Source organism: Qipengyuania seohaensis (genome assembly GCF_002795865.1).
In the GTDB taxonomy this organism is placed as follows: domain Bacteria; phylum Pseudomonadota; class Alphaproteobacteria; order Sphingomonadales; family Sphingomonadaceae; genus Qipengyuania; species Qipengyuania seohaensis.
In genome coordinates this window covers 561,484-672,663 of the sequence record NZ_CP024920.1, presented here as the reverse complement: position 1 = coordinate 672,663, position 111,180 = coordinate 561,484, and the positions used below count along the sequence as shown (strand labels likewise).

The 111,180-nt window shown below is 61.5% G+C and carries 110 protein-coding genes, 3 tRNA genes, 1 other RNA gene and 1 pseudogene (2 of these 115 cut by a window edge); 47 read left to right on the top strand and 68 right to left on the bottom strand.

What is annotated here, in order from left to right:
• A protein-coding gene (locus CVE41_RS03385; RefSeq protein ID WP_100259383.1) for an ABC transporter permease crosses the window boundary here: on the bottom strand, positions 1-1,878 show its 5' portion. The gene continues 630 nt to the left of window position 1, outside the view; only the first 1,878 of its 2,508 coding nucleotides appear in the window; it begins with the start codon at positions 1,876-1,878; its stop codon lies off the left edge, out of view.
• Positions 1,875-2,564: an ABC transporter ATP-binding protein gene (locus CVE41_RS03380; RefSeq protein WP_100259382.1), complete on the bottom strand. Its 690-nt coding sequence runs from the start codon at positions 2,562-2,564 to the stop codon at positions 1,875-1,877. The genes CVE41_RS03385 and CVE41_RS03380 overlap by 4 nt, the downstream gene beginning before the upstream one ends.
• Before the next feature lie 47 nt (positions 2,565-2,611).
• Here CVE41_RS03380 and CVE41_RS03375 point away from each other — a divergent pair, with 47 nt between their 5' ends.
• Entirely contained in the window at positions 2,612-3,313 is a 702-nt protein-coding gene (locus CVE41_RS03375; RefSeq protein WP_232725779.1) for an arylesterase, read from the top strand.
• Here the strand turns inward: CVE41_RS03375 and recF are convergent.
• The gene (gene recF, locus CVE41_RS03370) at positions 3,310-4,386 is read right to left on the bottom strand and encodes a DNA replication/repair protein RecF (RefSeq protein ID WP_100259380.1); all 1,077 of its coding nucleotides are present in this window, start codon (positions 4,384-4,386) and stop codon (positions 3,310-3,312) included. The two genes, CVE41_RS03375 and recF, sit on opposite strands and share 4 nt — an antisense overlap.
• Positions 4,387-4,616: 230 nt before the next feature.
• Between recF and CVE41_RS03365 the strand changes: the two genes are divergently transcribed.
• Genes CVE41_RS03365 through CVE41_RS03360 form a run of 3 tightly spaced genes read left to right on the top strand, consistent with a single transcriptional unit; the run spans position 4,617 to position 5,104 of the window.
• The gene (locus CVE41_RS03365) at positions 4,617-4,736 is read left to right on the top strand and encodes a recombination protein F (RefSeq protein ID WP_100259379.1); all 120 of its coding nucleotides are present in this window, start codon (positions 4,617-4,619) and stop codon (positions 4,734-4,736) included.
• Positions 4,737-4,769: 33 nt separating this feature from the next.
• A complete protein-coding gene (locus CVE41_RS14705) occupies positions 4,770-4,889 on the top strand; it encodes a recombination protein F (RefSeq protein ID WP_198507709.1) in 120 nt (39 codons plus the stop codon).
• Positions 4,886-5,104 (top strand): PspC domain-containing protein, encoded by a 219-nt coding sequence (locus tag CVE41_RS03360; RefSeq protein WP_100259378.1) that lies wholly within the window; start codon positions 4,886-4,888, stop codon positions 5,102-5,104. Before CVE41_RS14705 ends, CVE41_RS03360 begins: the two co-directional genes overlap by 4 nt.
• Positions 5,105-5,141: 37 nt before the next feature.
• Here CVE41_RS03360 and CVE41_RS03355 read toward each other — a convergent pair whose 3' ends face one another.
• The 5 genes from CVE41_RS03355 to CVE41_RS03335 are packed head-to-tail and all read right to left on the bottom strand — an operon-like array spanning position 5,142 to position 8,621.
• Positions 5,142-5,924 carry an SDR family oxidoreductase gene (locus CVE41_RS03355; RefSeq protein ID WP_100259377.1) on the bottom strand — a complete coding sequence of 261 codons (783 nt, stop codon included), beginning with the start codon at positions 5,922-5,924 and terminating at the stop codon, positions 5,142-5,144.
• Between the two features lie 2 nt (positions 5,925-5,926).
• Positions 5,927-6,499, bottom strand: coding sequence for an NUDIX hydrolase (locus CVE41_RS03350; RefSeq protein WP_100259376.1), 573 nt, complete (start codon positions 6,497-6,499; stop codon positions 5,927-5,929).
• 9 nt (positions 6,500-6,508) lie between these two features.
• Positions 6,509-7,186: a TPM domain-containing protein gene (locus tag CVE41_RS03345; protein ID WP_198507708.1), complete on the bottom strand. Its 678-nt coding sequence runs from the start codon at positions 7,184-7,186 to the stop codon at positions 6,509-6,511.
• Positions 7,186-8,010, bottom strand: coding sequence for a TPM domain-containing protein (locus CVE41_RS03340; RefSeq protein WP_100259374.1), 825 nt, complete (start codon positions 8,008-8,010; stop codon positions 7,186-7,188). Before CVE41_RS03340 ends, CVE41_RS03345 begins: the two co-directional genes overlap by 1 nt.
• Before the next feature lie 8 nt (positions 8,011-8,018).
• Positions 8,019-8,621: a LemA family protein gene (locus tag CVE41_RS03335; protein ID WP_100259373.1), complete on the bottom strand. Its 603-nt coding sequence runs from the start codon at positions 8,619-8,621 to the stop codon at positions 8,019-8,021.
• 136 nt (positions 8,622-8,757) lie between these two features.
• Between CVE41_RS03335 and mscL the strand changes: the two genes are divergently transcribed.
• On the top strand, positions 8,758-9,222 hold the full coding sequence (mscL, locus tag CVE41_RS03330; RefSeq protein ID WP_100259372.1) for a large conductance mechanosensitive channel protein MscL: 465 nt from the start codon (positions 8,758-8,760) through the stop codon (positions 9,220-9,222).
• Between the two features lie 48 nt (positions 9,223-9,270).
• Positions 9,271-9,615, top strand: a transfer-messenger RNA (tmRNA) gene (ssrA, locus tag CVE41_RS03325).
• A 56-nt stretch (positions 9,616-9,671) separates the two neighbouring features.
• Here ssrA and CVE41_RS03320 read toward each other — a convergent pair.
• The 4 genes from CVE41_RS03320 to CVE41_RS03305 form a co-directional block, all read right to left on the bottom strand.
• Complete coding sequence (locus CVE41_RS03320; protein ID WP_100259371.1) at positions 9,672-9,926, bottom strand: hypothetical protein; 255 nt, start codon at positions 9,924-9,926, stop codon at positions 9,672-9,674.
• 149 nt (positions 9,927-10,075) lie between these two features.
• Positions 10,076-11,326 (bottom strand): N-succinylarginine dihydrolase, encoded by a 1,251-nt coding sequence (locus CVE41_RS03315; RefSeq protein WP_100261348.1) that lies wholly within the window; start codon positions 11,324-11,326, stop codon positions 10,076-10,078.
• Positions 11,323-12,339, bottom strand: coding sequence for an arginine N-succinyltransferase (locus CVE41_RS03310; RefSeq protein WP_100259370.1), 1,017 nt, complete (start codon positions 12,337-12,339; stop codon positions 11,323-11,325). The genes CVE41_RS03315 and CVE41_RS03310 overlap by 4 nt, the downstream gene beginning before the upstream one ends.
• Complete coding sequence (locus CVE41_RS03305; RefSeq protein WP_100259369.1) at positions 12,336-13,544, bottom strand: hydrolase; 1,209 nt, start codon at positions 13,542-13,544, stop codon at positions 12,336-12,338. The genes CVE41_RS03310 and CVE41_RS03305 overlap by 4 nt, the downstream gene beginning before the upstream one ends.
• 129 nt (positions 13,545-13,673) lie before the next feature.
• On the opposite strand from CVE41_RS03305, the gene CVE41_RS03300 reads away from it, so the two are divergent.
• A complete protein-coding gene (locus CVE41_RS03300; RefSeq protein ID WP_100259368.1) occupies positions 13,674-15,779 on the top strand; it encodes a malate synthase G in 2,106 nt (701 codons plus the stop codon).
• A 60-nt stretch (positions 15,780-15,839) separates the two neighbouring features.
• The gene (locus tag CVE41_RS03295) at positions 15,840-16,619 is read left to right on the top strand and encodes a DUF2189 domain-containing protein (protein WP_100259367.1); all 780 of its coding nucleotides are present in this window, start codon (positions 15,840-15,842) and stop codon (positions 16,617-16,619) included.
• On the opposite strand, the gene rsmA is transcribed toward CVE41_RS03295, so the two are convergent.
• From rsmA to CVE41_RS03275, 4 genes are all read right to left on the bottom strand, one after another.
• Positions 16,616-17,440: a 16S rRNA (adenine(1518)-N(6)/adenine(1519)-N(6))-dimethyltransferase RsmA gene (gene rsmA, locus CVE41_RS03290; protein WP_100259366.1), complete on the bottom strand. Its 825-nt coding sequence runs from the start codon at positions 17,438-17,440 to the stop codon at positions 16,616-16,618. The two genes, CVE41_RS03295 and rsmA, sit on opposite strands and share 4 nt — an antisense overlap.
• Positions 17,433-18,413, bottom strand: a complete 981-nt coding sequence (pdxA, locus tag CVE41_RS03285; RefSeq protein WP_232725778.1) for a 4-hydroxythreonine-4-phosphate dehydrogenase PdxA — start codon at positions 18,411-18,413, stop codon at positions 17,433-17,435. The genes rsmA and pdxA overlap by 8 nt, the downstream gene beginning before the upstream one ends.
• A 29-nt stretch (positions 18,414-18,442) precedes the next feature.
• Positions 18,443-19,804, bottom strand: coding sequence for a peptidylprolyl isomerase (locus CVE41_RS03280; RefSeq protein WP_408633967.1), 1,362 nt, complete (start codon positions 19,802-19,804; stop codon positions 18,443-18,445).
• 134 nt (positions 19,805-19,938) lie between these two features.
• Positions 19,939-22,284, bottom strand: coding sequence for an LPS-assembly protein LptD (locus CVE41_RS03275; protein WP_100259364.1), 2,346 nt, complete (start codon positions 22,282-22,284; stop codon positions 19,939-19,941).
• Between the two features lie 100 nt (positions 22,285-22,384).
• On the opposite strand from CVE41_RS03275, the gene CVE41_RS03270 reads away from it, so the two are divergent.
• The 6 genes from CVE41_RS03270 to CVE41_RS03245 all read left to right on the top strand — a co-directional run bounded on the left by CVE41_RS03270 (position 22,385) and on the right by CVE41_RS03245 (position 26,032).
• Complete coding sequence (locus CVE41_RS03270) at positions 22,385-23,845, top strand: leucyl aminopeptidase (RefSeq protein ID WP_100259363.1); 1,461 nt, start codon at positions 22,385-22,387, stop codon at positions 23,843-23,845.
• 24 nt (positions 23,846-23,869) lie between these two features.
• A complete protein-coding gene (locus tag CVE41_RS03265; protein WP_100259362.1) occupies positions 23,870-24,016 on the top strand; it encodes a DUF2256 domain-containing protein in 147 nt (48 codons plus the stop codon).
• Complete coding sequence (locus CVE41_RS03260) at positions 24,013-24,450, top strand: DNA polymerase III subunit chi (RefSeq protein WP_100259361.1); 438 nt, start codon at positions 24,013-24,015, stop codon at positions 24,448-24,450. Before CVE41_RS03265 ends, CVE41_RS03260 begins: the two co-directional genes overlap by 4 nt.
• Before the next feature lie 64 nt (positions 24,451-24,514).
• On the top strand, positions 24,515-25,009 hold the full coding sequence (locus CVE41_RS03255; RefSeq protein WP_157799386.1) for a type 1 glutamine amidotransferase family protein: 495 nt from the start codon (positions 24,515-24,517) through the stop codon (positions 25,007-25,009).
• An 85-nt stretch (positions 25,010-25,094) separates the two neighbouring features.
• A complete protein-coding gene (gene ndk / locus CVE41_RS03250; protein WP_100259359.1) occupies positions 25,095-25,517 on the top strand; it encodes a nucleoside-diphosphate kinase in 423 nt (140 codons plus the stop codon).
• Positions 25,518-25,609: 92 nt separating this feature from the next.
• Positions 25,610-26,032, top strand: coding sequence for a nuclear transport factor 2 family protein (locus tag CVE41_RS03245; protein ID WP_100259358.1), 423 nt, complete (start codon positions 25,610-25,612; stop codon positions 26,030-26,032).
• Here the strand turns inward: CVE41_RS03245 and CVE41_RS03240 are convergent.
• The 3 genes from CVE41_RS03240 to purM are packed head-to-tail and all read right to left on the bottom strand — an operon-like array spanning position 26,029 to position 28,284.
• Positions 26,029-26,229, bottom strand: coding sequence for a hypothetical protein (locus CVE41_RS03240; RefSeq protein WP_100259357.1), 201 nt, complete (start codon positions 26,227-26,229; stop codon positions 26,029-26,031). The two genes, CVE41_RS03245 and CVE41_RS03240, sit on opposite strands and share 4 nt — an antisense overlap.
• Positions 26,229-27,194 (bottom strand): phosphoribosylglycinamide formyltransferase, encoded by a 966-nt coding sequence (purN, locus tag CVE41_RS03235; RefSeq protein ID WP_100259356.1) that lies wholly within the window; start codon positions 27,192-27,194, stop codon positions 26,229-26,231. Before purN ends, CVE41_RS03240 begins: the two co-directional genes overlap by 1 nt.
• Positions 27,187-28,284, bottom strand: a complete 1,098-nt coding sequence (purM, locus tag CVE41_RS03230) for a phosphoribosylformylglycinamidine cyclo-ligase (protein WP_100259355.1) — start codon at positions 28,282-28,284, stop codon at positions 27,187-27,189. The genes purN and purM overlap by 8 nt, the downstream gene beginning before the upstream one ends.
• A gap of 69 nt (positions 28,285-28,353) precedes the next feature.
• Between purM and CVE41_RS03225 the strand changes: the two genes are divergently transcribed.
• Genes CVE41_RS03225 through CVE41_RS03210 form a run of 4 tightly spaced genes read left to right on the top strand, consistent with a single transcriptional unit; the run spans position 28,354 to position 31,325 of the window.
• A complete protein-coding gene (locus CVE41_RS03225; protein ID WP_100261346.1) occupies positions 28,354-29,625 on the top strand; it encodes a hypothetical protein in 1,272 nt (423 codons plus the stop codon).
• 15 nt (positions 29,626-29,640) lie between these two features.
• Entirely contained in the window at positions 29,641-30,258 is a 618-nt protein-coding gene (locus CVE41_RS03220; protein WP_100259354.1) for a P-loop NTPase family protein, read from the top strand.
• Positions 30,259-30,285: 27 nt separating this feature from the next.
• Positions 30,286-30,975, top strand: a complete 690-nt coding sequence (gene epsC, locus CVE41_RS03215; RefSeq protein ID WP_100259353.1) for a serine O-acetyltransferase EpsC — start codon at positions 30,286-30,288, stop codon at positions 30,973-30,975.
• Positions 30,975-31,325, top strand: a complete 351-nt coding sequence (locus CVE41_RS03210; RefSeq protein WP_100259352.1) for a DUF2794 domain-containing protein — start codon at positions 30,975-30,977, stop codon at positions 31,323-31,325. The genes epsC and CVE41_RS03210 overlap by 1 nt, the downstream gene beginning before the upstream one ends.
• Before the next feature lie 60 nt (positions 31,326-31,385).
• On the opposite strand, the gene CVE41_RS03205 is transcribed toward CVE41_RS03210, so the two are convergent.
• The 3 genes from CVE41_RS03205 to CVE41_RS03195 form a co-directional block, all read right to left on the bottom strand.
• Positions 31,386-32,528, bottom strand: a complete 1,143-nt coding sequence (locus CVE41_RS03205) for a hypothetical protein (RefSeq protein WP_100259351.1) — start codon at positions 32,526-32,528, stop codon at positions 31,386-31,388.
• 144 nt (positions 32,529-32,672) lie between these two features.
• On the bottom strand, positions 32,673-33,602 hold the full coding sequence (locus CVE41_RS03200) for an SDR family NAD(P)-dependent oxidoreductase (protein WP_100259350.1): 930 nt from the start codon (positions 33,600-33,602) through the stop codon (positions 32,673-32,675).
• Positions 33,603-33,737: 135 nt separating this feature from the next.
• Positions 33,738-34,406: an HAD-IA family hydrolase gene (locus tag CVE41_RS03195; protein ID WP_100259349.1), complete on the bottom strand. Its 669-nt coding sequence runs from the start codon at positions 34,404-34,406 to the stop codon at positions 33,738-33,740.
• 60 nt (positions 34,407-34,466) lie between these two features.
• Here CVE41_RS03195 and glmU point away from each other — a divergent pair, with 60 nt between their 5' ends.
• The 3 genes from glmU (at position 34,467) to CVE41_RS03180 (ending at position 36,807) form a co-directional block, all read left to right on the top strand.
• The gene (gene glmU / locus CVE41_RS03190) at positions 34,467-35,834 is read left to right on the top strand and encodes a bifunctional UDP-N-acetylglucosamine diphosphorylase/glucosamine-1-phosphate N-acetyltransferase GlmU (RefSeq protein WP_100259348.1); all 1,368 of its coding nucleotides are present in this window, start codon (positions 34,467-34,469) and stop codon (positions 35,832-35,834) included.
• Positions 35,835-35,839: 5 nt separating this feature from the next.
• Positions 35,840-36,109: an HNH endonuclease gene (locus tag CVE41_RS03185; protein WP_100259347.1), complete on the top strand. Its 270-nt coding sequence runs from the start codon at positions 35,840-35,842 to the stop codon at positions 36,107-36,109.
• Between the two features lie 65 nt (positions 36,110-36,174).
• On the top strand, positions 36,175-36,807 hold the full coding sequence (locus CVE41_RS03180; RefSeq protein ID WP_100259346.1) for an SOUL family heme-binding protein: 633 nt from the start codon (positions 36,175-36,177) through the stop codon (positions 36,805-36,807).
• 60 nt (positions 36,808-36,867) lie between these two features.
• On the opposite strand, the gene CVE41_RS03175 is transcribed toward CVE41_RS03180, so the two are convergent.
• The 7 genes from CVE41_RS03175 to CVE41_RS03145 all read right to left on the bottom strand — a co-directional run bounded on the left by CVE41_RS03175 (position 36,868) and on the right by CVE41_RS03145 (position 44,277).
• Positions 36,868-39,003 carry a prolyl oligopeptidase family serine peptidase gene (locus CVE41_RS03175; protein ID WP_100259345.1) on the bottom strand — a complete coding sequence of 712 codons (2,136 nt, stop codon included), beginning with the start codon at positions 39,001-39,003 and terminating at the stop codon, positions 36,868-36,870.
• 152 nt (positions 39,004-39,155) lie between these two features.
• Positions 39,156-39,413, bottom strand: coding sequence for an ATP synthase F1 subunit epsilon (locus CVE41_RS03170; protein WP_100259344.1), 258 nt, complete (start codon positions 39,411-39,413; stop codon positions 39,156-39,158).
• A 3-nt stretch (positions 39,414-39,416) separates the two neighbouring features.
• Positions 39,417-40,874, bottom strand: coding sequence for a F0F1 ATP synthase subunit beta (gene atpD, locus CVE41_RS03165; RefSeq protein WP_100259343.1), 1,458 nt, complete (start codon positions 40,872-40,874; stop codon positions 39,417-39,419).
• A 19-nt stretch (positions 40,875-40,893) separates the two neighbouring features.
• On the bottom strand, positions 40,894-41,256 hold the full coding sequence (locus CVE41_RS03160; protein WP_232725776.1) for a hypothetical protein: 363 nt from the start codon (positions 41,254-41,256) through the stop codon (positions 40,894-40,896).
• A 14-nt stretch (positions 41,257-41,270) separates the two neighbouring features.
• Positions 41,271-42,143 (bottom strand): F0F1 ATP synthase subunit gamma, encoded by an 873-nt coding sequence (locus tag CVE41_RS03155; protein ID WP_100259341.1) that lies wholly within the window; start codon positions 42,141-42,143, stop codon positions 41,271-41,273.
• A 33-nt stretch (positions 42,144-42,176) separates the two neighbouring features.
• Positions 42,177-43,706 (bottom strand): F0F1 ATP synthase subunit alpha, encoded by a 1,530-nt coding sequence (atpA, locus tag CVE41_RS03150; RefSeq protein WP_100259340.1) that lies wholly within the window; start codon positions 43,704-43,706, stop codon positions 42,177-42,179.
• Positions 43,707-43,722: 16 nt separating this feature from the next.
• Positions 43,723-44,277, bottom strand: coding sequence for a F0F1 ATP synthase subunit delta (locus tag CVE41_RS03145; protein WP_100259339.1), 555 nt, complete (start codon positions 44,275-44,277; stop codon positions 43,723-43,725).
• 206 nt (positions 44,278-44,483) lie between these two features.
• On the opposite strand from CVE41_RS03145, the gene CVE41_RS03140 reads away from it, so the two are divergent.
• The gene (locus CVE41_RS03140) at positions 44,484-45,311 is read left to right on the top strand and encodes a TauD/TfdA dioxygenase family protein (RefSeq protein WP_100259338.1); all 828 of its coding nucleotides are present in this window, start codon (positions 44,484-44,486) and stop codon (positions 45,309-45,311) included.
• A gap of 1 nt (position 45,312) precedes the next feature.
• On the opposite strand, the gene CVE41_RS03135 is transcribed toward CVE41_RS03140, so the two are convergent.
• Positions 45,313-46,881 (bottom strand): S1 family peptidase, encoded by a 1,569-nt coding sequence (locus tag CVE41_RS03135; RefSeq protein WP_100259337.1) that lies wholly within the window; start codon positions 46,879-46,881, stop codon positions 45,313-45,315.
• Between the two features lie 104 nt (positions 46,882-46,985).
• Here CVE41_RS03135 and ada point away from each other — a divergent pair, with 104 nt between their 5' ends.
• Together ada and CVE41_RS03125 are read left to right on the top strand one after the other, a co-directional pair.
• Positions 46,986-48,014, top strand: a complete 1,029-nt coding sequence (gene ada / locus CVE41_RS03130; protein WP_408633957.1) for a bifunctional DNA-binding transcriptional regulator/O6-methylguanine-DNA methyltransferase Ada — start codon at positions 46,986-46,988, stop codon at positions 48,012-48,014.
• 186 nt (positions 48,015-48,200) lie between these two features.
• Entirely contained in the window at positions 48,201-48,782 is a 582-nt protein-coding gene (locus CVE41_RS03125) for a J domain-containing protein (protein ID WP_100259336.1), read from the top strand.
• On the opposite strand, the gene CVE41_RS03120 is transcribed toward CVE41_RS03125, so the two are convergent.
• From CVE41_RS03120 to CVE41_RS03110, 3 genes are read right to left on the bottom strand one after another with little or no spacing between them, the layout of a single operon-like run.
• Entirely contained in the window at positions 48,779-50,347 is a 1,569-nt protein-coding gene (locus CVE41_RS03120) for a cryptochrome/photolyase family protein (RefSeq protein ID WP_100259335.1), read from the bottom strand. The two genes, CVE41_RS03125 and CVE41_RS03120, sit on opposite strands and share 4 nt — an antisense overlap.
• A 32-nt stretch (positions 50,348-50,379) precedes the next feature.
• Positions 50,380-51,000: an SOS response-associated peptidase gene (locus CVE41_RS03115; protein WP_100259334.1), complete on the bottom strand. Its 621-nt coding sequence runs from the start codon at positions 50,998-51,000 to the stop codon at positions 50,380-50,382.
• Between the two features lie 11 nt (positions 51,001-51,011).
• On the bottom strand, positions 51,012-53,177 hold the full coding sequence (locus CVE41_RS03110; protein ID WP_100259333.1) for a primosomal protein N': 2,166 nt from the start codon (positions 53,175-53,177) through the stop codon (positions 51,012-51,014).
• Positions 53,178-53,243: 66 nt separating this feature from the next.
• Between CVE41_RS03110 and CVE41_RS03105 the strand changes: the two genes are divergently transcribed.
• Together CVE41_RS03105 and CVE41_RS03100 are read left to right on the top strand one after the other, a co-directional pair.
• The gene (locus tag CVE41_RS03105; protein ID WP_100259332.1) at positions 53,244-53,939 is read left to right on the top strand and encodes a DUF4197 domain-containing protein; all 696 of its coding nucleotides are present in this window, start codon (positions 53,244-53,246) and stop codon (positions 53,937-53,939) included.
• Between the two features lie 82 nt (positions 53,940-54,021).
• Positions 54,022-54,345, top strand: coding sequence for an ArsR/SmtB family transcription factor (locus CVE41_RS03100; protein WP_090481156.1), 324 nt, complete (start codon positions 54,022-54,024; stop codon positions 54,343-54,345).
• Here the strand turns inward: CVE41_RS03100 and CVE41_RS03095 are convergent.
• Positions 54,320-55,582: a Xaa-Pro dipeptidase gene (locus CVE41_RS03095; protein WP_100261344.1), complete on the bottom strand. Its 1,263-nt coding sequence runs from the start codon at positions 55,580-55,582 to the stop codon at positions 54,320-54,322. The genes CVE41_RS03100 and CVE41_RS03095 overlap by 26 nt on opposite strands.
• A gap of 152 nt (positions 55,583-55,734) precedes the next feature.
• Complete coding sequence (locus CVE41_RS03090; protein ID WP_100259331.1) at positions 55,735-56,109, bottom strand: VOC family protein; 375 nt, start codon at positions 56,107-56,109, stop codon at positions 55,735-55,737.
• 115 nt (positions 56,110-56,224) lie between these two features.
• On the opposite strand from CVE41_RS03090, the gene soxR reads away from it, so the two are divergent.
• Positions 56,225-56,662, top strand: coding sequence for a redox-sensitive transcriptional activator SoxR (gene soxR / locus CVE41_RS03085; protein ID WP_100259330.1), 438 nt, complete (start codon positions 56,225-56,227; stop codon positions 56,660-56,662).
• On the top strand, positions 56,628-57,143 hold the full coding sequence (locus CVE41_RS03080) for an energy transducer TonB (protein ID WP_157799384.1): 516 nt from the start codon (positions 56,628-56,630) through the stop codon (positions 57,141-57,143). The genes soxR and CVE41_RS03080 overlap by 35 nt, the downstream gene beginning before the upstream one ends.
• An 81-nt stretch (positions 57,144-57,224) precedes the next feature.
• On the opposite strand, the gene CVE41_RS03075 is transcribed toward CVE41_RS03080, so the two are convergent.
• The 4 genes from CVE41_RS03075 to CVE41_RS03060 form a co-directional block, all read right to left on the bottom strand.
• Complete coding sequence (locus tag CVE41_RS03075) at positions 57,225-57,626, bottom strand: hypothetical protein (RefSeq protein ID WP_157799383.1); 402 nt, start codon at positions 57,624-57,626, stop codon at positions 57,225-57,227.
• 19 nt (positions 57,627-57,645) lie between these two features.
• Positions 57,646-58,173 (bottom strand): SixA phosphatase family protein, encoded by a 528-nt coding sequence (locus CVE41_RS03070; protein WP_100259327.1) that lies wholly within the window; start codon positions 58,171-58,173, stop codon positions 57,646-57,648.
• The gene (locus tag CVE41_RS03065) at positions 58,170-60,911 is read right to left on the bottom strand and encodes an ATP-dependent DNA helicase (protein ID WP_100259326.1); all 2,742 of its coding nucleotides are present in this window, start codon (positions 60,909-60,911) and stop codon (positions 58,170-58,172) included. The genes CVE41_RS03070 and CVE41_RS03065 overlap by 4 nt, the downstream gene beginning before the upstream one ends.
• A gap of 62 nt (positions 60,912-60,973) precedes the next feature.
• Complete coding sequence (locus CVE41_RS03060) at positions 60,974-62,182, bottom strand: methionine gamma-lyase (protein ID WP_100259325.1); 1,209 nt, start codon at positions 62,180-62,182, stop codon at positions 60,974-60,976.
• A gap of 119 nt (positions 62,183-62,301) precedes the next feature.
• On the opposite strand from CVE41_RS03060, the gene CVE41_RS03055 reads away from it, so the two are divergent.
• From CVE41_RS03055 to CVE41_RS03030, 6 genes are all read left to right on the top strand, one after another.
• Entirely contained in the window at positions 62,302-62,751 is a 450-nt protein-coding gene (locus tag CVE41_RS03055) for an Lrp/AsnC family transcriptional regulator (protein WP_100259324.1), read from the top strand.
• A gap of 192 nt (positions 62,752-62,943) precedes the next feature.
• Positions 62,944-63,669 (top strand): hypothetical protein, encoded by a 726-nt coding sequence (locus CVE41_RS03050; RefSeq protein WP_157799382.1) that lies wholly within the window; start codon positions 62,944-62,946, stop codon positions 63,667-63,669.
• Between the two features lie 603 nt (positions 63,670-64,272).
• Entirely contained in the window at positions 64,273-65,763 is a 1,491-nt protein-coding gene (locus CVE41_RS03045) for a winged helix-turn-helix domain-containing tetratricopeptide repeat protein (protein WP_100259322.1), read from the top strand.
• Positions 65,764-65,938: 175 nt separating this feature from the next.
• Positions 65,939-66,400, top strand: a complete 462-nt coding sequence (locus CVE41_RS03040; RefSeq protein ID WP_157799381.1) for a hypothetical protein — start codon at positions 65,939-65,941, stop codon at positions 66,398-66,400.
• Positions 66,401-66,499: 99 nt separating this feature from the next.
• Positions 66,500-67,846 (top strand): MFS transporter, encoded by a 1,347-nt coding sequence (locus tag CVE41_RS03035; RefSeq protein ID WP_100259320.1) that lies wholly within the window; start codon positions 66,500-66,502, stop codon positions 67,844-67,846.
• A gap of 27 nt (positions 67,847-67,873) precedes the next feature.
• The gene (locus CVE41_RS03030) at positions 67,874-69,214 is read left to right on the top strand and encodes an MFS transporter (protein ID WP_157799380.1); all 1,341 of its coding nucleotides are present in this window, start codon (positions 67,874-67,876) and stop codon (positions 69,212-69,214) included.
• A 9-nt stretch (positions 69,215-69,223) separates the two neighbouring features.
• Here the strand turns inward: CVE41_RS03030 and CVE41_RS14840 are convergent, their stop codons facing one another.
• The gene (locus tag CVE41_RS14840) at positions 69,224-69,361 is read right to left on the bottom strand and encodes a hypothetical protein (protein WP_232725775.1); all 138 of its coding nucleotides are present in this window, start codon (positions 69,359-69,361) and stop codon (positions 69,224-69,226) included.
• A 119-nt stretch (positions 69,362-69,480) separates the two neighbouring features.
• On the opposite strand from CVE41_RS14840, the gene CVE41_RS03025 reads away from it, so the two are divergent.
• On the top strand, positions 69,481-69,771 hold the full coding sequence (locus CVE41_RS03025; protein WP_100259318.1) for a hypothetical protein: 291 nt from the start codon (positions 69,481-69,483) through the stop codon (positions 69,769-69,771).
• A gap of 4 nt (positions 69,772-69,775) precedes the next feature.
• Here the strand turns inward: CVE41_RS03025 and CVE41_RS03020 are convergent.
• A pseudogene (locus CVE41_RS03020) lies at positions 69,776-70,066 on the bottom strand (ATP-dependent DNA helicase); the annotation flags it as partial.
• Between the two features lie 102 nt (positions 70,067-70,168).
• On the bottom strand, positions 70,169-72,100 hold the full coding sequence (locus CVE41_RS03015; protein ID WP_198507707.1) for a putative bifunctional diguanylate cyclase/phosphodiesterase: 1,932 nt from the start codon (positions 72,098-72,100) through the stop codon (positions 70,169-70,171).
• 454 nt (positions 72,101-72,554) lie between these two features.
• Between CVE41_RS03015 and CVE41_RS03010 the strand changes: the two genes are divergently transcribed.
• A complete protein-coding gene (locus CVE41_RS03010) occupies positions 72,555-74,183 on the top strand; it encodes a lysine--tRNA ligase (protein WP_100259316.1) in 1,629 nt (542 codons plus the stop codon).
• Positions 74,184-74,187: 4 nt separating this feature from the next.
• On the opposite strand, the gene CVE41_RS03005 is transcribed toward CVE41_RS03010, so the two are convergent.
• The gene (locus CVE41_RS03005; RefSeq protein WP_100259315.1) at positions 74,188-74,856 is read right to left on the bottom strand and encodes a prolyl hydroxylase family protein; all 669 of its coding nucleotides are present in this window, start codon (positions 74,854-74,856) and stop codon (positions 74,188-74,190) included.
• A 106-nt stretch (positions 74,857-74,962) separates the two neighbouring features.
• Between CVE41_RS03005 and CVE41_RS03000 the strand changes: the two genes are divergently transcribed.
• Complete coding sequence (locus CVE41_RS03000; protein ID WP_100261343.1) at positions 74,963-75,514, top strand: cytochrome b; 552 nt, start codon at positions 74,963-74,965, stop codon at positions 75,512-75,514.
• 83 nt (positions 75,515-75,597) lie between these two features.
• Here the strand turns inward: CVE41_RS03000 and CVE41_RS02995 are convergent, their stop codons facing one another.
• Positions 75,598-76,629 (bottom strand): RcnB family protein, encoded by a 1,032-nt coding sequence (locus CVE41_RS02995; protein WP_232725774.1) that lies wholly within the window; start codon positions 76,627-76,629, stop codon positions 75,598-75,600.
• Between the two features lie 184 nt (positions 76,630-76,813).
• On the opposite strand from CVE41_RS02995, the gene CVE41_RS02990 reads away from it, so the two are divergent.
• Positions 76,814-77,383: a flavin-binding protein gene (locus CVE41_RS02990; RefSeq protein ID WP_232725773.1), complete on the top strand. Its 570-nt coding sequence runs from the start codon at positions 76,814-76,816 to the stop codon at positions 77,381-77,383.
• A 128-nt stretch (positions 77,384-77,511) separates the two neighbouring features.
• On the opposite strand, the gene CVE41_RS02985 is transcribed toward CVE41_RS02990, so the two are convergent.
• The 3 genes from CVE41_RS02985 to ettA all read right to left on the bottom strand — a co-directional run bounded on the left by CVE41_RS02985 (position 77,512) and on the right by ettA (position 81,651).
• Positions 77,512-77,949 carry an FKBP-type peptidyl-prolyl cis-trans isomerase gene (locus tag CVE41_RS02985; RefSeq protein WP_100259314.1) on the bottom strand — a complete coding sequence of 146 codons (438 nt, stop codon included), beginning with the start codon at positions 77,947-77,949 and terminating at the stop codon, positions 77,512-77,514.
• A 173-nt stretch (positions 77,950-78,122) separates the two neighbouring features.
• The gene (locus CVE41_RS02980) at positions 78,123-79,931 is read right to left on the bottom strand and encodes a sensor domain-containing diguanylate cyclase (protein ID WP_100259313.1); all 1,809 of its coding nucleotides are present in this window, start codon (positions 79,929-79,931) and stop codon (positions 78,123-78,125) included.
• 46 nt (positions 79,932-79,977) lie between these two features.
• Positions 79,978-81,651, bottom strand: a complete 1,674-nt coding sequence (gene ettA / locus CVE41_RS02975) for an energy-dependent translational throttle protein EttA (protein ID WP_100259312.1) — start codon at positions 81,649-81,651, stop codon at positions 79,978-79,980.
• A 122-nt stretch (positions 81,652-81,773) separates the two neighbouring features.
• Here ettA and CVE41_RS02970 point away from each other — a divergent pair, with 122 nt between their 5' ends.
• The 3 genes from CVE41_RS02970 to CVE41_RS02960 all read left to right on the top strand — a co-directional run bounded on the left by CVE41_RS02970 (position 81,774) and on the right by CVE41_RS02960 (position 85,690).
• Entirely contained in the window at positions 81,774-82,949 is a 1,176-nt protein-coding gene (locus tag CVE41_RS02970; RefSeq protein ID WP_100259311.1) for a glycosyltransferase family 4 protein, read from the top strand.
• A 77-nt stretch (positions 82,950-83,026) separates the two neighbouring features.
• The gene (locus CVE41_RS02965) at positions 83,027-84,376 is read left to right on the top strand and encodes a M20/M25/M40 family metallo-hydrolase (RefSeq protein WP_100261340.1); all 1,350 of its coding nucleotides are present in this window, start codon (positions 83,027-83,029) and stop codon (positions 84,374-84,376) included.
• A gap of 102 nt (positions 84,377-84,478) precedes the next feature.
• Positions 84,479-85,690, top strand: a complete 1,212-nt coding sequence (locus CVE41_RS02960; RefSeq protein ID WP_100259310.1) for a GGDEF domain-containing protein — start codon at positions 84,479-84,481, stop codon at positions 85,688-85,690.
• Here the strand turns inward: CVE41_RS02960 and CVE41_RS02955 are convergent, their stop codons facing one another.
• The 11 genes from CVE41_RS02955 to CVE41_RS02905 all read right to left on the bottom strand — a co-directional run bounded on the left by CVE41_RS02955 (position 85,691) and on the right by CVE41_RS02905 (position 98,534).
• Entirely contained in the window at positions 85,691-87,037 is a 1,347-nt protein-coding gene (locus CVE41_RS02955; protein ID WP_100259309.1) for an MATE family efflux transporter, read from the bottom strand.
• Between the two features lie 31 nt (positions 87,038-87,068).
• Positions 87,069-87,145, bottom strand: a tRNA-Pro gene (locus CVE41_RS02950).
• Positions 87,146-87,312: 167 nt separating this feature from the next.
• Positions 87,313-87,603, bottom strand: a complete 291-nt coding sequence (locus tag CVE41_RS14700) for a hypothetical protein (RefSeq protein WP_100259308.1) — start codon at positions 87,601-87,603, stop codon at positions 87,313-87,315.
• Positions 87,604-87,710: 107 nt separating this feature from the next.
• A complete protein-coding gene (locus tag CVE41_RS02940; protein WP_157799379.1) occupies positions 87,711-88,958 on the bottom strand; it encodes a hypothetical protein in 1,248 nt (415 codons plus the stop codon).
• Positions 88,959-89,131: 173 nt separating this feature from the next.
• Positions 89,132-89,719, bottom strand: coding sequence for a recombinase family protein (locus tag CVE41_RS02935; protein ID WP_100259306.1), 588 nt, complete (start codon positions 89,717-89,719; stop codon positions 89,132-89,134).
• 322 nt (positions 89,720-90,041) lie between these two features.
• Positions 90,042-91,049 (bottom strand): hypothetical protein, encoded by a 1,008-nt coding sequence (locus CVE41_RS02930; RefSeq protein WP_157799378.1) that lies wholly within the window; start codon positions 91,047-91,049, stop codon positions 90,042-90,044.
• Positions 91,050-91,270: 221 nt separating this feature from the next.
• Positions 91,271-92,026 carry a M48 family metallopeptidase gene (locus CVE41_RS02925; protein WP_100259304.1) on the bottom strand — a complete coding sequence of 252 codons (756 nt, stop codon included), beginning with the start codon at positions 92,024-92,026 and terminating at the stop codon, positions 91,271-91,273.
• On the bottom strand, positions 92,026-95,070 hold the full coding sequence (locus CVE41_RS02920; RefSeq protein ID WP_100259303.1) for a type I restriction endonuclease subunit R: 3,045 nt from the start codon (positions 95,068-95,070) through the stop codon (positions 92,026-92,028). The genes CVE41_RS02925 and CVE41_RS02920 overlap by 1 nt, the downstream gene beginning before the upstream one ends.
• Entirely contained in the window at positions 95,067-95,867 is an 801-nt protein-coding gene (locus tag CVE41_RS02915) for an abortive infection family protein (protein WP_157799377.1), read from the bottom strand. The genes CVE41_RS02920 and CVE41_RS02915 overlap by 4 nt, the downstream gene beginning before the upstream one ends.
• Before the next feature lie 26 nt (positions 95,868-95,893).
• The gene (locus CVE41_RS02910) at positions 95,894-97,042 is read right to left on the bottom strand and encodes a restriction endonuclease subunit S (RefSeq protein WP_232725772.1); all 1,149 of its coding nucleotides are present in this window, start codon (positions 97,040-97,042) and stop codon (positions 95,894-95,896) included.
• Complete coding sequence (locus CVE41_RS02905; protein ID WP_100259300.1) at positions 97,035-98,534, bottom strand: type I restriction-modification system subunit M; 1,500 nt, start codon at positions 98,532-98,534, stop codon at positions 97,035-97,037. Before CVE41_RS02905 ends, CVE41_RS02910 begins: the two co-directional genes overlap by 8 nt.
• Before the next feature lie 81 nt (positions 98,535-98,615).
• Between CVE41_RS02905 and CVE41_RS02900 the strand changes: the two genes are divergently transcribed.
• Positions 98,616-99,800, top strand: coding sequence for a hypothetical protein (locus CVE41_RS02900; protein WP_100259299.1), 1,185 nt, complete (start codon positions 98,616-98,618; stop codon positions 99,798-99,800).
• A gap of 38 nt (positions 99,801-99,838) precedes the next feature.
• On the opposite strand, the gene CVE41_RS02895 is transcribed toward CVE41_RS02900, so the two are convergent.
• From CVE41_RS02895 to CVE41_RS02875, 5 genes are all read right to left on the bottom strand, one after another.
• The gene (locus CVE41_RS02895) at positions 99,839-100,312 is read right to left on the bottom strand and encodes a hypothetical protein (protein ID WP_100259298.1); all 474 of its coding nucleotides are present in this window, start codon (positions 100,310-100,312) and stop codon (positions 99,839-99,841) included.
• Positions 100,313-100,476: 164 nt separating this feature from the next.
• On the bottom strand, positions 100,477-102,198 hold the full coding sequence (locus CVE41_RS02890) for a site-specific integrase (RefSeq protein ID WP_100259297.1): 1,722 nt from the start codon (positions 102,196-102,198) through the stop codon (positions 100,477-100,479).
• Positions 102,199-102,282: 84 nt separating this feature from the next.
• Positions 102,283-102,359 (bottom strand) — tRNA-Ile (locus CVE41_RS02885).
• Between the two features lie 61 nt (positions 102,360-102,420).
• Positions 102,421-103,422: a polysaccharide deacetylase family protein gene (locus CVE41_RS02880; RefSeq protein ID WP_100259296.1), complete on the bottom strand. Its 1,002-nt coding sequence runs from the start codon at positions 103,420-103,422 to the stop codon at positions 102,421-102,423.
• Between the two features lie 46 nt (positions 103,423-103,468).
• On the bottom strand, positions 103,469-105,232 hold the full coding sequence (locus CVE41_RS02875) for a sensor histidine kinase (RefSeq protein WP_100259295.1): 1,764 nt from the start codon (positions 105,230-105,232) through the stop codon (positions 103,469-103,471).
• Positions 105,233-105,453: 221 nt separating this feature from the next.
• Here CVE41_RS02875 and CVE41_RS02870 point away from each other — a divergent pair, with 221 nt between their 5' ends.
• Complete coding sequence (locus CVE41_RS02870; RefSeq protein ID WP_100259294.1) at positions 105,454-105,918, top strand: Lrp/AsnC family transcriptional regulator; 465 nt, start codon at positions 105,454-105,456, stop codon at positions 105,916-105,918.
• Between the two features lie 4 nt (positions 105,919-105,922).
• Positions 105,923-106,342, top strand: coding sequence for a GFA family protein (locus tag CVE41_RS02865; protein ID WP_232725771.1), 420 nt, complete (start codon positions 105,923-105,925; stop codon positions 106,340-106,342).
• 598 nt (positions 106,343-106,940) lie between these two features.
• On the opposite strand, the gene accC is transcribed toward CVE41_RS02865, so the two are convergent.
• The 4 genes from accC to CVE41_RS02840 all read right to left on the bottom strand — a co-directional run bounded on the left by accC (position 106,941) and on the right by CVE41_RS02840 (position 109,820).
• Complete coding sequence (gene accC / locus CVE41_RS02855; RefSeq protein ID WP_100259292.1) at positions 106,941-108,290, bottom strand: acetyl-CoA carboxylase biotin carboxylase subunit; 1,350 nt, start codon at positions 108,288-108,290, stop codon at positions 106,941-106,943.
• 8 nt (positions 108,291-108,298) lie between these two features.
• Positions 108,299-108,796, bottom strand: a complete 498-nt coding sequence (gene accB / locus CVE41_RS02850; RefSeq protein WP_100259291.1) for an acetyl-CoA carboxylase biotin carboxyl carrier protein — start codon at positions 108,794-108,796, stop codon at positions 108,299-108,301.
• A 76-nt stretch (positions 108,797-108,872) separates the two neighbouring features.
• Positions 108,873-109,307 carry a type II 3-dehydroquinate dehydratase gene (locus tag CVE41_RS02845; protein WP_100259290.1) on the bottom strand — a complete coding sequence of 145 codons (435 nt, stop codon included), beginning with the start codon at positions 109,305-109,307 and terminating at the stop codon, positions 108,873-108,875.
• A 99-nt stretch (positions 109,308-109,406) separates the two neighbouring features.
• Positions 109,407-109,820 (bottom strand): holin family protein, encoded by a 414-nt coding sequence (locus tag CVE41_RS02840; protein ID WP_100259289.1) that lies wholly within the window; start codon positions 109,818-109,820, stop codon positions 109,407-109,409.
• 138 nt (positions 109,821-109,958) lie between these two features.
• Between CVE41_RS02840 and CVE41_RS02835 the strand changes: the two genes are divergently transcribed.
• Positions 109,959-110,366 carry a hypothetical protein gene (locus tag CVE41_RS02835; RefSeq protein ID WP_100259288.1) on the top strand — a complete coding sequence of 136 codons (408 nt, stop codon included), beginning with the start codon at positions 109,959-109,961 and terminating at the stop codon, positions 110,364-110,366.
• Between the two features lie 43 nt (positions 110,367-110,409).
• On the opposite strand, the gene CVE41_RS02830 is transcribed toward CVE41_RS02835, so the two are convergent.
• Positions 110,410-110,486, bottom strand: a tRNA-Pro gene (locus CVE41_RS02830).
• 199 nt (positions 110,487-110,685) lie between these two features.
• On the opposite strand from CVE41_RS02830, the gene yajC reads away from it, so the two are divergent.
• A complete protein-coding gene (yajC, locus tag CVE41_RS02825) occupies positions 110,686-111,012 on the top strand; it encodes a preprotein translocase subunit YajC (protein ID WP_100259287.1) in 327 nt (108 codons plus the stop codon).
• Positions 111,013-111,036: 24 nt separating this feature from the next.
• Positions 111,037-111,180, top strand: the beginning of a protein-coding gene (secD, locus tag CVE41_RS02820; protein WP_100259286.1) for a protein translocase subunit SecD. It continues 1,449 nt past the right edge of the window; only the first 144 of its 1,593 coding nucleotides appear in the window; it begins with the start codon at positions 111,037-111,039; its stop codon lies off the right edge, out of view.

Here is a 111,180-nt window from a genome sequence, read left to right as displayed (position 1 = left end):
CACGCCTAGCACGCCGAACGTCAGCCGGTCGCCGATTCCAAGGCCAGCCGCCTGCGCGAATTCCTCGTCGATCGAAACCAGCGGCGGCCCGTCATATGTCGCGTCCCACCATTGCCCTTCGGTCAGGCTGTTTCCCGGGGGAACGGCGTTGGCATAGGTAAGGCCGCGTTCGCCGCGAAGAGCCCACGCACCATCGGGGATTTCCTCAAGCTCGGAAGTCCGCGTCATGTCGCCTTCGGATCCGAAGGCGAGCACCGAACCGCGCAGCGCGGGAACGGTCCGTATCTCGGCGTCCGGGTCCGTCTGCAGGATCAGTTCGCTGAAGCGCTCTTCCTGTTCGCGCGGGACGTCGAGCACGAAATAGTCGGGAGCCTGCGCAGGTACGCGCTTTTCGATATTGCCATCGATGGCGCTTTGCACCGCCGCCAGGAGTACGAAAGACGCAAGGCCGAACCCCAGCGCGGTGACCAGAGCACCGGTGCTCGAACCGGGGCGATGGATATTGGCCAATGCCGTGCGGGCGATGGGGCTGGTTGGACGCGGCAGGGCAGCGGCGATCTTGCGAATGGCCCATCCCAGCAGCGCCAGAAGTGCCAGGACCACAGCCGCACCGAGGAGAAAACCGCCGGAAAGTAGGGGCTGGCTGGCCGTTACGAGCGCAAGTCCGACGATAGCAGCAAGACCCGCGATCACCACCAACAAGGCAGAGCGGTCGCGCGCCAGCGGGGCGATGTTCGATCGCATCAATGCCATCGCAGGGAAATGCCGTGCCCGCATCAGCGGAGGGGCCGCGAAGACAAGCGCGACAAGGAGTCCATAGGCCGTGGCGAGGAGCAGGGCGCCCGGATCGAAGACGAAGCCCGTATCGACCGGCAGCAACCCTTCCAGCGCCGGTGCGAGCAGCGGTACGACGGCGACGCCGACAGCAAGCCCGGCGATGCTGCCAACTGCGGCGGCTGCGAATATCTGCAACGAATAAATGCGCGCGATGTCGCGGCTCGTCGCTCCGAGTATCTTGAGGGTGGCCACCGACTGGCGCCGCGCGTCGAGATAGGATGATACGCCTCCGCCGATGCCGATCCCTGCAATCACCAAGGCCGCAAGGCCAACGAGGGTCAGGAACTCGCTCATCCGGCTGACGAAGCGGTCGGTGCCAGGGGCCGCGCGGTCGGCAGTGTCGATATCGAAACCGGCCTCGGGGAAACGCGCCTCGAGGTCTTCTTCCGTCGCTTCCAGGTCGCGGGATGCGTCGAAGGCGACCCGCGTCTTGCTCTGGTACATGGCACCGGGGGCGAGCAATCCGGCCCGCTCCGGTAGGGATTCGGGCACGATGATGGTCGGGCCCAGCTGGAAGCCTTCGCCTAGCCTGTCCGGCTCATCTTCGATGATTCCGGCCACCTGCAGTGTCTCGGTACCGATCAGGAAGGTGTCGCCCGTCTCCAGGCCAAGGCGGTCGGCGGCACCGGGCGCAATATAGGCATCGTTACCCGTAGGAGCGCCGACTTTGCGCCCGCCTTCCAAAACCAGTTCGCCATATAGCGGGTAAAGCTCGTCAACGGCCTTCAGTTCGATCGGCGCGGCATTGTCGTCCTTGCGCGCCATGGCTTGCAGGCGTGTGCCCGCCGATACCGTGCCTAGTTCTTCCAGGGCCGCGCGTTCATCCTCGTTGAGGGAACGCTGCCACAGTTCGACCTGTAGGTCGCCGCCGAGGAATTGCTGGCCATTGGCCGCCAGTTCACGCTCGATTGCAGCGGTCAGCGTGCCGATCGCGGCGAGGGCTGCCGTACCGAGGAAGATGCATACCAGCAGCAGGCGCAGGCCCTTGAAGCGGGTATTGAGATCGCGTCGTGCGATCCGCCAGGCGGTCGACCAGCTCATGCGGCGGTATCGCTCGCGATGCGACCGTCACCCAGCGTCAGGACGCGCTCGCAATGGTCGGCAAGGTCCGGATCATGGGTGATAACCAGCAGTGTCGCGCCGGTTCCGGCCCGGCGGGCGAACAGGAGTTCCACGATCTCGTGGCCCGTTGCCGCGTCGAGATTTCCGGTCGGTTCGTCCGCAAAAATGAGATCGGGACGCGATGCGATGGCGCGGGCGATCGCCACGCGTTGCTGCTCTCCGCCGGAAAGTTGTTGCGGGTAGTGGTCGAGGCGGTGGCCCAGACCGACTGCTTCGAGTTCCGCCTTGGCGCGCTCCTGCGCATCGCTTTCGCCGGCCAGTTCCATCGGTGTCGCCACGTTTTCAAGCGCAGTCATCGTCGGCAGGAGGTGAAATGCCTGAAGCACAATGCCGATGCGGCCGCGGCGCGCACGGGCAAGGTCGTCTTCGTCCATCGCGGCAAAATCCTGGCCGGCAACGCTCAGCGTGCCGCTTGTCGCGCGTTCCAGCCCCGACAGCACCGCCATCAGCGAGCTCTTTCCCGAACCCGACGGGCCGAGCAGGGCGACGGTCTCCCCATGCTTGATAGTGAGGTCCAGCCCCTTGAGGATTTCAACGGGGGCCTGGGTGGAGCCGAGGGTGAGGCGCAGGTCGCGAGCGCAAATCGCATCTTGAGAAGTGGTCACGCGGCTGCGATGGCAGATGGCACAGCAACTCTCAAGGAAGTCCGCCGATGGTTCTGCGTAGTTTGTCGATGCTTGCCGCCGCCCTGTCCCTTGCCGCCTGTGGCAGCGAGGCCGAAACCGTCGATCGGACGGGTGATACGAGCGCTGCCGCACCGAATGCCGAGGCAATCGAGGTGGCGGGGCCGGAACGGCATATCCTCGCCTTCGGTGACAGCCTGTTCGCGGGGTATGGGGTGGGTCTGGAGAACAGCTATCCGACCGAACTGGAGAGAGCGCTGCGCCAACGCGGCATCAATGCGCAGATGGTGAACGCCGCCGTATCGGGCGAAACCAGCGGTGCAGGCGCAAAGCGCCTATCCTTCGCCCTTGATGCGCAGGAAGTGAAGCCGGACCTCGTCCTGCTGGAGCTTGGCGGCAATGACATGCTGCGCGGGCTTTCGCCCGAACAGACCCGCAAGAATTTCGAGAGCATGCTTGGCGAATTGCGCCAGCGTGACATTCCCGTCGTATTGATGGGCATGCGTGCTCCGCCGAATTACGGGCCGGAATACCAGCAGGACTTCGACGAGCTCTATCCCGAACTGGCGGAGGAATACGGCGCGACGCTGGTCCCGTTCTGGCTTGAGAGCATCTACCAGGATCCCTCGCTTTTCCAGGATGACCGCATCCACCCCACGAACGAAGGGATCGATCGTCTGGTGGAGGCGACTGTAGAGCGGATCGAAGCGGCTATTCCTGCCAAGGATTAGATACGCGTGACCTCGCCGCCCTCGACCCGCCAGGTTGCGGCTTGCGGCGCGATGGTTTCGAAGGGCGCGAGTTCGGTGCCTGTCATCCAGACCTGCGCACCGCTGGCGGAAAGTTGATCGAACAAGGCTGCGCGCCGGATCGGGTCGAGGTGCGCGGCGACTTCGTCCAGCAACAGGACACCGCTGCGACCTTTGGCGGCCAGTGCGGCATGCGCGAGCGTTATCGCGACGAGCATGGCCTTCTGTTCTCCGGTCGAACTCTGCGCGGCAGGTACGCGTTTTGCTGCGTGGATCACTTCCAGCTCGTCACGATGTGGGCCGGTGAGCGTGCGCTGCGCCGCGCGGTCGCGTGTGCGGTTCTCGAACAGGGATTGCGACAGGGCGTCTGCATTGTCGGCTCCGCCCGGAGCATAGGTGAGGGCAGGGCGGGCAAAGGGCTCGGCAGGCATATGCGCGATGCTGGCCACCAAGGTATCGACCAGTGCAGCGCGTCCGGCGATAAGGCGTCCGCCGTGTTCGACCATCTGCGCCTCGATCGCTTCGAGCCATGAACTGTCCGGTGCGCGGTCGTCTGCCAGCAGCCGGTTGCGTTCGCGCAGCGCCGCTTCGTAGCGCGATGCATGGCTGGCGTGCGCCGGGTCGAGGGCGAGGGCCATGCGGTCCATGAATCGCCTGCGATCGGCGGCGGGGCCGGTGAACAAGCCATCCATTGCGGGTGTGAGCCACGTTAGCGCGAGCCACTCCCCGAGCGCAGAGGCGGTGGCTTCGGCACCGTTGATCCGGACCTTCCGGCGACCGGGATTGTCGCTTTCCGTATAGGTGCCGAGGCGAACGCTTTCACCTTCCTGCGAGAGATCTGCACCGATTGCGAAGCCCGTCGCAGCGCCGTGGGCCACCATGTCGACCAGTGCCGCGCGCCTCAGTCCCCTTCCGGGCGCGAGCAGGGACAGCGCCTCCAGGACATTGGTTTTGCCCGCACCGTTCTCGCCAACCAGCAGGTTGAAACGCGCCGTATCCACCAGGTCGGTAGTGGCATGGTTGCGAAACTGGGTGAGGGAAATGCGCTCGAGCATGGGCCCGAAAGCGTTAGCGCGGGGTGCCTCCTACCGCCAGCAATTTGGCGAAATCCAAATGTTGGCGAAATTTCCCAACCTTTCGGATTGATGAACGAAACCTGTCTGGCAGATTAAGCGGACATCCGCAGAAATCTGCCGTTCTTCGAGTTTGGCACGCCTGTTGCAATCATTCTGGTGTCCCCCGGAAGGTCCGGCGGGACGCAGAAATCAAAAAGGGAGTATCACTCATGTCCGCTTTCGCATTCGACACCAACAAGGCTTTCGCAGCTGTCTTCGCACTCGGCCTCTCGGCACTCAGCATGGCTTTCGCAATCATCCCCGCCACACCCGCTGGCCTCGTCGCCTGATCGCCACCCAACCCATTGGAAGGAAACAATCTTATGTTCGACAATGAAAACATCGGTAGCCGCGTCATGGCCGCTGCCGTTTCGGTAATGATCTCGGCCGGCTTCTTCGCCACCGCCATTGCCTATGCCACCCCGACCGGAATGATCGCATGAGCGAGCTTAAATTCCGCGACGACAATGCAGTGCGCCCCAGCCGCAGTTTCAAACTGGACCGCACAAATGCAAAGATGATGGGTGTATGCGCCGGTATCGGCCGCTACTTCGGGATCGACACCACGCTGGTTCGCGTCGGTTTCGTCCTGGGAACGCTGCTCGGCTTCGGCAGCTTCATCCTGATCTACCTGGCGATCGGATTGATCGCAGACTGACAGAGGACGCGGGGGCAATACCGCGTCCTCTAATCCGTCACATGGCCGAGATACCGCCGTCGAGCTTGAGCTCCGCACCGGTCATGAAACGGCTCTCGTCACTGGCGAGATAAACCACCGCATTGGCGATATCGTTCGGCTCGCCAACGAACCTGAGCGGGATCTGCCGGGCGAGTTTTTCCAGCAGCACATCCTTATCCAGTCCCGAATGTCGTGCCGTCCCGTCGAGGATCGGCGTATCGACGAATGTCGGGTGGATGGAATTGCAGCGGATCTGCATCTGCTTCTTGGCGCAATGCAGCGCAATCGACTTCGACAGCATCCAGACTGCAGCTTTCGACGCATTGTACGCAGGCATCGTGTCGCTGGCGATGAGGCCGGCGATCGAGGAAATGTTGATGATCGAACCGGGCGCGTGCTCGCGCATCAGCGGCAGGGCCTTCTGGCAGCCGTGGAAGATCGAATCGACATTGACCGAAAAACACCGCTTCCAGTCGTCGAAATCGCAGGTCTCGATATTACCGGCGACGCCGATACCCGCGTTGTTCACCAGCACATTCAGGCCGCCGAGTTCCGCATCGGCGGTTTCGACCACACGCTCCCAGTCTTCGGGGTTGGTTACGTCGTGCTGGACACCATAGGCATGGCCTGCACCCATCTCTTCGACGATTTCGGCGGCGGTCGCTTCGGCGCCTTCACCATTGATATCGGTGCACAGCACCCGCGCGCCTTCTTCGGCCAGCCGTCTTGCATGGGCACGCCCGAGGCCTTGCGCCGCGCCGGTCACCAGCGCCAGCTTGCCTGCACACCGTTTCGCCATTCCTACTCTCCCGATAACATTGCGTGCGATGCCATCAGCATCGCGATCCTTACATCCACACCGTGACCCATCGCGCGCCAGCGGGCAACGAATTCCGCGAGTTCGGTTCGCGGGACGCGGTGGACGACGATGTCCTCGCTATCCGTACCGCCGCCGTCGCCGACCTTCTCCAGGCCATAGGCGCGCATGAGCGTGAAGCTTTCACTCACCATTCCGGGGGAGGAATAGAATTCGCCGAGGTTTTCCATGCGAGCGGCGCGGTAGCCGGTTTCTTCCTCCAGCTCGCGCGCCGCGGCGTCTTCGGCGCTCTCGCCGGATTTGCCTTCATCATCGCCGATGAGACCGGCGGGAATTTCCAGGCAAATCCGCCCCAGCGGCACGCGGTATTGGGAAACGAGGATCACATGATCCTCCTCGTCGATGGCGATGATGGCAGCGGCCCTGATCCCGCGCGAGCGGCTGGCGTATTCCCAGCGGCCACGGCGCTTGGCGGTGACGAAATGTCCCTGCCACATCGTTTCTTCAGGCTTGTCGGCATCCGCATCGCGGCCCGGCACTTCGATAGGTTCGGCCATGCGGCCTCCCTAGACTTCGATGAGGCGGTCGGGCAACTCGTTCACGTCGTCGTCTGCGCGGGGGAAGTGCTGCGAGAGGACTGCGCCGACATCGCGCACGCCTGCCGCGAGGCCTTCGGCAATCCGGCCCTCTTTGATTTCCGCAAGCATGTCAGCCATCGCATTGCCCCAGACTTCCGCATCCACTTTCGCTGCGATCGGTTCGTCAGCGACGATCTCTGCGCGGTGCTCACGCATCGAGAGATACAGCAGGACACCGGTACGACCATGGGTGCGACGCTCCGCGCCGACCTTGAAGTGCTTGACCGCTTGCGCGTGGACCCGCGCAAATTTCACCGGTCCGGGGATCAACGCAAAGCGGAGTGCATCCCACAGCTGGATGGCCCATGCGGCGACGAAGGTGATGAGGCCCAACGCGATGGTCAGGCTGGCAATCTCGCCCGTGGTCCATTCGTGACGCCACCCGCCGAAGAGCGAATCCCACAAGTCCTGGAAGGGCACTGGAAAGAGTGCGAACAGGCTCATGGCCGTAAAGGCAAGCGCAATCGCCCAGACCAGCGAGACGTCGGTGTACCCGTCGCTGCGGTCGGCGAGGACGGTAACGATCTCACCCGCAGTCGTCTCTTCTGCCGAAGCGACCGCATCCGATACGATCTTGTGCTGCTCTGCGTTCAGATAGCTTGCCATTACCAACCCCCCGATGCGCCGCCGCCGCCGAAGCTGCCACCGCCGCCGGAAAATCCGCCGCCGCCGAAGCCTCCGCCAAACCCGCCGCCAGAGCCGCCACCCCAGTCATCGCCGCCCGACAGCGCGCCGCGCGCGATGGCCGAGCCGACTTCCCAAAGAATGATGTCGCGTGCGGTGTTGCCCCACGGACCGCGCTTGTAGCGCCGCCTGCGGCCTCGACCGGTCAGCATGGGCAGGATGAAAAAGAAGAAGATGAAACCGAACCAGATCAACCCGCCATAGGGGAAGCCGCTATCGGCTTCGCGAGTCTGGCTCGCCTCTGCAGCGATCCGGCGTGCTTCGTCCTCGGGCAGGACCAGCTGGCTGATGATCGCATCGGCGCCGGCATTGATACCGGCGGGATAATTGTCGTTCCGGAACTCGGGAAGAATGGCGTTCTGGATGATCACCGAGGAGAGGGCGTCCGTGAGGATGCCTTCAAGGCCATAGCCGACCTCGATGCGCACCTTGCGTTCGTTCGGAGCGACCAGCAGCAATGCGCCGTCGTCTCGGTCGGTGTCACCAAGCGCCCACTCGCGGCCCAACTGGTAGCCGTAGTCGGCAATGTCGTACCCTTGCAGGTCGGGGATGGTCGCCACGACGAGCTGGCGCTGCGACTGGTCCTCCAGCGCGGCCAGCTTCTGCGTCAGCTCTGCCTCTTCAGCCGGACTAAGCAAGTCCGCCTGGTCTACCACCCGACCAGTCAACTCGGGAAAATCCTGCGCCAGGGCAGGGGACGCAAGCAGCGCCCCCGCCAAGGCGAGCAAGGCATGCAGGTGCCGCATCAACGCGCTCAGTTCGAGGTCATGTCGATGGTCGGAGCAACTTCGGCGCCTTCCGTCGCAGCCTCGTAAGGAACCAGCGGTTCTGCGCCGTGGATGATGTTCGCGCCGATGGTGTCGGGGAAGGTGCGGATCGTCGTGTTATATTCGCGCACGGCTTCGTTGTAATCGCGAATGGCGACTGCGATGCGGTTTTCCGTGCCTTCCAGCTGGCTCTGCAGCGCGAGGAAGTTCTGGTTCGACTGAATCTGCGGATAGGCTTCGAAGCTTGCGAGCAGGCGGCCAAGGCCCTGTCCAAGCTGGTTCTGCGCGGCCTGGAATTCGGCCATCTTTACGGCATCGCCAAGATCGGCAGCGTCGATATTCACGCTGGTGGCGCGGGCACGCGCATCGGTAACCTCAGTGAGGATCGTGCGCTCGTTCTCGGCAGCGCCTTGCGCCACTTCGACGAGATTAGGGATCAAATTGGCACGGCGCTGGAACTGCGCCTCCACATCGGCCCACTTCGCCTTGGCGTTTTCTTCTGCTGCCGGAACCGAGTTGATGCCGCAGGCCGAGAGAGCCATTGCGGCCGCCGCAACAATAGCGACGCGGAAGCTGGCGAAACGTGTCATCGAGAAACCCCTTTTTCGAATACTGTTTTACCTAGATAGCACGGTTGCAGCCCCGTTCAAGGATTCCAGCGCTTGTAGACCTGGATCAATTTTGGCAGGAATTGTTCATCCGGGTCGCAGCGGAGGGACACTAATTATGCTCAAGGATTTCAAGGAATTCATTGCCAAGGGCAATGTCATGGAACTCGCCGTCGCAGTGATTATCGGCGGGGCATTCGCCACGATCGTAAAATCGCTGACCGACGAGATCATCATGCCGATAGTTGGCGCAATTTTCGGCGGTGCCGATTTCAGCCGCTATTTCATTCTGCTCAGCACGCCTGAAGGCTATGAGGGTGCGATGGACGATTACGCCGCCCTGCAGGAAGCGGGCGCGGCGATGATCGGTTACGGCAGTTTCATCACGGCAATCATCAATTTCCTCATCCTTGCTTTCATCATCTTCCTGCTTGTTCGCTACGCCAAGAAGGTGATGGCCGAATTCGAGGAGAAGGAAGAAGAGGCACCCGCAGGCCCGAGCGAGATCGACCTGCTCAAGGAAATCCGTGATGCGCTGAAAGGCGGCGCTCCCGGTGCTCCCAAAAACGGGCCGATGGGATAAGCGATTCCGGTGCATGAAGCTGGCGCTTTGTGCACCGCATGCGCCCGCTCACTTCACATTAAGGCTTTGATCGCTATATGGGTCCTGTCGGTTTCGGCCGGCTATGGCGATAAACTGCGCTGTGCAATAGGTACAACGGACCCGGGGGCAGTACCCGGCGGCTCCACCATAACCCGCGGTAAATGCGCGGTTTTTGACGGGGCCGAACTAGGATCGACGTGTGCTGAAAGACAGTGTTTTTGCCCGGGCTGAAAACCCCGTAAAACTGTTCACAACACACAAGTGCCAACGATAACGAAGCACTCGCAATCGCTGCGTAACCTGACGGCCTAACGGCCTGATCTTACAAAGCTAAAGCGCGGTTGGACCCACCGGGCAACAGAAGCGGAATCCGGGGCTCCGGGGGTAGCTAGCAACAGAAACCCCCACCTTCATTGTAGAGTTCGAAACTATTCCGAGGCTGGACCCTCAGCCTCTTCGGCCTTGCGCGCTTCGGTCTCGTAGCGGATCGCATCGAGGATTTTCGCACCGCCCAGGAACACAGCGCCCGCGGTGGCTGCCATGAGCAGCCAACCGCCGACGCCGGGGTATTCGACCGTGTAATGCGCGCCGCGCGTCATGGCGCCAAGCGCAAGGGCGTAGATGATCAGGAACGCTTCGAAGCGTGTCTTGATCACGAAAAGCCGCTTGATCTTGGTCCACATGGGTGTGTGCGCTTCCTCGATTTGTTAACTTCCGGTTGCTTGTTCGGGCGGGTTTCGACGCCAGCCTGCGGCTTCCGGTGGTTAATGCAACAAGGAGTGTAGGCGCGGCGCGGAAGCCGAGTCCAGCGCGTTAACCGTGTTCGGATGCTTTAAGCGAGAGTGTCCAAGGACAGGACAGATAGCAGCGCCTCGCGCGCTTCGATCACTGTCTTTGCCAGGGCATCGCTGCCGATATCGACCGGATCGATCTGTTCCGGCCAGTTTTCCGCCACGACCGCCTCTACGCGCTCCAGCTTGGCCTCATCCAGCATGAAGCGTGGATCGACTGTTGCCGGATCGGCTACAACCCGCAGGCGCAGGCAGGCGGGGCCGCCGCCATTGGCCATCGATTGCTTCACAACCACCGGGATGACCTTGCGGATGGGGCCATTCGTCGCGAGCATATGTTCGCACCACGACCAGACTGCAGCGCTTTCCTGGCACTCCGTCGGCACGACGAGAGCCATCTCGCCGGTGGGCAGGGTCAGCAGCTGCGCATTGAACAGGTAGGTCCGGATCGCTTCTTCGAGACTGACGGCGCTTTCAGGCACCTCGACCACCTGCAGGGCGGGGAAAGCCGCTGCAATCGCGTCGTACGCGCCCTGCTTGTCGGCAAACGCGCGTTCGTGAGTGAACAATACGCGCTCATTGGCAACGGAGACCACATCATTGTGGAACGCGCCTGCTGCAATCGCTTCCGGGTTCTGTTCGATAAACACGCATCTTGCCGGGTCCAGCCCGTGCAGGCGAGCGACCGCGCGGCTGGCCTGTTCGTGCTGGCGCGCGGGAAATTTTCCGCCCTGCGTGCCGTAGACGAACACTTCCACGCCCTCGGCGCCGTGTCCTTCGCAAAAGCGCATATGGTTGGCTGCACCTTCATCGCCGAAGGTTGAAAGGATGGCGTCATGGACAGCGAAATGCTTGGTGTCGCCGAACGCGATGTCGAGCTGCGCCTTGGTGTCGCGCCATTCCTGCGCGCGGTGGGCCATCGTCACGAGATTGGCAGGCGTCAGGTGACACCGCCCGTCTGAGGTATCGGGAGCGGGGCTGACGGTGGCGGCGTTGGCGGTCCACATCGAACTGGCCGACCAGGCTGCTGCGATCAGCTGGCGCGGGGCTTCTGCTCCTAATGCCAAATCGCGGATCAACCCGAGGTTGGGTCGCGGCAAGGGCAAGAGGAAACCCTGCGCAAGGCCGAGCTCCATATTGGAGCGCATCTTGCCAAGGCCCTGAAGGGCCGCCGCGCGCGGATAGCTGGTATCCCCGCCATGGCTGGAACTGGCGATATTCCCGAGGCTAAGGCCGGCGTAATTGTGGCTTGGCCCGACGATGCCGTCGAAATTGATCTCGACGAGGCTCATCGGGCGACGCTCCATACTTCGTCACCCTTGCCGACGCCGAGCGTCTCGGCGGCAGTCTTGTCGATCGCAACGCTGCCGTCATCTCCGAATGCGCGCAGGCCATAGCAGCTGCGGAAATCGTCGAACTTGCCGGTGGCAAGGAGGGCACGTTCGCCTTCCTCAAGATTGGTCGCGGAAACGGTGGCGGCCTTGGCGTTCGCGATGCTTTTCACATTGTCGGTGCGTGCCGTCATTGTGGGGCCGCCGTCGAATATGTCGACATAGCCTTCCGCCGCGAAGCCTTCGTTCTCGAGCATCCGCATGGCTGCACGGCCGCTGGGGTGCGGCACGCCGATGACCTTCTTCGCCTCCTCATCCAGCATTGCGATATAAACCGGGTGCTTGGGCATGAGATCAGCAATGAACTGGTTGCCGTTGATGGCGTTGAAATAGTCCGCTTCCTGGAAGGTCATGCCGAAAAAACGCCCTGCAACTCCGTCCCAGAAGGGCGATCCGCCGCGATCGTCGATCACGCCGCGCAATTCGGCGAGGACACGGTCGGCAAAACGCGCGCGGTGCATCGCCACGAAGAGATAGCGGCTGCGCGCCAGCAGGAGGCCGAGACCGCCAGCCCGTTCGCCCGGGTGCAGGAACAGGCCACCGACTTCGCTCGACCCTTCGAGATCGGTCGTGAGGCTGAGCATTTCCGCGCGCACGGTGCGGTCCAGTTCCTGGCTGTGCTGCGTCAGCGTGGTCATGCGATAGCTGTAGAACGGCCATTGCTGGCCGACTTGGGTGAAGAGCTGGCAAGTGCCGCGCACCTGCCCGGTCTCGGTGTTTTCCAGCACGAGGGTGAACTGGTCGTCGCCAAGCTCGTCGTCGGTGCGCGAGAACGCAGCCTCGGCGCGCTCCAGCTTGCGGGTCAGCGCCGCCCTGTCTGCCGGCAGGTTGGTAAAGCCGCCGCCCGTCAGCTTGGCCATCTCGTAAAGGTGTTCAAGGTCGCTGATATGGGCAGCGCGCAGGCGGAAAGTCACAAATGGTCTCCGGTGGAAAGCTTGGTCAGGACCAGCGCGGACAATGCCGCGCGTTCCCGCAAGGATGGGACGATCATGAATTCGTCCGGTGAATGGATTGCCCCGCCGCGCACGCCCATGGTGTCGACCACGGGGACGCCGGTGGCAGCGATGTTGTTACCATCGCAAACCCCGCCGGTGCTCTTCCAGCCGATCTCCTGGCCGAGCTCGGCACCGCAGGATCTTACGAGATCGAACAGACGTTGGGCTTTCTCGTCGACCGGCTTGGGCGGACGGGTGACGCCTCCGTGCCGGTGGATGCCGACTTCGTGATCGGCCTCGATCATGCGCAGGATCGCGTCGAGTTCGCCGTCGAAGCGGTTCATCGCATCGGTCGATTTTGGACGGATGTTGAAGCGCAGGATGGCAAGGTCCGGCACGACATTGTTGGCCGCACCGCCTTCGATCTTCGCCGGGTTTACGGTGATGTCGTCCGCCTCGAGCGCCTTGATCCGCAGCACCAGGTCGCTGGCAGCGACGATGGCATTGCGGCCATCGTGCGGATTGCGTCCGGCATGGGCGGACTTGCCAGTGATCGTGATCGAGTAATTGCCCGTCCCACCGCGCGCATGGGCCAGCGTTCCATCGGGCAGGGCGCTCGGCTCGTAGGTCAGTGCGGCATACTTCCCGCGCGCCAGATCCTCAATGAGGCTGCGGCTGGCGAGACTACCGGTTTCCTCGTCCGAATTGATCATCACGTCATAGCCGACGCGCTTGGAGCCTTCGATCGTCTCGAACAGCTTGAGCGTGTGGAGGATGACGTTGAGGCCGCCCTTCATGTCGGCGGTGCCGGGGCCGTTGATCGTCTCGTCGTCCAGCCACACGGTTTCCTGAAACGGATGGTCGACTGGGAAGACGGTGTCCATGTGGCCGGTCAGGACGAAACGCCGCTCGGCCTCGGGGCGCACCCGCAGGAGCATGTGCCTGCCATGGGGCTTTTCATACTCGCGTCCGTCCGCGCTGATGGCGGTTACGGTGGCGGGTTCGACCAGCTCGACCTCGCCGGGTAGGGCGCTGAAGGCATCGCCAAGGACGCCGGCCATTTTCCCAAGGCCTTCGATGTTCGCGGTGCCGGTATTGATGGCCGCCCAGTCCTGGACTTCGCGCAGCATGGTGTCTGCATCGATTGCGTCGAGAAGGGCTTGCGTGGCACTGTCCGGTTTCATCGGCAACTTCCTTAGTCGGGATGCGCCAAGTGTCCACCCCGCCGCTTGCAATCGTCAACCGCTGGCGGCATACGTCGGATCGCTCCTCCCCGGGTACACATCGCCATTCGAATACCCCAAGGGAGTTCCATGACAGATTACGTGACGCGCGCAGGGATCGAAGTCGATCCGGCTCTGGCCGCCTTTATCGAAACCGAAGTGATCGCACCGCTCGGACGCGATACGGATGATTTCTGGGCGGGTTTCGCCGATCTGCTCGGCACGTTCGCGCCCCGCAACCGCGCCCTGCTGCAGAAGCGCGAAGATCTTCAGGCGAAAATCGATGCGTGGCACACGGAGCGTGCGGGCCAGCCGCATGATGCGAAGGCCTATCGCGCATTTCTCGAAGAGATCGGCTATCTCGTGCCCGAGCCGGGCGACTTCACCATCGGGACCGAGAATGTCGATCCCGAGATCGCGACGATGGCAGGGCCGCAGCTCGTGGTGCCGATCCTCAATGCGCGCTTCCTTCTTAATGCCGCGAATGCGCGCTGGGGCAGCCTTTACGACGCGTTTTACGGCACCGATGCGCTCGACGCCCCTGCGGCGCGGCCCGGCGGGTATGACGAGGATCGCGGCGCGGCGGTGATCGCGAAGGCCAAGGCTTTCATGGACGAGGCCGTACCGCTGGCGGGCGGCAAGAAGTGGTCCGAACTGGCGGACGTCAAGAACAACGGCATTCCCCTAGCCGATCCGGCGCAGTGCCTCGGTTGGAACGACAAGGCCTGCCTGTTCAAGCACAATGGCCTCCATATCGAGGTTGTTTTCGACGCCGACCACCCGATCGGTCGCAGCGATCCGGCCAACATTGCCGAAATCAATCTCGAAGCGGCGCTGACCACGATTGCCGATTGCGAAGATTCGGTCGCCGCCGTCGATGCGGAAGATAAGCTACTCGCCTATCGCAACTGGCTCGGCGTGATCCGGGGCGATCTGTCCGAAAGTTTCGAGAAGGGCGGAAAGACCGTCACGCGCGCGCTGGAAGGCGACCGCACCTACACCGCGCAGGACGGCAGCGAATTTTCCCTCCCTGGTCGCAGCCTGATGTTCGTCCGCAATGTCGGTCACCTGATGACAAATCCAGCCATGCGCTGGGACGGCGGGGATATACCCGAAGGCATTATGGATGCGGTCGTCACCTCGGCCATCGGCGCGCACGACGTCGCCGGCCTCGGCAAATACGGCAATTCGCGCAAGGGCAGCATCTATATCGTGAAGCCCAAGATGCACGGGCCCGAAGAGTGCGCTTTCACCAACGACCTGTTCGATGCGGTGGAAGACCTGCTCGGCCTGCCGCGCCACACGGTCAAAGTGGGTGTGATGGACGAGGAACGCCGCACTTCGGCCAACCTCGCCGCCTGCATTCACGCGGTGCGGGACCGGATCGTCTTCATCAACACCGGCTTCCTCGATCGCACGGGCGACGAAATCCACACCTCGATGCGTGCAGGACCGATGATGCGCAAGGGCGAGATGAAGTCGTCCGCCTGGCTCAAGGCGTACGAAGCACGCAATGTCGGCATCGGTCTTGCGCACGGGCTTTCTGGCCGCGCGCAGATCGGCAAGGGCATGTGGGCTGCCCCCGACCTAATGGGCCAGATGATGATCGAGAAGATCGGTCACTTGCGTGCCGGTGCCAACACGGCCTGGGTGCCGAGCCCGACGGCGGCAACGCTCCACGCGATCCATTACCACCGCGAGGACGTGTTCGAGATCCAGAAGGGTCTCGGCGATGCGGCCAAGCTGGAAGAACTGCTGACCATTCCGCTGGCAGACGGCACGAACTGGTCCGAAGAGGAAATCCGCGAAGAACTAGACAACAATTGCCAGGGCCTGCTCGGATACGTGGTGCGCTGGATCGATGCAGGCGTGGGCTGTTCCAAGGTGCCGGACATCAACGATGTCGGCCTGATGGAAGACCGCGCGACGCTGCGCATTTCCAGCCAGCATATCGCAAACTGGCTGCTTCACGGCGTCATTTCCGAAGACCAGGTGATGGACAGCCTGCACCGCATGGCCGCCAAGGTCGACGAGCAGAATGCAGGCGACCCGTTCTACGAACCCCTTCTGGAAAACCAGGACGGTGCTGCTTTCAGCGCCGCCAAGGACTTGATCTTCAAGGGTGTCGACCAGCCGAGTGGCTATACCGAACCGCTGCTCCATGCCTGGCGCTTGAGGAAAAAGGCGGACGCTTGATGCCCGGCTGAAGCTGTAGCAGACTGCCTCCTACCGGACTGATCGAGAGGAGGCGGGACGATGGACGCGGCAGGCGAAGCACAAATCGCGCCGGTGAGGGTGGCGACCAATCTGTCGCTGGCCGATCTCGGCAAGGCCTTGAAAGCGGGCCTCGCCGATTTCCTCGCTTGCCCAATATACGGCTTGTTCTTCGCCGCGATCTATGTCGCGGCAGGGCTGTTCCTCTATGTCGCGGCGGTCGAATGGGGCGAGACGATGTGGTTCGTTCCCGCCGTCGCGGGCTTCCCGCTTGTCGCACCATTTACTGCAGTGGGCCTTTATGAAGTAAGCCGTCGGCGCGAGGCTGCCCTTCCGGTCAAATGGGGCGCAGTCCTCGGGGCTGTGAGGGGAAAGGGCGACGAGCAGCTCATCATGATGGGCGGCATCGTCTTCGTCGCCTTCAGTTTCTGGATGATCATCGCTCACGGCATTTTCGCGATCTTCATGGCAGAATCGGGCGTCGGCGCTGAGTCGGTAGAGGCGTTCCTGACCCCTGCGGGGTTGGCGATGCTGGCCGTTGGCACGGCGGTGGGCGCGATCATGGCGCTGGCGTTCTACGCGGTGACTGTCGTCAGCCTGCCGATGCTGGTCGATCGCGAGGTGGATTTCCTGACGGCGATCATCACCAGTCTCGCTGCATTCCGGTCCAACAAGTTCATGCTCACCCTGTGGGCGGCGATTATCGCCTTGTCGTTGCTGTTCGCCCTGGTCCCGGCGTTTCTGGGTCTGCTGGTAGCACTACCGATTTTCGGCCATGCGACCTGGCACCTCTATCGCAGGATCGTGCGCGAAGTGGCTTAGGCGGAAAGGATCCGCGCAAGATTCACGAAATCGTCGACGAAAAGCGTTTCCGCGCGGCGCTGGGAGTCGATCCCGACCTGTTCCAGCGCTTCCACCGCACCGGGCACGCCTTTCAGGCTCTGGCGCAACATCTTGCGGCGTTGACCGAACGCGGCTTCGGTGAGCCGCTCCAGCACCCGCGCGCTGACGCCCTCGGGCATTTCGCGCGGTTCGACGTGAACGATAGCGCTCATGACCTTGGGCGGAGGGGTGAAGGCGCTGCGATGGACCTTCATCGCCATCTTCGCCGCGCTGCGCCATTGGGCCAGCACGGCAAGGCGGCCGTAAGCGGAATTGTCGGGGGTGGCCGCGATGCGCTGGGCGACCTCCTGCTGGAACATCAGTGTAAGGCTGGTCCATAGCGGCGGCCAGCTTTCCCCTCCAAGCCAGCGCACGAACAGCGCGGTTCCGACATTGTAGGGCAGGTTGGACAGGACGGCGAAAGGCTCGCCGCCCATGATTTCCGCATGATCGAGCTTCAACGCGTCGCCTTGGATGACCTTGAGTTTGCCGGGAAACGCCTCGCCCAGTTCGGCAAGTGCGGGCAGGCAGCGGCTGTCCATTTCTACCGCCGTGACGTCGGCACCCGCGCGCAACAGGGCGCGAGTGAGGCCGCCCGGTCCGGGCCCGACTTCGAGTACTTTCCTGCCGGCGAGATCGCCCGGAATAGCGGCTATCCGGTCCAGCAATTGTTCGTCGAACAGGAAATTCTGGCCGAGCGCCTTGCTGGCGCTGAGTCCGTGGCGGGCGATAACCTCGCGCAGGGGCGGCAGATCAGTCATGGCGCGCGCGCCGCTGCGCCATTTCGCCTGCCATGCGCAGGGCGGCGATCATCGCACCGGGATCGGCGATGGCCTTGCCCGCGATATCGAAGGCAGTCCCGTGATCGGGGCTGGTCCGCACGATAGGCAGGCCAAGCGTCATATTGACGCCCTCGTCGAAATCGAGCGCTTTCAAGGGTATCAGCGCCTGGTCGTGATACATCGCCAGCGCTACGTCGAAGGTGGCGCGCGCGCGCGGCGTGAACAGAGCGTCTCCGGGGTGAGGGCCGCTCACGTCGTAACCTTTTTCGCGCAATGCCTCGATCGCGGGGCCGATGATGCGCTGCTCCTCATCGCCGAAGCGGCCGTCTTCGCCGGCATGCGGGTTGAGGCCGCAAACTGCGAGGCGCGGGCGTTCGAGGCCGAAATCGCGTTGCAGGGCCTGTGCGACGATGCGCGCACGGTGGCAGATCAAGTCCACGCTCAACCGGCCGGGCACTTCGGCGAGGGCGCAATGAACGGTCAGCGGCACGGCGCGCAGGCTGGGACCGGCAAGCATCATCACAGCATCTTGCTGGTCGAGCGAGCAGGCAGATGCGAAGAATTCGGTCTGGCCAGGATGGTCGAAGCCGACCTTTGCGAGTTCGGACTTCGCGATGGGGGCCGTGACGAGCGCTCCAGCTTCCCCCTCGAGCGCGAGTTGAGTCGCGCGTTCAAGGGAGTGCAGGGCCAGCCTCGCGCCATTTTCGGTCGGTTCACCCGGCCTGTACGGTTCGTCTTCCAGCCCGAGCACCGGAAGCGCTCGCCCGAAAACCTGCGCTGCTTGCGAGGGATTGGTAATGCGCTCCACCGGAAGCGAGGTGCCTAACGATTGCGCCGCTGCGGCAACGACGCCTGCGCCGCCCACCACAAAGAAGGGGGCGAGTGTTTCCGCATCCCGGCGCGCCCAGGCGGCGGCGATGATTTCCGGCCCGATCCCCGCAGGGTCGCCCAAGGATACGGCGAGGGGGAGCGCGGCGGGCGTCAATTATATTCGATATAGGCGTCGTTACGCAGGTCACGCAGGTAACGCTGCGCCGCGCGGTTGATCCGCTCGTCTTCGATCTGCTGCATGAGCTGGTCGAAGTTCGGGCCCGACTGGACTTCCGGATCGTCACGACCGCACAGCATCAGGACACGGACGCCGTCCTGCAGGTCGCCGAACGGCGGGGTGGCTTCACCGATGCCGAGGCCGAGGACGATCTGCTGCAGCTGTTCCGGCAGTGCACGTGCGCGAAGCTGGTCGTTGTCGACCACGGAAGCACCGATCCGATCGGCGATTTCGTTGGCGCTTCCGCAGCCGCGCATGGTCTGAACGCCTGCAAGGAATTCCTGGAGGCGCGCTTCATTGGCTGCCTGCGCGGCGTTCTGGTCGAAGGAAATCTGGATCTGCTTCAGGCTCAGGATCGCGTCGCGCGGGTCGGCCGTGAGTACCTGGCGCTTTTCGATCAGGTAGAGGATCGAGAAACCGCCCGGAATTTCGATCGGACCGACCAGCTGCCCGGGCTGCATTTCCTGAGCGACCGCTTCGAGCTGTGCATTCTTGAGCTGTGGCAGGCGAATCCAGCCGAGGTCGCCACCCACTGCGGCGGTCGATGCTTCGGAGAACTGGCGCGCATAGGCCACGAAGCTTCCGCCCTGACGCAGCTGTTCGACGATCTTCAGCGCATTGGCTTCGACAGCGGCGGCGTTTTCAGGCGTCGCGGACAGGTAGATTTCGCCGAGACGATATTCTTCCGTACCCTTCGATGCTTCGAGCCGTTCCATCAGCTCGTTCACTTCTTCGGCGGACACGTTGACGAAGAAAGCGACCTTCTGGCGCAGCAGGCGCTGCCACGCGAGTTCGCCATGGATCTGTCGCTTGAGCGATGCGGGCGAAGAACCGATCGAGAGCAGGTACGTCTGCATGTCTTCGAGGCGGCGGTTGTTCTGTGCGGCGATGCGCGCATAGGTCTGATCGACTTCTGCGTTAGAAATCTGGATGTCTTCGGCTTCGGCTGCCTGGATCTGCAGCGTTTCGTCGATCAGGTTGCGCAGGACCTGTTCACGCACCCGGCGCATTTCGTCCGAGGCGAGGTCCGACTGGTTCGCTTCTACGAGAAGGGCGACACGCTGGTCGAGGTCAGTTCCGGTAATGACGTGGCCATTCACGACAGCAGTTGCGCGGCGCACGTTCGGGTCCGGATTGGTGAGCATGGTCAGCTCATCCGGAAGGTCGAGGGTGTTGGCCGTTACCGACGCCTGCGCACCGACGCTTGCCGGCGTAGCGGCAAGGGCGAGCGTAGCGACGAGAGCAGCGGCAGAACCGCACATTTTGGCAAGCTTGGTTGCGTTCACGCGTAAAATTCCATTTGCGGCGCGCACAGCGCACCCGGATAGGTAACGGCTTTGCCAAAGCGTGGCTTAACCGTTGCTGATGGCGTGGGCGGATAGCGCGTTTATTTCCCCCTGCCAACTACATGGCACGGCCTGTTCAACGCCTATCTGAAGCCGAGGTTTTTCAAGCTGAAATAGAGCTGGAACGTATCGCCGCGTTCGGCATCGCCTGCTGACACGTAATCGCGCCGCCAGGTCAGGCCGAGTTCCAGGCAATCGTCCTGGTAGGCAAGGCCAAGGCGCGTCCTGATCGGCTGGAAGCCGTCGCTCGAGAGACTGAGATCCTCGTCGCGATTGGTGAGGTTGAATACACCCGATCCGAAGACCGACCAGTAATTGGCAAACGACAGGCGTGCAGCAGCGCGCAATTCCTCACGGTCCTGCAAATCCTCTACCGAGGTGATGTTGCGATCGAGGCGCAGGTAACCGACCTCGACATAAGTGGCGCTGGTGCCCACGGTCGCATCGAATTCGTTGCGCCTTACGGCCAGATTGTCCTTGTCCAGGCGGTATCGGTGCGTGAGTTTCACGAAGTCGCGGAACCGCAACTGGGTCCGTCCCACGATATCACTTACCTTTTCGGACAAGCCGGTGCCATCAGGAAAGATGTCGCGGTCGGCATCGAGCCGGTAGGACTGGCCGAGCGTCGTCTTTACTTCCCAACCCGGACGGCGAAGCTCCCAGTCGAAGCCGTAGGTGATCCGCGCGCCATCCTCGATCCGGTCGTAGCCCGGAAAACGGTTGAGCGCGAAAAGGTTGGAATCTTCGAGGTCGATTGCCCGCGCATCCTCGTTCGGGATGGCAAGGTTTTTTATTGGCGGGGTTACCACCAGCTGGACACGCGGGGTGAAGACCTGCGTACCGCCGAGTAGCTCGCCAGCGAAAGGCCATTCGATATCCAGCGCGCCCAGCGCAACGCCGCGGGCCTGCCAGCCGCTGTCGCCGCGATAGGATACCGTCTGCGTGAGGAAATTGTCGTTGGAATGGTAGACGTCGCCGCGGACGAGGCCGGTCAGGGTCACGACCTGGCCGAGACCCGTGATCCTGCGCAGGTCCCATTTCGCGCGAGCAAATGCGCGCTGCGTATCCTGCCCTTCGTCGCGCATGATCGCGAGGGTATTGGCCTGCAATTCGATCTTGCCGCCAAGCACCGGCTCGTCGAGGCGCAGGCGGTAATCCATGGCGGGCAGGGCGATCGGCACCTGTCCCTGGTCCTGGTTCAGCCGCAGCGTCTGCGTGGCCCAGCCTGCCAGCGAGAAGTAGGAATTGCGGTCGATCCGCTCCAGATCCACCATCGAACGCAGTCGGTCGTCGCGGCTGATGTCATAACGGCGCAGGAAAGTGCGGTCGCTTGCCAGCCTGATCGAGCTCGTCAGGCTCCACTCCGGGGTGAACTGGAATTTGCCGTTGGCGAACAGGTAGCCGCGCGGCTCGCTTTCGAACGTGTCGGTACGCGATGCGTCGGTGAAACGCCGGCTGTTCGTTGCGTAGCCGGTGATCTGGTAGGCGCCCTTGTCCGTGAGGTGGCGCCACTGAGCCGAAATCATTGGCGGCGCTTCGGTGAAGGCGTAGGCCGAAACCGTCAGGTCCTTGTTGTCGTCGAAGCGGATGTAATAGCTCCCCGAAACCTCGACCCCGTTGCTTTCCGAAAAGCGCAGGTCGGGCACGAGAAATCCGCTCACCGCGCCGCCATCGGTGCGGATTGCGAGGCCGGGCAGGGGCAGGATGCGCGCCCCGAACAGCTCGAGGTAAGCTCCCTGGAACCGCACTTGCGAATCCTCGGGGTCGTAGATCACGCGGTCGGCGGTGATGCGCCAGCTAGGGTCCTTGTCGCAGCCTTCTGGCGTGACGACTGCGCAAGCGCTATAGGCGGCCTCTTGCAGCGCAATGGTCCCGTCGGATTCGCGCAGACCCCGCCGCGCGGCAAGACGACCGCCTTGGCGTAGCGCGAGCAAGAGGTTCTCCAGCGCACCCGCTTCGAATTCGTCGGTCAGTTCGACCTGGTCGGAGAAAAGCTGGTTCCCGTTGTCGTCGACGAAGCGGACGTTGCCGCTGGCAAGAATGACGCCGGTCCGCCTACTCCAGCTGACGCTGTCGGCCCGTACCGAGCGTTCGCCCGAACGAAGCACGACGTTGCCTTCCGCAGTGACGATATCGGCGTCGGAATCGTAGCTGAGGATATCGGAAGCAAATGCGATCTGGCGTTCGCCTGCTGCGTTGAATTCGGCAGTGGGCGGTGGATCGAGTGCGCTCTGCCCGGCGATGACCGCGTCCGGCGGCGAAGGCAGGTCCGTGGGGCTTTCCCCCGTCGGTTCCTCGACAGTGCCCGCACCCGTCGCCGCCCCGTCCTGCGCGGCCAGCGGAGCAGCGGCAGCCAGGGCAAGCACACCCGCCCCGGCCCCGAGGGCGTGCAAAAAGCTATTGCGCGAAGGCTGGGGCCACAGGAGCATGGCTTGCCTATCGCATCGCCCACGCCTAATCGCAATCGCCATCCTCGGCGGCCCCGCATCCAGCGATCGGGCTGCGTCAGACAGTTTTCCGGGAGTTTCCATGCACATCCAATTCAGCAAGACCCAACCGCAGGCGGCGCGCCTCATTGCGCATGTCGCCGACAAGGGCAAGCTTCCTCAATCCTTCGATGCCGCCATGAAGGCAGGCGCAGAGGCAGCCCGCTTCAAGGGTGGTGTCGGCCAGACCTTCGAAGGCTTCGTATCAAGCGGTGACGGCGCAGCCCGCGTAGCCGTGGCGGGGGCGGGTGACGCATCCGACGATGCGCGCCTTGCAAACCTCGAAAAGGCAGGTGCTGCGCTCGCTGCGAAGTACCAGTCCACCGGCAACGAGGAACTCGTCCTCGACGTGACCGAAAACCGCCTGTCCGCAGAAGAAGTCGGTCATGTCCTGCTTGGCCTGCGTCTGCGCAACTGGCGCTTCGACGTCTATCGCACGAAGATGAAGGACGAGCAGAAGATCACGCTCAAGAAGGTCACCGTGGTCGGTGCGCCCGATGATGCGGACACCGCCTGGAACGAGCTGACGGCACTCGCCGAGGGCGTCGAATTCACGCGTGAACTGGTCACCGAACCGGCCAACATCATTTATCCCGTAAGCTTCGTCGAACGCTGCCAGGAGCGTTTCGAGGGCACGGGCGCGGAACTGATCGTCTTAGACGAAGCCGAAATGGAAAAGCTCGGCATGGGATCGCTGCTCGGCGTCGGCCAGGGATCTGTCCGCGATTCGCGTATCCTCGCGATCCGCTGGAACGGCGGCGCCGAGGGCGAGCGTCCGATCGCGTTTGTCGGCAAGGGCGTGACTTTCGATACCGGCGGCATCTCGATCAAGCCGGGACCCGGCATGGAAGACATGAAGTGGGACATGGGCGGCGCAGGCGCGGTTGCCGGCGGAATGCTGGCGCTGGTCAAGCGCAAGGCCCCGGCCAATATCGTCGGCGTCATGGGTCTTGTCGAGAATATGCCCGACGGGAATGCGCAGCGCCCGGGCGACGTGGTCACGTCGATGAGCGGCCAGACCATCGAGATCCTCAATACCGACGCCGAAGGACGCCTCGTCCTTGCCGACGCGCTGCACTGGACGCAGCAGGAGTTCGAACCAACCCGCATTATCGACTTTGCCACGCTCACCGGCGCGATCATCATTGCGCTGGGTAACGAGCACGCCGGCATGTTTGCGAACGACGACCAGCTGGCCAAGGATATCGATGCCGCTGGCGAAGCCACGGGTGACACCGTGTGGCGCATGCCGCTGGGCAAGGCTTACGACAAGCTGATCGACAGCCCGATCGCGGACATGAAGAATATCGGCGGCAAGGGAGCAGGCTCCATCACGGCGGCCCAGTTCCTTCAGCGTTTCATCGCTGACGATGTCGCCTGGGCTCATATCGACATCGCGGGCAAGGCCTGGTCGGACAAGCCCGGGAGGACTTGGGGCAAGGGCGCAACCGGTTACGGCGTGCGCCTGATCGACCGCATCGTCTCCGACACCGCCGAAGGCTAAGCGGGAGCTTTCGTCATTCCCAAGATGCGCAGGAAAGGGGATTTGCCCAGCAAGGTCTGCGAGACCTGCGGGCTGCCCTTTTCCTGGCGCAAGAAATGGGAACGGGACTGGGAAAATGTGCGCTACTGTTCCGAAAAGTGCAGGCGCAACAAGGGTAGCGGGACCGCATGACGCGCGTTGATTTCTACCAGCTCAGCCGCGACCCGGTCGATGTGACCGTGGTCAAGCTCGCAGGCAAGGCGATGCAGGCCGGGATGCGGCTTGCCGTCGTCGCCGCCGATGCGGAACTGCGCGAACGCCTTGGCGAAGCGCTTTGGGCGGCGGGCGGTTTCCTTGCCAACGGCCCGGCAGACGGTCCTCACGCAGCACGCCAGCCGATCACGATTTCGGACAACTGCACCTCGGTCAACGAGGCGCAGATATTCATCCTGGCAGATGGCGCTTGGCGTGAAGAGGCGACTGCACTCGACCGGGTCATGTTGCTTTTCGGCGAGGAAGCGACCGAAGCCGCGCGCAATCTTTGGCGCGAACTTGCTCCGCGCGAAGACATCGACAACCGCATCTTCAAGCAAACCCCCGAAGGCGGCTGGCGCGAAGGCCGCTAGACGGGCTGGAACCCTTCGCCATTTCGCCCGTCGGTTGGGCATGGGGCGCACATATCCAATCATCATGGCATGCTGCCTGGCTCTGGCCGGGTGCGGCGACGCACAGGACACTCCCGACGAAGAGATCGCGGCGGCGGAGGTGGAGCCCATTGGCAGCTACACCGTCGATCCGGAAACGGGCGAGGTGCGCGCGGTGCACACCGATGCGGGCGGAACCCGAACCACCCTGGAAACGGGCCGGACGGTCGACCCCGTGCTTCCTGCGCCCTTTATCCTTCCTAAAGGGGCAAGGATCGAAAGCGTGACCCGCGTCGAGCAGGGCGAGGGGAGGCTGGTGACCATCTACTTCGCTACCGACCTCGACCGGGATGCGCTTGCCGGGTTCTATCGCGATCTTGCGAAGGAAGCCGGCTTCGTAGTGACCGCCGACATTCCGGGAGAAAACGCGCTGGTGCTGGCGGGCGAGAACGCCGCCGTTAACACTACATTCGCGGCTACGATCCGCGCGGCTGATGGCGATAGCGAAGCCGAGCTGACCGTGAGGGCGGGAATCGGCTAAAGCTTGCCCGCAGGCGCGCGCGGCGCTAGGGGCGCGCGCGAGAACATTCTCCCCCATAAAAGACACTTCGCAAGGAACACATATCATGGCGGCTACCCGCACCTTTTCGATCATCAAGCCCGATGCCACGCGCCGCAACCTGACCGGCGCGGTCACCAAGATGCTTGAAGAAGCCGGCCTGCGCGTCGTCGCTTCCAAGCGCATTCACATGACCCGCGAACAGGCCGAAGGCTTCTACGACGTTCACCGCGAGCGTCCTTTCTTCGGCGAACTGGTCGAATTCATGATCTCCGGCCCGGTCGTCGTGCAGGTGCTCGAAGGCGAAGACGCAGTGAAGCGTAACCGCGACGTGATGGGCGCGACCAACCCGGCCGATGCCGACGAAGGCACCATCCGCAAGACCTATGCGGAATCGATCGAAGCGAACTCGGTTCACGGTTCGGACAGCGACGAAAACGCTGCCAAGGAAATCGCGTTCTTCTTCAACGATGACGAGATCGTTGGCTAAAAAATATATCATTTGTTAAAGAAAATCGGGAAAAGCTCGATTTTCTAATGAATTAGGTGACGGGCGCGATCTCTGTTAGGATCGCGCCCGTTATGTTTTCGGCGATTCTCCCTTCTACACGAGAGCGCCGCCGCCACATGCGGGCGGTGACGGCGATCTGCGACGCCCTCAACCATCGCGACTGGAACGGCGCGAGAAGCCTGATTGCTGCCGATTTCTCAATTGCCGATCAGTTCGGGAACGAGGTCGTCGGGGCGGATGAGTTCCTTAGATCGTTCCTGGATTTCTGCGAAGCCGCGGGCGATCCAAAGCTCGTCTTCGATTCGATCGATCCCAACCGAGACGAAGTGCTCGTGCGCGGGCATATCGAAAACACTTCGTCCGAAGTGCGTTCGCCCACGATGTGGAGGTTCCTGTTCGACGGCCCGCTCATCAGCCGCATCGAAGTCACTCGGGCCAATAACGAGATGACACTACCGCGCTTCGCGAAAGCGCGCCGCGTGGTGGCGGATTAATCGCCGCCTGTCATGTTCCGGAAAAGCCGTGTCGCCAGATGGCGCAGCGCGTGGGCTGCCAGGAATACCCCCGCAACCACGATCACCGCGGTCAGCGGGTCAACCTCTTCGTCGAATCCGGTATCGCCCCTGATCGCCACCCAGGCGAGCCCTGCTGCGGCGAGCGTGAAGAACAGGTAGGGTGTAAGGCGCTGCATCAGAATTCGTCCGCCGCATCGAGCAGTTTCGTCACCGATTTCGGCGCAACGGCGCGCCAGCTGCGCTTCAGCCATTCGGCGACATGGTCCCAATCGCAGTCGGGACGGTTGAGGATCAGTCCGACCCAGCCGCTCGCCCCGTAATAGGCTGGTTTGAAATAGACCTCGGGCTGCACTTCCACGAGATTGAGCAATTCGTCCTGGCCGCCGGTCTTCACCAGCAGGGCGACGTGCTCTGAGCCGTGATGCTGGTCGTTGAAATAGGCGAAATACTTGCCCGACTTCTCGCTGCCAGCGCGCCAGCCCGGTGAGCCGTGGCTTTCGCGCTCGTGCGCCTGGGGCAGGGCAAGCGCGAGGTCGCGTACGCGCCGGAGCAGGAACTCGGGATCGCTTTCACGCGCCACGTATCGGGCCAACACCTGCGGGTAGAGCTGGTGTTCGGCAAAGCGCACACGCTCTGAAAGGGTATCGGCATTCTCGCCTTTACGGATGGCGACCGCCACCTGACCCAGCACCTCGCCCGCATCCAGTTCTTCGGTGACCAGATGGACCGACACTCCGCCATGGCTGTCACCCGCCTCGATCGCGCGCGCATGGGTGTCCAGCCCGGGATATTTCGGCAGCAGCGACGGGTGGATGTTCAACATCCTTCCCCGCCAATTCGCGACGAAGCCTTCGGTCAGGATACGCATGTATCCGGCCAGCACGATATATTGCGCGCCTGCCTCGCGGGCGGCTTTCTCCATCGCCGCGTCATGCTCCGTGCGGGTCATGCCCTTGTGGGAGAGAGCGAAGGTAGGAATGCCTTCTGCAGCTGCGATGGACAGCCCTTCCGCCTCGGGATCGTTCGCGGCGACGAGGCACACCTCGTAGGGGCAATCATCGATCAGGCTGGCATAGAGCAGCGCGGCCATGTTGCTGCCGCGCCCGGATATGAAGATCGCAACCTTCGCCTTCTCAGCCAAGGTGGACCGCCTCCCAGTCTGCCTTGGCAGACCATGTTCCGGCAGAGCCGCGAACCGTGCAGCCCTTCTCGCCTTCCACGATACGGCCGACTGCAAGCACCGTCTCGCCCGCATCTTCCAACCGCGTACGCACGATCTCGGCATTGGCCGGATCGACGGCGAGGACCATGCCCACGCCGCAATTGAAGGTGCGCGCCATCTCGCCCGGTTCGATATTCCCCTGCGCCTGCAGGAAGGCCATCAGGCCCGGCTGGTCCCAGCCGTCGGCTTCAACTTCCCCATGGGCACCCTCAGGCAGGACGCGGGGAAGGTTTTCCAGCAGGCCGCCGCCGGTGATGTGGGCCAGCGCATCCACCAGTCCATCGCGCACGACGGGCAGGAGCGATTTGACGTAAATCCGCGTCGGTTCGAGCAATGTCTCGATCAGCAGCCGATCCTGGTCGAACAAGGCAGGACGATCGAGCTTCCAGCCCTTGTCCTCGGCCAGTCGGCGCACGAGGGAAAAGCCGTTGGAATGGACGCCCGAACTGGCGAGGCCCAGCAGGACGTGACCCGGGGCCACCCGCTCGCCCGTCAGCTGCTCGCCGCGCTCCACCGCGCCAACACAAAAACCGGCAAGGTCGTAATCGCCGCTGGCGTACATGCCGGGCATTTCGGCAGTCTCGCCCCCGATAAGCGCGCAGCCTGCCTGTTTGCAGCCGTCGGCTATCCCCGCGATAACGCGTTCGGCGACGCCGTTTTCCAGCTTGCCGGTCGCAAAATAGTCCAAGAAGAAAAGCGGTTCCGCACCCTGCACGATGAGGTCGTTCACGCACATCGCCACCAGGTCGATCCCGACGGTGTCATGCCGGTCGGTGTCGATCGCCAACTTGAGCTTGGTCCCGACGCCGTCATTGCCCGCTACCAGCAGGGGATCCTTGTAGCCGGCCGCCTTGGGATCGAAGAAGCCGCCGAAGCCGCCGATCTCTCCGTCCGCACCGGGGCGCATGGTGGCTTTCACCAGGGGGCCAATCGCCTTGACGAGGGCGTTGCCCGCATCGATCGAAACGCCCGCCTGTTCGTAGGTGTAGGACTGGTTGTCGCTGCTCATATGTTGCCCCTCGCGCATTCGCGCTTGGATTTCCAGAAGCGATTGGGCAAAAGGCCCGCTGTTTTCCCCATGCGGCATCATTTTTCCCTTCCCCGCTCGAAGCGCCTTGCGATGATCGCAGCCGGAATTGCCATGACTGGCGGTGCCGGGTGGCTTGCCTATGCGCAGGTGGGTGGGGAGCGCGGGATTGCGCCGATCGCCTCGTCCACGGACATCGAGGTTTCAGGCATCGAAGTGGACGTGAGCGCCGATTCCGGCCTCGAAGCGCGCGACGAGGCATGGCGCGAAGCGCAGGTAAAAGCATGGGAAAAGATCGACGGACCGAGCCTGCCCGATTCGCAGATCGAAAGCATGGTTTCCGCTATCGTGGTCGAGCGGGAGCGGCTTGGGCCCAAACGGTATATCGCGACGCTCGGCGTGGTGTTCGACCGTGCGCGCACGTCGCGCTATCTCGGATCAGAAGGTCAGGCAAAGCGTAGCGCGCCGATGCTGCTGCTTCCTGTCACTGTGTCGGGCGGTACCGCCATGGTCTACGAACAGCGCAACCCCTGGCAGCGTGCCTGGGCGAGCTATCAGGCCGGGGCCAGCCGGATCAATTACGTCAGGCCAAGCGGAGCGGGCGGCGATTCGCTGATGCTGACCTATGGCCAGACCGGCAGGCGCAGCCGCGTCTGGTGGCGCGATATCCTCGATGATTTCGGCGCGGCGGATGTGCTGATCCCGATTGCAGAACTGCATTACACTTTCCCGGGCGGGCCGGTGGAAGGGCGCTTTACCGCGCGCCATGGCCCCGACAGCGAATACCTGCGGTCGTTCACGCTTACCGCGCAAAGCCCCGAACAGCTTCCGCAGATGCTTGGCCAGGCGGTCCAGCGGTTCGACGCCATCTTCACCGAAGCTCTGTCCGACGGCACACTGCGTCCCGATCCGACGCTGAACGTGCGCATGGGCGATCTGGATCCGGCAATCGCCCGATTGGTGGAGCTTGGGCGCAGGCTGAAAGCGCAGGACGCGGCTGAGGCAGAACGCACAGTTGCGCCGACAGCGGAAAGTGATGGCACGATTACCTCGGCGCCGATCGACCGCCCACCGCCAGAAGGATCGGTCGCGCTGTACACGGTGCAGGTAGAGACGCCGAGCGCACCCTCGTTCGACGAAGCGATGGCCGGTATCCGCGGAGGTCAGGGTGTACGCGCCATCGGCGTCCGCAGCACAGCGATCGGCGGAACCACGGTACTTACGGTCAGCTATGCTGGATCGATTTCTCAACTGGCCGATGCCCTTCGCGAGCGCGGCTTCACCGTACGTCGGGGGGACAACGCGCTGCTTATCAGCCGTTGAGGACCGGGTTCGGCCATGTCGCAATCGCAGATCGCCCTCCCGCTCACGCAAGCTGCATCGGGCGAGCCCGAGCGGATAGTGATCGGTTCGAGCAACCGGGCGGTTGCCGATGCGCTCGCCGCAGCCGACACCTGGCCCTTCCGCACTGCAATTCTCGCCGGGCCGCCGCGCTCCGGCAAATCGCTCATTGCGAAATGGTTCGCCTCGCACACGGGCGGCGGGGCAATCGACGATGCCGATACGCGCGACGAGACCGAGATATTCCACGCCTGGAATCGTGCGCAGGAAGACGGCTACCCGTTGCTGATGACCGTGAGCGAAGGCGGTTGGGAAATCGCATTGCCCGACCTGCGCAGCCGCATGGGCGCGGCCTTGCAACTGGAGATCGGCCCTCCGGACGATGATATGGCTGCAGAACTCATGCTTAGCCACGCGGCGCAAAGGGGGCTGGCGCTAGGCGAAGGAGCGCCAGCATATCTAATCCCGCGGATGGAGCGTTCCTATACCGCGATCGAGCGGATCGTTGCCGAGATCGACCGTCTCAGTCTTGAACGGATGGCTCCAGCCACCATGTCGATATGGCGCGACGCGCTCGAGGCTGTCGAAGGCCCCGAACAGGGCCGCTTGCTTTAAATTGCCCTTGGTGGGAGAATTACCCCGATGCTGGAACGGCTGATAGCCTACCTCGACAGCGTGAAAGCACGCGACCCTGCACCGCGCAGCCGGTGGGAAGTGCTGCTGTATCCGGGCGTCTGGGCCATGGCCTATCACCGGATCGCGCATTGGCTGTTCGAAGCGCAACTCTTCTTCCTGGCGCGCTTGGTCAACCACTGGAGCCGGATGGTCACCGGCATCGATATCCATCCCGGCGCCAAGATCGGGCGCAATTTCTTCATTGATCACGGGTTTTCTGTGATCGGGGAAACGGTGGAGATCGGCGACGACGTCACGATGTACCAATGCGTGACGCTAGGCGGCACCAATCCGACCAACGGCAAGGGCGGCAAGCGGCACCCCACCATTGCGGATAATGTCATTATCGGGTCCGGCGCGCAGGTGATCGGGCCGATTACGGTCGGTAATCGCGCGCGGATCGGCGCGAACGCGGTAGTCACCGACGATGTGCCCGAAGGGGCGACGATGGTTGGCCTCAAAGCGCGCAGTACGCTTGTGCCGGCAGAGGAATGGATCAAGGAATTCATCCCCTACGGCACGCCCTGCGACGATCCTTGCGAGCCGAGCCGCGACTGCATCGAAAAGCTCGAGGCCGAGCTCAAAGCGTTGAAGCAGGAAATTGCGGACCTCAGGGCGGAGCGGGCACCCGAGCAGCGTAGCGGGACCGGCGATTGATGAATTTCCTCGGTGACAAGGTCGTCGCCTTTCCCGGTCGCAAACCGCTTCAGGTCGGGTTCTCACGTGAAGAACTGACCCGCATCCTCGATCTCTACGGACGCATGGTCGCTGCCGGGAAATGGCGCGATTACGCGATGGACTTCACGCGCGATGTCGCGGTGTTCGCGGCCTTTCGCCGCGCTGCCGAAAGGCCGCAGGCGCGGATCGAGAAGCGCCCCTCGCTGCGCGGCAAACAGGGCATGTGGACGCTATATGGCGAGCATGGGCAGGTGCTTAAACGCGGGCACGAATTGCCCGGCGTCATGGCCCCGGTCGAACGTCGCCTTCTCAAGGCAATCGACGACTAAGCATACGAAAAAGGCCCGCACCTAGGTGCGGACCTTTCCCCTTGTGAGCAGGTGTGGACCTCAGGCCGTAGCGGGAAGCTTGGTTTTGAGGTCGGTCGGCAGGCCCTGGACCACGGCGCGGCGGATCGGCGTCCACAATGCGCTGAGCGTCAGCAGGGCGGAACCGATGACCAGTGCGGTCAGCGCGAAATTCAGCTCCACCGCTCCGAATTCGCGGAACAGGTAAGTCAGCGCGATCAGCACATAGGCCAGCGCCGAGACGAGCAGCGCACGCCGGTCGATGGCAAGCGCCACGATGCCGAAGACGATATAGACCGCCAGGACCAGCACCGCTGCCAGCGCGCCGATGTTGTCGCCATCGGTCACACCGATCAGGGCGAATACCGGGTGGGCGATCATTGGCGCGGCGAGCAAGTGCAGCCAGAAGGCGACATCGCTGCGGCGGGTCTCACGGCGTGGATCACTGATATCCCAGCGCATGGCGAAACCGAAGACCACCAGGCCTGCTACGAACACAAGCGAGAGCAATACGTTCTCGATGTTGGCCGTATCGGGGCCGATAATCGCGATGATCAGTGCAATGGCGGTACCGGCGATCGCCGCTGTGCCCGCCGCGATGGTAATCGGCACCATGAAGCGCTTCCAGTGCATCCAGGCGAAGCCTGCGGTGATGAGCAGGGCGAGGCTGGCCCACAGGAAACCGATGGTTTCGCTGCGCTCCGTCCCGCTTTCCATATAGGCCATGATCCCGCCGAGCTGGGCGAGGAACACGCCGCCGACGAAGGCCAGCAGCAGGATGATGCTGGGAAGGGCCATGCGGCGCTTGAGGGTGAAGAATTCGGCGAGCAGCCAAGCGGTGACGGCAACGCCCAGCGCGGCGAAGCTGAGCCCCATCCCGCGCGCAATCGCCATGGCGCTGCGGTTGTTTTCCCACCAATCGGGATCGCTTCCCATCTCGGGCCAAGCCGGGACAGGCCAGATCGCGCCGGCAATCGCTTGCCCGATGGCGCCCATGGCAACCAGCATGATGATCACACCGATCGTCACGAAGATATCGTTGAACCCGGTGATGAGGCGGAAATGTTCTGCATCGGCGGGCAACGCATCGCGCGTCGAGGCGACGTGCGCGCGTAGAGCGTCGACGGCCTCCTGGCTGATGGCGCCCGAAGCCACTGCAGAATTCAGGTCTTCCTGACTGTACATGGTCTCTCCCCATTGAGTGGCCAGAGGTGATACGCTTAGTGTATTAACACGTCAATACGGCTTAGAGTAACTCACTCTCCAGGCACGAAAAACCCCGCCGCATCCTGCGATGTGGCGGGGTTTTCCAGTATTCGAGGGTAGGGCTTAGCCGCGAGCGCTGCTCGGGCCGGTACCGGTGACCTTCTGCATGGCGGTCAGGATCGCACCCGACTGCTCGCTGCCCGATTGCGGGGCCTTGAGGTTCGAGAATTCGCTGATCTTGTCCCAGTTGGCGGCAAAGCCTTCGACCGTACGCTCGCCATCGGGCAGCCAGACGGCGTCGTTCATGACGGTCCAAGCCGAGTGATAACCACCGGCGCCTGCGCCGACGATGGCGTTGCTCGGCGCATCTTCGCTGACGAGGAAGAGCGCGGCCGGGACCACGTTCACCGGATCGAACAGCTTGAAGGCTTCTTCGGGGAAGAGGTCTTCGGTCATGCGCGTGCCCGCGACCGGCGACAGCGTGTTGACCTTGATGTTGTACTTCGCACCTTCGAGAGCCAGCGTCTTTGTCAGACCGGCTAAGCCGAGCTTCGCCGCGCCGTAGTTGGCCTGGCCGAAGTTGCCGAACAGGCCGGTCGAGGACGCGGTCATCATGATGCGGCCGTAAGCCTGCTCACGCATGAGTTCCCAGCACGCCTTGGTGACGAATGCCGAACCGGTCAGGTGGACCTTGAGGACGAACTCGAAATCTTCGGGGCTCATCTTGGCGAAGGTCTTGTCGCGCAGGACGCCTGCGTTGTTGAGCAGGATGTGCACGCCGCCCCACTTCTGCTTGGCGTCGGCGACCATCTTTTCCATCTGGTCGTATTCAGTGACGCTGCCGCCGTTCGACATCGCCTCGCCGCCCATCTTCTCGATTTCCTCGACGACCTGGAGGGCCATGTCGGAGTGGCCAGTGCCGTCGCGCGAGCCGCCGAGATCGTTGACGACGACCTTCGCGCCGCGGCGCGCCAGCTCAAGCGCATATTCGCGGCCCAGTCCGCCGCCTGCGCCGGTTACGATGGCTACCTTGTCCTTGAAATCGATGCTCATGGGTGGGGGCTCCTGCTTTGTCGTTTACGTAAAGGTCAATTGTGCGCTGCGGCGTGGCATTTTTGCGTGCTTCTTGCAACCGTATGCGCGGCGATCCGCCATGCCGTAGGGTCAGGACGAAGACGAAGCGAGCGCCTACAGCGTTTCGAGGGCGGAAATGAGGCGATCGAGCGATTCGATGACGGCATCTGCGCCCAGCTCGTGCGGGGGCTTGTCGCAATAGCCATAGGCCGCCGCGATCACCGGTGCGTCTGCCGCGCGCGCTGCCCGCACATCGTAGGAGCTGTCGCCCACGAAGGCCATCGGCCCGCCGCCACACCGCTTGCGGGCCTCGATCACCGCATCCGGCTCGGGCTTGGCGCGGCCCTTGCCCATGGTATCGCCTCCGATGATCGTCTCGAACCGGTCTGCAAGGCCCAGGGTGGTGAGGATGTCGCGCGCGAACCCTTCGAACTTGTTGGTGACCACGGCCATCTTCACACCGCGCTCGGCCAGTGCGTCGAGCGTCTCGACAGCATGGGGGTAGGGCCGCGAATGCACCGCGTTGTTTTCCGCGTAATAGCCCAGCATCTGTTTGTAGAGCTGCCGGAACTCGTCCTCGGGAAGGCCGCCCTGCTGGTCCACCGCGCGAGCCAGCATGATCTTGGCCCCGCCGCCGATGAGGTCGCTGGCATGGTCCGCCGGGACGGGGTCGAACCCGCCCAGTGCCAGCGCATGGTTCACCGCAGCGCCGAGATCGCGGTGGGTCTCCAGGAGTGTGCCATCGAGGTCGAAGCCGACCGACTGGAAGGGAAATGCCGTCATGGCGTCAGGCGTTGAAGGATGGTTCTTCAATCCGCAAGCATTTGGTGGCATGGCCGCGTCATGAGCCAGACCAGACACTTCGCCGCCGTCATCCTTGCAGCAGGCAAGGGCACCCGCATGAAGAGTGAACTTCACAAGGTTCTCCATCCCATTGCCGGGCGTTCGATGCTGCACCATCTCATGGCCAGCGTCGACAGCCTCTCGCCCGATCACAAGGTCGTGGTCGTCGGAGCAGGGAGGGAGCAGCTCGAAGAGGCGCTGGGAGACGATGCGCGCACCTGCCTTCAGGAACCGCAGCTCGGGACCGGCCATGCCGTCCAGCAGGCGCAGGAGCAGCTTGCCGGATACTCGGGCGATGTGCTCATCATGTATGGCGATGTGCCGTTCGTGCGCGCTGCAACAATGAGAGCGATGCTGGATCGCCTCAATGCGGGCGATGCCCCGGCAGCGGTCGTGCTCGCGTTCGAGCCGGAAGAACCGCTCGCCTATGGCCGTGTCATTACCGATGACGAGGGTCGCATTTCCAAGATGGTCGAATTCAAGGACGCCGACGAGAGCGAGCGGGCCTGTCACCTGTGCAATTCGGGCCTGATGGCTGCAAAGGCGGACGACCTCTGGGCCCTGCTCGACAGGGTCGGCAACGACAATGCACAGGGCGAATACTACCTCCCCGATATCGTCAATATCGCCATCGATGACGGGCGCGTTTGCGCCGCTGTCACGACTGACGATCCGAATGAAGTCGCGGGTATCAATTCGCGGAGCGAGCTCGCCGCGGCAGAAGCGCAATGGCAGCGCGAACAGCGCGAACACTGGATGGCCGAAGGCGCGACCCTGCGCGCTCCGGAAACCGTATTTTTCAGTTACGACACCGAACTGGCACCCGACGTGACGATCGAACCCAATGTCGTGTTCGGGCCCGGGGTGAAAGTCGCGAGCGGAGCTACCATTCGTGCGTTCAGCCATCTGGAAGGCGCAAACGTGGGTGAAGGGTGCGAAGTCGGTCCCTATGCCCGCCTGCGCCCGGGCGCGGTGATGGAGCAGGGCAGCAAGGTCGGCAATTTCGTCGAGATGAAGAAGGCGGTTCTGGGGGAAGGCGCGAAAGCCAATCATCTTACCTACCTCGGCGATGCCACGGTGGGGGCAGGGGCAAACATCGGTGCTGGTACGATCACCTGCAATTACGATGGCTATTTCAAGCACAAGACCACGATTGGCGAGCGTGCCTTTATCGGCTCGAACAGCGCGCTGATCGCACCCGTCACCATCGGGGCGGACGCTATCGTCGCTGCCGGTAGCGCTGTCAGCCGCGACGTGGCGCCCGGCGAACTGCGCATGGTTCGCGCGGAACAGATGGTAAAGCCCGGCTGGGCCGATCGTTTCCACGACACGATGAAAAAGAAGAAGGCGGCGGCGAAGAAGGACTGAGCGTCTTGGCGGACCTTTGCTGGCTCTGTGAGCGCCCGCTGGGATGCAAGGTCCAGCAGCACCACACTGTGCCGAAGGCGAAGAAGGGCCGCGCGACCGTTGCAGTGCATCCCATCTGTCACCGCGCGATCCATGCCAACTTCACGAATGCCCGGCTGTCACGGATCGGAGAGGATCGCGCTGCCTTGCTCGAGGATGAGGCCTTGGCGAAGTTCGTCGACTGGGTCGCGGACAAGCCACCGGACTTCCACGCCCCGACCCGAAGGCCGAAGTAAACCGACCTGCGGAACGTCCGTCCGTGCCCCGGCGTTGATAATAAAACGTAAGGGAGCCAGGCTTCATGAAATTCTGGAAATACGCCGCTGCGGGCGCAGCAGTCCTGTCCATCGGTGCGGCTGGTGCCTACGCGCAATATCGCAACTCGGTCGACGAGCCGGATTATTCGCTCGTATCCGAGGACGGCGATATTCAGCTTCGGGAATATGCGCCGATGATCGTGGCAGAGGTGACGCATACCGGAGATCGCAGGCGCGCGCTCAACGCAGGCTTTCGGCGTCTTGCTGCCTATATCTTCGCGCAAGATCGTCCGGGCAAGGAAATCGCGATGACCAGTCCGGTAATGCAGGACCAGGGCGAAAAGATCGCCATGACCTCGCCTGTATTGCAGGATGGCGGTGACACCAGCGGAAGCTGGCGGACGCGCTTCGTCATGCCGGCCGAGTATACGATGGAGACGCTGCCCACTCCGCCCGAAGACGTTACTCTTGTCGAAATGCCGCCGCGAAGGGTGGCAGCAATCCGCTTCTCCGGTCGAGGATCGAGCGAGGACTTGGCTGCGCGCGAGGAAGAATTGCGCGCATGGATCGCGGATCGCGACCTGACGATCGCCGGCCCTCCCGAGTTCGCCTTCTACGACGCGCCGATGGTCCCACCGCCGCTAAGACGCAACGAAGTGATCATTCCCGTCGAATAGGCGCGTAAACGAAAAGGGGCGACCGCGAGGCCGCCCCTTCTTATTTATCGAAGCCGCTGCCTATTCGCCTGCTTCGTTGTCGTCCATCAGGCGCTGCATGAGGTAGACCATCTGCAATGCCTGCAGTTTTGCGCGCTGTTCGTTGTCGACGCCGCCCGAGTGACCGCCAGTCATGTCCTCATAGTACCAGTAGTCCTGGCCCAGAGCCTTGAGCTTCGCTGCCCCCTTGCGGGCGTGGGCGGGGTGGGTGCGGTCGTCCGCGGTCGATGCCCAGAGGAATGGGGCGGGGTAATCCACGCCGTCGACGATCTTCTGGTAGGGTGAGTAGCCCTCGATCCATTTGCGCTGTTCAGGGATGCGCGGATCGCCATATTCGCCGATCCACGATGCGCCGCGACCGATGAGGTGATAGCGCAGCATGTCGAACAGCGGGATCGCCACGATTGCCGCATCGAAGAGGTCGGGACGCTGCGTGAACGCGGTGCCGACCAGCAGGCCGCCCTGCGAACCGCCCTGGATACCGAGCTGGCCGGGATTGGTGATCCCGCGCTTAACGGCATCCTCACCCACGGCGATGAAATCGTCCCAGGTGCGCTGCTTGTTCTCGCGGATCGCCATCTGGTGCCACCCGGGACCGAACTCGCCCCCACCGCGGAGGTTGGCAAGAATGAAGGCGCCGCCTTTTTCGAGCCACATCTTGCCGGTCAGCGCACGGTAGCTTGGCAATTGGGAGATCTGGAACCCGCCATAACCATAGAGCAGGGCGGGATTCTTGCCGTCCATCTTCATGCCCTTCGGCTTCACGAGGAAATACGGGACCTTCGCGCCATCCTTGCTGGTGGCCTCGAGTTGTTCGACTTCCATTCCGCTGGCATCGAAATATTCCGGCGAGGTCTTGAGCACCTGCGGGTCGCCACTGCCGTCCGAGTACCACAGCGTGCTTGGCGACAGGAAGTCGGTCGAGGTGAACATGATCTCGTCGGTTTCGGACGAGGTGGCCTGGACACCCAGGGTCGCATTGTCGGGAAGATTGACTTCGGTGGTGACCCACTCGCCCCCCTCGAAATCTATCTTCAGCACCTTGCCCACAACGTTATCGAGGATCGCCATGTAGGCACTGTTGGCGGTGACGCCGCCGCCTTGCTTGGTCTGACGCTCTGCGGGGGCCCAGACGAGCGTCTTCTTCGCCCCGTTAGGGTCGCGCTTGAACTCTTCCAGATCGACCGCGATCAGCGCGTCGGCAGGGAAGACCTGACCTTGAGTTTCCCAGTCGACATCGGTCGAGAAGGTCAGCTGGCCGTCGATGATACCGCCGATATTGGCTTTCTTCGGCATGTCGAGTTCGAGCCACTCGCCCTCATGCCAGATGTAGTTGATGCTTTCATGAAAGCTGATCGCCCGGAAAGCCGTTCGACCGTGCACCACGCCTTTGTTGTCGCGGATAAGGCCGGAGCCGGCCCAGACGTCGCTCGGATCACCGCGGAAAATCTCTTCGGCATCGCTAAGCGGCGTTCCGCGCTTCCACAGGCGCGTCGTGAAGGGATATTCGCTCTCGGTGACGGTGCCGCCGCCGAAATCGCGACCGACCAGCAGGGTGTCTTCGTCAAGCCACTGGACGCCGCCCTGGCTCTTCTCCTCGATAACGAAGCCGCCTTCGACGAACTGTCCGGTCGTCATGTCGAATTCGCGCAGGATCGTGGCGTCTTCACCGCCGTCGGACAGGGCAATCATGCAGAGACGCTGGTCGGGCGGCAGGCAGGTGCTGCCCTTGTAGACCCATTCCTTGCCTTCTGCGGCAGCCAGGGCATCGACATCGAGAACCGTTTCCCAATCCGGATCGTCGGTCTTGTAGCTCTCAAGCGTCGTGCGGCGCAGGAGGCCCTTGGGATTTTCCTTGTCCTGCCAGAAATTATACAGGCCGTCTTTGCGGATCGAGACGTAGGGAATGCGATCTTCCGCATCGAGGATAGCCAGTGCTTCGGCGGTAAGCTCGTCGAAGCGAGGGTCCTGCGCCATGTGCGCCATGGTGCGGTTGTTTTCCGCGCGCACCCAGTCGAGAGCCTTGTCGCTACGGGCTTCCTCGAGCCAGATGTGAGGATCTTCGTCGGGGCCGGGCACGCCGTCATTGGCCAGAGCTTGAGTGTTCATGCCAAGAGCCATGGCGGCACCAATGGCGAGTGTCGATACGCGTTTCATGATTGTGCGTCCCTATTGTTCTAACGGTTCAGTCTTGCCGGTAGATCGGGCCCGCGCAATGTCGTTCGCCGGTCAGGCGTGACGGTTGGTCGAACGAAAAAGGGCGGCCCTTAGGAGCCGCCCTCTTCATTCTTGCGATTGTCCCGAATGGCTCAGCCCTCGACGTGTTCCGCGAGGACCGTGAGACCGTTTTCGCCCACTTCGGCGAAACCGCCGCGGACTTCGATGGTCTCGGGTGCTGCGCCTTCGGTCTTATAAACCTGAACGGCGCCGTCACGAATCGTCGACATGAAAGGCGCGTGGCCTTCGAGCACGCCGAATTCGCCTTCCGCGCCGGGGACGACCACCATGTGGACGTCCTCGCTACGGACCAGCTTGGCCGGCGTGACGAGTTCGAAGTGCAAAGCCATGGCTTAGTCTTCTTCCGCCAGCTTCTTGGCCTTCTCGACCACCTGGTCGATACCGCCGACCATGTAGAAGGCGCTTTCCGGCAGGTGATCGTATTCGCCGTCGACGACAGCCTTGAAGGACTTCACGGTGTCTTCGAGCTGGACGAACTGGCCCGGAATGTTGGTGAAGACCTCGGCCACGTGGAACGGCTGGCTGAGGAACTTCTGGATCTTGCGGGCACGCGCGACGGTCAGCTTATCTTCTTCGGAAAGCTCGTCCATGCCGAGAATGGCGATGATGTCCTGCAGGCTCTTGTACTTCTGCAGAGTTTCCTGAACGCGGCGAGCGGTCTCGTAGTGCTCCTGACCGACAACGCGCGGTTCGAGAACGCGGCTGGTGGAGTCGAGCGGGTCGACTGCCGGGTAGATGCCCAGTTCCGAAATCGCGCGGTTCAGCGTGGTCGTTGCGTCCAAGTGGGCGAACGAGGTTGCCGGTGCCGGGTCGGTAAGGTCATCGGCGGGAACGTAGATGGCCTGGACCGAGGTAATCGAACCCTTGGTCGTCGAGGTAATGCGTTCCTGCAGGTTACCCATGTCGGTAGCGAGCGTCGGCTGGTAGCCCACTGCCGAAGGAATACGGCCGAGCAGTGCGGACACTTCCGAACCCGCCTGCGTGAAGCGGAAGATGTTGTCGACGAAGAACAGCACGTCCTGGCCTTCGACGTCGCGGAAGTATTCCGCCATGGTCAGGCCCGACAGAGCAACACGGGCGCGGGCGCCCGGAGGTTCGTTCATCTGGCCGAAGACGAGGGCAACCTTCGAGCCTTCCGAAGTGGCGTTGCCGTCTTCGTCCTTGGCGATAACGCCGGCGTCGAGGAATTCGTGATAAAGGTCGTTACCTTCGCGGGTACGCTCACCCACACCGGCGAAAACGGACACACCACCGTGGCCCTTCGCGATGTTGTTGATGAGTTCCTGGATCAGAACGGTCTTGCCGACGCCTGCGCCGCCGAACAGGCCGATCTTACCGCCCTTCGCGTAAGGTGCGAGAAGGTCGATGACCTTGATGCCGGTGACGAGGATGGCCGCTTCGGTCGACTGGTCGACGAAGAGCGGGGCTTCCGCGTGGATCGGGCTGGAGAGTTCGGCACCGATCGGGCCGCGCTCGTCGATCGGCGCACCGACGACGTTCATGATGCGGCCGAGCGTCTTCGGGCCGACAGGCACCGTGATCTGCGAGCCGGTGTTCACGACTTCCTGTCCGCGGACGAGACCGTCGGTGCCGTCCATGGCGATCGTGCGCACGGTGTTTTCACCGAGGTGCTGCGCGACTTCAAGAACCAGCGTGTTGTCGCCGTTCTTCGTTTCAAGCGCGGTCAGGATCGGCGGCAGATCACCTTCGAAGGCAACGTCGACGACAGCGCCGATGACCTGCGAGATAACGCCGTTGGGGCTCTGGTTAAGCTTGGGGGCAGTGGCCATGATAAGGTTTCCTACTGGCTCAAGAGGCTTTGTGGTGGGCGCCGTGTTCGGCACAAAGGGCGTCAGCGTCGTTCAGCATCCAGTCCGAACCGTCTTCGTTCGCAACCAGCGTCGCTTCGTGACGCATGTATTCGTCTTCACCGAGACCGTATTCGCACAGTGCCTGGTTGGCACCCATTGCGCGGCGGCAGACGGCGTTGTTGACCGGTTCTGCGCCTTCGCAGGTTTCAGCGAACTTTGCGCGGAAATAATCCTGGTCCGTGGCGGGCAGGCTTGCGACCGGTTCCGGTGCGACGGTTTCGGTCGGGGTCGGCTCGGGCGCGGGCTCTTCACCGCAAGCGGCGAGGAGTGCGACGGGCAGGATGAGGGCGAGTTTCTTCACGTATCCGGTCCTTGTCAGAGCGCTTCCGCGCCTGCGATAATTTCGACGAGTTCGGTAGTAATCGCGGCCTGGCGGCTGCGGTTGTACTGGATCGTCAGCTTGTTGATGAGGTCGCCCGCATTGCGCGTTGCGTTGTCCATGGCGGTCATCGACGCGCCCTGTTCCGAAGCTTCGCGTTCGAGCAGGGCGCCGAACAGCTGCGTCTTCACGTAGCGCGGGAGCAGGTCTTCGAGGATTTCCTCTTCGCCCGGCTCGTATTCCACGACCGCATCGCCGCCGCTGCCTTCGCCTTCGGGTGAGGGAACGGGAATCAGCTGATCGACAGTCGGTTCCTGCGCCAGCGCCGACTGGAAGATCGGGTAGACGAGGTGCGCGATGTCGAATTCGCCCTTTTCGAAGCGTTCGAGCAGGTCTTCGGCAATGGCGTCAGCCTCTTCGAAGCCCGGCTGGCGGACGTCGGAAGTGTCGAAGTGCTTTTCGATCTTGTCGGCAAAGTCGCGCTTGATCGGTGCGCGGCCCTTCTTGCCGACGAGATAGAAGGTCACGTCCTTGCCTTCGGCGATCAACGCACGCGCCTTGGCCTTGGCGGCCTTGACGATATTGGCGTTGAGACCGCCGCACAGACCCTTGTCGGTGTTCACGACCACCAGGAGGTGACGCTTGTCCGATCCGGTGCCGCGGAGCAGCAGGGGCGCGCTGTCGCCGCTTACCTTGCTGGCAAGCGACGCCATAACGCCCGACAGCCGTTCTGCGTAGGGACGTGCAGCTTCGGCAGCAGCCTGCGCACGGCGCAATTTGGCCGCGGCGACCATCTGCTTGGCCTTGGTGATCTTCTGGGTCGATTTAACCGACCCGATCCGATCCTTGAGTTCCTTGAGGCTAGCCATTTCGGCTCCCTATCTCGTGTGCTCTCGGGTGGCTCAGGCGAACTGCTTGGCGAAGGTCTTCAGTGCGTCGACGACCTTGTCCTTGGTGCTGTCCTCGAACTTGCCGGTGTCGCGGATTTCAGCGAGCACGTCGGCGTGTTCGGAGCGCATGAAGCTCAGCATCTGTGCTTCGTAGCTGGTAACGCGGTCGACAGCGACATCGTCGAGGTAGCCATTGGTGCCGGCAAAGATCGACACGGTCTGCTCTTCGAACGGCATCGGCGAGAACTGCGGCTGCTTGAGCAGCTCGGTCAGGCGCGCACCGCGGTTGAGCAGCTTCTGCGTAGCGGCGTCGAGGTCCGAGCCGAACTGCGCGAAAGCAGCCATTTCGCGATACTGGGCGAGGTCGAGCTTCATCGAGCCCGAAACCTTCTTCATCGCCTTGGTCTGGGCGGCACCGCCCACACGGCTAACCGAAAGACCGACGTTAATGGCCGGACGGATGCCCTGGTAGAACAGGTCGGTTTCGAGGAAGATCTGGCCGTCGGTGATCGAGATCACGTTGGTCGGAATGTAGGCCGAAACGTCGCCGGCCTGCGTTTCGATGATCGGCAGAGCGGTCAGCGAGCCGCCGCCATTGGCGCCGTTCATCTTAGCAGCGCGCTCGAGGAGACGGCTGTGGAGATAGAAAACGTCACCCGGGTATGCTTCGCGGCCCGGAGGACGACGCAGCAGGAGCGACATCTGGCGGTAAGCCACGGCCTGCTTGGAAAGGTCGTCATATACGATGACGGCGTGCATGCCGTTGTCGCGGAAGAATTCGCCCATCGCACAGCCGGTGTAGGGTGCGAGGTACTGCAGCGGAGCAGGCTCCGATGCGGTCGCGGCGACGACGATCGAATATTCCATCGCGCCGTTTTCGTCGAGGCTCTTGACGATCTGGGCGACTGTCGAGCGCTTCTGGCCGACGGCGACGTAGATGCAGTAGAGCTTCTTCTTTTCATCGTCGCCCTGGTGGGCGTCCTTCTGGTTGATGAAGGTGTCGATAGCGACAGCGGACTTACCGGTCTGGCGGTCACCGATGATCAATTCGCGCTGGCCGCGGCCAACAGGGACGAGGGCGTCGATGGCCTTGAGGCCCGACTGCACGGGTTCGGAAACCGATTCACGCGGGATGATGCCCGGAGCCTTCACTTCGACGCGGCGACGCTCGGTCGATTCGATCGGGCCCTTGCCGTCGATCGGGTTGCCCAGCGCGTCGACGACGCGGCCGAGGAGACCCTTGCCGACGGGAACGTCCACGATGGTGCCGGTGCGCTTGACGGTGTCGCCTTCGCCGATGTCCGTGTCGGCACCGAAGATAACGGCACCGACGTTGTCGGCTTCGAGGTTCAGCGCCATGCCCTGAACACCGTTGGAGAATTCGATCATCTCGCCGGCCTGAACATTGTCGAGGCCGTGGATGCGGGCGATGCCGTCACCCACCGACAGCACGGAGCCAACTTCGCTGACTTCGGCTTCGGTGCCGAAATTGGCGATCTGGTCCTTGATGACCTTGGAGATTTCTGCGGCGCGGATATCCATGATTATCGTCCTTTGATCAGGCTTTCATCGCCTGGGCGAGGGAATTGAGGCGGGTGCGGATCGAACCGTCAATGCGCTTCGAACCGATGGTAACGACAAGGCCGCCCAGAAGATCGGGATCAACCTTGGAATTAATCTTTACAGTGCGACCTTCGCGCGCGGTCAGCTTCGTCTTGAGCTGTTCGAGCTGCGTGTCGGTCAGCGCGTGGGCGCTGGTGACATCGGCGGTCACTTCGCCACGCTGCGCAGCAGCAATGGCGCGGAATGCGCGAATGACGCCGGGAAGCTGGCCGAGACGGCGGTTCGCGGCAAGCGTGCCGAGGAACCTCTGCGTCAGATCGGAAAGGCCCATGATGGCGGAAACGCCCCACAGTGCCTTGCCAGCTTCACCGCGGCTTACGCGCGGGTTGGTGGTCAGCGTCTTGAGCTCAGCCGATTCGGCAAGCCCCGCTTCCAGTTTGTCGAGGTCCGATTCGACCGCAGTTACGGTCCCGGCCTCGCTGGCCAGATCGAATAGGGCCGAGGCATAACGCCCTGCCAGGCTAGCCTGAATACCGGCGGAAATATCCACGCGTCTCTCGTCCTCTAAGGGTCGGAAAAAAAGTCTGTCGTTCCAAGCCGGGGGTGAGCGAAAATGAGTCGCTCCGGCAAGGTTGGCGCGCGCCTAGCAAAGGGTCCCCGCGAAGGCAACCCGAGTCCGCCTGTGAAAGATTCGACTTTTGGACCGGGAGGCGTAAATTCGTCCTCAATTAAAACGGATCGAGCGGGAGAGACGGAATGGAAACAGCAGCATTGTCGGAGCATTGCGGTGTCGAGGTGAAGGACATTTCCCTTGCCAAGGCCGAGGGCGAAGAACTCGATGCCGTTCGTGACCTTATATATAGGCACGGCGTGGCCGTGTTCCGCGATCAGGTTTTCAGCCCGGCAGACCACATCGCCTTTGCCAAGCGCTGGGGCGGGATCGACATCAACAACTATTTCCCGCTGACCGACGAGCATCCCGAGATCGCCGTGGTGCGTAAACGCAAGGACCAGACCACCAATATCGGCGGTGGCTGGCATACCGATCATTCCTACGACCAGATTCCGGCAATGGGATCGATTCTCGTGGCGCGCGAATTGCCGCCGTCCGGGGGCGATACGCTGTGGGCGCACATGGGTGCCGCCTATGACACGCTGCCAGAGGAAACGAAAAAGAAGATCGACGGCCTGAGCGCGTTCCATACGGCCGACCACATCTATTCGCCTGAAGGTGCCTACGCCCAGACTGACCAGGGCGGCGACCTTCGCGGACAGGACCTGAAAACCGGAGCAATGCATCCGGTCGTGATCCGCCACCCGCATACGGGCCAGAAGCTCCTATATGTGAACCCCGGCTTCACGATCAATTTCGTCGGCCAGACCCGCGAGGAAAGCCTCCCGTTGCTGCAGGAGCTGTTCGCGCACGCCATGTCGCCCAGCCTCCAGTGCAGGCTGCAATGGGAACCGGGCACGGTCGCGATCTGGGACAACCGGACGACCTGGCATTACGCCATGAACGACTATCAGGGTTACGCGCGCGAGATGCACCGCATCACGCTGTCGGGCGAAGCCCTCGCCGCCTGACCTACTCTCGCATCTCGCACTGGTAGACCAGACGCTCGTTCGGCTGCTGCGGCAGTTGGCTCAGAACTTCGCCCTGAAGGTCGCCTAAAGAAGTGGCTGCTCCATCCTCGCCGCATTTCGGTGCGGAATATTTAGCACGTGCGCTGCGCGCCTCCCGCATCGCCCCGCGCTGAAGGAGATAGCGCTCTGAACGGAAGATCCGGCGGTCGGGATCGAAACTGTTCACCGACACCGCGTCTTCTTCATTAGGCACGAAGACCCGCGACCAGTTTCCGGAGGCATATCCGTATTGCGTGCGCTCGTTGACGCATCCGTCCGCCGTCCATTCGAACTCGATCTCGGGTGCCTCGGAAGTCGTGATCCGGCTGCGCTCCTCGACTACGCGGCAGACGAGCGAGAGGTCGCCGCTTTCCTGTCCGGCCAGAGGCGCGTTGTCGTCGGGACCTTCTCCTTCTGCCATAAGGGCAGCGACCCTGCGATCGACCTCGTCCAGGCCGGGCCGTGTCACGAAGGCGATAAAGGCCACCACGACGAGGAAGCCGGCTATCGCGAAGGCGATATTGGTTTTCCTGATCCGCAGCGCGTCCTCGTCGTCATCCGCGCCAATCCGTTCGCGCTGGCTCCAGGCCCACAGGAACAGGCCGAAGGCGACGAGCATGAGAACGAAGGCCAGCGCCATGCGGTCTTCGCGATCTTCGGAAACCGACAGCTGTGCGCGAAGCAGGGCCCGCTCGCGCTTGGCGCGAGTTTCCTCGGTGCGCTGTGCGAGATTTTGCCGCGCTTCCGCCTGCTCGCGTTCGATCCGCTCACGCTCGGCCTCGTCGAGGTCGGCAAGGCTGCGACAAGGCTGGTCGGAGAGGCGCGGAGTGATGTCGTTTGCCCGGAGGAAAGGCACGAGTTCGCGGTTCGACACCGCGAAGAAGAATTCCGCATCTCCGCCCTCGTTGTCCGCCCCGAAGCTGTTCACACCGACGACCCTGCCGCAAGGGTCGAGCAGGGGCCCGCCTGAATTGCCGCGCGCAATCGGGGCGGTGTGTAGGATGGTGTCGAACTGGCGGCTCGGCCGTTCGCCGGAAATGAAGCCGCGGCTCTTTACCGGGGGCTGGCTGCGGAAGAGATCGGTGAGGTCGAGCCCCTGCGCGCGGTCGACATTCATCGGGTAACCGACGCTGGTGACCTCTCCCGCCCCGGAAACAGGCTGCGCCGCGATGGCGAGCGGGGGAAGGCGCAGGTTCCCCGTGAGACGAACCAGCGCAAGGTCGTTGCGCGAACTGGCGGTTACCAATCGCCCGTAAACAGCTTCGCCGCCGCCATTGGGTACGATCCCGATTCGTAGATCCTCGTCCCGCATCGCATCGCGAACGACGTGGGCGTTCGTTACGATAGCGTTCTGCGTGACGGCAAAGCCGGTGCCGTGGCTGACGGGATAGAGCTCGTCACCATCGTTTCCGATGATTACGACGCGCACGACGCCGCGCGAAGCCGCATCGATATCGGCCGGATCGGCCATTGCCAGTTGCGGCAGCAGCAGCGCGCACATGGCGGCAAGGAATACGAAAATGCGTCCCATCGTGCCGCTGCTTGTGCCGCCCAATTGCTTTGATCGCAAGCTACGGGATGCGCGCTGTGCAAATCCTCCGCAAAGAAGGCGAAGATGAGCTATGGAGCATGGTGATGGTCGATCAAGGGCAAGCATGGCAGGCGGTAAAGCGGCGCGACCGCGCTTTCGACGGGCGCTTCGTGACCGGCGTGATGAGTACCGGCATATATTGCCGACCATCCTGCGCAGCACGTCACCCCCTGCGCGAGAATGTGCGGTTTTTCGCCGATGGCGAGAGCGCGCGCCAAGCGGGCTTGCGGCCTTGCAAGCGCTGCCTGCCCGACGATGTCGCCCGTGACGAAGCTGCCGTCATGGCGGCAATCGACGAGATACGCCGGTCCGAAGACGCGCCGACCCTGTCCGTCCTGGCCGGGATCACCGGCTATTCGCCGACGCATTTCCAGAAGGTGTTCAAGCGGGCGACAGGACTCTCCCCCGCCGCATACGCGCGCGCCTTGCGTGAAGAACGGGCTCGGGACGCTCTCACTGAAGGCGACAGCGTCACCGGCGCTATCTACGAGGCAGGCTACGGTTCGCCCTCGCGATTCTACGATGATACGAAAGGAAGGCTCGGCATGGCGGCAAGCGACTGGCAGGGCGGGGGCAAGGGGCGCACGATCCACTGGAGCGTGATCGACACGAGCCTTGGCGCGATGCTTGTCGCTGCAACGGAGCGGGGCGTTTGTTGCTTGTCGTTCAACGAAGACGAAAGCGACCTCATGCGGCGGTTTCCCGAGGCGCAGCTGGTCGAGGCCGGCGAGGAATTCCGCGACCTGTTCCGCCGGGTGACGGCAGTGGTCGAAAACCCCACACAGGCGACGCTCGCGTCCATCCCGCTCGATGTGAAAGGCACAGCGTTCCAGCAACGCGTATGGCAGGCCTTGCGCGAAATCCCGGCGGGGCAAACGCGCAGCTACGGAGAGCTTGCAGCCGCGCTGGGAAATCCCAAGGCCTCGCGTGCGGTCGGCGGAGCGAACGGCGCGAACAATGTTGCAGTGCTCATCCCCTGCCACAGGGTCATCGCAGCGGACGGTTCGCTTGGCGGATATGCCTATGGCACCCGGATCAAAGCCGAATTGCTGGAGCGGGAAAAGTCCGAATAAGCCACTGGGAAGACCAGAAAATTGCTGACGATGGCAAGTTTTCTTTGACAATGTCGCCTGTGGTAGGAACACTACACACTAACGTCGCCACCCGCCGAAACATTCGCGCGGGGAGATAATAACCGGCTTCAGGATCAATCCAGTGCGGTCTTGGCGATCGCGCAGAGTTTTAGCAGGTTGATAGCGATGGATAGCGGACAGGATTTCGTCGACTTCTATGCCCTGTTGCAGGTCAGTCCGACCTGCGACCGCAAGATGCTGGAAAAAGCTTACCGGCACGCAGCGCAGATGTATCATCCCGATCACACCGATACGGCCGACATCGACAAGTTCCAGGAAGTGACCTCCGCGTACCAATTGCTTCGCGATCCGGAAAAGCGCGCCAAATACGACCAGCGCTACAAGGAAATGAAAAAGGACAACCTTTACCAGTTTCCCGGTAGCGAAGACCTGCTGATCGACGAGAAGTCCGCGCTCGACGATGCCGAGGCGCATGAGAAGGTGTTATATCACCTCTACAAGCGCCGCCGCGAGCATGCGACGGATCCGGGTATCATGGGATATTACATCCAGAAGACCCTGGATTGCTCCGACGAGAATTTCGAATTCCACACCTGGTATCTGAAGTCCAAGGGCTTCATCGAAATCACCCAGGAGGGGAAGCTGGCGATTACCATCGAGGGTGTCGATCACGTTATCTCGATGAGCCGCAAGGCAGAGGAAACGAAGCTGATTGCCGAGATGAAAGACCGCGCACGCGAGGCCTAATTGCGCGCCCAGTCCTTGCCGGCAGGCGTGAGGCTGTCGAGAAACGCCTCCGCGCTGTCGAGATAGTCCTGCCTCTTGGCGTCGTCCATCCTGTCCCACGTCGAATAGATGCGACCGATGCGGGCGTTCTTTTCCAGCCTGTCGCGATGGCGGTCCATGAAATGCCAGTAGAGCGGATTGAAGGGACACGCGCCTTCACCGGTCTTCTTGCTCACCGAATAGCGGCACTCAGCGCAATAATCGCTCATCTTGTTGATGTAGTTGCCGCTGGCAGCATAGGGCTTGCTCGCCAGCTTTCCGCCGTCGGCATAGAGGATCATCGCCGCTACATTGGGTAGTTCCACCCATTCGTAGGCATCGGCGTAGACCACAAGATACCAGTCCTGCACCTCGCGGGGGGTTATCCCGGCAAGCAGGGCGAAATTGCCGAGCACCATCAGCCGCTGGATGTGGTGGGCATGGGCGTTGTCGCGGGTGGAGCGAATGCTGTCGGCAAGGCACCGCATGTCGGTTTCGCCGGTCCAGTAGAACTCGGGCAGGCCGCGCTGCGCATTCAGGGCATTCGCTTTCTGCAGGTGTGGCATCTGGTGCCAGTAGAAGCGCCGCACATATTCGCGCCAGCCGATGATCTGGCGAATGAACCCTTCGACCGAATTGATCGGCGCGCGGTCGTCCTTGTAGGCCTTCTCCGCCCTCTGGCAGAGTTCAAGCGGGTCGAGCAGGCCGAGATTGATGCTGGTCGACAGCATCGAATGGAACAGGTCGTCCTGTCCGTGAACCATCGCGTCCTGGTAGGGGCCAAAACATTCGATGCGTTCGGCGAAGAAGGCGTCCGCCGCCTCTTCCGCTTCTTCGCGGGTCACCGGCCATCCGAAGTTCTCCACAGACCCGAAGTGATCGCCGAAGCGATTTTCGACCAGTCCGATCACCTCGCATGTGATCGCATCGGGTTCGAACAGGGGGCGCTCGGGTGCGTCGAGACCTTCCTTGGGCGGTTTGCGGTTCTCGCTATCGTAATTCCACTCCCCGCCTTCCGGCTTGTTGCCATCCATCAGCAGGCCCGTCTTGCGGCGCATCTCTCGGTAGAAATACTCCATCCGCATTTCCTTGCGGTCTTCCGCCCACTCGTCGAATTCGGCCTGGGTCGAGATGAAACGGTCGTCCGCAAGGATCTCGACTTCGCAGGGAAACTTGTCGGCCCATTGGTCGAAATCGTGCCTGAGCCGCCATTCGCCCGGTTCAACCACATGGATAGCGCGCGGGGAGTGCTCTTCGACGGCGCGGGCGACCTCGCCGGCGAAGCTTCCGGCATTGTCTGTCGCATCGAGCTTTACGTAGTCGACGGTCCATCCTGCATCGCGCAGGTCTTCGGCAAAGTGACGCATGGCGGAAAAGATCAGGACGATCTTTTGCTTGTGATGTTTGACGTAAGTCGCCTCGTCCCAGACTTCCATCATCAGGATGACGGTATCGTCCTTTCTCCGCCCGCGAAGGCTGGCGAGGTCGCGGGTTAGCTGGTCGCCCAGGATCGGGACGAGGATCGGGCCGTCGGTAGTGTCTGCCATGCGCTCTCAATGCGCGAGCGTGCGACAGGTGCCTAAAGCATGGAGGACTGCGCCGGACGACCTGCCCACGGTACGTCGGTCCGGTCGATCGCGAGCGAGCCCTCGAACGGGCGACACAATTCGAAGGCATCGTCAGGCGATCCGTCCAGCCAGGTTGCGCGTTGATCCGCCGTAAGGATGACGGGCATTCGATTATGGACTTCGCTCATCTGGGGCGAGGCATCGGTCATCACCATCGAATAGCAATCGCCCCATTCCGCGCTGCCGCGCCAGATGCCCGCAACCGTAAAGACCTCGGCATCGGGCATGGTCATCCAGGTGCGTGTCATCGCGCCTTTCTTGCCCTGCGCTTCGGCAAAGCTTTCCAGAGGGATCAAGCAACGCCGCTCTGTAAAGCTGCTTTTCCAGAAAGGACCGGAGAGCTTGTCGGTACGTGCATTGTTCACCGGCTTGGGCTTGAGCGGCTGGCCCTTTGCGCCCTTGCGCTGGAGGGGAAAGCCCCAGGTCATGGTCTCGACCTTGCCGCCTGCGATCACGATGCCGGAATAGCCGGGATAGATTTCGCCGCCCGCATTACTGCCGATCTCCGCCACTGCGTCGAACAATTGCGCGACTTCGGTGGCGTTCTTGGTCATGCGATAGAGATTGCACATGGCAGCGCTACCTACACGAAACTGTAGGGATCGACATCCACCCCGACGCGGACGCCCGGGGGATGATCGAGGCTGGAAAGCCAGCGACGGATGACATCCTGCAACTGCACGCTGCGGCGCGCGTTCATGAGCAGGCGATAGCGATACCGTCCACGCAGAAGCGCCATGGGTGCGGGCGCGGGGCCAAGTATCATGAGATCGGGCACGTCGGGACGCGCATCGCCGATCCGCCGGGCTGCCTCGCGCGCCTCCGCCTCGTCTTCGGAAGAGATGATGATCGACGCCCAGCGGCCGAAGGGCGGGGCGCCGGCCTCGCGCCGCATTTCGGTTTCGGCTTCGTAGAAGGCGTCGCGATCTCCGGCGGCAAGGGCAGCAATCACGCTGGCTTCGGGATGGCGGGTCTGGATCAGCACTTCGCCGGGCTTCGATCCTCGACCGGCACGCCCCGCAACCTGCGCGACTTGCTGATAGGTCCGCTCGCCCGCGCGCAAGTCGCCTCCCTCGAGGCCGAGATCGGCATCGACTACGCCTACCAGCGTAAGCTCCGGGAAGTGAAAGCCCTTGGTCACCAGCTGGGTGCCGACGATAACGTCGATCGCCCCTGTTTCGACCTGCGCGATGAATTCCGCGGCGCGACCCGGCGAATTGAGTGTGTCCGACGTGGCGACGAAGACGCGCGCATCGGGCAGCCGCTCCGCCACCTCGTCGGCGATGCGCTCGACGCCGGGACCGCAGGCGACGAGGCAATCGGGCTCGCCGCATTCGGGGCATGAGGCGGGACTTGGCGTCTCATGTCCGCAGTGGTGGCAGGCAAGCCGTCGGGTGAAACGGTGTTCGACCAGCCACGCGCTGCAATTGGGGCACTGGAAGCGGAACCCGCAATTGCGGCACAGGGTCAACGGCGCATAGCCGCGGCGGTTCAGGAAGAGGAGCGATTGTTCCTTGCGCTCCAGCCGCTCGGCGATGCCGTCGATCAGCCGCTGTGCTAGCCACATTCCTTGCGGCGGCTTTTCTTCCGTCAGGTCGATCGTGTCGATGGCCGGCAATTCCGCCCCGCCGAACCGGCTGGGCAGGTCGAGTTTCGCATAAACGCCGCTCTCGGCCATCTGCAGGCTTTCCAGAGCCGGGGTGGCGCTGGCGAGGACAACGGGAATGCCTTCGAAGTGCGCGCGCATGACGGCAACGTCGCGGGCATTGTAGCGCACGCCGTCTTCCTGCTTGAAGCTGGTCTCGTGCGCTTCGTCGACGACGATGAAGCCGAGATTGCGAAACGGCAGAAACAAGGCCGAACGAGCGCCCACCACGACCTGCGCATCGCCGCTCGCCACGTTTCGCCATGCACGGCGGCGCTGGGTGGACTTCAGCGAGGAGTGCCAGAGGACGGGGGTGACGCCGAACCGCTCTTCGAAGCGGTGAAGGAAGTTTTCGGTCAGCGCGATTTCCGGCAACAGGACCAGCACCTGCCGGCCCATCCGCAGCGCTTCGGCAACCGGTTCGAAATAGGTTTCGGTCTTGCCCGATCCGGTTACGCCGTCGAGCAGGTAAGGTGCGAATTTCTCCTGGCGTACGGCCTCGCTCAAGGTATCGGCCGCCTGCTGCTGGTTTTCGCTGAGATCCACATGCGTGAAATCGGGCCGCGCTTCGTCGAAGGGGCGGTCGCAATCGACCTCCACCGGTTCCAGCGCACCCTGGTTGACGAGGCCGCGCAGCACGCCCTCCGACACGCCCGCGATACCGGCCAGCTCGCGGATAGTGGCTTGTTCGCTCTCGAGAGCCTCCATCGCTGCATGGCGTTGCGGTGTCATGCGCTCGGGCATGCCTCCGGTCAGGCGATATTCCGTGATGGTCGCCGGCCCTTTGAGCGCGCCGCCAGAGGAAAGCGCCATGCGCGCCACGCTAGACAAGGAGGCGACGTAGTAATCGGCTGTCCACTCGATCAGCCGCCTCAGCGGCGCGGACAGGGGCGGTACCGGCAGGATCGAGCGTAGCGGGCGCAGCTTCTCCGCCGGAACCTCGGTGCCGGGAAGCCGTTCGCTCTCCCAGACGATTCCGATGATCGTGCGCGGCCCAAGCGGACACTCGACCACATGGCCCGGACCGACTTCCATGCCTTCGGGCACCTTGTAGTCGAGCGGGCCGAGGGCGGCATTGAGGACGAGGCAGCGCACGCGGTTCATCGGAGGGCTCATATGGGCGGCCTATGTCGCACACGACAAGGGTGGGACCTTCGAGGAGTAGAAATAATGAACGATATTCTCACGGCCACCACTCACAGGCGCAAGTTCCTGGGCGGTTTGACGCTCGGCGGGGCGGCCCTGGCGCTTCCGGCTTGTACATCGCTTGGCGGCTTCGGTTTCGTCGACGCCATTCAGCGCCTCCTGTTCCTGTCGAGCGAGCGGGCCTTTGCCCGGATGCTCGACGATGGTGGTTTCTGGGACGAACAGATCGCGCAGGTCGGACTGGAAAACCTGCTCGGTGCGCGCGGCGGAGTTCTGGGCAGCATCCTGACGTCCGCCCTTTTCAAGGATCGCCTGTTCGATGCGTTCGGCGATATCGCCTATGAAGGGGCGGAGCGCGCAGCACCGATCGTGGCGGATACCGTGCGCGTAATCGGTATTTCCAACGCGGTTGCACTCGTCAACGGCGGGCCGACTGCGGCGACCAGCTTCCTGCGCGGAGAAATGGGCATGCGCCTGGTCGATGCGATGATCCCCGAACTGGGTGACGCGATGCGCCTCGCCGAAGACCCGCTGGTCGGACAGGCGCTCGGCGCCTTGACCGGCGTTAACGTGTCGCAGGTCGCCAGCAGGGTAGCGAACAGCATCGATGACACGATCTGGCGCGAAATGGGCGTCGAGGAGGCGGAAATTCGCCGCGATCCCCGCGCGACCAACGACCCCCTCATAATCGGTGTGTTCGGCGGCGCGAGCGCCCTCTGACGAATCCTGCTTGGGGAAAAACCGGCCCTGCGCGCGTCCGCAAACTTGAGCGACTCGCGCGCAGGTGCCTAGCCTTCCTCGCATGACGGACACCTTCGTCGCCTTGTCGGATCCCACGCGCCGCCTCCTGCTCGACAGGTTGAGCGAGCAGGGCGGCCTGACTCTATCGGAATTGAGCGAAGACCTGCCGATGACCCGGCAGGCGGTCGCCAAGCACCTTGCCGTCCTGGAAAGCGCCGAACTGGTCGCCAGCGAGAGGGACGGGCGGTGCAAGCGGCACTACCTGAACCCGATGCCGCTGGCCAAGATGGCCAAGCGCTGGCTGGTCCGGTTCGAAGATGTGCCGCTGGGTTCGCTATCGGGCTTCCATGCGGCGCCCGCTATTCGACCAGCACACCACCCTTGATCACTGCATCGACGTCGGCAAGTTCGCCGACATCGGCCAGCGGATCGCCGCTGACGGCAATCATGTCGCCCCAAGCGCCCGGCTTGATTACTCCGACTTCGCCTTCCTGACCCAGCGCCTCTGCAGCGGTGACCGTGGCCGCCCGGATCGCTTCAAGCGGGGTCATGCCGTATTCGACCATAACGCGGAACTGACCGCCGACCAGCTCGTGCGGCATGACGGCGGCATCGCTGGCGAATACCATCTTCACGCCTGCTTCGTGCGCGCGGCGGAAATTGTCGCGCTGCGCCTGGCTGAGCGCGCGTTCCTTGGCGATATTCTCTTCCAGCACGCCATTCGCGGCGCCCTGGGAGAGGGTGTATTCGGTGTTGAAGATATCCATCGAGAAGAACGTGCCGTGCTCCTTGGCGAGACGGATTGCTTCGTCATCGGCGTAGCTGGCGTGTTCGATGGTATCGAAACCGGCCCGGATAGCGGCCTTGATCCCAGGTGCACCGTGGGCATGAGCAGCGGCCTTCAAGCCCCAGAAATGCGCTTCGTCGGCGATGGCTGTCAGTTCTTCCAGTGTCAGCTGCTGGATGCCGGGCGCGGTGTTGCGGCTGAAGACGCCGCCCGTGGCACAGGCCTTGATGACTTCCGCGCCATATTTGCGCTGTTCCCGCACGCGCTTGCGCAATTCGTCGGGGCTGTCGCCGACGGCAGGACTCTTCGCATCGAAGCTGGGCGGCAGGAAAGTCTCGTCGCAATGTCCGCCGGTCGCGCCCAGCGAATGGTTCGCGACGACGATGCGCGGACCGATAATCCAGCCTTCCTCGATCGCCTGGTCGATGCCGATGACGTTGTAATCGTCGTCGCCGACATTGCGCACGGTGGTGAAGCCGATTTCCAGCATGGTGCGGGCATTGGCAACTCCGACTGCGGTCCAGAAACGGTCGGTGAACCGCAGTCCGGTATAGCCGCCGTACTCCGGGCGGCCGTCGAGATGGACGTGCATGTCGATGAGGCCGGGCAAGAGCGTGTGACCGGCCAGATCGATATGCTTCGCACCGTCGGGAAGCGCGACGCCGGATTGCACGCTGGCAACCTTCCCATCGACCACGGTGACGACCGGATCGGCGAGATAGCGCCCGGTCTCCACATCGAGCATCCGGTCTGCCGTCACCACCACCGTTTCCGCAAATGCGGGCGTGGCGGTGAGGGACAGGATTGCGGCGGCGGCCAGCAGGACAGGCTTCATTGTCAGATTTCCCTTCTCGCGGCGCTCCCCGGCCGCGCGCTTTTCATACAGGAAGCGGGCGGGGAGGGAAGCGCGGCTTTTCGACGGGCTTTCCGCTGGCCGTTCGTGGCTTTTCTGGACGCGATTGGAAGAGGGGGCGGCGCAGAACGATCTCATTCATAGCTGACCACCTCGAACTCGATCCCGTCCCAATCGAAGAAATAGAAGGTGCGCGGGCCAGGTTCGTATTTTCCGTGGCTGAAAGGTTCGAGGCCGTGCTTCACGACGACGGCCTCCGCCGCATCGAGATCGTCGACCATGAATGCGATGTGATTGAGCGGCTGGCCCTTGCGGTAATCTCCTGCAACAGCGTCGCTGGTGTAGAGCGAGACGTAATTGTCTTCGCCGCCGACATGAATCGTACGGCCGTTACCCATGGAGGGCCCACTCCAGCGTTCGTGCCAGCCGAGCAGGTCCTTGAGCAGGGCGGCGCTGCGATCAGGGTCGGTAACGGAAATGTTGGCGTGTTCGAGACGTCCTTTTGGCATCGCTAAACTCCTTGTCTTCGATGCGGCACCGGGATGGTCCGCAAATGCGATGCACACTCAATGCAACCTCAAGCTTGGTTGAGGTCAAGCTTCGTTTTCGCTATCGCTGTGATCGATGAAAGCGAACGACCTCCTTCCCATCGGTGAACTGGCCCGCCGGACCGGCCTCAGCGTGTCGGCAATCCGTTTTTACGAAGAACGTGGGCTGGTCGAAGCACTGCGGACCATCGGCAACCAGCGCCGTTTCCTGCGGGGCGATATCCGGCGGTTGAGCTTCATCCTGATCGCGCAGCGTCTGGGCCTTTCGCTGGCAGAGATCGAGGAGGCGCTTGCTGGATTGCCGCAAGGCCGAACGCCCAACGCCGCCGACTGGAAACGCATCAGCGGCTTGATCCGCAAGCGCATCGAAGAGCAGATCGCCTCGCTCGAAAAGATGCGCAACAGCCTCGACGGCTGCATCGGCTGTGGGTGCCTCAGCCTGAGGAAATGCGCGCTCTACAATGCGGACGACAAATGGGGTGAAAGCGGATCAGGGCCGCGTGTGCTTCGATAAGATTGGCTTGTCGTCCGGGCGCAAAAGCGCGAAACGTCCCGCTATGAGATTACGTCGCCTCACCTTCTGGATAATCAGCATCCTGGTGGTTACCGGCATCACTACGCCATCCGCTGCGGAGCCTGCGCAAGGCGTTAGTCTCGACCATGAATTTGTCACGAGTACCTGGCGCGATGACCTCCGGGATTGGAGCCTTGCTGTCGCCCGGAAAGCGCAGAACGCCTATTCTCGCGATTTGATTGCAAAAGGTATCGAGGGCCGGGTTGTCGTCCAGTTCCGCATCGAAACCGACGGCACCGTGCGCGATTGTGAAACCATACGGAGCAGCGGTTCGACCGAATTGGATGCGCTTGTTTGCATTGCAATCGCGAAGACGGGTCCTGCCCCTCCGCATGTCAATGAGGAGGGCGTTGCGGAGGCTAAGACGGCCCAATTGCCCGTGCGCTTCGTGCTCAGTGAAACTTTGCCTCGGCCCGAATAATCTGTCGCAAGCTGGTGGACATCGGGCAGTGCGCATCTCCCTGCCTACGCTAAGCAGTATTCCGAGCGGCGTGGCTCTTACTCACAGATCGGGATAGACCGCGCAAAGCTCGTCGAAACCTTCCGATTGCAGGTTGGCCCGCATGGTGCCGCTCGGCTCTTCCCAGACAGTATCGGGGGCGTTCCGCGCAGCGCAGAGGGCGTAGCGCACTTCCGGGTAATCGCTGAAGGCTTCAGGTTTCGGAAGACCGCGAACTTCCAGGCTACGATTACCGGAATCGGCTCGCATCACGCCAAGCAGATTGGCCTCCGGTCCTTCCACGATGAAGCTTCCGTCGACGGTCTCCGTGACTTCGGTCTCCACGTCGAGCTGGAAGGCGAACCAGATACTCACGATCAGGGTGATGATGCCCAGAACTGCAATCCCCTTGATGAATCGCTCGATCCGGCGGGTTTCCTTCTGGGGAATTTCATTGTCGGTCATGTCGTTGATCCCGAACGTTTCAATATTCCGGGCCCAGGTCCGCATCGAGATCGCGCGGGCGGGCGAAGTGGACCAGTTTGCCGCAGCCTTCGGACAAGTCCGACCAGTCATCGATATCGAGCTCGAAAACGGCGAAGGCGGCGGTCGGGAATTTGACCTTGGCTTCGTCGAACAGGTCGTTCTCGTTCTTCGGGGCGACCAGTTCGAAAACCATGTCGCCGAAGCCCGGATTGTGCCCTGCCAGCAGCAGCGTGTCGGCATCGCCGCCCATCTCGCTTGCCACTTCGCAGATCGTTTCGGTGGAGGCGAGGTAGAGGCGCCGGTCCCATTCGGGTTCGGGACCGATCGATGCCTCTTCCAGGGTCAGTTTCACGCGTTCGGCAGGACTCGCAACCAGCCGGTCCCATTTCACCCCGTGATCGCGGATATGTTCGCCGATCAGCCTTGCACCCTTGAGCCCGCGCTCATTAAGACCCCGATCGAAATCGCGCTTGTCGCTTTGTCCCCAGTCGGACTTGGCGTGACGCAATAGGCCGAGGATCTTCACGAGTCTTGTTTCTCCGCTGGGGTGTTCTCAACCTCTCCAACACCCTTCGCCACCCGCTGTAAAGCCTCGTCGAGTGTCACGCGCATGACAGGGGTGCCGTCGGGAAAGGCGGACAGCAATCTGCTGGGGAAGGCGGAAGACAGGACGACGAAATGTCCGGCATCGTCGCGGCTGCGGATCAGGCGGCCGAATGCCTGGGCCAGCCGCGCGCGGATAATGCGGTCGTCATAGCGTTTCGCCCCGCCTTCCTGCTCAGAGGCCGCGGCACGGCGGGCGCGGTGCAGGATGGTGGGCCTTGGCCAAGGGACCGCTTCCATCACCACGCAGCGCAGCGATTCTCCGGGCACATCGACGCCGTCGCGCAGGGCATCCGTCCCGAGCAGGCTGGCCCGTGGATCGTCGCGGAAAATGTCGGTGAGCGTGCCGGTGTCGATCGGATCGACGTGCTGCGCGTAGAGCGGCAGGCCTGCGCGCGCCAGGCGGTCGGCAATCCGTCCGTAGACCGCACGCATCCGCCTGATTGCAGTAAACAGGCCGAGCACGCCGCCATCGCTCGCCTCGATCAGCCTGGCGTAGGCTCCGGCGAGGGCGGGGATGTCGCCTCGCTTGATATCGGTAACGATCAAGACTTCGGCCCGCGAAGCGTAGTCGAACGGGCTGTCCGATTGCGCGGTCTTGGGCATCAGTTCGAGATGCGGCGCGCCGCTCTTGGCGATCGCGTGCGGCCAGTCCGCGCCGGTCTCGTCGCGGTCGGTCAGGGTCGCGCTGGTGAGCATGACGCCGTGTGCCGGTTCAAGTACGGTATGGGCAAAGGGCTTCATCGGATCGAGCCAGTGGCGGTAGAGCCCGACGTCGAATTCGCGCGCATCGTTTCGATCTACTGCCAGCCAATCTACGAAATCTGGATCTGCCGGTCCGCCGAGGCGCGATAGCAAGGCCTCCCACGCCGCGATCAGGTCGATGCGCCACGCCAGCGAATGCCGCGCGCCCTCGATCCGCGCACGGCCCTGTCCGTCGAGCCAGTCGGGCGCATCCTCCAGCACCGCTTCAAGTCTTCCGGCAAGTTTCAGCAAAGGGGTGCGAATGGCGGCGAGGGCTTGCGCTGCAGTTCCCGCAGCCTCGACCAGTTCGCCCGGCAGCTGTGCAGTCTCGGTTTCGATACCGTAGCCTGCCTCCTGCCCGCTTTCATCGCGCGCGTAAGTGGCCGCGCGCACCTGTTCGAGGAGTGCCTCGACCGGTCCGAACGGCGTGCCCTCCGCAAGCCGTCCGAGCCATCCGTCTGACGGTAGGGCCTGTGCTGCCTCTACCGCAGCTTCCACCGCTTCGCCGCCTGCATCGTCATAGCTCGCCACGTCGGCAAGGCGAGCGGCAAGACCGCGTCGCCTTCCGCGCGAATTGCGTTCGGGGCCGATGATCCAGCGGCGGAGCTCGATGGCTTCCTGCCCCGTCAATGCTGCTGAGAACGTCGAATCTGCAGCGTCGAAAACGTGATGGCCTTCGTCGAACACAATGCGGGTCGGGCGGCTGGCGATGTCCCGACCGCGGGCCGCGTTGACCATGACGAGCGCATGGTTCGCGATGACGAGATCGGCCTGCGCGGCGTTCCTGGCGCTACGCTCGATGAAGCACTTCCGGTAATGAGGGCAGCCGGCATAAACGCACTCGCCGCGCTGGTCGGTCAGCGCGGCAATTCCGCGCTTCCGGAAAAGCGTGCCGAGCCAGCCAGGCAGGTCCCCGCCGATCATGTCGCCGTCCTGCGTATAGGCAGCCCAGCGCGCCACCAATTGCGCCAGGATCGCGGGCCGGCCGGTGAAGCCGCCTTGCAGCGCGTCTTCGAGGTTTAGCAGGCACAGGTAATTCTCGCGCCCCTTGCGCACGACCACAGGAGGAGAGCCATCGGCGCGGGTTGCTGGCCATGCGCGCGCGCTCTCGCGGCGCAGCTGGCGCTGGAGGTTCTTGGTATAGGTGCTGACCCACACCGTCCCGCCCGAGCGTTCCGCCCACAGCGATGCGGGGGCGAGGTATCCCAGTGTCTTGCCGATACCCGTGCCCGCCTGGGCCAGCAGGACATGAGGCCGCTTCTGCTTGTCGCGAGGGCCGAAGATGTGACCGGCCCCGCGCGAGAACGATCGCTGCCCTTCGCGCCGCTCCGCTCCCTCGCCCGTCAGGCGTTCGAGCTGAGCCTCGATTTCCGGCTCATCGATCAGGACCTGCGCAGGTTGCGGCCGGTCGGGCGATTCTTCCCATTCGGGCAGCTTGGTGAAGAGCCATTTCTCGGCCTTTTCCGGCTTGCGCACATGAGGGGCGAGGACATTGGCCCAGGGCCAGCGCAGGCGGGCGAGGGATTGCAGGGTCGACCACGCACCTTCGCGTTCCGCCCACTCGTCGCTCTCGCAGGTGGCCACCAGGGCGCCAGCCGCTTTTTGCAACAGCAGCGTGACATCGGAGTCGTCCGCCGGTTCTTCGAGACCCAAAGCGTCGGCAAGGCCCTTGGGCGTGGGAACGCAGAATTTCGCCGGGTGGACGAATGCGAAGAGTTCCAGCAGGTCCAGGCCGGACAGGTCGGGATAGCCCAGCCTGCTGGCCACCAGCGGCGCGTTCATCATCAGCAGCGGTGTATCCGCCGCCGCCATGACCGCCTCGCCCTTGGAGCAGCCCCGGGTGGGCCCGTTCGCGTCGCGTAGCCAGGTTCCGGCATGGCTGGCGTGAAGGGCAGGGAGGGGCAGCGGCTCGCTCACTCCCTGCCGTTAGAACACAAACGGAACGCGGGGCAAGCGTCCAGCCGCGCTTTTACGCGCCCTCAGGCAGCTATCGACAGCTCCGATGCGGCGAGTGCCTGTTCGAGGTCCGCGAAGATGTCCTCGGCCTCTTCCAGCCCGACCGACAGGCGCAGCAGGCCTTCGCCGATGCCATGCTCGGCGCGCTCTTCGGGTGTATAGGTGGAGTGGGTCATCGACGCAGGGTGCTGGATCAGCGTTTCGGCATCGCCCAGCGATACGGCGCGGATAATCATCTCCAGCCGGTTCATGAAACGGATGCCCTGATCGTACCCTCCGGCTAGATCGAAAGCGATCATCCCGCCCGGCAGCGCCATCTGGCGGTTGGCGAGCGCATGCTGGCCGAAGCTTTCGAGGCCGGGATAGTGCACGGCTGCGACTTGCGGCTGTGCTTCGAGCCAGCGCGCCACTTCCATGGCGGTCTTGCTGTGACGCTCCATCCGCAGAGCGAGCGTCTTGAGGCCGCGCATGATCAGCGTGGCGGTAAACGGGCTCATGACCGCGCCTGTCATGTCCTTCAGCCCTTCGAGGCGCACCTTCTGCATGGTCTCGGCAGAGCCTGCGACCAGCCCGCCGACCAGATCGCCGTGCCCGCCGAGATACTTGGTCGCGGAATGCACGACGATATCGGCGCCAAGCTCGATCGGGCGGGTGAGGGCGGGGGTGGCGTAGGTGTTGTCGACCACGACCTGCGCATTGTGGCGATGCGCCACTTCGCTGATCGCGGCGATGTCGACGAGGCGCATGTTCGGGTTCGCCGGAGTCTCGAAATAGACGACTTTCACGCCATTGTGCATCGCCGCCTCGAGCGCAGCCGTGTCGGTCAGGTCGACATGGGTGACCTTGACCCCGAACTTGGCGAGGCCGTGGCGGAAGAAGGCGAAAGTGCAGCCATATAGCGTCTTGTCGGTGACGATTTCATCGCCCGCTTTCAGCAGGCTCCACATGACGGCGGTGATCGCGCCCATGCCCGATGCGGCGGCGACACCCGCCTCGGCACCCTCCAGGACGGCAATGCGCTGTTCCAGCAGGTCCACGGTCGGATTGCCAATGCGCGAATAGAAATAGCCCGGCTGCTCGCCGGCGAAAATCGCACCGCCCTGTTCCGCGCTTTCGAACGCGAAGGTCGATGCAAGATGCATCGGCGGCGTCAGCGCGCCCTGATTTTCGGCGGGGTCGTAACCGTGATGGATGGCGCGGCTGGAAAAACCGGAAAGCGTGTTGCGGGACATCTAAGGCCTCTCAATGAAAATAATGAGAGGCTTATAGCGCCGGTTTAATGGCATTTCTCTGCAAAGTATGCCATTAATAGAGCAGATAATGGCAGATTATGCCTCGCTAAGAGGATTATATGGACGCGAAAGACCGCCGCATATTACGCGAGTTGCAGCGTGATGGTCGCCTGACCAATGCCGAGCTTGCAGAGCGCGTGAACCTGTCACCAAGTCCTTGCCTGCGCCGCGTACGCAATCTGGAACAGGCGGGAGTGATCGACCGCTATGTCGCCATCGTGGACCGCGAGGCCGCAGGCTATCCGGTGACGGCCTTCGTCCAGGTGACGCTGGCCCGCCACGACCGCGAAGTGGTGGACGGGTTCGAAAAACGGGTGCGCGAAACGCCGCAGATCCTCACCTGCCACCTGATGACGGGAAGCTCTGACTACTTGCTCCAGATCGTGGTCGCCGGCCTCGACGCCTACGAGGATTTCATGCGCGAAACGCTTCACACCACGCCGGGCATCGCGACCATCAACACCAGCTTCGTCTATGGAACGGTGAAAGATACGGTCGAGCTGCCTTAGCGGTAGAGATGGCGGCTCTTGGACTTGAAGCAAATTGATTGCGAGGTCTTCGTTTGGGTGGGAAGCGGGCATTGAATTGGCGGGTTATCGCAGAGACGCGCGGCGGAGCGTTAGACAGCCGTTTGGCAAAACTAAACCATTGATCCTTATATAGCTGACTCTTGGATAGGCGGGTCAGCACAGGAGCTAAGATTGACAGGGCGGGTCTTTGGATTGGGATTGTTGCTGTGCATCGCTGCGCTCGTCGGATGCGGCGACCGCTTTCCAGATTATAACTACAAGATGACGGTCCACGCGGGCGGACAAGAGTTTTCGAGTGTCCGCCATGTCGAAGTGACCGAGGGCATGTCGATTGTCAGCCGCAAGGTCGAAGGCGAAGCCGTCGTCATCGATCGCAATGGCCGCACATATTACGCATTGTTGTCACGACCGGACAACGCCGATTACGCCGCCTTCGTGGCAGGCATGGCGCTGCGAAACCACGTCCCGCGCGACGATGCGCAACGTAGCGAAGTTCAGCAGGCGATCGACGAATGGTATGAAGAGCGTTCAACGCAGGACAGTTTCGGCGATGCTGCCGAATTCCTACAGGCGATGGTGAAGGTAGAGGGCGCATACGACCTGCCGCGCACACTACCGCCGCGTCGCAACCGCGAGCCGACGCAATCCTGGCCGATGTTTGTCACGTTCAGTAACCCTTCCGACCCGCGCACCGTGCGTGAAGTGTCGCCCGAAGCCATCGGCGTCGATCGCATAACTATCGAAATTACTGATGAGGATGTGACGACCGGGATAGAGGCGCGATTGCCACCACCGAGTGCCGGTGCCTTCGGTCGCCCGACAAGAAACTCTCAGGGGAAGCGCGTCGTTGCAGTGATGGGGCGTGAGATGTTTACGACTGCCGGATACTACGAGTAGGCAATGGATCCGCGCCGGCTTCACTCCGCTATCTGACGTCGATTTGAATGATCGTCGTGTATTTGCGATGGGCCCCTTTGGCATTCCAGACGTGCAAGAATTCGCGTGAAAGGCACATCTGGAACGACTGCAAACGGGTCGTTAACGGATTGACCGCTCCTGGCACATGGCTAGCTCATTGAGGGCGTCGCGAGATGGGTGGAAAGCGGACGTTCGGCAAAGTCAGTTTGCCGACTTACCTTGGGCCGATAGCCGACAGTCTGATTTTAGGGGCAAAGTCGATCATCCCGCCGTGAAACCGAACGTGGATCGTTGAGCTGCAGACACGCAGCTATCACGCCCGCCTAGACCTTGACTCGGTGAATAGCCGACAGTCGATTGACAAAAGCGTCCTTGATTGAAGAGCATCGCAGCTTGACAAGCTGTCCTGCGCAAGGCCGGATGCGGAGGTAGGGGGATCTGCACTCTTTGTCGTTAGTAGGCTCAAAAACCGAAAACGTTTCGCCAAGACGCTGTGATTGGACGGTCGGTGCGTTCAGCGTCGAGGTCGATCGTAATTGTCTTTGGCATGGTGACGACGCGCATCCCGTAGAACCCTTGATAATGGACGTGCTGGTTTACCTTATCGAGCACACCGGCGAAGTCGCGACCCGCGACCAGATCATCGACCATGTCTGGTTCTTCAATCCGGGTGCGGATGAAAGTCTGACGCGCGCGATTTCGATTTTGCGGAAGGTATTCAGCGCGGATCATGCGCAGCAGCCCTACATAACCACGGTCTGGAAGCGTGGCTATGTACTGATGGCCGAGACCCGCCGGTCGCAATCGCCGGCTTTACGCGAAGAGCATGGCAGCGGTCCGGTTTTGGAGGATCGGCAGTCCGGCGATTTCTCGGTCGCGGTGCTGCCCTTTATGAACATGTCGCAAGCTCCAGAGGACGCGTTTCTGGCCGATGGCATAACACGCGACCTCACCATGCTGCTGTCGCGCGTGCCGAGGCTGCATGTTGCGGCGTACAGTTCCGCCTTGACCATCGAGGAAGGAACTACGCCCCTGCCATGCATCGCAGAGCGTCTGGGGGTGCGCTACATCGTCAGCGGGTCGCTGGAGCGGCGCGGGGAAGAATTTCAGTTACGCACGGCTCTGATGGATGGGATGGGCAATTCCCAGGTCTGGGCGCAGCGAATTGACAGCACGCTCGACCGGTTTTTCAAAGTCCAGGACAAGATCGTACTCGACGTGTCGACATCCACGGCGAGCGCATTGGTGGTTTCGCATGCCAAGGAATTGCAGGCCCGCCGGCGGTTTCAGCTCAGTGCCTATGAACTGGTGCAAAGGGCCGAGGCGCTGCGTCTCAATTACAATCGATCGACGGCTCAAGAAATTGTCCAGTTGCTGGAGCGAGCCGTGGCCATCCAGCCCGATGACGCTGCCGTTCACGCCGCGTTAGCCGTCCAACTGACCCAGAACGTCACCAGCAAGTTTGACGACACCCCGGCAGAAACCTTCGCGATGGCCAAGCGCCACGTGGAAACAGCCATCGCCTGCGCGCCAGACGATCCCGACGTGTTATCCGCGGCAGGAATTACTGCCACTATGATGGGTAATTCCCGCCTTGCCGTTCGCAACCTGACCCGCGCGGTCGAGCTCGACCCAAATAATCCCCATGCCTTGGCCGTATTGGGGTGGCAGCACTGCTGGCTCTACGGGGACCGTACCGGCATCGAGATGATCGAAACTGCGGAGACCCGCGCCCCGCATCATCCGCGCTACGCGTTATGGGCGCACTATCGTGGGCATTGCGAAGTGCGATTGGGCGATCTCGAGGCGGCAATCGAGGCATACCGGGACTGCAATTTCCGCAATCCCGACTACAGCCTGAACCTCGTGACGCTGGCCGCGGCGCTCGCCTTTGCCGGGTACAGCGACGAGGCGCGGAACGTCATCGAGCGGATCAGGCACGTCGCCCCTGACTATTCCATGGCGGATTACCGGAGGCTGGTCGAACGGATGATCTATTGGTTCGGAGATTACCCTACCGGCGATGAGATGATCGCGGCCCTACAGGACGCATGGGACGCGATACCCGGCTGAGCACGCGGCGCTTGATACGCCAGTTAATTATAATTTCGCGGTGATATCAACGCCCTCATAGTTCCATCGGTTTTCGTTCAGGACGCCGAGTTTCGCGTGACCGATAGTTCCGCCTGCACGGCCTTCTGCTCCACTGGGGGATACAGAACGGATCGTCGCTTGGGGGACTGAACACATGAAAACTCTAGCTATGACCTTGGTAGCATTCGCACTCGCGGGACCTGCCACTCCGGCGATGGCGCAGCTTACGCCGTATGAAGATTACACGGTGAGCGACCAGATCAGCACAATCACCACGGTCAAGGTCGATGCCAACATGATGGATTACTATCTGGAAGGCATTCGCCAGACTTGGGTTGCGCAAAACGAGATCGCTGTGAACCTCGGGTATATGGACAGCTACGACATTTATGTCAGCGAGCTTCCGGAAAGCGGCCAATTCAACCTTTTGCTGGTCGCGAATTTTGCAAATTCGGCGGCTCTTGAGCCAAACAAGGCGCGGTACGATGCTTTCATGCGCGAGTGGGGCGAAGCTAACCAGGCCGCCAGTCGAGAAACCAGCTCGACCGTCTACCCGAACATTCGGGAGATCACCGGCGAATACAGGGTGCGCAAGCTGACGATGAAGCCCGAATAGGCAGCGGCCCAATTCTCCGGCTCGCGGTGGAAGTGCAGGGGAGCCCCCGGGCTCGATCGCGAGCTGGACCTCCTTGAATACACTCCGAGGGGTTTCCCGATGCAAGACGCAAGCTTGGACGTCGCTACTCGCCAACAGCGCGCATGGCCATCGATGGTCGAACACAAGCCGCTGCGCTTTGCGGCAACGATGATCCTGTATTTCATGCAGGGCGTGCCCCTGGGGCTGACCTTTCTGGTTTTCCCGCCATGGTTCGCGGCAAACGGGGCGAGCGCGCTTGAGGTAGGAGCCTTCATAGGGTTCGCCACGCTGCCGTGGTCCCTGAAGCCGCTCGCCGGCCTGCTGATGGATCGGTATGCCTATCGCCCGATGGGACGCCGCCGGGCGTGGATCCTGATCGCGCAAGCCTGCATGGTCGCGGTGCTTGTGGCCCTCGCGATAGACGGCCCCGACATCACCGAGATCGCGCTGTTAGCCACCTACTGTTTCATCCTGAACGTCTGCGGGATCGTCAACGATGTCGCCGTCGATGGCATGACTATCGATCTCGTTCCAATCGAAGAACGCGGCGCGATCAACGGTTGCATGTACGGGTCCCAGATTGTCGGGGTTTCGGTGATCGGATTTATTGGCGGCCAGCTCGTCCTGAGCGGCGGGACGACCTCTGTGGCGATCCTTTGCGCCATCCTCGTTGCCGTACCGTCCTTCATCGTCGGTTTGTTTCGAGAGCGACCGGGCGAGCGGCTGATGCCATGGACGAGCGGCCGCCCCTCCGCCGAATGCGAAGCTCTGCAGCAGGACCGATGGTGGCCCTTGCTCAAGGAGGTCGTAAGCTCCCTGGCGACCGTACGAATCGTCACCTTTTTGATCGCCTTCATTCTGCTGATGATCACCTGGGTCCAGACAGAAACCGTTAGCCCCACTCTGGCCGTTCAGCGGCTGGGCTGGTCGAGCGACGGTTACAGCAGCTTTGCATCAGCTGTCGCACTCGCCGCCGGCCTGTTCGGAATCGTCTCAACGGGCTTTCTGATCAAATGGTTCGGGATCGTTCGCCTGGCCTTGGCCAACGGGCTCATTCTCATCGTGGCCGCGTTGCTCGCGGGAAGCACTTTCGCCGCATGGGACGGCGATACGCTCTTTGTGGCGGTTTTCGTCGTGCAGACCGTCGCGATAACCTTGGTGTCGATCCTCATGATCGCCTGGGGCATGATGCAAAGCAATCCGGCGGTCGCGGCCAGCCAGTTTGCTGTCATCATGGCCATTCCGAATTTCGGACGATCGGCTATGGCCGGAGCATCCGGCCCCGTCATCGAAAGCCACGGCTATGGGGCGACGTATTTCATCACCGCCGCCGTGACAGCCGTGGGGCTGGCCGTGTTCCTTTTCGCAGCGCGCGGAGGACCGCAAACCGCTGACGCTAACGAAGCCTCGGCGGAGAGCCGATAAATGCCCCATGCAATAGCATCCCCGCGAATGCCGTTTGGTAAAGGCCGGTCCCTTGAATCGAGCGGTCCGCTGCGCCTTTTTACAATCTTCCTGCTGTACGCGGGTCAAGGCATCCCGCTCGGCCTGTTCGATTTCGCGATCCCGGCATGGATGGCGGTAAATGGGGCGAGCGCGGCGGATATCGGGTTCCTTGTTGCGATGAGCGCCGGTCCCTGGAGCTTCAAATTCATCGCTGGCTTCCTGATCGACCGTTACGCAATTCTTTCGATGGGACGACGGCGAAGCTGGATCATCGGGGCGCAAGCGGTAATCGTCGCTTTCTTGATCATCTTCGCAATTCTGAACCCGGGTGCGAAGGACGTCATCCTGCTTGGCATGGTGGCGCTGGCCGTGAATACGGCTGTGGTGTTCCAGGATGTCGCTGTCGATGCGCTAACGGTCGATATCCTGAAAGAGGAAGAGCGCGCCATCGGCGGCTCCCTTGCAACGGGCGGACAGGTGCTTGGCATCGCGGCGTCGGCATCGCTTGCCGGCCTGATTGTCTATTCGTTGGGGGCTGGTGCGGCCTATCTAGTGTGCGCCGGACTGGTGCTGGTCGTCACGGCGCATCTGATCTGGCTGACGGAGCGCAATGGCGAACGGCGTCTGCCATGGACGCAAGGCACCACGCATCCCTTCAATCTGACCTATGCGCCCGAAGGATGGTTGCCGATGCTGAAATCAACGCTGCGCAACACCTCCGCGCCAGTCAGCCTCGCCTGGATCCCGGTAATCATGGTCAAGGGTCTGGTGTACGGCACCTGCCTCGTTTTCTTTCCACTCGTTGCCTCGCAATTTGGAGGCTGGAGCGAGGCCGAGATCGGGTCCGTCAACGGGACCGCGCAGCTGGTCGCTGGCATCGTGTCCATCGCGATAGGCGGGTTTTTCGTCGCTAAGATCGGCGCGCAGCGCGCGATGCTGCTTTTCACAATCTGCTCGATCGTGCTGCTGGTCTGGATGCTGACAAGCCAATCGGCCTGGGCGGAACCCGGCAACATTACGATTTTCGGTTTCGGCTGGACGATAATCTACGTGCTAGGCGGAATCGGGCAGGTCGTGATCATCATGCGGCTGAGCCCGCCAAGGATCGCGGCGGCGCAATACTCGATCTACATGGCATGTTCGAACATGGGGATCACGCTCGCGGGCATCGTGATTGCCGCGGTGGCGATTTTTTCCACGCCTGAAGGCATGCTGATGCTGTTGATCGGCGGGCAGGTCTTGGCGGGATTGATCCTGCTGGTGGTCAAATTTCCTACCACGCAGATAGGCAGGTCAACCGGACCGGACGGCCAGGCATCATCCGCTCCGCAGGCCGAGCGCGCGTGAGCACCGACGTCACCCCCCCCCGCGCGTCATGCGATCCTTCGGTGCCACGATGATGAGCGTCAACGGCAGGATCGGCGCCGGCATCTTCGCGCTTCCAGCCTTGCCGTACAACGCGGCCGGCAATTTTTCGCCGTGGCTGTTTCTCATCTTCGGGCTGTTTTACGCCTGTAATGTCTTGGGATTGCCCGGCTCGCGACCCTGTTCCGCGCATCGGGCGGCGTGCAGCTTTATGCCGAGACGGCCTTCGGGCCTTTACCGGGTTTCAGGTGGGGTGGGTCATTGTCATCGCGATCGCCGCCGGACGCGCGGCGACGCTCTATGTGCTGGTGTCCAACCTAGCGGTATTCTTCCCGGTTCTCGAAGGGCCGGTCGCACGCCCGGCAGCCATGCTTGCCCTGCTGTCGATCTTTTCCGTCACCGCCATTTCGGGAATGCGCAATTCCATTACCGGGCTGGGTGTAGGCACCGTGCTCAAACTGACGCCCATCCTAGTCCTGTGCGGCTTTGGCATCGCCACGGGCAACCTAGTTCACTTTACCCGATTTCGGGACATTTGAATCCGTCGTCCGCCGGTTCTTCGAGGCCGAGCGCGTCGGCAAGGCCCTTGGGCGTGGGAACGCAGAATTTAGCGGGGTGGATGAATGCGAAGAGTTCCAGCAGGTTGAGGCCGGACAGGTCGGGATAGCCCAGCCTGCTGGCCACCAGCGGCGCGTTCATCATCAGGAGCGGCGTATCGGCCGCCGCCATCACCGCCTCGCCCTTCGAGCAGCCACGGGTGGAGCCGTTCGCGTCGCGTAGCCAGGGTCCGGCATGGCTGGCGTGAAGGGCAGGGAGGGGCAGAGGCTCGCTCACTCCCTGCCGTTAGAACACAAACGGAACGCGGGGCAAGCGCCCAACCGATACTACCGACCCTGTCCCACAGTTGGTGCAAAGCGCCTCCAAAGGGCGAAGCCGTCAGCGGTCCAGATCATCAAGGGAAATCGGGTCGATGAACTGGATCCCTGCTTCCTGATTGCCGATCCAACGGATTTCGGCTTTGTGCATTTCGTTGGGGAACACTTCTACCATGATCCGTACACCGATCATCTGTTCGGTGAAGTCGACCTGATCGATGAGGGCGCCGGTACTTGAAAGGTTTCTGATGCGTATCGGCTTGCTGTCCTCGTTGACTGTCATGCTGCCGGTCCGCAGGCAGTTTGTGCGGGGACTGCGGCTGCACTTGTGCCCGATGGGTTCCATCTTGCGCAGGCCGGCCTGGAGTTCGGGCATCAGGTCTGCAAGGTCCAGTCCCGAGCCATAGACATATCCCTGGATGTGGCTGCAACCCAGCGTTCTGATAAGGTCTATCTCGTCCTGGTGCTCCACGCCTTCTGCCGTGGTTTCCATGCCCAGAGCTTTCGAAAGCGCGACAATCGATTCGATGATCGCAGAGTTCCTGCTGCGCGGATCGACCGCGCCGCGTACAAAGCTCTGGTCGATCTTGATCTTATCGAAAGGCGTGTGCTGGAGATAAGACAGGCTGGAATACCCGGTCCCGAAATCATCGAGCGCCAAACGTACGCCCAGGCCCTTGAGCGCCCTGAACGTTTTCTGCGCTTTGCTTTCGTCTTCCAGGAAGACACTTTCCGTGATCTCCAGTTCGAGGCGCGAGGGGTCGATCTGGCTCTCGGCAAGGGCGTTGGCGAGGATCGACAGCAGGGCCGGATTGGAAAACTGGATCGGCGACACGTTGACGGCGATCCGCAAATCCTGAGGCAATGTCGCCAGAGTATTGATGGCGGTGCGCAGAACCCAGTCTCCGATTTGCTGGATCAGGCCGCTGTCTTCGGCAACTGGGATGAATTCCGCCGGACCGATGAAGCCCCTTGTCGGATGCGACCATCGCAGCAAGGCTTCGAAACCGGCAAGCTTCTCGGTATCCGTCGTTACGACCGGCTGATAGACCAAGAACAATTGATTGGTCGCGAGGGCCGTGCGGAGTTCATCCTCCAATTCCTTGCGCCACTTGGCCTTGGCCAGCATTTCATCTTCGAAGAAACGATAAGTCGCCCTGCCTCCGTCCTTGGCAGCATATAGCGCGATGTCGGCGTTCCTGACGAGGGTCTCGGCGTCGGATTGCTTGTCGGCGAGAGCGATTCCGACAGAACAGCTAACCGTGATCGTGGAACCCTCGATGCTGTAGGGCGAAGAGACCCCCGCGATAATCCCGGCAGCCAAGCTGGACAGGGTTTCGATGTCCGCATCGCTGGGTATCAGGATCTGGAACTCGTCACCTCCGAGGCGTCCGACAACGCCTGTTTCACCGGTTACCTCTGCCAGTCTCTTGGCTACTTGTATCAACAAGGCATCGCCGACAGGGTGGCCCAGCGTGTCGTTGACGTTCTTGAAACCGTCGAGATCGAGCATGATCAATGCGCAATCGGGTTCCTTGTTGCGCGACAGTTTGATCAGCGTATCGAGATGGTCCTGCATGCGCTGGCGGTTCGCAAGCCCGGTCAGGCTATCGGTGACCGCAAGCCGCCTGATCGTGGCTTCCTGCTTGCGTGTTTTCGTAAGATCGGTTCCCGAACCTACGAAGCCTGCAAACCGGCCCTCTGAATCGAACCAGGGGCGTCCTGACATCGACCACCAGCTTTCGCTCAGGCTCTTGATGCCGCGCACCGGATAATTCGAGAATGCCGTGCGCGACACGATATGGAACTTCAGTGATCTGGTTAGTTCGAACTCGCTCTGATCGAGACTGAATACATTGGCGATGGGTTCGCCTACTGTTTTGATGCCGAACATTTCGATCTGTTCGGAAACGTTGGCGGAAAGATAGGTGAGACGGCCTTCGGTATCTGTTTCCCAATACCAGCGATCTTCGAATTCTTCCGCGTACGTCATCAGGCGGTGCGCGCGGTCAACCTCGCACTCAGAAGCTTCGCTGAGCTTTTTGGACCAGAAGCCCGATCGGGTTCGCAGCGCCTTCATGCACCCATGTTAACTAGAATAATTTTCTAATTACTTAATAAGGTCATCGACTGACTATTGCTCCCGAATTTAGTCTCAAATCTACTTCGATATTGGTGTACCCAATGGGGGAAATTAATCGCCGAGTTCCTCGCTCTCTACTTCTCGATCACGAGGCCTATCCTACACCGGACCGTCGACTTATTGTCCTACCTATGGACCACGCGTCGCCACTGACCGAATTCCGCATCGCGACCGGCCATGGCGCGCGCCGGGCGTTTTCTTTCCCAGGACCGTGTTCCATGTGTTCCACTCTGTCGGACCTGGCGAGGCACGCTCCAACACTTCGCACTTGCAACAGGAACGGCGAGCGGCAAGAGGGATTGGCATGAGCATGAACGATCTGATCACCGCCGCACGTGTATCCAAGGCCTGGCCGTTCCAGGAGGCGCAGCGGCTGCTCAAACGCTATCCCGACGGCACCAAGCCCGATGGCAGCCCCGTGCTCTTCGAGACAGGCTACGGCCCCAGCGGCCTGCCGCATATCGGCACCTTCCAGGAAGTGCTGCGCACCACCCTGGTCCGCCGCGCGTTCGAGGCGATGATCGGTGCGAAGCCCGAGGACGGCAAAACGCGGCTGGTCGCATTCAGCGATGACATGGACGGCCTGCGCAAGGTGCCCGACAATGTGCCCAACCAGGCGCTGCTCGAAGCGAACCTGCACCTGCCGCTCTCCCGCGTGCCCGACCCGTTTGAGAAGGGCCACGAAAGCTTTGCTGCGCACAACAACGCCAAGTTGCGCGAATTCCTGGACCGTTTCGGCTTCCAGTACGAATTCGTTGCCGCGAATGACATGTACAACTCCGGTCGCTTCGACGATGCGCTGCGTCAGGTCCTGCGCAAGAACCAGGCCATCCTCGACATCATGCTGCCGACGCTTCGCGAAGAACGGCGGCAGACCTATTCGCCGGTCCTGCCGATCTCGCCCAGCACGGGCCGCGTGTTGCAGGTGCCGGTCGAGGTGGTTGATGCCGAAGCAGGCACGATCCGGTTTGCCGACGAGGACGGCAGCGTAGTCGAGCAGTCTGCGCTTGGCGGCATGTCCAAGCTGCAGTGGAAGGTCGACTGGGCCATGCGCTGGTTTGCGCTCGGCGTCGATTACGAGATGTATGGCAAGGATCTCACCGATAGCGGCGTGCAGTCGGGCAGGATCGTGAAGGTTCTCGGCGGCCGCAAGCCGGAAGGCCTGATCTACGAGATGTTCCTCGACCAGAACGGCGAGAAGATCTCCAAGTCCAAGGGCAACGGCCTGTCGATCGAGGAATGGCTGCAATACGGCAGCGAGGAGAGCCTCGGCTTCTACATCTTCCCCAATCCCAAGAGCGCGAAGCAGCTGCACGTCGGCGTGATTCCGCGCGCGGTGGACGATTACTGGCAGTTCCGCGAGCGGCTGGCCGAGCAGGAGCTCGACAAGCAGCTTGGCAATCCGGTGTGGCACCTCGCGCGTGCGAATGGCGGGTTCGAGGGTTCCGAGGCGCCGGGTGCGGGCGACAGCCTGCCGGTGACCTATGGCCTGCTGCTCAACCTCGCCAGCGTGCTCGGCGCTGAGGCGAGCGAGGAATCGCTGCGTGACTATCTCGCCAGCTACATCGGGGCCGAGCGGATTACGCCGGAGCTCGATGTGCTGATCGGGACTGCGGTCGCCTATACGCGCGACTACATCGTGCCGACCCTGTCGAAGCGTGCGCCTGCCACGAACGAGGCCGAGGCGTTGCGCGCTCTCGATGCCTACCTCGCCGATGCGCCGGCGGATGCCAGCGCAGAGGATCTGCAGACCCAGGTCTATGAAATCGGCAAGCGCGAGGAATACGGTTTCGAGAACCTGCGTGACTGGTTCAAGGCGCTGTATCAGACGCTGCTTGGCAGCGACCAGGGTCCGCGCATGGGCAGTTTCATTGCGCTCTACGGTATCGAGAACAGCCGCAAGCTGATCGCAGAAGCGCTCGCCCGCGGCTGATTCATCAGGCGTGCTTGCGTGTGCGGTACCACTTGGTCAGCACGTATTTGGCACCTTTGATAACCGGGGTTCCGGCGTGCATCGTGCCCTCGTTGGGTTCGCCCTCGGGGGTGGCGTTGTTCCACACCAGAAGAACGCCGGGCTTGGGTTCGATCGATGCACCGACTTCGGTGAAGTGGGTGTGCCCACCTTCTTCGACTTTGTTGAGAAAGGCCATGGCGGTCCAGCACCGCTGTCCGCCGCGCTTGCGTTCCAGTTTCCAGTATTCCTGGTCGGTATAGAACCAGTCGTTATGCGGCTTGAATTCCTGGCCCGGCAGGTAGCGCTGGCCCTGGATCGCCTCTCCGGTCACGGAATTCATGCCGAGGAGGTCGTCGATGCGGCGTGAGATCCCTTTGACGAACGGGTCGCGCGGGTCGAAATTGCCGGAATACGATGTTCGGAATTTCTCGATATACGCAGTCTCGTGAAGTTCGCTCGGCCTCGCGACAACGTCGATCATGGTGATGAAGCGGCGGCATTCCTCGGCAGACAGGAAATTCGGCACCGCGAAAATCTCGGCCTTGTCGGTGGGGACCTTGTAGATTTCCGGATCCGCCTCGAGGCGCTGGCGAACCTTCGCGCCAACGCGCTTAAGGGCATCCTGGTCGGGTATCGTCGCTGTCTTTGTCATCGGGGCGATTGTTAGCAATCACCGCGCTGCTCGCAAGATGGCATCTTGTGCTTCAATGCCAAACCTATAGTTTCGCACACCAATTGAGGGGAGAAGTCGGATGGAAATGGCCACCACAAATGCCAAGCGTTATTCGCTGGTCGCAATGCTCTTTCACTGGGTCATCGCGATAGCGGTCATCGTGAACTGGAGGCTGGCGGAAGCGGCCGAGCATGCGGGCGACGCGGAGAAAGCTGCGATCTTTGCGAACCACAAGGCTCTGGGAATAACGATCCTGGTCCTGAGCCTGGGGCGGCTGGCCTGGCGAATGACGCATCCCGCCCCGGCCCTCGACGGCGTAGCGACATGGGAACGTATCCTGGCCCGAACCACGCATGTCGTTTTTTACGTCATGCTGATTGGCCTGCCGATCGGCGGCTGGCTTGGCAGTTCCTATTTCGGGAGCGGCGTGGATGTCTTCGGGATTTTCACGCTGCCAGCTCTGCCGGTCGGAAAAGACCCGGATGCAGGTATGGCGATCTTCGACCTCCACGCAACGGGCGGATCTGTGATGATCTACCTCATCGGATTGCACATTCTGGGCGCTCTGAAACACACGTTCTTCGACAAGAACGGAGGCATCTTCAGGATGCTTCCCTTCGGCAAGGTGCCCGGCTGACACGAAAAACCCCCGCCGATCGCTCGGCGGGGGCATCGTGCCCGAAAGGCCACTCTCATCCTATCGGGCAGGAGCCTGAAGGCTTACCAGAAGAAGTCGTAGATTACGTCCACCACTTCGCCGCTGTAGGTGTCGACCAGCAGCACGTCGTCGTAATACCTGACCCAGCGATAGGGGCCGTACACTTCCGGCAGGCGATAGCGCCACGGATCGTTGATCCAGTACCGGCTGCCGAAGAAGAGGTTTCCGATGTGGAAACCGATGCTCAGGCGGCGATAGCGGTAATCGCGATAGGGCGCGTAGTAACGACCGAGGCGATAGATGCTGCGATACCGCTTGCGGTAATCGTGCCAGTTGTAACGGCGGTTGTCCCGCCAGCTATAACGGTTCCACGAGTTGTAGTGGTGCCAACGGCGACCGTCCCAGTGACGCTTGCGGCTTTCGCGATGGTCACTGCGGCGCGCATCCCGATAGCCATCGCGATAACCGTCGCGGCGGATCTGGCGATCTTCGCGGTTGTCGCGGCGACGCTCGTCACGGCGACCCTCCCGGTATGCATCGCGGCGATCTCCACGGCGGTCGGCACGGCGGTCATCGCGGCGATCGGCACGACGCGCGTCACGCACGTCTTCGCGCCGAAGCACAGGCGCTACATCGCGGCTGTTCTCTCTGCGCTCGCTGCGGTTCCAGTCGCGACCCGAGCGGACTTGCGCGGTATCGGACCGACGGTCCGAGCGGTTCCAATCGCGACCACGACGTTCCTCATTGCGAGCCACCGGTTGAGGGCGTTCGGCGCGCTGTTGCGGACGAACCTTGCGGCGAGGAGCCTCACGGCGCACCTGGGCACGCGCCTCGCGGCGCTCGCTGCCAGCATCGTTGCGTGCTTCACGGCGTTCCTGACGCCGATCGTCGCGGCGTTCCTGCCGCCGTTCCTGGCGGGGTTCGCTGCGTCGTTCCTGGCGACGATTGTCGCGGCGTTCCTGTCGGTCGCCCCGGTCGCGTTCCGCGCGTTGTTGGTCAGCTGCGGCTTCGGCCTGGGCCGGAACCACCGCCGTTGCCATCGCGATTGCGAGGGCACCAAGCGCGCTGCCTTTCATCAGCTTAGTTAGAGTCATGGAGCGTTCCTTCTTGCTCAAAAGCCGCTCCACCACCCGCGGCTCCAATGTCGATGTACCGGTTTGTATCAGAACGGCCTGACGTGAAACTGAACCGGCCTGCCATGCTTTCGTTCATGTTGGAATACAATAATCTGAATGCGAACGATTGACACAAAGCATCGATACGTGCGTTGGAGAGGTCATGTATGACGATCTCGACAAGGTTCGCGCGGATATTGCCGACCGTTTCTGCAATGCCGCTTCCAGCCGCAAATCGCCCATGCACGCTCCTGTAGTAGTTACTAGCGATGCCGATGCGCGGATCATGATCCTGAGGGACTTCGATCGGGACAACTGGACCTTGCGGTTCCACACCGACGCGCGGTCCCCCAAGGCGGCGGTCATCGGCGAGGGCGCCGCCATGGCGGTGCTGTTCTACGATCCGGACGAGAAGGTGCAGATCAGGGTGCGCGGGTTGGGCTGGATCGAAACACAAAGCGCGCTGACCGATGCAGCTTGGGACGAAAGCAGCAATTTTGCGAAGCGCTGCTATCTTGGCGCACCTCCCGGTGAAAAGCGCGCAGAGCCCTCAAGCGGGCTCCCCGATTGGGCCGAGGGTATTCAGCCGACCAACGAGCAGCTTTCCCCGGCGCGCGAACACTTTGCTGTCCTGCGGGTGACGGTGGAAGAGGCCGATTGGTACTGGCTCTCGAACGAGGGTCATCGCCGCGCGCTGATCGGCCGCGAAACAGCCTCCTGGATAACTCCGTAGCGAAGGCAACTCATCAGGGCGGACACATCGCTTCGGCCTCTTCAAAGGCGATGCTCGCAAGCGGTTGAAGGGGGGTGGCAGTTCGCGCGCGGCGCGCAACGAGAGGCCACCCCGGTTAGATCAACTGGTCAGGCCGCCTGCTGGATATCGCGCAGGATCAGGTCGAAGGTGATATCTTCGCCCGCCAGCGGGTGATTGCCGTCCGCCTTCACGCTGTCTTCCCCCACCTCGAGGATGAAGAACGTCATCGGCTGTCCTTCGGGAGTCTGGGCATTCAGCTGCATACCGGGCTGCGGCGCGGGTTCTGGCGGCAGGTTTGCGCGCGGAATGTCGATTACCAGTTCATCGCGGCGCGGACCGAAAGCCTTGTCGTGGGGAATGGCCACCGACTTTTCGTCACCCACTTGCATGCCTGTCAGCGCTTCTTCGATCAGCGGGAAGATCTGGCCGCTGCCGATCTGGACCTGCTGGGGGCCGACCTGGGCGGTGTTGCCGACTTCCTGGCCGTCGCTCCGCTTGAGCACGTAGTCGATGGTCACGGTGTCGCCGTTGGTGGGAGTAGTCATGGAAATCCTTGAAATTCGTGTTCGCGGCGTATGCAGATCGCCGACGGGAAGGGCACCCGCGTTTCGGGCGCCTGGCGCGGGCTTCTGTCAAACGGGACGGGGTGGAGTCAAATCGCGCCGGAGTGGCGGCCGTGCATCGACGCTGGAGCGTGTCTGCAACGGTCAGAGCAAGGTCACACCCTGACCAGATTCCCCTCGAACACGACCGAGCGATTGCGTCCGCCGCGCTTGGCGAAATAGAGCGCCTTGTCGGCGGCGTTGAGGATATCTGTCTCGCTGGCGCCCTCGGCCAGTTCGGCGATGCCGATGCTGAGCGTCAATTCGTCCAGACCCTCGACCGGCCAGGCATAGGCGCGCAGGTAATCGCGCAGGTCATTGCAGCGTTGGTCGACTTCGCGGGCACTGGTCCCCCTTGCGACCACGAGGAATTCTTCCCCGCCAATGCGCCCGACATGGCCGATGTCGTCGAAGCGATCGAACAAAATCCTCGCGATCTGCTGCAGGGTTCGGTCACCCGCCTCGTGGCCAAAGCGATCGTTGACCGACTTGAAGTGATCGACGTCGACAATGGCGAGCGCGATATTCTCTCCGGTCCCGCGCATATCGAGAACGGTGCGTTCGAGATCCGCGAGAATCTTTCGCCGGTTCGCGATACCTGTGAGGTGATCGGTCTCTGCCAGTGCGCGATGTTCATCCGCCTTGCGCTCGGCGTGGGCGCGGGCATTGGCGAGTTCGCGCACGGTGTTCGCCCGGTCCGTGATATCCATCATCGTGCCGAAGATGGATATCTTGTTCGGATCGTCGGACCACTCGACTTCGCCGCGACATTCGGTGTCGAACAATTCCCCGTAAGGTCCGGCAATGCGGGCCTCGAACACGAAAGGTACCCCGGTCGCGAGCGACTGGAGGAGGATATGCGAAACCCGTTTGCGGTCGCTGTCCTGAAACAGCTCCGCGATATCCGCGACGGTATGGGGCTGCGTATCGTAGCCAACCATGCGCCGGGCTTCGGGCGAAAGGTAGACCGGTCCTTCTACAGGAGCATACCGCCAGTGGCCGACCTTGGCCGCCTTTTCCGCTGCGGTCAGGAAGCGATTGCTCCTCGACAGTTTGACAAGATCGTTCTGGCGCTGGGTGAGCATGAGCGCAACCGGTAGCGCGGAGACAAGCAGGCCGAGAAAATAGACCTGAAGGAAAAGCACTTTCTGGCCCTGCAGTTCGAAATATCCGCTGACCGGGCCGAGATCGTAGACCGTCAGGATCGAGCCGATGACGGCCACCACCAATAGTGAAAGCGCGGCACCGCTCAGGCCAAGGGCAGCGGTTGCGATCGAAATCGCGAGAACGGGCAGGAACAGCAACGGCACCTCGGACTGGCCGAATGCAGCGAGCGAGGCCACCGCAACGAGCATCAGCGCCCAGACCGTCCGCATGCTTGTAAGGCGTCTGCGACCTTCGTCGCTTTGCACCAGGAAGAGAATGAACGGTGCAACGATCATCATCCCCAGGCCGACGGTAGTGGCCCAGGAGATCAGGAATTCCAGATCGAAATTGGCGCTCAGTATGCCAGCGACACCGGCGCTGAAGACGCTGACTACAGCGGCGGAAGCTGCGAAGCGAATGAGATTGAGGGGGCGTGCCAGCAATTTGCCGCGGCTCGTCTCTCCGCCCATCAGGTAGAAGACAAGCCAGCCTTCTGCGAGGTTGGCGACGGTGTAGCCAAAACAGGCGAGCAGCGACACGCCTGAAATATAGTTCGCGACCAGGCTGGCGATGCCGACGCCTGCTGTCACCGCCATGCGACCTTTGCCCGAAAGGTGCAGCAGGGAGGCTACGAATATCCCGCTCGACGGCCAGACGGCGGCGATGCCGTCTTCGCCTTGTGTGAGTTCAAGCGCGATGTAGGCGCACAGGAGCCAGGCGAGGCTGTAGGCCACAGGCCAGACGAAAGTCTCGCTCCGGTTTGTAGTCGATCGGTTCAAGATAACCCCCTGAAAGATATTTGACCGATCGACTGTTGCTTCAAGATTAACGCGTCAGCTTCTTGTAGGCGAGGCGGGTCGGACGATCCGCGGCATCGCCAAGGCGGCGCCGCTTGTCTTCTTCATAAGCCTCGAAGTTGCCCTCGAACCATTCGACATGGCTGTCACCTTCGAAGGCGAGAATGTGCGTTGCCAGACGGTCGAGAAAGAAGCGGTCGTGCGAGATGACCACGGCGCAGCCGGCGAAGTTTTCGATCGCCTCTTCCAGTGCGCCCAGCGTTTCCACGTCGAGATCGTTGGTCGGTTCGTCCAGCAGCAGGACGTTTCCGCCCTCCTTCAGCATCTTGGCCATGTGGACGCGGTTGCGTTCACCGCCCGACAGCTTGCCGACGTTCTTCTGCTGGTCCGCACCCTTGAAGTTGAACGCGCCGACATAGGCGCGGGTCGAGGTGTCGTGGCCGTTGACCTTCATGTAGTCGAGGCCGTCGGAAATCTCTTCCCAGACGTTGTTCTTGGGGTTGAGGTGATCTCGGCTCTGGTCAACGAAGCCGAGGTGGACGGTCGAGCCGATTTCCACCGTGCCGCTGTCAGGTGTTTCCTTGCCGGTCAGGATCTTGAACAGCGTGGACTTACCCGCGCCGTTCGGCCCGATCACGCCGACGATGCCGCCCGGGGGCAGCATGAAGGAGAGGTTTTCGAAGAGCAGCTTGTCGCCGTAAGCTTTGGAAATGTTCTTGGCTTCGATGACCTTGCCGCCGAGACGCTCGGGCACCTGGATGACGATCTGCGCCTTGCCGGGCTTGCGGTCCTTTTGGCCTTCCTGCAGTTCCTCGAACTTGCGGATACGGGCTTTGGACTTGGTCTGGCGCGCCGCCGGCGTCTGCCGGATCCACTCGAGTTCGCGCGACAGGGCCTTCGAACGACCGCTTTCCTCGCGGCTTTCCTGTTCGAGGCGCTTGGCCTTCTTTTCCAGGTAAGTCGAATAGTTGCCTTCGTATGGATAGTAGCTGCCGCGGTCGAGTTCGAGGATCCACTCCACCACATTGTCGAGGAAGTAGCGGTCGTGGGTGATCATCAGCACCGCACCCGCATAATCCTTGAGGTGGTTTTCGAGCCACTGGACGCTTTCGGCGTCGAGGTGATTGGTCGGTTCGTCCAGCAGCAGGATCGAAGGCTTCTGGATCAGCAGGCGGGTAAGGGCCACGCGGCGCTTCTCACCACCCGAAAGATCGGTCACGGGCCAGTCGCCCGGAGGGCAGCGCAGCGCTTCCATCGCGACTTCCAGCTGGTTGTCCAGCGTCCAGCCGTCGACCGCGTCGATCTTGTCCTGCAGTTCGGACATTTCCGTGCTGAGTGCGTCGAAATCGGCGTCTTCCTCGCCCATTTCCATGCCGATCTGGTTGAAACGTTCGACCATGTCGGCGATTCCGCGGGCGCCGTCCTTGACGTTTTCGAGCACAGTCTTGCTCTCGTCTAGCTCCGGTTCCTGCTCCAGATAGCCGACGGTGATGTTCTCGCCCGGCCATGCTTCGCCGGTGAAATCTGTGTCGATGCCAGCCATGATCTTGATCAGCGTGGACTTGCCCGCGCCGTTCGGACCCACGATGCCAATCTTGGCACCCTGGTAGAACTGCAGGTTGATATTGCTGAGCACCGGCTTCTGGGCACCGGGGAAAGTCTTGGTCATGTCCTTCATTACGAAGGCGTACTGCGCGGCCATCGGGCGAATCCTTGGGTCTGATCTTTTCGGAACGGGAAGTTGTGCGCCAGATAGTCATAGCTGTGGCCGGGGGCAAGCCGGGTCTGGCAATCGCATGGAGGCTGGCTTAGCTCTGCCGGACCATGACCGACGCGCTCGCTCAACAACCGACCTTGCCCAAGGTGGCGATCCTGTTCGCCCAATACGCCGCTTTCCATGTCGACCGGGTCGAAGCGGCGGCGCGCAGGCTTGCGGGTCGCGCGGAAGTGATCGCGGTCGAATATGCGACCACCAGTGAAACCTATGCATGGGAGCCAGCGTCCGGATTCGAGCAAGCCCGGCACGTCACGCTGTTTCCCGGCAAGTCCTATGACGATGTCGGCCACCTTGCCCGTTATCGCGCGGCAATGAAGGCGGTGGCCGATGCCGACATGGTCTGCATCGGCGTCCCCTATTCGGAGCGCGACATCATCGCGCTTTCCTGGCGCCTGAAGGCGGCAGGCACGCGCTGCGTCATGATGACCGAAAGCAAGTTCGACGATTTTCCCCGCATCCTGCCCCGTGAACAGGCCAAGGCGCGGCTGTTGTCCTGTTATCGCGCCGCGATCGTCGGCGGGCTGCGCCAGCGCGAATATCTGCGCTTTCTCGGCTTTGGCGACAAGCCGATCCTGCCGGGGTACGATTGCGTGGGGCTCGACCGAATTCGTGCACAAGGAGCCGGCGGCGAGGCGCGGTGGGCGGATCGCCATTTCCTCTATGTCGGCCGCTTCGTCGAAAAGAAGAACCTAACCACGCTCCTGTCCGGATATGCCCGCTATCGGGAGCTGGCAGGGTCAGCCGCGCGCAAGCTTGTGCTCGCTGGCGACGGAGAACTGCGCGAGGACTTGCAGGAGCAGGCAGGCGAGGGGGTCGAGTTCACGGGCTTCCTGCGTGCCGAACAAGTGTCACGCCGCATGGCAGGCGCGCTAGCGCTGTGTCTTGTCAGTACCGAGGAGCAATGGGGCCTGGTGGTCAACGAAGCGGCTGCCTTCGGTGTGCCCGCAATCGTGTCCACGTCGGTCGGCGCCAGGGACGCCCTAGTGCGCAACGGTGTCACCGGTTGCGTGGTCGAGCCCCAGTCCGTCGAGGGGATAGCCCGCGCCATGCTCGCCTTGTCTCAGAGCGAACCGACGTGGCAGCGCTTTTCCGATGCGACTGCCGCACGCGCGCACATGGGCGACGTGGAACGGTTCGCGGATGCCGTGGAGGCGCTGTTCGATCCCGACAGCAAGGGAGCGACAAGAGCGCTTGATTTCTGGGACGAAATGGCAAAAACCTGAACGACTCTTGGGGGTTACGAACAGGTATGCCGCGATTGCTGCTTGGCAGGATCGCAACTTTTGCTAGCAAGCGCGCCATGAAAAAACAGCTCCTTGCGCTTGCCGCCATCGCCTTTGCCGTTCCCGCCAGCGCCGACCGAGCGGATGATGCGTTTTTGGGCGACACGATTGCCTGGGACTTCGTCGAAGGGATCACCACCGAAGTCGGCCCGCGCATGCCTGGCACCGATGCCGAGGCGCGAGGGCGCGTGTGGGCGATGGACTGGCTGCGCCGCAACGGCTTCGCGAATATCGCGGACGAACCGTTCGACATGGAAACCTGGGTGCGCGGGCAGGAAATGGCCTGGGTCACTACGCCTGCGACGCAACCAATGGCGATCACAGCACTTTCCACCACGACTTCCACCGGTTCCGAAGGGATCGAGGCCGAGGTGGTCTATTTCCCGACCTTTGCCGATCTCGTCGCCGCCGATGCGGTGGACCTCGCAGGGAAAATCGCCTTCGTGAGCCATGACATGCGCCCAACGCAGGATGGCTCCAGCTACGGGTTTGCCGGTCCGGCGCGCTGGATGGCCCCCTCCATGGCGGCGAGCAAGGGTGCAGTGGCAACCGTGATCCGGTCGGTGGGCACCGACAGCCACCGTGTTCCGCACACCGGAACGACGACCTTTGCGGAAGGAATCCAGCCGATCCCGGCAGGCGCGCTATCCAATCCCGATGCCGACAACCTGGAGCGGCTTTTTGCCCGGGGTAAGCCGGTGCGTATGAAGCTGGTCCTGACCCCGCGCGATCTGGGCGTTACGACGAGCGGCAATGTCGTCGGCGAGATCGTCGGCAGCGATCCGGCGCTCGAACCGGTCCTGCTGGCATGCCATCTCGACAGCTGGGATCTCGGAACCGGCGCTATAGACGATGGTGCAGGCTGCGGGATCATCGCTGCGGCTGCAAAGCACGTTGCCGCGCAGGGCCAGCCGCTCCGCACCATCCGCGTCCTTTTCGCAGGGGCCGAGGAAACGGGCCTCTGGGGTAGCGCTGCCTATGCCAAGGCACATGCGGACGAGCCGGTCTATGTAGGACTGGAAAGCGATTTCGGTGCCGATCGCATCTGGCGTATCGAAACCAACTTCACCGCGAGCGATCCCGAACTCTATCGCGAGCTGGCGGGGGCAGTCGCACGCTTCGGCGTTGCTCCGACGCGCATTGTCGCGACGGGCGGAGCGGATCTCAACCTGGTGCGCGAACAGGGTGGACCGCTTATCGACCTGCAGCAGGACGGGACGCGCTATTTCGACCTGCACCACACGGCAGACGACACGCTGGACAAGATCGACCCTGTGCAACTGCGCCAGAATGTGGCTGTCTGGACTGCCGTTGTCGGCATTCTTGCCAACCGAAGCGACCCGATCGTGCGCGATACGAAAGAGTAGTCAGCAAGGCTAACCACCCGTATTTTCGAGATCTTGGGCAAAGTCTCAACGGGTGATTAACCTTTTCGGGCTAACGCGACGGCTCAACAAGACAGGGTGGGGATGCGCGAACAAATCATCGGTATGATCACGCCGACCATGGCGGTGATGTTCAGTGTCGGCTTCCTGCTCTTGTGGAAGCGCGGGACGCTGGGCAATTACGTGCTCGCGTTCGCTGCAGCCTATGCCTTCTTCGCGATCGGTTTTGGTGTCACGCACCTGTTCGATACCGGATCACCTTACGTTTTTCACACTACTCAATTCTTCTACACCATGAGCGCGGCTGCGGGAATTTGGGGGATGGCGCGGCGCGTCGACCAGCCACCCCATCTCGGCGTGTTGCTGATCATCTATGCTTTATCGGCGGGCACGTTGGCGCTTGCCATCTTGCTCTCCGATGACCTGACGGCGCGGCTTATCATCGTGAATTGCGGTTACGGCGTGATGTATGTGGTCGCGGTCATGTCATTGCTCAACTCGCATCGCCGCGAGTCGATCGACAAGGTCATTATCGCGATGCAGGCACTCCTGGCCGCGCAATTCCTTATCCGGCCGCTACTGACGCTGCTGATCGAAGGCAGCATTCCCGCAGCGGCCTACCGGGAATCGCTCTATTATTCGGTGCTCAACCTGTCGCTTGCACTCCTGTCGCTACTGGCGGCGATGGTGCTGGTGGCCGCATGCATCTACGACCAGATCGCTGCTGTGAGGGAGCGTGCCGAGCTCGACCTTCTAACCGGCCTGCGTACGCGGCGGGCCTTCGAACAGGATGCGATCGCCTATCTGGAGAGGGCCAAGCAGGAGGGCGTCCCGGTTTCGCTGGTCGTGGCCGATATCGATCATTTCAAGGCCGTCAACGACGTCTACGGACACCAGACGGGTGACCGTGCCATCGCCCGGTTCGGTGAAGTAGTGCGCGAGACCATTCGCGAGACAGATATCGCCGGGCGCATCGGCGGCGAGGAATTCTGCCTCCTGGCTTGGAATTGCGACGGGAATGCCGCCGTGGCCATGGCAGAGAGGGTCCGCAACCGTTTCGGCGCAAGCATGATCGAGGGAATGCCCGATGACCATCGTCTTACCGCGAGCTTCGGCATCGCCGGACGTTGCGAAGGCGAAGGGTATGGCAAGCTCTTTGCGCGCAGCGACTCCGCGCTTTACGCTGCCAAGCAGGGCGGACGGAACCGCTCGATCCACGACGAGCGCAAAGGTGAGACCGCTCTCCTGGCGTCCGTCGCGCCGAAATCCGCATTGCCCAAGGCCGCGAATTACTGATCAGGATCGTTCACGCGTCGCTGCGAATTCGCGATCCAGCAAGCAGGGCACCGCGCCAAGCTGCAGCACGGCCCGCACACCGAGGAAGAGGGTGAACGACAGCCACAGGCCATGGGCTCCCATCGGCCAGGTGAGCCAGAGCGATAGGGCGAATGCGGCCGCCGCTCCCGCCATCGTCAACAGCAGTGCGCGCGTCCAGCTGGCGCCGACATACACCCCGTCGAGAACGAAACTGACCACGCCTGCAAACGGGATGATGACCAGCCATGCGCCGAGGTCCTGCGCCACCGCCTCGACTGCAGGAGTTGCAGCAAAGCTTGCAAGGATGGGGTCGGCAAAGAGCGCAAATGCTGCGGCGACGAGCGCTGCCGCAGCGATGCCACGGACGATGATTGCGCGCAGGTAGGCGCTGAAGCCCTCCCGGTCGCGCGCTCCCGCCCGCTCGCCATTGAGCACCTGGGCGGCGTTCTCGAAGCCGTCGAGCAGCAGGGCGGTGAAGATGAACATCTGGTAGAGAATGCCGTTGGCCGCCAGCACGATTGCCCCGCGTTCCGCCGATAGGCGGGTCAGCGCGGCGAGAGCGATCGTCAGGACGAGTGTGCGCAGGAACAGGTCGCGGTTCACCGACAGGAAGGGCTTCAGAGCGCTCCAGGCCAGCGTACCTTTCTCGCCAAGAACGTTGCGGAGCATGGCGAGGAACTCGCCGCGCGCCAGGAAAATGGCCACTGCAACCAGCTTGGCATACTCTGCGATGAGACTGGACCAGCCGATCCCGGCGATCCCCCAGTCGAGGCCGAGCACGAACCACAGGCCGAGCGCGATATTGGTGAGGTTGTAGGCGACTTCGAAAATCAGCACCGCGGTCATCTGGCGGCGGCCGACCATGAAGCCGATGAGGGCAAGGTTGGCCATGACTGCCGGGGCGGACCAATACCGGATCTCGGCATAGATGCGAGCAGCCTCCAGCACTTCGCCTGAAGCACCCAGCGCGCCCAGCGCAGCCGGGAGCAGCACGGGTTTTGCGATCAACAGGGCGGCCGCAATGACCAGGCCGACCGCGAGCCCGCGCACGAGCATCGCGACCTGCGCGTCCTTGCCCGCCCTTGTACCTTCCTGCGCGACCAGCCCCGTGGTGCCCGTCTTCAGGAAATTCATCACGGTGAAGAGGACGGCGAATAGGCGCGCGCCGACATCGACAGCGCCCTGCGTCGGCGCATCGCCCAATTGCCCGACGATCCACATGTCGCCAATGCCGATCAGTGCCGTGGCCACATTGGTGACCATTGCGGGCAGGGCGATGGCCCAGATGGCGCGATTGTCGATTATGGCAGGGCCAGCGGCGGTCATGCGGCTATCCTCCTGCCTCGAAATGGATTGCTGGTCGGGGAGACAGGATTCGAACCTGCGACCCTCTGTTCCCAAAACAGATGCGCTACCAGGCTGCGCTACTCCCCGACACGGCAATCCCGACTGACGACACAAACGACTGGTGGGCCCGGCAGGAGCAAAACCCACAATGGCCAGTCACTAATAAAATCAGCAACTTAGTCCGTACTGCGACAATCAGTGTGTCACACCTAAGTGTCACACCGGCGGTCGCTTACGAGTGCCAAGCATCCGGGTCAAGCTGATGTTCGACGAGGCTCAACAACTAACCCTGTACCGAATGGAGCAGCAAGCGCTTCGCGTGGAAGCCGTGGGAGAGGCAATTTGACCATCTCTTCTTGGAAAACGACCTCGCCGTTCAGGGGGTCAAACTGCCCGTCATCCGAAAGCGGGAAGACAAGGTACTCCCCGTCTCCATTATCTTTGAATACGACCACGATCCTACCGGGTGACATATTGGGCTGCCATTCAGAGGGCTCTGACGTATAGCCCTGAAAGCACATTTGGTCTCCGACTTGGGTTTTCATTCTAACCTCCTGAATGGTTGGAATGTACCCAATTTCCTGAGCGAATAAAATATAAACTATTGAAATAGCTAGATATGTAGGTCGCATTTAACTGGAGGGCGCTCGTACTACCTTGTCACGAGCGGCAGGTACTTCTCGGTTAGTCGATAGCGGCGTCCTATCTTACTGTCCTTCTTCACGAGCCGGACATGTTCGAGCACACCCCGACTGGCGAGACGTTCCAATATTCGTGTCGGTGCGGTCCCGTGATGGTTGGTAGCCGTTATGCTTCCATGACGAAGTAGCTCCAGGAATATCGGGCGTCGTTTGCCGCCTGCCTTTGTCGTAACATCGGCCACGGCATCGAGCAGATCGGCTAGGGCTTCCTCATGCGCTTCTCGCACTGGTTGAGTTAGCCTAGCGAAGTCGTGGGCCGAAAGCCGTTCGCTCGCTGCCTCGCTGATTGCGTTGAGCCAATCTGTGAGGTGAGGATTGGCAGGTAATCTCGCGCGAACCTTCTCCGGCAGGTCTTTGCGGTATCTGATTTCGATCCGCAGCCGATCTCTCGCCTTCGCGTAGATTGCCAGACTTACGTCTCCCGAAGGTGTCAGCGGCAATTGGGTCGAAACAGCGCCCAGATTGCGGCCCACGGTCGGTCCTCGACGGCCCCCATAGGTGTCTACGCTGGCGCTGCGAGCCGAGACCAAGATTTGTCTGGCGAACTCATGTGCTTTGTCGAGCGCGTCAGGATCATACCGCTCCCAGCACACTTCGGCTTGAGAAACCGTCAGGTCACCCCAGTCGAGCCGGACTTCGACGTCATCGTTCCTCCCGAGACTGGTTGCCCCTTCTTCATGTCGGTCAAACCCGATCGAGGCAGGGCATAGTTCGGCGAAAATCTTGCTGCGAAGGTTGCTCTCGAATAGCGCGAGAAACTCTGCAACCCGTTGCAAATAGGTCCGGTGGACCGTCCCAGCGAACGAGCGATAGTCACTCACCATATTGTCGTTGCCATCGAGGGTGAGGTTCGCTGCCGTTGGCTCTGGGGCCGCTGCGAAGAAGTCAGTCGGCTCGATGGCGGTTAGATCGTCGAAGCGGTAGCGGTCGAGTAAATGTCCGAGCGTGCGCATCGGGTTTACAGAGATCACCATTTCAAGGTGGGCGTTTGGCGAGGTTCTCACGATCCGCACGTCGCAGCGCGAAATTGTCGTGCCGTTCACCGCCGATGCTTTCCACGCCCCGCCATGCAGATGCGCAAGTCCGAGCAGCCGAGGCTGCTCCGCGCTAGCACCAATTTGCCCAACATAACTTTCCATCGAAGCCGCGTCGCGCGCGGCGATCGAGCCTTTGACTCGCAGTTCGAGCCGGTCGAACAACGCCTCGGCGGCGACCGGTGGATTTTCGGTATATGACCGTATTCCGTATCTGTTTCTCTCTCGCGGTGGTGGGAGGTCGTTCTCCGCGCTCATCGACGTTTGCTCGTCGCTTCAACGTTACACATTTAGGCTACAACTCGGACCTTATAGAGAGTGGGAATGGCCGTGGGCGTCTAGCTGGACCTACCAGCAGCGCAATAGCGAGTGACAGTATTCTTCGAGATGCCGAATTGATCCATGGTTTGGCGGATGCTTGCGCCGTTATCCTGTCGCCATTTGCGGACCTCCGCTGGATCAGCAGCGCGAGGTCTTCCTAACCCCGCCTTGCCACGATGCGTTTTGCCGGTAGCTGCCAGAGCTTGCCGGGCTGCTATTCGCCCTGCATCGCAGCGCTCCTTGATCCGTTGCCGCTCCATATCCGCGATCTGCGCGAGGACTGCGACGATTAGCTCTCCCACTCCCCTGCCAATTGGGCCTAGACCGACGACATCTAGCGTCACGCCTTTTTCTAGCATCTCTCGCACATTGGTTTGCACATCGAGAGCATCGCGTCCGAGCCGATCGAGCGCGTAAACACAGACTGTGTCGCCGTCCCGGACGTAGGACAGCAATTCTCCAAAGCCCGGACGGGCAGCGGCCAGTGTGGCACCGCTCACACCCTCGTCGCTGAACTCACGATCAAACGGCCCAGATAAAGCACTGCGTTGGGCTTCGATGCTCTGGCCGCCCGTGGACACGCGATAATAGGCGATGCGGCTCATTCAACTCTCCAAGACCCAGAAGATACCTCGTCTATTTTGGGGTGCCCCAAAACACAGGTTCCGTATCTAATGGGTCTTTCGGGTCAAGGTGATTTGCTAGGCCCAAAAGTTACAAGTTTTCGTACCTTGGCTGATTTCTGCTTTGGGCATCGGGCAGAGACAGATGGGGCCTACCCTGACAGGGTAGGGGGTGTTCAAGAAATGCAGGAGGGTGATCGTCGGAAGTAGAGGGGGGCTGCCCTCACCGGGTAGGGGGGAATAGCAAGGCGACTGCGCGCGGGAAGAGATCGGCTTCTCTCAAGGTCCGTTTGAATAAGAGGGACTACACCCCCGTGCGGTAGTGCTCTCGAAGCTTACCAAGCAATCGCCTAACCAAGTCATCGTGATCGGCGCTTTTCCAGCGGTTCATGAAGCGGCAAACGATCTGGACGTTGTCCGGTGTGTAGTGACCGCTGCTATCAATTCGGTCGAGCGATGGGCGCATCTGTAGGTCGTCGGTTTCGCCGACATAACCAAGAGGCATGCCCGTAAGTGCGCAGCGGTCTTCCTGCTCCCCGAGCAAGCGAAGGAGCAGGGCTTCCCATTCCTCCCTCGAAAGGTCGGTGTTCTTCTCTTTGACCCGACGCTCCACAGTCTGGCCATTTGATTGGGTCACCGTATGTAGGAGCGTCCTAGTCATATCCATCGCTGCCGTTTCCTTCGCGGAAAAGGTGCGCCCACCTTGCTTGGTTGAAGCCTCTGCCTTGTCGCGAAAGAGCTTTGTCGAATGCCATGCGTCCAGAGGCTCTCCAGCCAATAGCGCTCGCGCATAGTCGGCATAGCCGCGATCATTGGCGATGCTTTGGAAGGTCGCCTCGGTAGAAAGAAAGTCGCGGGCCTTTGCGTGCAGCGCCTCCCACAAGAGGGGGCGACCTTTTTCATCGCGGTTCGTCCACGGTCTGCAAGACTTTTGCAGCAGCCAGACCTCTGGCCCGTCGCGAGCGGGATTAGTCGAGGCAATCAGTTCTTCTTGGAGATCACCCGGCTCGGTTACCGTCCACCAGATTTCGGCACCCTGTCGAGAAATCCAAATATCGCCTTCGCTATCGCGCAACTCGTCGATGAGATTGTACCAACGTCCCGCTGTCTGCTTGGTCGGGCGCACGCCTCGCGCGGTAAACGTCGTCTCCAACGCGGCGCTAATGAAGCCCTCGCGATCGCCTGCCTGCCAGAAAGGATGCACGCCAACGTTGTCGATAGTCAAAACAGTGTTGTTTGCCCTCGCAGTCGGCCAGAGGGCGTTGCCCTCGCCAAAGTTGGCGATGTAAACCCGGTCGGCCTGCACTGACATAAAATCCTCTCCAAAAGCCAAGGGCGACCAAAATTGGTCGCCCTGTGCCCCCACCGACATCAAGGGAGAAAGGTAGCCATGAGAGGCTCACAAAGACCTTGACCGGCAGTTCGGTTCGGTCGTGCTATTGTTCTGAAAAATGCTTGTCAATGAGAGGTTTGGTCCGATCTGCGGTTGAGCACACATCGTGTGCAAGGAGAGGCCGACGACACCGCGCCTTTCTAGCTGTCATGACCTCTTGTGTGCGTGCTCATCAGATCGGCTGGAATAGTGATTTCGTTTCGCTCCAGCCAATGGCGCGCTTCCTCGTAGGATGGCAGATACGAGGCGAGTACGCTCCAGAACCGCGCGCCGTGGTTGCGTTCGATGAGATGAGAAAGCTCGTGCACAACCACGTATTCCAAGACTTTTCTTGGTGCGAAGATAAGCTGCCAATTGACGAGAATGTTGCCTTCGGGACCGCAAGAACCCCAACTGTTTGACAGGTCGGCAACTCGGATCGAGCGGGAAACGAGGCCGTACCTTTTACCGTAACTGGCCGCTATTTCGCGGACGTCTTGGCGCGCGCGTTTCTTCAACCAGTGCCGAAGCTCGCTCGCCACCAAATGATCTGCATCTTGTCCGGCCCAGTCAGGAAGATCGACAATGAACCCGTTTCGGTAGGATACGCTGATCCGCTCTGCATCGGTACGCCTGACCGTCAAAGGCATTTTGCGACCACGATACGGTATCTTCGATCCAGTCATGAACCTTGGCACCGCATGACGGGTCGCAGTGATCTGATCCATCTCCCGCACCGTATTGAAAACCCATTTGCGTTTGCGATCGAGGAAGGCTGCCAACTGTTCATCGTCGTCATCGACGAGAGCAAGCACCTCGACATGTCCGGGGGTGACAGTAATTCGGCGCTCACGTGCGGAGGAGGACCGCCGAAGCTCGTAAGGTATTACCTTTTTGCCGATTTGGAGAGTTGGCATCACTGTCCAGTCCCGAAGGCGTGGACCACATAGTCCTCTACCTTCTCACGGATCGTTTTTGTCTCTCCGATTTCATTAGCTGCGAGAATACGGCGAACGTCGCGACGTAGCCTTCGGAGATAATCATCCATGTGGGTAAAGGCGGGTTGGGTCGATGCCGCCTCGGCATATAGCGCGCCTATCTCAATCGCCGCATCACGCAATGCCTCGTGCGGAACGTCAGGCACGATGTCTTCCATAATCCGAAGGATAGCAAATGCGTGCTCGTCCATGCCGAGTTCCGCGTGAGCGCCTTGCTCGGCCTTGATGTCACCGGTCAGGTTCTCGAAATCGCGTAGGCCATCTGCGGCTGCAAGTTGCCCTTCTTCAAACCGCCTAATAATTTCCAGCACGCGCTCGGAGAAACGCCCATATTGCGCAGGGTTTTTGTCCACCAATTCAGTCGTTACGCGACGTAGTTCGGTGGACTTGCGAACGAAGGCTTCCTGCAACTCCTCATCCGATTTGCAACCCGTTGCAAAATCGTCCGAGAACTCTGGATCGGTGATATTTCGCAGCCTGATCGTAGTGGAGAGGCCTGTCGCGTGGACATGCTGCTCCAGCATATCCCTGATCTTGCCGCTGTAGCTGCGGTGGTCGAGGCTCTCATCCTTGTTAATCGCCTGCGCGGCGAGCCGCAGAAATGTGGCGGCCCATTTCACCTCTTGAGTGAAATCGAGGATCGCCGGATCGGGTGAGAGATCGCTGTAAACCTTGATGAAGGTACGAGCCAGGCGCTGGAGGTCGAACCAATCGTCCTCGTCCCCTTTGGCGACCAGATCGGCTGCGGCATAGGCGGCAGCCTTCTCGTCCAAACCCTCAAGTTTCATGGAGCGTTTTTGCGCTCTATACCGAGCGTGTGCCTCTTTCAGATCATTCCGCAAAATAGCGATGTCGCGCATCGCGTTTTCAACGTCCTCTGAACGGTAGGAGGCCAGCGCTTCGTCGAGATTGTTGGTAACACCGATATAATCGACAATCCGCCCGTCAGGCTTCTCAATCATCCCACCCTCGCTGTCTTTGAACGCGTGGGTCCGGTTCGTTCGTGCGATCGCTTGTAGGAGGTTGTGCTCCTTGAGCGGCTTGTCGAGATACATCACATGCTCAATGGGGGCATCGAACCCGGTGAGAAGCTTGTCGCAGACAATGAGGAAGCTCGGCTCTGCACCGCGCACCTTGAACCGCTTCTTCACCTCCTTCTCTGCCGGGTCGTCGAGGTAATGCTCTTCGAGTTGCGCGCGTAGGGCGGCAACCTCTGGTTTTTCGCTCGGCTTGTTGTCCTCCTGGCTCTTGGAGAACGCGCAGGCGATCATCGCGTCGGCTTTCGCCTTCGCCTCGTCCGGATCCAATCCATTCTTTGCGAGGTCTGCCGCGATTACAGCAGATAGCGCGGCGCGGTAGAGAATGACCGCTTCCCGATCCACGGCGACGATCTGGGCCTTGTAGCCATCTGGCTGGCAAACGGCCTTAAAGTGCTCCCAGATGTCGAGGGCGATGAGGTGCACCCGCTCGGGATGCTTCGCGATGGTCGCGACGGTAAGGCCCTTGATTTTCAGCTCCTCACGCTTGTCGTCAGGGAGGTCCACGAACCAGCGATCGAACAGGATGTCGATCTCCGCCTCATTGATAGACCAGTCGGTCTTTCGGCCCTCATACCGTATCGGCACCGTCGCCCCATCGCTCACTGCATCGTCGATGCCGTACTTGTCGAGATATCCTTCTCCAGCGACCGAGAAGCGGGCGTATGTATCCTTGTCGGTCGATTTAATCGGGGTGCCAGTGAATCCGTAAAAGTGGGCATCTGGGAGGGTGGCTTGTAGGAACGCGCCCAAGTCCTTCTCCTGCGTGCGGTGGCACTCATCCACCAACACGATCCAGTTCTCCGAGTTGGGAATGGCCTCCTTTGATCCTGCAAACTTGAAGATAGTCGAGAGGAGTATTTGGCCGTTGCCACCGCGATTGACTGCTTCTCGCAGCGCGGAAACCGATCCGCACTGGACGGGATTTGGAAGACCACAGGCAACAAAGGTTCGGCTGATCTGGTCGTCGAGGTCAATGCGGTCCGTCAGGACGAGGATATTGGGGTTGGCTAGGCTCGGAGCGTCCAGCGTCAGGTGTGTTTTCAGCTTGAGCGCGAGGAAGACCATCGTGAGGCTCTTGCCGCTTCCCTGCGTGTGCCAGATCAGACCTTTACGGTGCTCTCCCTCTGCAACCCGTTGTACAGCCTTGTTCACAGCGCGGAACTGCTGATAGCGGCAGATTTTTTTGATCTTCTTACCCGTTTCGGGGTCGGTCTCGAAGACGATGAAGTGCGCTAAGAGATCGAGGAGGCGGGAAGGTTCGCAAAGACACCAGAGGTCTTTAGAAAGATCGTCGGGGAACTCATCGCGGTCTCGCGGCCACGCATCGCGCCAAGGGCCGAAGAACTGTTCTGGCGATCCCGTAGCGCCGTATTCGGTCCGCATCCCATCTGTCAGGATATTGAAGGCATTGGGGCAGAACAGGCGAGGGATATCGCGCTCGTATTGCCGCATCTGGTCGTAGGCTTCGGTACCCGTCGGCGTTTTCTTCATCGGCGACTTCGCCTCGACGACGACGAGCGGGATACCGTTCACAAAGAGGACTATGTCGGGGATGCGCGGACGCTGCGCCACCACGCGGAACTGCCGCACCACATGGTAGGAATTGCGCCTGGCATCTTTGAAGTCGATCAGCGCAATCGGGCTATCCCGGTTTTCGCCAACCAGTCGGCGGGAGTATGACCCGCGCAGCTTCTTTTGCCACTCCTCGTTGTCCGACAGTGTCGCGAGATCATTGTAGATCGCTTCGGCGTCTTCGGCTTCTATTTCGTTCAGTCGCTGGAGGGCCTCAATGAGAACAGGCTTGAGAATGACACGGTTCTCTTCCTGCCGCATCTCCAGCGCCTTGGTGGGCGATAGGCGCTCCCAATCCATCGCCTCCAATATGTCCAGAGCAGGCTTTTCGGCCAGGCGGTATTCGCTCATGCCTCCTTCGTCCCTCTTTCAACCTCAAAGGTCTCGACAAGGAATAGGCAGAGAGTACCTGCCGCTCCAACTGCAAGCCTTGCGTGCCTCGGCGTCAGCCCCCTCGCTGAACTCGACCTGCCATGACCCGAGCCATAAAGTCCGCGGAGTTCGTCTAGCTGGTGGGTGATGCTGCCCAGCGAGTTGAGGGTTGTTCTGATTGCATCAACGCCCCTCGACCTATCGGGAATATCTTCTGGCGCTAACTCAAGCGCCGAAAGGCTTTGTTTGAGCAAGGAAGCTGGCGTCGGCTTCTTACCGATGGTGCCGCCAGATCGCTCGATGATGTCCTTGCAGACAGCTTCAATTAGCTCCTTTGCCGACCCGATCGCATCTGCTGGGCTGGTCTCCGCTTCACGCTCGATAATGCGAATACGCGTAATGAGGTTCTCATGGTCGATGCGTTCGCCATGGGCTTTGAGATGGTTCAGTACGCCGGTCGCGGCAGCCCCGGAGCGTGAGGTGATGTGAAGCTGCCATCCGTCGTCTACGAGGTCATACCCGTCCAGCTTGAGGCACCGTCGCAACTGATCGACGTGCATTTCTCGTTCGGAAGGATTGCCGAAGAAATGAGGGCTAAGGATCTGGTTGATCGCGTCTGGAAGCTCGTGTGAGCCGCTCAACTTGCGCCACGCATCGACAGCGAATTGGCGCTTGCTGCCGAGCATGTGCACCATCTCCTCATCTAAGCCGAAGGAATTGAAGAAGCCGATCAGACTGCTGCTGTTCATTCCGGTCGCGAACGCGATGTCGCCCAAGCTAGCGATTGTTCCTTGTCCTAGCCTCATGCTGGCACTCGCACCCGTCCGGAAAGAAGTTCAGACATCACGCTGGCTTTCAAACTGTGCAGCCTGCGTAGTTCTCTGGAATGCACTCGAAGATACTGCTCAATGGAAGTGAGGTTGGCCACCTGCCCTGCAATTTCATTCAGATCGAACTGGCCAACACGGTGTTCCAAGAAATCTTTCTTCGTTAGGAATGAATAAGCGCCACCTTGAGCGTCATGGACCTTCTGCTCAATCAGCACATGCGTGAGGTGCCAGAGTAGGTTTTGGTCGAAAGGCTTTTTCGCAGTCAGCGTCCACATGTTCTGGTTCAACAACGCAGGGCACACTGAATGAGGAATTCGCCCGAGCTTCCCGACAGTTGCGCCGACCATCACCAAAACGATCTCACCGCCATTCAGTCGATATTCCTCGTATTCGGTCAGAAAGCTTGGCGGTAAGAACCGCTTTTCACCCAATTCAGAAGCGGGTCTGCCGACGTTGGTTACGCGAAAATTGAGGATGCCATCGTCAATATAATCCTCACTTTTGAACGCAAATCCGCGCCCCAATTCGCAAATGTCGCCGAACCGCAGAGCGCTATCGTCAGGATCGGTGATCAATCGCTTGAAGATTGCTCTCCGCTTGATGGTGAGCAAGCGTTCGCCGAAGTCTAAGCCTTCTTGGCCGCGTGCAATTGCCTCATCCACAGACCGCAGCACCTCGGCGATCCGCCGTTGCTCGTCGAGGGGTGGAAATAGGATTGGCTGGCGATACGCCTTGTCGCGATTGAGGCCGGGCACGCCGGTCGCTTCGTTTAACTCGTTCAACCGAACATGCTGTAGGGTCGCAGCTAACCAATCCCAATCGACGCTTTTCCGGGACTTCACAAAATAGGTGGTGTCAATCGGCCAGAATGGACCGGGCGAAACCGTCACCGAACCTGCCGTGCCTTTGCGCCCGACAATGATGCCACCATTGGGCACTAGCGCCTCATTATGGGTGCCAACCACGCCATTCGATCCATAGACCGCCACACTGCCGGGTTGCCTTGCCTTCTTGGGCAGCGAGCGTCCATATTCAAGCGTGATAATGTCGCCAAGCTCCGCCGAACGCCAGCCATCGGGCAGCGCATCAGCTTTCCAATCCAGCTCGGCAACATCACTCAACATAGCCCAGCCTCTTGAGGTGCCCGAACATCACGGCTTCGGCTTCGTTGCGCTTGGCGATCAGGTCTTGCAGCTTGGCGACCTCCGCCGCGACATCGACCGCCTCGGCGTCCGCTCCCGTCTGCACATAGCGGCTGATGTTGAGGTTGTGGCCGTTACTGGCGATCTCCTCGACCGGGACGACGCGGGCCAGCTTCTCGACATCGGCGAAAGCGTGGACGGTATCGGCCAGCGTGCGGACATGGTCGTTGGTCAGGAAGTTCTGCGCCTTGCCCGGCTGGTAGGTTCCATCCCCGTTGACAACGAGCACTTTGCCCTTGCGCTCGTCAGGCTTGTTCTTGCGACATATCATCAGGGCCGCTGGAATGCTTGCTCCGTAGAAAAGATTGGGTGCGAGGCCTACAACCGCCTCGATCACGTCTTCGTCCAGCAAGGCCTTTCTGATGCGCCCCTCGGCTCCTCCGCGAAAGAGCACACCATGCGGAACGACTACAGCAATCATACCGTCGTCCTTCAAGCTCGCGAGCATATGCTGCACGAAAGCAAGGTCACCGTAGCCCTTCGGTGGGCACCCGTATTCGTCGCGTCCAAAGGGATCACCGTTTGACCATACCTCGTGGCCCCACTGCTTCTCGGAGAAGGGAGGGTTTGCGAGAACTCGGTCGTAGGCCCCGATCCCTTCTACGAACTCGCGGGCGGCTGGGTCGTATCGCTTCGGTGACAGGATGGTGTCACCCTTAGCGATAAAGGCGTCATCCACGTTGTGGAGGAACAGATTGATCTCCGCGATACCCCACGTTGCGAAGTTCTTTTCCTGCCCATAGAGCGAGAGCGAGCGAGCATCCTCGCCGCGATCCTTCAAATACTGCACCGCCTCCAGCAACATGCCGCCCGAGCCACAGGTCGGGTCGTAGATCGACATGCCTGGGCGAGGTTCGATGATCTCCACCATGAGCCGGACAATCTGGCGGGGCGTATAGAACTCTCCGCCCTTCTTTCCCGCGCCCTCGGCAAACATCTTTATGAGGTAGAGGTAGGCATCGCCAAGCATGTCGGCTGGCACATCCTCGTTGCGCAGACGGTGCTTCTCGAAGTGCGTGAGGAGCTTTTCTAGAAGCGCGTCCGAGAAGCGATCCTGATTGGCAAAATCCACGTCGCCGAACACGCCGCGTAAGCGCAGGTTGGCGTCTTCGATTGCTGCCAGAGCGTTGTTGAGGCGCTGGCCGATCTGTGTCGATTGCTGCCGCACCGCCTCCCACCGATGCTCGGCTGGGACGTGAAAGCGGTGCTCGTCAGGATCGGCTGCCTCCTCGCGGTCGCCGGTCTCTTCGAGCAGGGCCTCATACTCCTCCTGCCACACGTCGCAGAGGCGCTTATAGAAGAGGAGGCCGAAGATGTACTGCTTGTAGTCGCCCGCATCGACAGTGCCGCGCAGAATGTCGGCAGCGCCCCACAGATGTCGCTCAAGTTCTTGTTGTGTCAGCTTTCCCATTGATCCCTCAAAAGTATTTGCTCATCGTTTACCCGGCTGGTGGCACACTGCAACCGGGCACTATCACGCGCACGGGGGGAAATGGGTACCAAAGGCAGTATCAAGCGGAATAAGCGCTGGAAGCCTCGCACGGAGGAGGATCGCGCACGCGATCGCGCCGTCAATCGCGCCATCGCAAAGGCAGGCGATCAGAAAGGCCCGATTATCGTCCGGCTGGGTAAGAAGCCACCTGCGAAACCCGTTGCGCGCAAAGGCGATCTGGCTGCTGGCGGCACGCGCAAGAAAGAGGCCAAGCCCCCGAATCAGGAGCGCAAGGTGAACTCGGCAATGGCAGATGCGCTTTTGGCCGCTGGCGTGACGGTGAGGCCAAAAGTCGAAAGGAAGCCGAAGCCGTCGTCCAAGTTCATGAGTAGCAAGGCCGAGAGGCGAAAGGCCAAGAAGGCAGAGCAGAAGGCACAAGGTTCCTTACTTTCAAAGCCAAAACCTGCGCAGAAGCAGAGGAAAAAATCCAAGGCGAAAGCTCCTGCGGGTCCTCCGAGGAGCCCGACCGAGATCGAGGCGGAGAAAAGGTCGAAGAGAGAAAAACGCTTTCTTGCAGAGCTTCGGAAGAAAGCGGCTGCGATGCAGGGAGAACTTACACCGTCCGAGCTACGGTGGCAGGAGCGCCAAAATGAAATCGCCGCACTGATCGAGAACGTGCAAAGGGCGTCGTTCACCAAGCTTGCGACCGAGTGGAAGAAGCACGTCGCGCTAGCGGGCTATATCGAGGAGACTGGGCGCAATTCCGAGAGATTGGACACCTACAACCGCCTCATCGCCAGAATCGAAGGCGAGTGGGGCCGGAGGGCCAAGTTGCAGTTCAACTCGGATGACTACTTTGATTGGCCCTCGACGCGGGCTGGCAGAAGTCGCAAGGGCGGCGTTGAGATAAACTGGGCGTCAGAGGGTTTTCTCTCGTATCTTGGCTACCACGTGGGCGAGAGTTCTGATCTGACTGACCACGCGCGCCGTGCGGTCCTGCGGCGGACCTTCAAGATGGTTTTGCCTCCGCTGGAAAGCCCTGACTATGTCAAATCGTGGGGGCCACCATCCTCACCTGCTCGCCTGAAAAAGATGGCGCACAGCCTCGCATCTTTCGCACGATCCGCGAAGCGTAGGAGCACCGCAAGCTTTGCTCTCGCGATCTCGCAATGGGAAGCAGACCTCGCGATGCTGCGAGAGGAGTTCTACGTTGCGAAGTTCGGCTTCGGATGGCCGACTGTTTGACGCGAGTGATTGTTGCAACCAGTTGCAAGACAATCCGATTAGGCTTCAAAAGCTAACCTATTGGCGAGATCAAGTTGACTAGCATCCTCGCCATCCGGGCCGCAAAGTAGTTCAACTCTTTCTGCGTCGTGCCGATCGGTCGCGACAGTCAGTCGAGGTTTCTCCGCGATATTGGTCTCATAAGGCATCCGAGGTTTCTCGAAATTGTAGAGCGTGACAACGTCAACCTGTGATGGCCTAAACGCGAAATCACTCCAGCCCGTATAGCCACCCATCCGGTTTTTCGCGTTGATCTGCCCGCAAAGTACAAGAATGGGGCCGCCACGGTGAGTCCACGGAACCTTGTCTGATTGTCCTTCGTCGCTTGAGTAGACAGAGGGCACAATCCGGGCGCGAACACCGCGGAAGCGCGCGCTGGGATAATCAGTAAGTTGGTCGTCTAGCGCCTTGCGAGCCTCTTCGACCGCTAATTCAATCCTCGTTGTTAGGTCTTTTGGCTGGGCTTCGCGCAAGCTTGAGGTCTCTTGCCCTGCTGCGGAGATCGAAATCGACGAAGCGACCAGGCAACACAGTAACGTAGCTTTTGACATCGTTCCTCCCGTTGTTGGCCTCCTTCCTAACAGGCTGATAGTTAAAGGGAAGTGCTGTGTCTGGTTAAGGGGGTTTCGGATCGTTTTTATGGGCAAACCGCGTCGGCCAGTGAAAAGTCTTCATAGCCAATTTTTTGCAGCGCTCGATGAAGGTTCTTCACAGCCCCTCGGTTGCCGTAGCGTTGACCTTGGTTGATGGTCGCCCATCCTCCTAAGGCATGCGCGGTCTCCTCCGGTATGTCGGCATCGCGACACGCATCCCGGAAGCCGTGCCGGAAGCTATGAAAGACAAGCGCTGGATCGTCGAACCCTACAGTCTTTTTGTAGCGGCCAAACCACTTCGATAGGTTGTGTGAGTAGTTGCCCTTCGCGCCCGGCTTGAGTGCATCGAACAGTCGCCCGTCAGCAGGACAGTTTTCAACGTACGAAAGGAACCCAGCGGCGAGTAGCTCTCTGTGCAGCGGCACGACGCGTTCGCTGTGAGTGTTCTTGAACCGCTTTCCAGCCACCGCCCGACCTTTCGTATCGAAACGTGTCAGGTTTAGGCAGTTGACCTCTGCTACCCTGATAACGTCTTCGGTCCGAAGTTGGCAAATCTCCTCGGCTCGTGCGCCAGTGAAAGCAGCGAGCGCAGGCACCCAAAACTTATGAGGTTCGCTTTCACGAAACGGAACTAGCCCGGAAAAGAGCTTCTTCATCTCTTCGGGTTCGTAGCCCCGCCGCTGTACTTCCGCTTCGGCTTTGGGTTTCAGACCGTCAAGGTTGACCTCCACTCCGTAGCCTTGGCGTTCTCCCCATCGGAGCAGAGCGCACAAGTTCTGAACATAACTGCCGACGGTATTGGGCGAGAGGAGCTTGTGGCCTCGTTGCTCGGCGACTTGTACGGTTTCCTCCAGCGTCATCCGAGGAAACTTCTTGCTACCGTTGGCGGGCAAGCGCTGGATGAAGCCGATGAGATTTACGCAGCTTTCGCGAGTGATCTTGTTGAGTGGTAGATCATCCGACCATTGCTCCTCAAGAATGCGGAAGAGTAAACCGAACTTTCTCGCGGTGCTCTCCACACCGTGAAGCCTTTCTCGCTCTTTCCGGTATTCGCGCACGAGGTCGCCGAGCGTTTTTCTAGCGGTCTGTCTAGGTGCCCCTTTCGGATTGAAAATGGCATGCGGGGCAGCGCTGTCAGCGCCTGTAAGCTGATCTCGCGCCAGAGATGCCTCATACTCAAGTCCTTTGCCGACGAGTGCTCGCAATTGCCGGTACGCCAGAGTTTCCCGAGCGACGATTGGATATTCGACAGTACTCTTGATACTCCCGGAGCGATGGGGGCGGCTGGCAGCACCCGCTTCCACAAGAAGTTGATCGGCAATGTCACCAGCGAGATCGCGTCCCTCGCGGTCTGCGAGAGCATTTAGCCTTTCGTCATCGGCAATTTCGCGAAGAGCGTCGCCCATGGTTTGTCCGTCAATCCAGTCGTGAGTGCGGTATCCGCTCCGTTTCGACCACCAATTTTCGACTAAGCCCTCGATTGCTGCGCGACCAAGCTCTTCAATCCTTCCGGTTGCTAGCGCTGCTTCTATGACGGGCTTCGCCCTGATCTCTTCACGCAGAGCGGCGAAGCCAGCCTCGATCTCGGCCAATTTGAGCGGATAACGTCGAATGGCCTCCCGCTTATCCGCTGTCCCGAGGCTGCGCCGGATCGACTCTCTCTTCTCGATTTGACGGAGGTCTTTTGGTGTGCGCTTCCGCACATGCCAGTTCGGAGAGTTGTCGGGTATATGGAGGCCCGGATAGTTCGCCATTTCGTCGCTCATGTGTCACAGTTAAGTGTCACAGTTCGACGAGAAAAGCGTAGACTACACAGTAATCTACGCTTTTCTGCCGTCCGGCGGTGGGGGTGGTGGGCCCGGCAGGACTCGAACCCGCGACCTAGCCGTTATGAGCGGCCAGCTCTAACCAACTGAGCTACAGGCCCCATGTCATCTGTGGTCAGACGAATGCGCCGCCTAGACGCGCCGTCTGGCAAGCGCAAGCGTTCAAACCTCAACCTGGTGCATGATTTCACCGACGCTCGTCGGTTTCACTCCGCGCAGGTCGAAATAGCCGTAAACGGCACGCAACCAATCGTAGAGCGCGTCGAGATCGTCCTCGTTGCGAACATAGGGGGTATGCCCGGGCACGAGGGAAGGGCTGTGCAAGCTGAGCACAAGCAATTCGAGACCGTCGTCGAGCGCAATGTCGATACAGCGGATCGCCTCTTCCTTGGTCGTGCCTTCGGGCGTGAGTGGGATACGCTCGAGCATTCCGGTTCGTGCGAGCGCGCCTCCCAACCCCGGGAATTTCTGCACCAGCGGTTGCAGCGTCGCACCCTGCTTTCGCAGCATTCCCCAGTAACAGGTCGTCAGGGGGATCTCGAGCAGGCTACGCTGTTCGTCGGTCCAGTAAGGATAGTCGGGATGCCGCGAAAAGTCCGGCCCGCCTTCCTCTGAATAGTCGTGATGCGGCCTGACAGAGGTATCGATAGCGATGCCGCGTTGCTTGAGGATGGAAGCCGTCTGCGACCCCACGCCATACCGCCCGGCTCGGTAGATGAGCGGCGATACGCCGAGATTCTGCTCGATCGCATCGACGAGATTGTCGAACTTTTCCTGCTCGAGGTCGGGAGGCAAATTTCCGGCAAAGCTATTGTGAGCCGTGACGGCTTCGCGCTGTGGTGGATTGACCCAGGGATGCAGCTGGACACCAATTTCCGCGCGTCCGCTTGCAACCAGCGGAGGGAAGATGTCCTTGGCCTGGCCCGACGAGACTACCGGCCAGTCGACCAGGTAGACGGGAATGACCCCGATCCCTTCGCAAAATTCCTGGAATTTCCCGATCCGCAGCAGGTGGTCGACCTTGTGTCCTGTCGGCGCAAGGGGTTTCGACCAGTCGAATTCTTCTTCGGTATCGATGGTCAGCAACGCGCGTTGGCCGAACCCTTCCTTGAACCGCGCTTTCAAGGCCGGCGGCGGAGGATCGAGAAGGCTGCGTTCGGACAAATCTGCTTCCCCAAGCTTAACTGGTCCAGGGGGTCGTTACCCGCTCTCAACCGGTTGCGTTGTCCGGTTGCCCTTCAGGGCTAGGCAGGCTCTCCACCCCGGTCAAGAGCGGGAGACTGAGAACCAGCGCGTCTTCCACCCTCGCCAGTTCGCCTCCCGCGGCCCGCGCTTCCGCACGTGCGAGGCGGAGTGAAAAGCCGGCGCCAAAGATCCCTGCGCTCAGCGCGCCCGCATTGGCACGGGTCTCCACGGAGAATACGTCGTCTGCAGACTTGAGGCCCGAGGGCAGGCTGAGTGCGAATTCCACCTGTTCGCGGCCGGTCTCCATCTTGATGGCTACCGCTTCACCCGCCGAAAGCGTCCCCGCGATTGTTGCGAGTAAGCGCCAGGCCAACCGTTCCGCTTCCGCAGCGGACAGGGCGATAGGCGCGAGTCCTTCGCCAAAGTCGGTGTCGAACCGTGCAACGCGCGGGCTGAGTACCGGCTGCAACTGCGCCACCTGCTTGCGCGCAATCGCGGCGAAATCGGCATCCCCTTGCTCCAGCTCGAGCGAGCCGGTTTCCAGCTTCGCCAGCCGGTCCAGTTCCTCGAACCCGGCCAGGATATGGGCGGCATCGCCCGCGATGGTCGCGGCGATGGCGCGGTATTCGTGCGGGACCGGCCCGATCACCTGCTGCTGGATGATTTCGGCATAGCCCTGCATCGCGTTGACCGGCGTACGCAGCTCGTGAAGCAATTGGCGCAGGCGGTCGGCTTCGGCCTCGCGCCGGTCCTCGACCTGGGATACTGCACGGCGGAAGCGGCCTACATAGCCGTAGAAGCGCCCTTCCGAGCGCGTGAAGCGCGGGGTAGCATCGACGATCCAGTCACCTTCGATTCGCCCTGCGCCGCGCAGGTGCACGGCAAGTCCGGAAAGCGGCTGGCGCATTCGCAATGCGCGCACAGCATGGTCCTCATCGTTCGCCGCATGGGCGAGATCGATCCCGACTACCATTTGCGCGATGCCGCTTTCGGCCCAGTCGATGCGTCCGTCCGTGTCGCTGCCGAAAACGAACTGGTCGAGCGGTCGCGCCTGCGATGCCGCGTCCTTTTCGCCGAGCGGAAGGCGCGGATCGTCCTGATCCAGCACGCGTTCGCTGCGCACTTTCTGGAACGCTTCGATGCGGTCGACGAGGGCGCGAATGCCGTCCTTCCCGGATTCGATCGGCCGATCTTCCGGCGCAGGCTTTTCGTCGGCAGGAGCTTCGGATGTTTCGAGCGTGCCGAGCGACAGGGGCGCAGGCTCTTCCAAGATCTCTTCCGGCGTGTCTTCCGGTTCCTCGACCGGGGGAGGGGGCATGACCGCATCTTGGCTCAATTGCTCGAGCACCGGCTGCGGCAGCGCGCGGTCCGACACCCCAAGGGCGTCGAGAACACGCTCCGCCGCAACGGGAAGATCGCGCCGATGGCGCAGGAAGCCGCGTGCACGGATCGGGAGGCGGGGGATGATTTCTTCCCATTCCTCACCTGTCAGATTCGCACGATATAGCGCCGCTGCGGCGATATGCGGATGCGCCTCGCCGAACCATTTCACCAGTTCCGGATTGCGGAAACGCCAGCCGTTCTCACCGACGATCGCGGCCCGATCGGCCACGGAAATCATCTCGCCCAATGCGATCAATCGCAGGTAAGCTGCTGCTTTCAGGGCCTTGTCGCCTGCCTGCGGACGTTCGCCGAGCAGGTCGATCAGCTGCCGGAACTGCGTTTTGGCCGCACGCTCTCCGCCCGCGCGATTGCGCAGCACAGTAGCAAGGCGGTCGTCAAAATGCATCGATGCTCCGGAAGCTTAGGTGGTTTGCAGGCGGGTAACCATTACGCGCGCGTCCCTTCTATCGCTCCAACAAACGTGATGAACGAGATGTTTCCGACACGTTGCAAAGCGGGACGATTGCTGGCAAAGATAATAATGTTAGCCAATACGATGCTTGCGCCTTTTCAACATTTCTTAAGCGCGCAGCGTCTTTATGGCGCATCAAATTATCGAGGACTCGCATGGCCAATCTCGACGAAATCGATCGTCGCCTGCTCTCCGAACTGCAGGACGAAGGCAGAATCACCAATGTCGAACTGGCCCATCGCGTCGGCCTGACCGCGCCTCCGTGCCTGCGCCGCGTGCGTGCGCTGGAAGAAGATGGCGTCATTCGTGGCTACCACGCCGAACTCGATCCTTCGAAGCTGGGCTTCTCGATCACGGTTTTCGCCATGGTCAGCCTGAAGAGCCAGGCCGAAGACGCGCTGCGCGAATTCGAAGCGGCGATGCTGGACCTGCCCGAAGTGCGCGAAGTTCACATGCTGAACGGCGAGATCGACTTCATCATCAAGATTGTCAGCAAGGATCTGCAGAGCTTCCAGGAATTCCTGACCAGCAAGCTGACGCCGGCGCCCAATGTGGCCAGTGTGAAGACCTCGCTGACCATTCGCACTTCGAAGAGCGAACCGGGCGTCCCGCTCGGCTGATCAGGTGGTGGAGGGTCATTGCCTCTGCAAGGCAGTCCGCATCGAAGTTGCGGACGCTTCGGGCGAGATCGAGATTTGCCAGTGCACCATGTGTCGCCGCTGGGGCGGGGCGTTCTACAGCGCGCTGGAAAGCAAGCAATTCACCATCCACGGCGAGGATAGCGTCGCCGTTTACCGGTCGAGCGAGTGGGCCGAGCGTGCGTTCTGCAAGACCTGCGGGTCGAACCTGTGGTTCAAATTCCTCCCCACCGGCAACCGCAGCTTTTCGGCCGGCCTGTTCGACAGCGCCAGCGGCGCGAAGGTCGAGAAAGAGATCTTCGTCGACGAAGCCGCCAGCTGGACCTGCATCGGCGGAGAGCACCCTAAGATGACCGGCGAAGAGATCATCGCAGAGGCGAAGGCTGCGGGGTTCGATTTCGACTAGCGTGGGCCAGAATGCCTGAAGGTCGCTGCAGAACCTAGATTATTTCTGCCGGTCGCGGAATTGCTGAAATCAAAAGCATCGCTCCCAGAAAGCCTGCTAAAGTTGCTATTCCGTCCCACTCACCAAAAAGCTTCCAACCCAAGAAGTAGTTCAACATGATAACGCAAAGAATTGGGAGGTAGAATAGCGCGATAATCCGCATTCTCTCCACGGCTGGCGTGCTAGGCCGAATAAGGTCACCCCGTCGAGTTTCCCAGAGTAATTCGCCAGATTCCAAGCAGTTCACCCTGACGATTTCGCTAGTATCAATCGACCAAGCTTCCTCCGCTGTTTGAGAAACTATCTCGAGATACCCGGCTCCAATCGGCTCGCGAACTGGCATCCAATCGCTTGGAAGAGTCATCGTCTTTCCATCACTTGAGGTGACAGAGATTGCACCTCGTTCGCTGGAATTCAAGAGCTCGAAAAGAGCGCTTCGGTCCTCAGCCACGACAATTTCAGGCTTTATCGACAAAAGCGTCCCTCTTCAGCGAATTGGGTTCAATATTGCGTCATCTCGAGTAACTACGATCTGGTCGTTTGCGGTGATGGGTCGACCTCAGGCCTCACGCTCCTTGAGCCAGTCCTCGAGCCATTTGATCGAGTAGTCGCCGCTCTTCACGTCGTCTTGTTCCAGCAGGGCCTGGTGGAGCGGGATGGAGGTCTTTACGCCCTCGACCACCATTTCCTCCAGCGCACGTTTCAGGCGCATCATGCACCCTTCGCGGTTGCGCCCGTAGACGATCAGCTTGGCAATCATGCTGTCGTAATAAGGCGGAACCGAATAGCCAGCGTAGAGGCCGCTATCGACACGTACGTGCATGCCGCCCGCCGGGTGGTAATGGGTGATCTTGCCGGGCGATGGAGCGAAGGTGAACGGGTCTTCGGCGTTGATGCGACACTCGATCGCATGGCCCTTGAACTCGATGTCTTCCTGCGCGACCGAAAGAGGCTTGCCGTCGGCAATGCGGATCTGTTCGCGCACCAGATCGACGCCGGTGATGGCCTCGGTCACCGGATGTTCGACCTGAAGGCGGGTGTTCATCTCGATGAAATAGAACTCGCCGTTTTCCCACAGGAATTCGATGGTGCCCGCGCCGCGATAGCCCATGTCGCGCATCGCCTTGGAGCAGACCTCGCCCATGCGCATGCGGTCTTCTTCCGAGATGACAGGGGAGGGCGCTTCTTCGAGGACCTTCTGGTGGCGGCGTTGGAGCGAACAGTCGCGTTCGCCGAGGTGAATGGCATTGCCTTCACCGTCGCCGAAGACCTGGAATTCGATGTGGCGCGGGTTGCCGAGATATTTCTCGATGTAGACGGTGGCGTCGCCGAACGCGGCCTTCGCTTCGCTACCGGCCTGCTGCATCAGGGTTTCGAGCTGGTCTTCGCTTTCGCAGACCTTCATTCCGCGTCCGCCGCCACCGCTGGCGGCCTTGATGATGACGGGATAGCCGATCTCGTCGGCGATCTTGCGCGCTTCCTCGATCTCGGAAACAGCGCCGTCGCTGCCGGGCACCAGCGGGAGGCCGAGCTTGCCTGCGGTGCGCTTGGCTTCGACCTTGTCGCCCATCGTGCGGATATGTTCGGGCTTGGGGCCGATCCACTTGATGTCGTGCGCTTCCACGATCTCGGCGAACTTGGCGTTTTCCGACAGGAAGCCGTATCCGGGGTGGATCGCATCGGCCTGCGCGATTTCGGCGGCCGAGATGATGTTGGCGATGTTGAGATAGCTGTCGGTCGCGCTCGGCGGGCCGATGCAAACGGCGTGATCGGCCAGGCGAACGTGCATCGCATCCGCGTCGGCGGTGGAGTGCACCGCGACCGTCTCGATGCCCATCTCGTGCGCGGCGCGATGAATGCGGAGCGCGATTTCGCCGCGATTGGCGATAAGGATACGCGAAATCGTCATGACCTGCCTCAGCCGACGACGACGAGCGGCTGGTCGAATTCGACGGGCTGGGCGTTTTCGACGAGGATCGCCTTGACCGTGCCCGACTTGTCGGCGGCGATCGGGTTCATGACCTTCATCGCTTCGACGATCACCAGTGTCTGGCCTTCCTTCACGGTGTCCCCGACCTTCACAAAGTCGGCGGCGCCCGGTTCGGGAGCGAGGTAGACGGTCCCGACCATCGGTGACTTGAGCGCTCCGGCGGTATCGGCTTCTGCGGGCGCAGGATCATTACCTGGGGCGGGAGCCGGTACAGGAGCAGCAGCTGCCGGTGCAGATGCTGCTGCCATCGGGGCGGGGGCGGCCATTGCCACACCGCCGCCGCGCGATACGCGGATCTTGCGATCGCCATCCTCGACCTCGATTTCGGTGAGGCCCGTCTCGCCCAGCATTTCAGCCAGCTCGCGAACCAGCGAAGTGTCGACGTTCATACCGGATTTCCCGGCGCTACCTTTGCGTTCGGCCATGAATGGTCCCTTGTTAACTGTTGCACGCGCCTATGCTCTGGCTCGGCGTGCAAGACAAGGGGCTGTGACGATTGCGTTACAGCGAGGCAGCCTTGTCCAACGCTACGGAATAGCTGCGTGCGCCCAGGCCCTGGACGCAGTCGGCAGCGGCCATGCCCACATAGGAAACATGGCGGAATTCCTCGCGTTTCGAGGGATCCGACAGGTGCACTTCGATGACCGGAACCGTGATCGCGCGGCACGCATCGAGCAGGGCAATAGAAGTGTGGGTATAGGCCGCTGCGTTGAGCAAAACCGCCTTAGCGCCTTCACTGTTAGCCTCGTGGAGCCAGTCGACCAGCTGCCCTTCGTGATTGGTCTGGCGAAAGTCGATAGTCAGTCCGAGGGTCTTGGCCTGGCCGTGCAGCGCGGTCTCGATATCGGCCAGCGTGTCGGAGCCGTAAATGTCCGGTTCGCGCGTGCCGAGAAGGTTCAGGTTGGGGCCGTTGAGGACGTAGACGAGTGTGCTCATGAAGCGCCTCCTAGCCCAGCCTGGCGCGCAGGGACATAGTTGGATTGCCCCCACGCGCCTCCGACAGAGTGGAACATGTGGAACACGGTCCTGGGAGAATTATCCCTCGATACCCTTTGCCTTCCCCCATTGGCGGGCTGCGGTGTAGCCGAGGTAGCCGGTACCGAAGAGGGCGTAGAGCTCGTCCGGCAGTCCGCGAAGGTAGCGCGTGATGCCGTCGCCGATATCTCCGGCCGCCTCCGGCAGGAAGGCCGCCAGGATGCCCATCGGCAATGCGAACAGGATCATCGTGTACATTACATAGAGGAAGCTGGGTCGCGCCCGGCTGGTCCACGGGTCTTTGGAATTGGCTTCGGCTACGATGGCGGCGAGGCGGGCTTCGATGGACTTGAGTTCGTGGGTGCCTTCGAGCGCGAGCAGTTCGAGCTTGGCCTTGGCGCGCGCTTCCTTGTCCGGGATGATCTTGTCGATGATCGAGGCGATAGGGCCGATAAGCGATTCGATGACTGCCATAATTGGTTCCTCCAAAATACCTCAAATAACCAAATAGGATCGTGTAGGAAACGGACCGGCCCAATCGGGCTGCGCTTCATTGTATCGTAACGGCAAGTGCGCTAATGTCTGGCTCTCGAACAAGATGCGGAGCATCGGATGAAGCGGGTCTTCTCACATATCGCAGCCGGAGCAGCAGTCCTGGCGCTGGTCGCAGGCGGCGCCCTGGCGCAACCGGCAGACCCGATTCCATCGTCGGCCGAAGGTGCGCTCGACATTCCCGAACTGTGGGATTGCGACCGGATCGAGCCGGAATATGCCCGATGGCTGGAAGACGGCAATGCGCCGGAAGACTGGCGCTATGTTGGCAAAACCTACCGCGACGTCGAAGATAACGAGCTCTATTCCTGGCAGGACTGGCTCGACTGGGCCGACGATGCAGGCTGCGGTGCGGGGATCGCCGAGGCCGGCAAGTCGCCCACCGCGATCGTCGGCGTGCTGGTCGCTTTCTATGCGACCGGCCTGATCGCAGCACTCAGCGGGGATCGCGCGATCAGCCCGGGCTGAGCCCAGCCGCGTTCAGAGAAATCGATTTTCCGGTGTGGTCCACTGGTCGGGACGACTGGATTCGAACCAGCGACCCCTACACCCCCAGTATAGTGCGCTACCAGACTGCGCCACGTCCCGATACCAGTGGAGGCGGCCCTATAGGGTGCAGTTCTGTGCATGGCAAGCGTCAAGCTGCGGCAATTCATTGCCCTGCAATCGCGTTCCTGCTAGCTGCGCGCGCTATTGACGAGGGGGCTTTCGGCCGGAAGCTTGATTGCACCGCAACCGGTCCCATCTCGCGTGGACATTAGCATCAACGGATACAGGCTTTTCCTTCATGATCGACCTTCTCGCCGCCGCCGGCTCCTCCGCAGCCCAGCCGCCTATCTGGCTGCAGATTCTTCCGTGGGTCGCGATTTTCGCCATCTTCTGGTTCCTGATGATCCGCCCGCAGATGCGCCAGCAGAAGGCGCACCAGGAAAAGATTGCCGGCCTGAAGCGGGGTGACGAAGTGGTGACGGCGGGCGGCCTCGTCGGCAAGATCACCAAGGTCGACGACCAGTTCGTCGAAGTCGAACTGTCGAAAGGCATGAAGGTCCGCGCCGTGCGTAACACCATTGGCGAAGTGCTCTCCGGCACCACCGCCAAGCCCGCCAACGACTGATCCGGCAAGAGGCACACAGCAGACATGCTCGATTTTCCAACCTGGAGGAAAGCGTTCCTGTGGGGCATCGCCGTATTCGGCATGCTCCTGTCGCTGCCTTCCCTGTTCTCGCTCGCCAATCTCGATTGGCCCGATCAGCTTCCCGACCCGGTCGTAAACCTGGGTCTC

What these genes read in the sequence shown, in the direction of transcription:
- CVE41_RS03000 (WP_100261343.1), top strand. Translation starts at nt 74,963, where the DNA reads ATGGCCACCACAAATGCCAAGCGTTATTCGCTGGTCGCAATGCTCTTT.
- CVE41_RS03320 (WP_100259371.1), bottom strand. Translation starts at nt 9,926, where the DNA reads ATGTGGACCAAGATCAAGCGGCTTTTCGTGATCAAGACACGCTTCGAA.
- CVE41_RS03125 (WP_100259336.1), top strand. Translation starts at nt 48,201, where the DNA reads ATGGATAGCGGACAGGATTTCGTCGACTTCTATGCCCTGTTGCAGGTC.
- CVE41_RS02995 (WP_232725774.1), bottom strand. Translation starts at nt 76,629, where the DNA reads ATGACTCTAACTAAGCTGATGAAAGGCAGCGCGCTTGGTGCCCTCGCA.
- CVE41_RS03120 (WP_100259335.1), bottom strand. Translation starts at nt 50,347, where the DNA reads ATGGCAGACACTACCGACGGCCCGATCCTCGTCCCGATCCTGGGCGAC.
- CVE41_RS03205 (WP_100259351.1), bottom strand. Translation starts at nt 32,528, where the DNA reads ATGTACAGTCAGGAAGACCTGAATTCTGCAGTGGCTTCGGGCGCCATC.
- CVE41_RS03365 (WP_100259379.1), top strand. Translation starts at nt 4,617, where the DNA reads ATGTCCGCTTTCGCATTCGACACCAACAAGGCTTTCGCAGCTGTCTTC.
- CVE41_RS03095 (WP_100261344.1), bottom strand. Translation starts at nt 55,582, where the DNA reads ATGAAGCCTGTCCTGCTGGCCGCCGCCGCAATCCTGTCCCTCACCGCC.
- CVE41_RS02890 (WP_100259297.1), bottom strand. Translation starts at nt 102,198, where the DNA reads ATGAGCGACGAAATGGCGAACTATCCGGGCCTCCATATACCCGACAAC.
- CVE41_RS03010 (WP_100259316.1), top strand. Translation starts at nt 72,555, where the DNA reads ATGAGCATGAACGATCTGATCACCGCCGCACGTGTATCCAAGGCCTGG.
- yajC (WP_100259287.1), top strand. Translation starts at nt 110,686, where the DNA reads ATGATCGACCTTCTCGCCGCCGCCGGCTCCTCCGCAGCCCAGCCGCCT.
- CVE41_RS03170 (WP_100259344.1), bottom strand. Translation starts at nt 39,413, where the DNA reads ATGGCTTTGCACTTCGAACTCGTCACGCCGGCCAAGCTGGTCCGTAGC.
- CVE41_RS14700 (WP_100259308.1), bottom strand. Translation starts at nt 87,603, where the DNA reads ATGAAAACCCAAGTCGGAGACCAAATGTGCTTTCAGGGCTATACGTCA.
- CVE41_RS03035 (WP_100259320.1), top strand. Translation starts at nt 66,500, where the DNA reads ATGCAAGACGCAAGCTTGGACGTCGCTACTCGCCAACAGCGCGCATGG.
- CVE41_RS03105 (WP_100259332.1), top strand. Translation starts at nt 53,244, where the DNA reads ATGAACGATATTCTCACGGCCACCACTCACAGGCGCAAGTTCCTGGGC.
- rsmA (WP_100259366.1), bottom strand. Translation starts at nt 17,440, where the DNA reads ATGACTGATCTGCCGCCCCTGCGCGAGGTTATCGCCCGCCACGGACTC.
- CVE41_RS03275 (WP_100259364.1), bottom strand. Translation starts at nt 22,284, where the DNA reads ATGCTCCTGTGGCCCCAGCCTTCGCGCAATAGCTTTTTGCACGCCCTC.
- CVE41_RS03265 (WP_100259362.1), top strand. Translation starts at nt 23,870, where the DNA reads ATGCGCAGGAAAGGGGATTTGCCCAGCAAGGTCTGCGAGACCTGCGGG.
- CVE41_RS14840 (WP_232725775.1), bottom strand. Translation starts at nt 69,361, where the DNA reads ATGAGAAACAGCCACGGCGAAAAATTGCCGGCCGCGTTGTACGGCAAG.
- CVE41_RS03350 (WP_100259376.1), bottom strand. Translation starts at nt 6,499, where the DNA reads ATGGCCGAACCTATCGAAGTGCCGGGCCGCGATGCGGATGCCGACAAG.
- epsC (WP_100259353.1), top strand. Translation starts at nt 30,286, where the DNA reads ATGCTGGAACGGCTGATAGCCTACCTCGACAGCGTGAAAGCACGCGAC.
- CVE41_RS02920 (WP_100259303.1), bottom strand. Translation starts at nt 95,070, where the DNA reads ATGAGCGAATACCGCCTGGCCGAAAAGCCTGCTCTGGACATATTGGAG.
- CVE41_RS02845 (WP_100259290.1), bottom strand. Translation starts at nt 109,307, where the DNA reads ATGAGCACACTCGTCTACGTCCTCAACGGCCCCAACCTGAACCTTCTC.
- CVE41_RS03175 (WP_100259345.1), bottom strand. Translation starts at nt 39,003, where the DNA reads ATGAAACGCGTATCGACACTCGCCATTGGTGCCGCCATGGCTCTTGGC.
- CVE41_RS03090 (WP_100259331.1), bottom strand. Translation starts at nt 56,109, where the DNA reads ATGCCAAAAGGACGTCTCGAACACGCCAACATTTCCGTTACCGACCCT.
- CVE41_RS03045 (WP_100259322.1), top strand. Translation starts at nt 64,273, where the DNA reads ATGGACGTGCTGGTTTACCTTATCGAGCACACCGGCGAAGTCGCGACC.
- CVE41_RS02985 (WP_100259314.1), bottom strand. Translation starts at nt 77,949, where the DNA reads ATGACTACTCCCACCAACGGCGACACCGTGACCATCGACTACGTGCTC.
- CVE41_RS03015 (WP_198507707.1), bottom strand. Translation starts at nt 72,100, where the DNA reads ATGACGTACGCGGAAGAATTCGAAGATCGCTGGTATTGGGAAACAGAT.
- CVE41_RS03180 (WP_100259346.1), top strand. Translation starts at nt 36,175, where the DNA reads ATGAAATTCTGGAAATACGCCGCTGCGGGCGCAGCAGTCCTGTCCATC.
- CVE41_RS03115 (WP_100259334.1), bottom strand. Translation starts at nt 51,000, where the DNA reads ATGTGCAATCTCTATCGCATGACCAAGAACGCCACCGAAGTCGCGCAA.
- CVE41_RS03335 (WP_100259373.1), bottom strand. Translation starts at nt 8,621, where the DNA reads ATGACACGTTTCGCCAGCTTCCGCGTCGCTATTGTTGCGGCGGCCGCA.
- CVE41_RS02835 (WP_100259288.1), top strand. Translation starts at nt 109,959, where the DNA reads ATGAAGCGGGTCTTCTCACATATCGCAGCCGGAGCAGCAGTCCTGGCG.
- CVE41_RS02990 (WP_232725773.1), top strand. Translation starts at nt 76,814, where the DNA reads ATGTATGACGATCTCGACAAGGTTCGCGCGGATATTGCCGACCGTTTC.
- CVE41_RS02925 (WP_100259304.1), bottom strand. Translation starts at nt 92,026, where the DNA reads ATGCCAACTCTCCAAATCGGCAAAAAGGTAATACCTTACGAGCTTCGG.
- CVE41_RS02955 (WP_100259309.1), bottom strand. Translation starts at nt 87,037, where the DNA reads ATGACCGCCGCTGGCCCTGCCATAATCGACAATCGCGCCATCTGGGCC.
- CVE41_RS03060 (WP_100259325.1), bottom strand. Translation starts at nt 62,182, where the DNA reads ATGTCCCGCAACACGCTTTCCGGTTTTTCCAGCCGCGCCATCCATCAC.
- atpD (WP_100259343.1), bottom strand. Translation starts at nt 40,874, where the DNA reads ATGGCCACTGCCCCCAAGCTTAACCAGAGCCCCAACGGCGTTATCTCG.
- CVE41_RS03245 (WP_100259358.1), top strand. Translation starts at nt 25,610, where the DNA reads ATGTTTTCGGCGATTCTCCCTTCTACACGAGAGCGCCGCCGCCACATG.
- recF (WP_100259380.1), bottom strand. Translation starts at nt 4,386, where the DNA reads ATGCTCGAGCGCATTTCCCTCACCCAGTTTCGCAACCATGCCACTACC.
- CVE41_RS14705 (WP_198507709.1), top strand. Translation starts at nt 4,770, where the DNA reads ATGTTCGACAATGAAAACATCGGTAGCCGCGTCATGGCCGCTGCCGTT.
- accB (WP_100259291.1), bottom strand. Translation starts at nt 108,796, where the DNA reads ATGGCCGAACGCAAAGGTAGCGCCGGGAAATCCGGTATGAACGTCGAC.
- CVE41_RS03040 (WP_157799381.1), top strand. Translation starts at nt 65,939, where the DNA reads ATGAAAACTCTAGCTATGACCTTGGTAGCATTCGCACTCGCGGGACCT.
- CVE41_RS02970 (WP_100259311.1), top strand. Translation starts at nt 81,774, where the DNA reads ATGACCGACGCGCTCGCTCAACAACCGACCTTGCCCAAGGTGGCGATC.
- ada (WP_408633957.1), top strand. Translation starts at nt 46,986, where the DNA reads ATGGTCGATCAAGGGCAAGCATGGCAGGCGGTAAAGCGGCGCGACCGC.
- CVE41_RS03140 (WP_100259338.1), top strand. Translation starts at nt 44,484, where the DNA reads ATGGAAACAGCAGCATTGTCGGAGCATTGCGGTGTCGAGGTGAAGGAC.
- CVE41_RS03155 (WP_100259341.1), bottom strand. Translation starts at nt 42,143, where the DNA reads ATGGCTAGCCTCAAGGAACTCAAGGATCGGATCGGGTCGGTTAAATCG.
- CVE41_RS03355 (WP_100259377.1), bottom strand. Translation starts at nt 5,924, where the DNA reads ATGGCGAAACGGTGTGCAGGCAAGCTGGCGCTGGTGACCGGCGCGGCG.
- CVE41_RS03135 (WP_100259337.1), bottom strand. Translation starts at nt 46,881, where the DNA reads ATGGGACGCATTTTCGTATTCCTTGCCGCCATGTGCGCGCTGCTGCTG.
- CVE41_RS03345 (WP_198507708.1), bottom strand. Translation starts at nt 7,186, where the DNA reads ATGGCAAGCTATCTGAACGCAGAGCAGCACAAGATCGTATCGGATGCG.
- CVE41_RS03195 (WP_100259349.1), bottom strand. Translation starts at nt 34,406, where the DNA reads ATGACGGCATTTCCCTTCCAGTCGGTCGGCTTCGACCTCGATGGCACA.
- CVE41_RS03110 (WP_100259333.1), bottom strand. Translation starts at nt 53,177, where the DNA reads ATGAACCGCGTGCGCTGCCTCGTCCTCAATGCCGCCCTCGGCCCGCTC.
- ettA (WP_100259312.1), bottom strand. Translation starts at nt 81,651, where the DNA reads ATGGCCGCGCAGTACGCCTTCGTAATGAAGGACATGACCAAGACTTTC.
- CVE41_RS03240 (WP_100259357.1), bottom strand. Translation starts at nt 26,229, where the DNA reads ATGCAGCGCCTTACACCCTACCTGTTCTTCACGCTCGCCGCAGCAGGG.
- atpA (WP_100259340.1), bottom strand. Translation starts at nt 43,706, where the DNA reads ATGGATATCCGCGCCGCAGAAATCTCCAAGGTCATCAAGGACCAGATC.
- purM (WP_100259355.1), bottom strand. Translation starts at nt 28,284, where the DNA reads ATGAGCAGCGACAACCAGTCCTACACCTACGAACAGGCGGGCGTTTCG.
- CVE41_RS02900 (WP_100259299.1), top strand. Translation starts at nt 98,616, where the DNA reads ATGGGTACCAAAGGCAGTATCAAGCGGAATAAGCGCTGGAAGCCTCGC.
- CVE41_RS02965 (WP_100261340.1), top strand. Translation starts at nt 83,027, where the DNA reads ATGAAAAAACAGCTCCTTGCGCTTGCCGCCATCGCCTTTGCCGTTCCC.
- CVE41_RS02840 (WP_100259289.1), bottom strand. Translation starts at nt 109,820, where the DNA reads ATGGCAGTCATCGAATCGCTTATCGGCCCTATCGCCTCGATCATCGAC.
- CVE41_RS03030 (WP_157799380.1), top strand. Translation starts at nt 67,874, where the DNA reads ATGCCGTTTGGTAAAGGCCGGTCCCTTGAATCGAGCGGTCCGCTGCGC.
- CVE41_RS02935 (WP_100259306.1), bottom strand. Translation starts at nt 89,719, where the DNA reads ATGAGCCGCATCGCCTATTATCGCGTGTCCACGGGCGGCCAGAGCATC.
- CVE41_RS02875 (WP_100259295.1), bottom strand. Translation starts at nt 105,232, where the DNA reads ATGCATTTTGACGACCGCCTTGCTACTGTGCTGCGCAATCGCGCGGGC.
- CVE41_RS03340 (WP_100259374.1), bottom strand. Translation starts at nt 8,010, where the DNA reads ATGCGGCACCTGCATGCCTTGCTCGCCTTGGCGGGGGCGCTGCTTGCG.
- CVE41_RS02930 (WP_157799378.1), bottom strand. Translation starts at nt 91,049, where the DNA reads ATGTCAGTGCAGGCCGACCGGGTTTACATCGCCAACTTTGGCGAGGGC.
- ndk (WP_100259359.1), top strand. Translation starts at nt 25,095, where the DNA reads ATGGCGGCTACCCGCACCTTTTCGATCATCAAGCCCGATGCCACGCGC.
- glmU (WP_100259348.1), top strand. Translation starts at nt 34,467, where the DNA reads ATGAGCCAGACCAGACACTTCGCCGCCGTCATCCTTGCAGCAGGCAAG.
- CVE41_RS03295 (WP_100259367.1), top strand. Translation starts at nt 15,840, where the DNA reads ATGGACGCGGCAGGCGAAGCACAAATCGCGCCGGTGAGGGTGGCGACC.
- CVE41_RS02905 (WP_100259300.1), bottom strand. Translation starts at nt 98,534, where the DNA reads ATGGGAAAGCTGACACAACAAGAACTTGAGCGACATCTGTGGGGCGCT.
- soxR (WP_100259330.1), top strand. Translation starts at nt 56,225, where the DNA reads ATGAAAGCGAACGACCTCCTTCCCATCGGTGAACTGGCCCGCCGGACC.
- CVE41_RS03300 (WP_100259368.1), top strand. Translation starts at nt 13,674, where the DNA reads ATGACAGATTACGTGACGCGCGCAGGGATCGAAGTCGATCCGGCTCTG.
- CVE41_RS03260 (WP_100259361.1), top strand. Translation starts at nt 24,013, where the DNA reads ATGACGCGCGTTGATTTCTACCAGCTCAGCCGCGACCCGGTCGATGTG.
- accC (WP_100259292.1), bottom strand. Translation starts at nt 108,290, where the DNA reads ATGACGATTTCGCGTATCCTTATCGCCAATCGCGGCGAAATCGCGCTC.
- CVE41_RS03255 (WP_157799386.1), top strand. Translation starts at nt 24,515, where the DNA reads ATGGCATGCTGCCTGGCTCTGGCCGGGTGCGGCGACGCACAGGACACT.
- CVE41_RS03100 (WP_090481156.1), top strand. Translation starts at nt 54,022, where the DNA reads ATGACGGACACCTTCGTCGCCTTGTCGGATCCCACGCGCCGCCTCCTG.
- CVE41_RS02960 (WP_100259310.1), top strand. Translation starts at nt 84,479, where the DNA reads ATGCGCGAACAAATCATCGGTATGATCACGCCGACCATGGCGGTGATG.
- CVE41_RS03225 (WP_100261346.1), top strand. Translation starts at nt 28,354, where the DNA reads ATGCGGCATCATTTTTCCCTTCCCCGCTCGAAGCGCCTTGCGATGATC.
- CVE41_RS03075 (WP_157799383.1), bottom strand. Translation starts at nt 57,626, where the DNA reads ATGACCGACAATGAAATTCCCCAGAAGGAAACCCGCCGGATCGAGCGA.
- CVE41_RS02870 (WP_100259294.1), top strand. Translation starts at nt 105,454, where the DNA reads ATGGCCAATCTCGACGAAATCGATCGTCGCCTGCTCTCCGAACTGCAG.
- CVE41_RS03220 (WP_100259354.1), top strand. Translation starts at nt 29,641, where the DNA reads ATGTCGCAATCGCAGATCGCCCTCCCGCTCACGCAAGCTGCATCGGGC.
- mscL (WP_100259372.1), top strand. Translation starts at nt 8,758, where the DNA reads ATGCTCAAGGATTTCAAGGAATTCATTGCCAAGGGCAATGTCATGGAA.
- CVE41_RS03375 (WP_232725779.1), top strand. Translation starts at nt 2,612, where the DNA reads ATGGTTCTGCGTAGTTTGTCGATGCTTGCCGCCGCCCTGTCCCTTGCC.
- CVE41_RS03315 (WP_100261348.1), bottom strand. Translation starts at nt 11,326, where the DNA reads ATGAGCCTCGTCGAGATCAATTTCGACGGCATCGTCGGGCCAAGCCAC.
- CVE41_RS03360 (WP_100259378.1), top strand. Translation starts at nt 4,886, where the DNA reads ATGAGCGAGCTTAAATTCCGCGACGACAATGCAGTGCGCCCCAGCCGC.
- CVE41_RS03005 (WP_100259315.1), bottom strand. Translation starts at nt 74,856, where the DNA reads ATGACAAAGACAGCGACGATACCCGACCAGGATGCCCTTAAGCGCGTT.
- CVE41_RS03210 (WP_100259352.1), top strand. Translation starts at nt 30,975, where the DNA reads ATGAATTTCCTCGGTGACAAGGTCGTCGCCTTTCCCGGTCGCAAACCG.
- CVE41_RS03305 (WP_100259369.1), bottom strand. Translation starts at nt 13,544, where the DNA reads ATGAAACCGGACAGTGCCACGCAAGCCCTTCTCGACGCAATCGATGCA.
- CVE41_RS03200 (WP_100259350.1), bottom strand. Translation starts at nt 33,602, where the DNA reads ATGAGCATCGATTTCAAGGACAAGGTAGCCATCGTAACCGGCGCAGGC.
- CVE41_RS03055 (WP_100259324.1), top strand. Translation starts at nt 62,302, where the DNA reads ATGGACGCGAAAGACCGCCGCATATTACGCGAGTTGCAGCGTGATGGT.
- CVE41_RS03270 (WP_100259363.1), top strand. Translation starts at nt 22,385, where the DNA reads ATGCACATCCAATTCAGCAAGACCCAACCGCAGGCGGCGCGCCTCATT.